The sequence below is a fragment of the Streptomyces flavotricini genome (genome assembly GCF_020639365.1).
Taxonomy (GTDB): Bacteria; Actinomycetota; Actinomycetes; order Streptomycetales; family Streptomycetaceae; genus Streptomyces; species Streptomyces flavotricini.
The window spans coordinates 4926028-5031574 of the sequence record NZ_JAINUL010000001.1; the positions used below are offsets into that span (position 1 = coordinate 4926028).

Below are 105547 nucleotides of genomic sequence, written 5' to 3' on the forward strand. Positions count from 1 at the left end.
GCCGGCACCGGCGCCGGCACCGGGCGGTGCGGGCGGCCGGTGGCCGGCGGCCGGTTCTCCGAGCGGGGCCACCGGCCGCGTGCGCGCTCACACCCCGGCGAGGGCCTCGGGCAGCCGGTCCGCGTGCAGGGCCGTCAGGCCCGAGACCGCGCGGGTGAGGCAGACGTACAGGCGCCGCAGGCCCGTGCGCTCGTCCGGCTCGCCCGCCACGATCGCGGCGGGCTCGTCCAGGACCACGTAGTCGTACTCCAGGCCCTTGGCCAGCGAGGCCGGGACCAGGGTCAGGCGCGCGTGCGCCGTCGTCTCCTCGCCGGGCGAGAGGTACGCCATCCCCGCCGCCTCCAGCGCCCGCGCCAGCTCCGGGATCCGGGCGTCCGCCGCGATCAGGCCGACCGAGCCCTCGTGGCCGAGCGAGGCGCGGCAGGCCTCGATCACCGAGGCGGTCAGGTCCGAGGGATCCGCCGCCGCGACGACCAGCGAGCCCGGCGTCTCACGCACCGAGGAGACCGGGGCCAGCCCCGGCGAGATCGACGGCAGCAGCCGCGAGGCGTACGCGATCACCTCGCGCGGCACGCGGAAGCCGGCCGTCAGCTCCTCCAGCACCGCCTCCGGCTTGCCCAGGTGCGCCAGCGCCTCGTCCCAGCTGCGCGTGGCCCACGGGGTCGTGCCCTGCGCGAGGTCGCCCAGGACCGTGGCCGAGCCGGTCGTGCAGCGCCGCCCGACCGCCCGGTACTGCATCGGCGACAGGTCCTGCGCCTCGTCGAGGACGACGTGGCCGAGCGAGTGCGTGCGCTCCACGAGGTCCGCCGCCTCGTCGATCAGGACCAGGTCGGCCGCCGACCACTTCGCCGACTTCACGCTGCGGAAGGGCTTCGCCCACAGCAGCAGCCGCTGCTCCTCGTCCGAGAGCACCCCCTGTCCGTGCTCCGCCAGGAACTCCGCGTCCGACAGCAGGCGCAGCACCAGCTTGGCCGGGTCCACGGCAGGCCACACCGCCTTGACCGCCGCCTTCACGGCGGCGCCCCGGGCCACGGCGTCCTGGACGCGGTCGTCCGGCGCCTCGCCCGCCTGCTCCATCCGTACGAGCACGGTGTGCGCGATCCGCTGCGGCAGCGCGTCGCGGGCGGCGCCGTAGCGGATGTCCCGGTCGAGGAGTTCGGTCACGATCTCCGCCAGCTCGTACGCCGGCACCCGCCACCGGCGCGATCCGCGCACCACCATCAGCGGCTCGGAGGGCGGGGTGACGTGCGAGCGGACCGCGCGGCGCAGCACCTCGGCCATGCGGGCGTCGCCCTTGACCACGGCGGTCGCGGCGGCGTCGGCGCCGCGGATCTCCAGGCCGTCGCGGGAGACGAGGTCCTCCACGGTGGCCTGCTTGACCTCCAGCTCGCCGAGGGCCGGGAGGACCTGCTCGATGTACTGCAGGAAGGAACGGTTCGGCCCGATGACGAGCGTTCCGGTGCGGGCGAGCCGCTCGCGGTGGGCGTACAGCAGGTACGCGACGCGGTGCAGGCCGACCGCCGTCTTGCCGGTGCCGGGGCCGCCCTGCACGCAGACGGACCCGGACAGGCCGGAGCGGACGATCTCGTCCTGCTCGGGCTGGATCGTCGCGACGATGTCGCGCATGGGGCCGACGCGCGGGCGCTCGATCTCCTGCTGGAGCAGCTTGCTGACGGCGGCCGCCTCCGAGGGGTCGGAGAGGTGCTCGTCCTCGTACGCGGTGAGCTCGCCGCCGGTGTAGCCGAAGCGGCGGCGCAGGGCGATGTCCTGCGGATCGTTCTTGGAGGCGCGGTAGAACGGCTGGGAGACCGGCGCACGCCAGTCGATCACCATCGGATCGCCGTCGGCGTCGTGGACGTGGCGGCGGCCGATGTAGAACTGCTCGCCCTCCGCGCCCTCGGCGAGGTCCGCGCCGGGTGCGTGCAGGTAGTTGAGGCGGCCGAAGAAGAGCGGGGTGTGCGCGAGGTCGGCGAGGGCTTTGATCCGGTCGTCGATCTGGGCCTGGAGGACGATCGCGTTGACCCAGTTCGCGGTGACGTCACGGATGTCGAGGGCCTCGACGTCCTCGCGCATGGCGCGCAGGGCGGCGCGGGAGGCGGTGAGGTGGGCCTGTTCGCGGGCGAGGGGGTGGGGGGCGCCGGGGCCGCTGTCGCTGTCGTCGTCGATGCCGGTTTCGGGGGCGTGCGCGGACACGGAAATGCCTCCAGCTGCTGATCGGTACGGAACGATGCCCGCCGGTTTCCGTCCGGGGGGCGGCTCTCCCCGAAACGGCGGCGGGAGGCGGCAAGAGCGGAGATTGTAGTCAGTGCGCAGGCGCGGCGCGAACGGATTCACCGGCGGGAGGTACCTCCGGAGGGGTAGGTCCGTCCGGGTGTCATACCGGGGAGTGTCAGACCTCGGGCAGAGCCACTAGGGGGCGGCATGGGCCGGGAGGAGGAGGCGGGAAGGCCTGCGATTCCACCCGGAGACCGATGTGGTATCCGGGATGGAAATGCACCATGGATACATGAGCACCGCAACCTTCACCCCGATCCGGGGCGGCCGCCCTAGCGGCGCCACCGCCACTTCCGACTCCCGCCCCCGCCACCTGGTGGGCAACGCCCTGCGCGCCGCGAAGGTCTTCGCCTCCGCGGCCGTGAGCGTGGTCGTGCTGGGCGAGTACGCCGAGGACGCGGGCGTCATACGCCGCTGACCCGCGGCCCCCTCCGCCCCGCCCAGGGCCCGCCGCACGGCCGCACGGCCTCACCGGCCGGGTGCCGGGCTGGCCGGATAGCGGCGGGACGTCCACGGTGATCCACTAGGGTCACGCGCGTGACCCGGAGTCTCCATTCCAGCCCCCCGACGTCGCCCCTGGTCGGCGTGCTGGTCACGGGCTCGCTCCTCGTGCTCGGCGTGCTCTGCATCGTGGTGCGGATCCCGATCGCCGACGGCCTCGCCGCCGGTTTCAACGCCGCCGAGTGGCGCCCTCCCACGGCGTACCCGCCCTTCGCGGCGATCCTGTTCACCCCGGCCGCCTGGCTGCCCGCAGGCGTCCTGAAGGCCGTCTTCGTGCTCGGCAACGCGGTCCTGCTCGCCCTGCTGATCCTGATCTCCTGCCGCCTCGCGGGGCTGCGGGCCCGCCCCGGGCCCGTCCTGGGGGCCACCATCGCCGGGCTGTGGGTGGAGCCGCTGTTCCAGAGCCTGCTGGCCGGGCAGATCAACCTGGCGCTGGCCTGCCTGGTCCTGTGGGACCTGCGCCGGCCCCGCGGCGCCCTCGGCAAGGGCTTCGCACTGGGCACGGCCGCCGGGATCACCCTGACCCCGGCGCTGCTCATCCCGTACCTGCTGCTGACCGGCCGGATCCGGGCCGCCCTGACGGCTTCGGGCGCCCTCGCCGGGACCGCCCTTCTCGGGCTCCTGGTCCTCCCGCAGGACTCCGCCGCATTCTGGGCCCGGCACCTGCCCGACCCGGGCCGGGCCCTGCTGTCGGACTGGCCGCACCTGTGGGTCTGGGCCGTCCCGCTGCTCGCCCTCCTGGCCCGGGCGGCGGCCCGCCGCCGCCCGGAGCCGCGGCCGGACCTCGTCCTGGTCCCGCTCCCGCTCCGCAGGTCACCCCTCGGGCAGCAGGATGTGAGCGTCCTCGAAGATCCTCAGCACCACGAGCAGCAGCCGCTCCCGCGACAGCCCAGGCCCAGGCCCTGGCCGGTCAGTCCGTCGGGCCGTCGCTCGTCAGGAGTTCGTCGGCGTCCATGATGCGGTAGGCGTAGCCCTGTTCGGCCAGGAAGCGCTGGCGGTGGGCGGCGAAGTCCTGGTCGATCGTGTCGCGCGCGACGACCGAGTAGAACCGCGCCTCGTGGCCGTCCGCCTTCGGGCGCAGCACGCGGCCCAGCCGCTGGGCCTCCTCCTGGCGGGAGCCGAACGTACCGGACACCTGGATCGCTACCGTGGCCTCGGGCAGGTCGATCGAGAAGTTCGCGACCTTCGACACCACCAGCACGCTGATCTCTCCCTCGCGGAAGGCGTCGAAGAGCTTCTCCCGTTGCGCGTTGGAGGTCTCGCCCTTGATGACGGGCGCGTCCAGGTGCTCGCCGAGCTCGTCGAGCTGGTCGATGTACTGGCCGATGACCAGCGTCTGCTCACCCTTGTGCTTGGCGACGAGCGCCTCGGTGACCTTCCGCTTCGTCGCCGTCGTCGCGCAGAAGCGGTACTTCTCCTCCGTCTCGGCGGTCGCGTACGCCAGCCGCTCGCTCTCGGTCAGGTTCACCCGGACCTCGACGCAGTCCGCCGGCGCGATGTAGCCCTGCGCCTCGATCTCCTTCCACGGCGCGTCGAACCGCTTCGGTCCGATCAGCGAGAACACGTCCGACTCGCGGCCGTCCTCGCGGACCAGGGTCGCGGTCAGGCCGAGCCGCCGCCGGGCCTGGAGGTCGGCGGTGAACTTGAACACCGGCGCCGGCAGCAGGTGCACCTCGTCGTAGAGGATCAGGCCCCAGTCCCGGGAGTCGAACAGCTCCAGGTGCGGGTAGACGCCCTTCCGCTTCGTCGTCAGGACCTGGTACGTGGCGATCGTGACCGGCCGGATCTCCTTGCGGGTGCCGGAGTACTCGCCGATCTCCTCCTCCGTCAGCGAGGTCCGCTTGACCAGCTCGTGCTTCCACTGGCGGGCCGAGACGGTGTTCGTGACCAGGATCAGCGTCGTCGCCTTGGCCATCGCCATGGCCCCGGCGCCGACCAGCGTCTTTCCGGCCCCGCAGGGCAGCACGACCACGCCCGAGCCGCCGTGCCAGAAGCCCTCGACGGCCTGCTGCTGGTAGGGCCGCAGCGCCCAGCCGTCCTCGACGAGATCGATGGCGTGCGCCTCGCCGTCGACGTACCCGGCGAGGTCCTCGGCCGGCCAGCCCAGCTTCAGCAGGGTCTGCTTGATCTGCCCGCGCTCGGAGGGGTGCACGGCCACGGTGTCGGGGTCGAGCCGGGCGCCGACGAGCGGGGCGATCCGCTTGGAGCGCAGGATCTCCTCCAGCACCGGCCGGTCGGTGCTGGTCAGGACCAGCCCGTGGACGGGGTGCTTGGAAAGGGTGAGGCGGCCGTAGCGCGCCATGGTCTCGGCGACGTCGACGAGCAGCGCGTGCGGGACGGGGTAGCGGGAGAACTCGACGAGCGCGTCGACGACCTGCTCGGCGTCGTGCCCCGCGGCCCGCGCGTTCCACAGGCCGAGCGGGGTGATCCGGTACGTGTGGATGTGCTCCGGGGCCCGTTCGAGCTCGGCGAAGGGGGCGATGGCACGCCGCGCCGCCCCGGCGAGCTCGTGGTCGACCTCGAGAAGCAGTGTCTTGTCGCTCTGGACGATGAGAGGCCCGTTCACAAACGTCCCTTTCCTGCGGGGGGTGGCCGCCCGGACGCGGGCGGCCAAACCTCCAGTCTGCCGTATCAGGGGCCCGGTGTCCGGGGCCCCGATCCGCGGAGCCACCCGGGCAGCTGCCGCGTGCGCCATCTCCCGGTCTCTTCGTGCAGCCGCAGGGCCTGGGTGTGGAGGTAGTCGTCGCCGGTTTCCCGGAAGGCGGTCGCGGAGGAGTGGAAGGCGTCCTGCGCCGCGGCGAGGCCGCCGGTGTGCCGCAGCGCCAAGCCGAGGTTGAGCAGGGCCTTCGCCTCGTGGTGGCGCTCGCCGAGCTGCCGGTAGAGGGAGACGGACCGGGTCTGGGCCCGTACGGCGTCCTCGTACAGGCCGGTCAGTTCCAGGGCCGTGCCCAGGTTGGTCAACGCCATCGCCGCGGTGTGCGGGTCCCCGGTCCTGGTGCTCGCCTCGACCACCGATTCGAGCGGGTCCAGTGCCTCCGCCGCCCGGCCGGCCTGGATCAGGACCAGGCCCAGGTGGCTCCGCGCCTGGGCCGCCATGTGCTCGTCGCCCAGTGAGTCCAGGATCTCCAGGGCCCGCATGAGCCGGTCGACCGCCTCCTGGGGTCCGCGTTCGTCGCGGCCCATGGCGAGGGCCAGCCCGCTGTTCGCCAGGGCGAGACCGGCGCCGTACAGGTCCCCGGTCTCCTCGGCGGCGGCCAGCGCGTCCTCATGGGCCTCGGCGGCGGCGCCGTACTGCCCCATGTCGCGGAGGACCATCCCCAGGTTGTTGAGCGCGGTGCCCTCGCCCCTGCGGTCTCCGGCCGCCCGGCAGATGGCGATGTCCTCGGCGAAGGCCTCGGAGGCCTCGGGGAGCCGGCGCAGGTCGTGCAGGGCCTTGCCGAGGTTGTTGTACGCCATGCCACGGGCGCGCGGGTCGCTGTCCGGCGGATAGCGGTCCAGGGCCTGCCGGAGCAGGTCGACCGCCTCCTCCGGCCGGTTCATCTGCTGGTAGGTCAGGCCGAGGTTGGTCAGGGTGGCGGCCGCGGCGAAGGGGTCCCCGTCCCGTTCGTGCAGGGCCAGGGCCTCCTGGTACGAGGCCGAGGCGTCGTCGAAGAGGCGCAGCTCGCGCCGGGCCGTGCCCAGGTTGTTCAGGATGCTCGATTCGGTGGCCCGCAGCACCGGATCCTGCGAGGCGCGGACGGTCCCCAGCGCGGCGACGGCGAGTTCGGCGTACTCGTCGAAGTGGCGGCGAAGGGAGTGGAATTCCAGCAGGGACGAATGGAGTTGGACCAGTGCCTCGGGCCGGGCCAGCCCCGGTGCGGCGAGGGCCGCGGCGCGCAGGTTGTGGCGTTCGGCGTCCAGCCAGGCCAGGGCCTCGTCCCGGTCGGGGAAGAGGGGGTCGGGCGCGAGTCCGGCGTCCACGTGGGTGTCGGCTGCGTGGGCGCCCGCCAGGTAGTGCAGGTACAACCGGTCCGTGGCCGCCTCCCGTTCGCCCGGCTCGTCCCGGCTCCGGCACAGTTCGTCCGCGTACAGGCGCATGAGGTCGTGCATGCGCCAGCGCCCGTACGGGGGCGGCCCGGGCTCGATGAAGTGCCCGCGTGCGAGGGGCAGCAGCAGGTCCTCCGCGTCCCAGGGCTCCGTACCGGCCAGTGCGGCCACGGTCTCGGTGGCCAGATCGGGGCCCGGGTTGAGGGCCAGCAGCCGGAACAGCCGGGCCTGGTCCGGTGCCAGGTGGCGGTACGAGAGGTCGAAGGCCGCGCGGACGGCGAGGTCCTCGCGGCTGAGCCGCTCCAGCCGGCGCCGGGCGTCGCCGAGGGCGGCCGCCATGGAGTGCAGCGGCCGCGTGGGGATGTCGGCCAGCAGGGCGCTGACGACGGAGAGCGCGAGGGGGAGCCGGCCGCAGAGGTCCGCGAGTTCCGCGGCCGCCGCCGGCTCGTCGGCGACCCGGGTGTCGGCGGGGCCCACGATGCTCCGCAGGTTGGCTCCGACGAGCTCCACCGCCGCCTGCCGCCCGAGGACGGAGAGGTCGAGCACCCGGGCCCCGAGGTCGCTCAGGGTGTGCCGGGAGGTGATCAGTACGGGGATGGCCGGGTCGCCCGGCAGCAGCGGACGGACCTGGGCGCTGTCCATCGCGTTGTCCAGGACGACCAGGATCCGCCGTCCGCCCGCCGCGTAGGCGGCGAGGACGGAACGGTAGAGACCGGCCCGTTCCCCGAGGTCCTCCGGGACGTGCTCGTGGGGGACGGCGAGGGCGCGGAGCAGTGAGCCGAGGGCCCGGTGGGGGCCGACGCGCCGCCGGTCGTCGTAGCCGAAGAGGTCGATGAACAGGACGCCGCCCGGCAGCAGGTCCGCGTCACCGAGCGCGCGGTGGGCCACCTGGACGGCGAGCTCGGTCTTGCCCACCCCGGGCAGCCCCGAGATCACCTGCCGGGCGGCGGCGGCGGCCGGCGACGGGTCGGGCCGCACCCCCGCGAGCAGGGACTCCTCCTCGGCCTCCCGGCCGGTGAAGGCGGGGGAGGGGGCCGGCAGGCCGGTCAGCGCGGCGGGGACGGTGGCCGGGAGCTGGAGGGTGACGTTGGCGTGGGCACCCTGCACGACGGCGCTGAAGTACACCCCGCCGCTGATGGTGTTGTGGATGCCGTGCCTGTCGTCTGAACCGGTCATGTGGCCAACGGTATGGGGTGGTTGACGGGGATGCGGCGGAAATCCCGGTGAACGCCGAAGGGGCCCGGCACGTGGTGTGCCGGGCCCCTCCTGTGCGGTCTCAGCCGCGGACCGTGCGGCGGCGGCGGGCGCCGAACCAGGCGGCGGCACCGCCGAGGCCGACGAGGGCGGCGGCCAGGCCGGAGTACAGGCCGGTGTTCGAGTCGGCGCCGGTGTGGGCCAGGGTGCCCGTGGCGCCGGTGGCCTTGGTGTTGCTGTTCGCGGCGACGACCGCGGTCGCGGAGGCCGAGGCGGACGGCGACGGGCTCGTGGAGGGCTGCGTGGTGGCGGACTTGCTCGGGGTCGGCGAGGGCGACGTGGTGGTGGTGGCCGGGGCGAGCTGGAACTTCGTCTCGCTGCCCGCGAACTCGTAGGTGTTGCCCTCGGCCAGGCCGATGCTGGACTGCAGGGTGACGTCGGTGGCCTTCTTGAAGTCCGTGTTCGGGCCCAGCGAAGTCCGCAGGTGCACGATGCGCTCGCCGGCGGCGGCGCTGAAGCCCTTCGGGATCGTCGGCAGGTCGAAGTTGTACGGGTCGGAGGTGTTCACGCCCTGCCACTTGCCGTCCACCAGCATCTCCAGCTGGAGGTTGGGCACCTTGACGTTGGTGGCGAAGTCCACGCCCACCGACGTGCGCAGCGCCGTGCCGAACTCGCCGTCGCCGGTGAGCCGGTAGCTGAGGTCCATCTCCCGGCACTGGAGCGCCGGGACGCCCTTGCAGTCTCCGACGTTCTTGAACGCGGTCTCCAGCTTGCCCTTCTTGACCGACGGGTCCGTCTTGAAGGTCAAGGTGGCGGCGCCGTCGTCCGCCACCTCGCCGGAGTAGCTCGTGGCCGTCAGCGTGAAGTCACCGTTGGTGGTCGGGTAGCTCTTGCCGAGGCCCATCGTGACCTTCCAGGTGAGCTTGGCGCCCGCCGGGATCTCGAAGCCCTCCCCGAGCGGCTTGCCCGCCTGGTGGAACATGCCCTGCCACTCGCCGTCCTGGTGCCCGATGAAGGACTCGGTCGCCGGCGCGGTCACGCCCTCGACCTTGAAGATGACGTCGCTCTGCTGGAGCGGGCTCGCACCTGCGCCCTCCAGGAGCATCCAGGGGTGGAACGAGCTCGGCTTGTCCGCGGGGTTGGAGACCGTCAGCTCGAAGGTCTCCGTCGCGCCGCCCCGGGTCAGCGGGCCGCTCGGTACGGGGGCGCCCATCGTGATCTTCAGCGCGTGCAGGTTCTCGGCGGCCGGAGCGGCGTACGCCGACAGCGGCATCAGGCCGGTACCGGCGACGGCGGCGACGACGGCGGTGGCGGCCGCGGTGCGGAAGGGACGAAGGGCGGCGGTGCGAGCGGACATGGTGGACTCCCCCCAAGGAATCACGAAGGCAGGCGAGCAGCGCAGAGCGGCGGCGGCCGGCAGGGCAGACGGAAGAGGACGTGCGAGGTGCCGCGGCAGAGCGCCGGCGGCGGGTGGTGCGGGGTTCTCGCTCCGGCGCCGGTTCGACTTCCTCGGCCGCTTGCTGCGATGAACTGATCTTCACACATCGTGGATCACCGATCCATCGCCCGTCTGTCACCGCTCTGCAACAGGGAGCGGAGGGCCTCCCACCTCATCTGAGCTGCGAAAACGATGCCTCGCATTCCGCTTTTCGGATCGCGGTCCGGCTACGCGCCCAGGTGCTCCAGCGGCCCCGCCGGATACGGCGTCTCCACCGGCAACAGCGCCCGCGCCGCCGCCTCCTCGCCCGAGCGGACCAGGCCGTGGATCTCCCGGGCCAGCGGGGTCACGTCGCGGATGGAAACCGTCCACTCGTCGGCGTACGCGCGCGAGGCCGCCCCGGACAGGCCCAGCTGGAGCGAACGGTGGTCCAGCGGGTTCAGGTGCAGATCCCGCTCCGGGTCCCACTGGACGCGGGCGGGGGAGTCGTGCAGGGCCCGCCGCCAGGCCTCGTGGTCGGCATGGGTGCCGCGTTCGTAGTGCGACAGGCAGGCGTGGCGCAGCGCGTGGTCGAAGCCCGCGCGGGTGATCTCGACGGCCAGCACCGTCTCCTGGTCGGCCTTGGTGGCCCACCCGCAGCGGTACATCATCCAAAGGAACGACGGCTTGATCCACGTCATCCGCTCACGCTTCCAGGCGGGCGGGAAACGGCCGTCGCGCGCCGCGGGCCGTCCCAGCGCGGGCGCGTACGCCTGGTAGACGGTCACCGTCGTGTCGGTGTGGGCGGCCCTGATCCGCCGGTCGGGCCGGTCGGTCCGTGCTTCTCGCATGCGGTAAGGGTGCTCGGCCGGCGCCCCGGGCCGCCAGCGCTTTTACAGGTGTTCCTCCGCCAGTTCCGCGACGCCCGTGATCCGGTGCAGCGCGTACGTCCGCACCTCGTCGGCCGTGTGGTCGTACCCCGTGACGAAGCCGCCCTCCACCCGGACCGGCGCGATGACCCGCTGGCTCGCCGCGCCGTCCGCGTTCACGTACCCGATCCACACCGCCGTCCCGGTCAGCGCGGCCGCCTGCACCGTGGCCAGGGTCTCCGCCGCGCTCGTACGCGGGAGTTCGCCCGCCAGGACCCCCGCCGACGCGGCCGCCGGCTCCTTGCGCACCGCCGTCGCCGCCAGATCGCCCGCGCGGATCGCCCGTACGGCCGCCGCCAGCAGCGTCACGTCCGGTACCGGCGGCCCGTCCGGCACCGGGGCCGGCGCCGACCGTGCCGGCGTCCGGTGGGCGTCGGCCCGCGTCACCACCACGTCCCCGGTCAGTGACTCCGCCGCCGGGGCGTACCCCATCGCCCGCAACCCGTCGAGCAGCGCCCCCGGTTCGGCCTGCGCCGCCAGCACCGTCGGGGCCAGGCGCCGCAGCCCGAGCCCGGCGGAGCGCCGGTCGGCCAGGATCTCGTTCAGCATGCCGTCGTCGTCGCAGCGCACGTACGAGGAGGCCACGCCGACCCGCAGGTGCCCGTGGCGGCGCGCCACGTCGTCGATCAGGTAGGCCAGCGGCTGCGGAACCGGCGTGATGCTGTGCTCGGCGAGGAAGGCGTGCAGGTCGGAGGCGGTCCGCCCGGAGTCCAGCGCCCGCCGTACGGAGCCGGGCGTGAAGCGGTAGACGGTCGCCCCGCCCTTGGACTCCACGTCCGCGAGGACGGCCAGCACGTCGCCGAGCCCCCGGCGCAGCGGCCCGGGGGCCACCGCCGTCAGGTCGGCCTGGAGCAGTACGTGGTCCACCGGCTCCGGAAACAGCGGCGCGAGCAGCGGCGCCGGATCACGGTGCTCCAGCAGCGCGCGGCCGTGCAGCGCGAGCGCGCCGCGGCCGGTCACCCCGAGCACCTCGGCCTCGGTCAGCGTCCACCGCGCGAGACGGGCGCGCAGCGCGCTCGTCCCCCGTACGGGCCGCTCCCAGTCGAGCCGGGCCAGCAGGGTGTCGGTGTCGGCGGAGCAGCCCTCGGGCAGGGCGGCGAGGAGTTCGAGGACGCGTCGGCGCACCTCGGGGGCGGCGGATCGGTCGAGGTCGGGGCCGAGGACGGACAGGGTGCGGCCTTTGGCGTCCTGATCGCCGACCAGGCCCGCGGTCCGGGTGGCCGGCAGCCAGGCCTCGGCGAGGGCCGACCACCGCTCGGCGGGCGGGAGTTCGATCCAGTCGTCGAAGGCGGGGGTGGGCGCGTACCGTTCGTCGGCCTCCCCGTCGCTGGCCAGCAGGCCGGCCGCGTAGGCGAGTTCGATCCAGAACGCGGCCGCCGGCTCGGTGGCGTCCAGGGTGGCCGCGGTCCGCTTCAGGTCCCGGACGGACAGGCCGCCGGCCCGCAGCACCGGCGGTCCGGTGTGCTCCCACGACTTCACCAGCTCCTCGACGGTGGCCAGCGCGGCCAGCGCCTGTCCGGCCGCGTTGGCGTCCACAAGCTGTGGACGGTGCTCGCGGTCGGCGGGCACCGCCGGGGCCAGCGGCTCCGTCACCCGGTGGGCCAGGCCGCCGCGCAGGTGCAGCGCCACCTCGCGGGGCAGTACGACGGTCCGGGCCGAAGCCGGCAGCAGCAGCCCGCGGTCGCGCAGCCAGCGCACGGGCGGGGTCGGGTTCGGCGTGACCTCTCCGTACGGAGGCCCCCACACGAGCCGTCCGAGCACCTGGTGGGCCTCCGCGGGGGCCTCGTCCAGCAGCGCCGACATCCGTTCCGGGTCGTTGAACAGGCCGGTCAGCGCCGTCACGGCGGACACCGCGTCGTGCGTGGCGGGCAGCCCGGCGGCCGCCACGATCTCCTGGATCCGGGTCGGCGACATCCCGGCGGTGGCCTCGGCGACGGTCGGCCCGAGGCCCGTCGGGGAGGGCCGGCCGGCGGCGGGCGCGAGCAGCTCGCGGGCCGTGCGGACCAGCCGCAGCCGCTCGTCGTCGCCCCACACCAGGGCCTGGTCGCGCAGGGTCGCCAGGGCGCGCGGGAGTTCGGCGCGGGCGCCGTTGTCCTCGCGGGCGCCGGAGCCGCTGCCGTGCTCGCCGGCCAGCAGGGACTCCAGCACCGGGTACGGGCACGGGTCCGGGGCCACCGCGAGGGCCTCCGCGGTCTGCAGTGCGAACCGGTCGAGCCGGTCCAGCGCGCGGATCACCGAGGCCCGGGTGCCGGCCCGGGTGGCCAGCTGCGTGATGTCACCCGGCACCGGGCCGAGCAGGTCCGGGCGGGCGTGCAGCAAGGCGGCGAGCGACGCGTCGTCGCGGGCGCGCAGCGCCTCGGCGAGGGAGCGCGGGGCGCTGCTCGCCGTGGCGCTTTCCGCGGCACTGCTGGGCTCGGGCAGCTCAGGCACGGTCGCCTCCATGGTCGCGTCGGCCGGTCCCCATCCGGTCAACGGTATCCGCTGAGCCCTCGGCAGCTCCACGGGCGCACGCGCTACCTTTCGGGAGGGTGGTACGGGAGGAGCCGGACATGGGGATCGAGAGCGACCATCTGGTCTACGAATATCTGAGCCGGGTCGGGGACTTGGCGCAGCGGCGGCAGCTGTCCTCCGGGGACCGGATGCGGCTGGTGGCGGGGTTGCGTGACGAGATCGACCGGCGGCGCGCCAAGTACGAGCCGGAGACCCCGGCGGCCGTACGGCGCATCCTGGAGCGGATCGGCACGCCGGAGGAGGTCCTCGACGGCATGGGCGCGTCGCCCGCCACGCAGACGCGTGCGGCCACTCCCGATCCGGCCCCGGCCGTGCCGACCCAGCGGGGGCCCGGCCGGCTGCTCCGCAAGTCCGTGCCGGAGCCGCGTCCGGCCGATACCGCGCCCGCGCCGCCGCACCTGGCCGGGCTCGACGAACTCGGCGCCGACGGCGGGGCGGAGCCCGACTGGTGGCGCGTCTCGCCGGGCCCGTACGGCGCCGGACCGCAGGTGGAGGGCTTCGCGGGCGGGATCGAGATCCCGGAGTTGTTCAGGCACCCGGAGGAGGAGGAGAAGCCGCAGCCCGCGGCGGGGACGGCCGCCCCGGCCGCCGGGGACGGGTCGGCCGTACGGGGCCTCGTACGGTTCCTGAAGCAGCGTCGGCAGGCCAGGGCGCAGGCCGCGGCCGCACCGGATGCGGAGGCCGCGCCCGGCGCCGCCCCGCGCCCGAAGCCGCACGCCTTCCTGCTGCTGGCAGCGGCCGTGCTCGTGGCCGGCGCGGTCACCGGCTCCTGGCTGCTGCTCATCGGAGGCTGGCTCCTCGCGTACGCGTCGCGGGTGCTGGGGCCCGCCGAGCGCAAGGCGGTCGTGTTCGGGCTGCCGGGCGCCGTGTTCGCGGGCGCGGTGGTGTGGCTGTGGGGCCGCCTGGAGGGCCGCTGGGGCACGCCGCTGACCGACGAGGGGCTGGGCGTGGTCTTCCAGGGCATGTGGCCCTGGCTGGCCCGCGGCGCGGCCGTCGCCTCGGCCCTCTACCTGGCCTGGCGCTCCCGCCGCCGCTGAGGCTCGGGGTCCGTCCGGCGGGCGCCACCGGGAGCTCGGTCGGGGACGGCGGCCGCCGGGCCGGCAGGTCGCCGAGTACGACGATCAACGCGCCGGCCAGCGCCGGGCACAGCAGCGGGATCTGCGCCGTGCGCGTCATGCGGCGGCGATCCGCGGGGCCGGCGCCCGCGCCGGGCGGGCGCTGACATGTCACCAAATTTCACTGTCCGGTAAGGCAAGGCTAAGTCCGTGTTCCAGCCCGGCCCGCCCGGCTCGGCACAATGGGGGCATGAGCTCCGAGACCCCCACCGTGCCCGCCGTCCCCGCAGCCTCCGCCCAGCTGACGGTCGGCTTCGACCTCGACATGACCCTCATCGATTCGCGCCCCGGGATCAAGGCCGCCTTCCAGGCGCTTTCCGCCGAGACGGGTACGTTCATCGATGCCGACGAGGCGGTCACGCGGCTCGGTCCGCCGCTGGACGAGGAGCTCGCGTACTGGTTCCCGGAGGCGGAGATCCCCGCCGTGGCCGATCGCTACCGGGAGATCTATCCCACGCACGCCATCGAGCCGACCCCCGCGATGCCCGGCGCCCGCGAGGCGATCGAGGCCGTCCAGGCGCTCGGCGGCCGCGCGATCGTCGTCACGGCCAAGCACGAGCCCAACGCCCGGCTGCACCTCGCGCACCTCGGCATCGAGCCGGACGCGGTCATCGGCTGGCTGTGGGCCGAGGCCAAGGCGGGCGCGCTGCGCGAGTACGGGGCGCAGGTCTACGTCGGCGACCACGTCGGCGACGTGCGCGGGGCCCGCACGGCCGGCGCGGTGTCGGTGGCGGTGCCGACCGGCCCGTGCCCCGAGCCGGAACTGCGGGAGGCGGGCGCCGACGTGGTGCTGCCGGACCTCACCGCACTGCCGCAGTGGCTCGCGGAGTACATCCGTACGCAGGCGCTCTGACCCGAAGGGGCGTCAGGTCCGCGCGTCAGGCCTGGGAGGCGCGGGCGGCCCGGCGCTGGGCCGCGGCCGAGCGCAGCACGCCCGCCGCCGAGATCAGGAAGCCGACGCCCATCAGCATGCACACCGCCCACGCGGACGGGGGGAACGGCTTGATGTCCAGGAAGAGCGGGGCCATCGTCACGAGGGTCGCCACGGCGCCCGTGATGAACACGACGCCACCGGCGCGCACCAGGCCGTCGCCCGGCCGCGCTTCGTCGGAATGAGGAGTAACAGTCACCTCACCAGGGTAGTTCCCTGGCCGTAGCAGCCGACAGCGCAGCCGGAGTGCGAAGACCGGTGAAGGACCGGGGAACGTCTTGTCTCCTGTGGAACGCCCACTAGCCTGGACACGGCGGGTCACCATGACCCGCTGCGCTGTTGTCCGGACCCGCCGTGCGGCGTCCCGGACCCCGACGAGCACAAGGACAGAGGACGGACGTGCCTACCGGCAAGGTCAAGTGGTTCAACAGTGAGAAGGGCTTCGGCTTTCTCTCCCGCGACGACGGCGGAGACGTCTTCGTCCACTCGTCGGTGCTCCCGGCCGGGGTCGACGCCCTCAAGCCCGGCCAGCGCGTCGAGTTCGGCGTCGTCGCCGGACAACGCGGTGACCAGGCGCTTTCCGTGACGGTGCTGGATCCGGCGCCCTCGGTCGCGGCCGCTCAGCGCCGCAAGCCCGACGAGCTGGCCTCGATCGTGCAGGACCTCACGACCCTGCTGGAGAACATCACCCCGATGCTGGAGCGCGGCCGCTACCCCGACAAGGTGCACGGCACGAAGATCGCCGGCCTGCTGCGCGCGGTGGCCGACCAGCTCGACGTCTGAGCCTCACGATCCGTTCCCACGACGCTGCCCCGACCCTCTCCGGAGGGCCGGGGCAGCGTCGCGTGCGGCCGGAAAACACCTACGGGAAGTCCAGCGCGTTCGGCGCGATGGCCGGTACCAGACCCTCCGCCGCGGCCCGCGTCAACAGCCCGCGCACCGCCGCGTACCCGGCGTCCCCCAGGTTTGCGGTGAACTCGTTGACGTACAGCCCGATGTGCTGGTCGGCGACGGCCGGGTCCAGCTCCTGCGCGTTGGCGCGGACGTACGGGCGGGAGGCCTCCGGGTCCTCCCAGGCCATCCGGACCGAGGTGCGGGCCGACTCGGCCAGCGCGCGCAGGGTCTCGGCTCCCAGCGAGCGCTTGGCGATGATCGCGCCGAGCGGGATCGGCAGGCCGGTCGTGGACTCCCAGTGCTCGCCCATGTCGGCCAGGCAGTGCAGCCCGTAGTCCTGATAGGTGAACCGGGCCTCGTGGATGACCAGACCGGCGTCGACCCGGCCGTCGCGGACGGCCGGCATGATCTCGTGGAACGGCAGGACGACGACCTTGCCGACGCCCTCCGGCAGCACGTCCGCGGCCCACAGCCGGAACAGCAGGTAGGCGGTGGAGCGTTCGCTGGGCACGGCGACGGTCTTGCCCGCCAGGTCCACACCGGCCTCGCGGGTGAGGACGAGGGGCCCGCAGCCGCGCCCGAGCGCCCCGCCGCACGGCAGCAGCGCGTACTCCTCCAGCACCCACGGCAGCACGGCGTACGACACCTTCAGCACGTCCAGCTCGCCGCGCTCGGCCATGCCGTTGGTGATGTCGATGTCCGCGAAGGTCACGTCGAGGGCGGGCGCGCCCGGGACCCGGCCGTGCGCCCAGGCGTCGAAGACGAACGTGTCGTTGGGGCACGGCGAATAGGCGATGGCGAGCGGCTCGGAGGGCCGGCCGGCGGGCCGTTCAGCGGTGCTCATGGCGTTCTCCCCAGGTGACGAGTACGGGCCCCAGGGCGCGGAATCCGGCGGTGAGCGCGGCCAGCGCGTCCCCGATCCGCCAGGCGTCGCGGTCGCGGGGGCCGACGGCGTTGGACACGGCGCGGATCTCCAGTACGGGCAGCCCGTGCGCGGCGGCCGCCTCCGCGACCCCGAAGCCCTCCATGGCCTCGGCCCCGGCGAGCGGATGCCGGGCGGCGAGCCGTGCCGCGCCCTCGGCGGTGCCCGTGACGGTGGAGACGGTCAGCACGGGCGCGAGCAGCGCCCCGGTGGCCTCGGCGGCGCGGGCGGCGAGCTCGGCGGGCGGCAGGTGCACGCTGTGCCCGAACCCGAGCTGCTGCACGTCGAGGAAGCCGTCGGGGGTCTCGGCCCCGAGGTCGGCGGCGACGACGGCGTCGGCGACCACGAGGGAGCCGACCGGGGCGGCGGGCGGGAACCCGCCGCCGATGCCGGCGGAGACGACGAGGGAGTAGTCGGCCAGCGCGAGCGCGGTGGCCGTGGCGGCCGCGGCGGCGGCCGGCCCCACCCCGCCGACGAGGACGTCGGCGGCGAGGCCGGGCAGATCGCGCCGGGAGAGGAGGTAGCCGCCGGGAAGGGCGCGCGGCTCCGGCGTCACCGGGTCCGTATGAGGGGTGAGACCGGTGGCGACGGAGTCTGCCTCCGCCGCCACCGCGGTCACGATGAGCGCGCGCACGGTGGGTACGTGGCTACTTGAGCTTGACGTTGTAGGCCCAGACGGCGAGCGGCTTGCCGTCCTCGCCGACCTGGACGATGTTCAGCTTCTTGGAGGACGGGGCCTCGCCCTGGCCGCCGGTGGCGAAGAGGTCGGCGCCGGGGAAGCTGCGGTAGGTGTTGGAGGAGGGCTCGGTGATCGGCTGGCCGTCCAGGACCGCCTGCCACCGCTTGCCGTCCTCGACGACGTCCGGCTCGACGCCCAGACGCAGGGTGTCCCCGCGGCCGTAGTCGATGGTCTTGGCGTCCTTCATGTCGGTGAGGCACTCCTGGACCTTGTCCATGGAGAGCTCCTTGGAGTCGGAGCAGACGGCCTCGGTGGACACCGACGACGTGCCGACCGTCACGGTCGCCAGAGGCGTCGGCTTGTCGCAGGCGGAGAGGAGGAGGAGGCCGGCGGACACGGCTCCGAGGGCCGCGACGCTGCGGCGGCCCCTACCCGAGAAAAGCTGTGCGGTCATGAGCCGAAGGCTATCGGGCCACCCGGCTCCGCCGCCGCACGGGGGTGTCCGTGGCCTGCCGCGCGGCGCGCACCCGGCCGGGCGGGGCCGGTTTGCCCGCTTCTAGGGGGGGTCTTGCCGATCAGACCCCGCGAGCCCGGCCTGCTCGGCAAGACACCCCCTAGGCCACTCGGGGGCGGGGAGAACCCGGATGGCGGTGGCGGGCGGCGGTGAGGCGGCCGCGGAGGGCCATCACCGTGCCCGCCGCGACGATCGCCGACGCCACGGCCATGCCCAGGACCCCGTTGAGCGGCAGCGCGATGCCGATCGCGCCACCCATCACCCAGGCCATCTGGAGCAGCGTCTCCGAACGGGCGAACGCGGACGTGCGGACCGCCTCGGGTACGTCCCGCTGGATCATCGCGTCCAGCGACAGCTTGGCCAGCGCCTGGCAGAAGCCCGCCGTGGCCCCCAGTACGGCCATGAACAGCCCGCTGTAGAACACCGCCGCCAGGATCGCGACGCCCAGGGTCAGCGACAGCACCGCCGCGATGATCGTCTCCGGGGCCCGGGCCCGCAGCCATGCGCCCACCGCCGTCCCGCAGGCGTTGCCCACGCCCGCCGAGACGCCCACGATGCCCAGCGACACCGCCGCGCTCTGCCCGGCGAGCGGGTGCTCGCGCAGCAGGAACGCCAGGAAGAAGATCAGGAACCCGGACAGCCCGCGCATCGCGGCGTTCGCCAGCAGACCGCACAGCACTGACGGGCTCACCGTGCGCAGCCCGGGCTTGCGCGAGTGCGGTTCGTGCGTGGACAGCCGGGCCCGGCGCTCGCCCTTGGCCTCGTCCACCTTGTGCGGCAGGGAGAACGCCGCGAACGTGCCCCAGACGAAGATGGCGCAGGCCCCGTACAGCGGCCACGGCGGCCCGATGGCGTGCAGCCCCGCCGCGACGGGCGCCGCCGCGGCGGTGGCGAGCAGGCCCGCCAGGGTGACCCGGGAGTTCGCCTTGACGAGGGAGAACTTCGGCGGGAGCAGCCGCGGCACCACCGCGCTGCGCACCACCCCGTACGCCTTGGAGGCCACCAGCACGCCCAGCGCGGCCGGGTAGAGCTCCAGCCCGCCCGTGGCCACCGCGCCCGACATCATCACCGCGAGCAGCGCCCGCGCGAGCATCGCGCAGGCCATCGCGGCCCTTCGGCCGTGCGGCAGCCGGTCCAGCGCCGGACCGATCACCGGGGCCAGCACGGTGAAGGGGGCCATCGTGATCGCGAGGTACAGGGCGACGCGGCCGCGTGCCTCGTCCGTGGGTACCGAGAAGAACACCGTCGAGGCCAGCGCCACTGTGATCATCACATCGCCGGCGCCGTTGATGGCGTGCAGCTCGATCAGCTTGCCGAGACCCGACTCGCCGGCCCCGTGCGCGTGCGTGGCCCGCCGGATCCCGCGCGCCGTACCGGTGAAAGGGCGCCGCAGGGCACGCCCGACGGCCCGGCCGGCCCGCCTGGCCGGTCCCGAGCCGTCGCGGGACGACCGTACGGGTGCCACACCCGCCATAGTGCCCCACGGACCCCTCGGGGTCCCGTCCCGGCGCGATACGGGCGCCCGGCGGATCGCCGTCGGGACGGCGTCCGGAGGCCGTGGGGGCGATGTCGGCACACGGTCTCGTCCGCGAATCGGACCTTGCATGTGGGCCCAAGGCGTCGGAGGAGGTAGCGTGCGTAGCGCGCCACCGGCGGTTGCTCTCGGCCGCGCGCCTCTTCGCGATCCCGCAGAATGGATTGCAGGTAGGTGCGCCCGAGGCCGATCGGGTGCGGACGTCGACGCGGCCCTCTGGTCCGCTCCGCCCGCGCCACGTACGGACAGGACCGACGGGTCGTTCAGGACGACAGTACGGACGGCGCACTCGTGAGACGGCGTAGGAGAGAACGAGACCTGTGAGTGCTGCGACGACGCGAAGCCGTACCCCCGACCGCCTGTGCGCCGAGGCGGTAGACCTCGCACGCACGGCCGCCGAGGAAGCCGCCGCTCCCTCCGTGGTGGGCGAGCACGTCTCCGTCGTGGCGGAGGGCGACCGGGTCGTCACGCACTTCTTCGAGTGCAAGGACCCCGGATACCGGGGCTGGCGCTGGGCCGTCACCGTGACGCGCGCCTCCCGCGCCAAGAACGTCACCCTCGACGAAACGGTGCTGCTCCCCGGCGACGACGCGCTGCTCGCCCCCGAGTGGGTGCCGTGGAGCGAGCGGCTGCGCCCGGGCGACATGGGCCCCGGCGACCTGCTGCCCACCGACGCGGAGGACCTGCGGCTGGAGCCCGGCTGGTCGGGCGAGGACGCGCCGCCGCCGAACTCCGTCGTCTCCACCGAGATGGCCGAACTGGTCGAGGCCGAGGACGCCGACGTCACCGACCGCGCCGTGGTGCCCGTACGGGGCTCCATCACCTCCGTCGCCGAGGAGCTCGGCATGCGGCGCGCCCGGGTCCTGTCCCGGTACGGGCTGCACAGCGCCGCCGACCGCTGGGACGAGTCCTTCGGCGCCAAGACCCCGATGGCGCAGGCCGCGCCCGCCTCCTGCGTCTCCTGCGGGTTCCTCGTCGCCATCGGCGGCTCGCTGGGCCAGGCCTTCGGCGTCTGCGCCAACGAGTTCGGCCCGGCCGACGGACACCTCGTCTCGCTCTCGTACGGCTGCGGCGGCCACTCGGAGGCCGCCGTCATGCCGAAGCCGCCGCGCCCGGCGCCGCCGGTGCTCGACTCGATGGCCACGGACGAGTTCCCGCTGCGCCCGGCCCCCGACACGGGCTCGGTCCCCTCGACGGAGCTCCCGGCCGCGGACCTGGGCCACTCGTAAGGGGTGTCCTGCCCCGTCCGTACGGGGCGACGGCCGTCCCCGGGCGGCGTACGCTCGCCCCATGGGGGAAGACGGCATGATCGGGCTGGACGGCCGGGTGACCGGGACGGTGGGCCCCGGACTCGTGGGCGAGGTCATCGTCCGCATCCGGGGCGGCGCGGAGCACTTCCTCGCCCACCCGGCGCACGGGACGGGCCGGCTGCCGGTCGGAACGGTCGTGACCGTCGTCGAGTACCTGCCTCCGCGCACGGTGTACGTGATGGCGGCGTACGACAACTGAGCCCCGGCGCCACCTGCGCGGATGTGGTTCGTATCAAGATGGCGACAAGAAACCGCCTGCGTCTTCTTAACGGCCCCGCACAGGAGCACACTCGCCCTCGTCAGTGTCGAACGGCACTGCGATAAGGGGGCGTTGCCGATGGCTATCGGCGTCGTGGCGGGAATCGTTCTCGCCGCAATCCTGGCTTTGATCGGCCTGTTCAAGCTCATGTGGCGGGTGGCCGAACCGAACGAGGCACTCGTCATCTCCGGCTCCACGCACCGCACCGAGGGCATCGGCGAGGGCATGGGGTTCCGGATCGTCACCGGGCGCGGAACCCTCGTGGTCCCCGGCGTCCAGGCGGTGCGCAAGCTCTCGCTGGACCTCAACGAGACCCAGCTGAACGTGGACTGCGTGACCCACCAGGGCATCCCGCTGCGGGTGAAGGGCGTCGTGATCTTCAAGATCGGCGACGACCTCGTGTCCATCGCGAACGCGGCACGCCGTTTCCTGGACCAGCAGAAGATGATGCCCGAGCGCGTGCACATCGTCTTCGCGGGCCATCTGCGCTCCATCGTGGGCGGTTTGACGGTCGAGGACATGATCCGCGACCGCGAGAAGCTGACGGGGCAGACCCGGGCGGCCTGCGGTACGGAGATGGAGAAGCTCGGCCTCATCGTCGACTCGCTCCAGATCCACGAGATCGAGGACCCGACCGGCTACATCAAGAACCTGGCGATGCCGCACGCGGCCGCCGTCCAGCGGGACGCGCGCATCGCGCAGGCCGAGGCGAACCGGCTGGCCACCGAGGCCGAGCAGACCGCGTTCGCGCGGATGGCGGAGGCCACCCGCGACAGCGAGATCCTCCAGGCGGGCTACCAGGCGGAGCGCGACAAGGCCGCCGCGACCGCCCGCCAGGCGGGGCCGCTCTCGGAGGCGGCGGCCCGCCAGGAGGTCGTCGTACAGGAGACCCGGGTCGCCGAGCTGGAAGCGCACCGGCGCGAGCAGCAGCTGCAGGCGGACGTGCGCAAGCCCGCGGACGCGGCGGCGTACGAGACCCGCACCCGCGCCGAGGCCGAGCGGGACGCCCGCATCTCGGCGGCGCAGGCCAAGGCCAAGGAGACCGAGCTGGCGGCCGCGGCCGAGGCCACGCGGGTGACCACGGCGGCGACCGCGGACGCGGCGGCCACCGAGGCCCGCGGTCTCGCGGCCGCGAAGGCCACCCGGGCGACCGGTGAGGCCGAGGCCGCGGCCACCCAGGCGAAGGGCCTCGCGATCGCCGCGTCGGCGAAGGCGAAGGGCCTCGCCGAGGCCGACGCGATCAAGGCGCGGGCCGCCGCACTGGCCGAGAACCAGGAGGCGGTCGTCGCCCAGCAGCTCGCCGAGAACTGGCCGGCGATCGTGGAGGCGGGCGCCGGGGCCTTCGGGAACGTGGAGCACATGGTGCTGCTCAACGGGGCCGAAGGCATGTCGGAGATGTTCGCGAAGGCGCTGACCATGGGCGGCACGGGCCTCGGCCTGGCCCGTCAGCTGCTCTCGTCGATGTCCCAGCCGGCCGCCGCCCAGCAGGGGGCCCGGGGAACCACCCCGGACGCCACCCCCGTGAACGGCGGGACGGCGCAGGCGGCGTCCCACCAGATCCCGATCGCGGACGCGTAACCCGCCGCCGGGCGCGAACCTGACCCGCGGTCCGGGTTAGGCTCGCGCCCATGAGGCTGTTCGCCGCGTTGATGCCGCCCCAGCAGGCCGTCGAGGAGCTGCGCCGGGCGGTGGAGCCGCTGCGGGACGACCGGCTGCGCTGGACGGGGGAGGCGGGCTGGCACTTCACCCTCGCCTTCATGGGCGAGGTACGCGACGAGCTCCTGCCGGACCTGCACGCCCGCCTCGCCCGCGCCGCCCACCGCAGCGAACCCTTCAGCCTGCGCATCCACGGCTCCGGCCACTTCGGCGACCGCGCCCTGTGGGTCGGCGCCGCCGGCGGGATCGACCCGATGCGGATGCTCGCCGAGCGCGCCGACGCGGCGGCCCGCCGGGCCGGGGTGCCGATGGAGCACCACCGCCGCTACACCCCGCACCTCACCCTGGCCCGCAGCCGCAGCGGCGCCGACCTGCACGCGTACGTCGAGGCCCTGGCGGGCTTCGAGGGCACGCCCTGGCGGGCCGGCGAGCTCAGCCTGGTCCGCAGCAACCTCCCGGCGGGCGGGGTCCCCGGCGAGCAGCCCCGCTACGAGGTGGTCGAGGCCTGGCCCCTGGCCGCCTGACGCCCCTCGGTACGGGAGGACCCGGGGCCCGCGTTACGCTCGACGGGTGGATCCCAAGACCCGAAACCGTGTGATGGCCGGTGTACTCGTGCTGATGTTCGTCGTCGTGGCCGTGGCAGCCGCCGTGGGCCAGTAGCCCTGCCCGGACGGCGACCCCGCCCGCGCGGACCCTTGCTTCGAGTGGACTCCAGGCAGTTGGCTTGGGGTTTATGAAGTACACACAGCTCGGACGCACCGGACTCAAGGTCAGCCGACTCGTCCTCGGCACGATGAACTTCGGTCCGCAGACAGACGAACCCACCAGCCACTCGATCATGGACGCCGCGCTCGGCGCGGGCCTGAACTTCTTCGACACCGCCAACGTCTACGGCTGGGGCGAGAACAAGGGCCGCACCGAGGAGATCATCGGCACCTGGTTCGCCCAGGGCGGCGGCCGGCGGGACAAGACCGTGCTGGCCACCAAGGTGTACGGGAACATGGCCGGCGAAGGCGACCCGTGGCCCAACTACGACCGGCTCTCGGCGCTGAACATCCGCCGGGCCGTCGAGGCCAGCCTCAAGCGGCTCCAGACGGACTACATCGACCTCTACCAGTTCCACCACGTCGACCGCCGGACCCCGTTCGAGGAGATCTGGCAGGCCGTCGACGTGCTGATCCAGCAGGGCAAGGTGCTGTACGCCGGATCGTCGAACTTCCCCGGCTACAAGATCGCCCAGGCCAACGAGACGGCCGCCCGGCGCGGATCGGTCGGGCTGGTCAGCGAGCAGTGCATCTACAACCTCGCCGAGCGCCGAGCCGAGATGGAGGTCGTCCCGGCCGCGCAGGAGTACGGGCTCGGTGTGATCCCGTGGTCCCCGCTGCACGGCGGCCTGCTGGGCGGCGTCATCAAGAAGGAGGTCGAGGGCGGCCGCCGCGCCTCCGGGCGCTCCGCGGACGCCCTGGCCAACACCGCCGTACGGGCGCAGGTGCAGGCGTACGAGGACCTGCTCGACAAGCACGGCCTGGAGCCCGGCGAGACGGCCCTGGCGTGGCTGCTGAGCCGGCCCGGGGTGACGGGGCCGATCGTGGGTCCGCGTACGGCGGAGCAGCTGGAGAGCGCGCTGCGGGCGCTGGACCTGGAGCTCTCGCAGGAGGTGCTCTCCGGTCTGGACGAGATCTTCCCCGGCCCGGGGACCTCGCCGGAGGCCTTCGCCTGGTGATCCGGCCGGCATGACGGCACGGCCGGTCCGCGCCCCGCGCCCCCGGCGCGGACCGGGGCGCGGATCAGTCGCGGGGGAACTCGGAGGTGTCGAGCTTCGGGCCCACCGCCGTGCCCGACCGTGTCAGGGCATCCGGTACGGGCCGCCGATGCCCCAGGCCTGGTGCAGGACCGCCGCGAATTCCCCGGCCAGGCGGTGCTCGCCGGAGGCGTTGGGGTGGGTGCCGTCGTACGTGTCGTGCGCGATCTCGTACGAGGCCGGGCGCGCGGCCAGCAGGATCGGCGAGGCGTCGGTCGACAGGTCGGCCACGGCCTTCGCGAGGAGTTCGTTGAACCGGGCCACCTCGGCCGCGAACGGCGCGTCGGAGTCGGCCCGGACGTTCGGGATGACCGGGAGCAGGACCATCCGGATGCCGGGCCGGGCGGCGCGGGCCTCCGCGATGAAGCGGCGGGCGTTGGCCGCGGTCTCCTCGGCGGCGGTGTAGAAGCCGAGGTCGATCAGGCCGAGGGAGACGAGCAGGACGTCGGGCTCGCCGGAGCGGACGGCGGAGCCGATGAGGGGGGCCATGTGCTGCCAGCCCTCGCCCCAGCCGGCGAGGTGGCGGCGGGCGTGCTCCGGGAAGCCGGGGTCGGCGTAGGCGTGGCTGGTCGGCTCGTTGGCTCCGGTGTCGAAGAGCGCGGTGCGCGGGCCGACGATCTCGTGCGGGCCGCCGGGGACGGAACCGAGGTGCTGCCACATCCGGTAGCGCCAGGTGTAGTCGCCGGCGCGTCCGATGGTCATGGAATCACCGACGAACATGAAACGCATCCGGTCATCATCGCGGATCACGCGCCGGGCGCCCCTGTGATGCCGGACACGCGGGGCGGGCTGGCACGCTTGGGGTATGCGCCTGCTGCCGTTGACCGCCGTCATTGCCCTTGTCGTGCTGCCCGGTTCGGCCGCCGCGGCCGCCGAGACCTCGGCCTCCGCCACCCCCGGTGCCTCCGGGTTCACGATCACCGATCCGCGGATCAAGGAGTCGAGCGGGCTGGCGGCGAGCCGGATCCACCCGGGCGTGTACTGGACGCACAACGACAGCGACGACGGCCCGTACGTGTACGCGGTGGACTCGGCGACCGGCAGGACCGTGGCCCGGGTGACGCTGACCGGGATCGGGACCCCGCGCGACGTCGAGGCGATCTCGGTGGGCCCGGACGGGCAGCTGTACGTCGGCGACATCGGCGACAACCTGAACGGGACCTGGGACCACGTCTGGATCTACCGCTTCCCGGAGCCGAAGCAGCTGGCCGATGTCACGTTCAAGGCCGAGCAGTTCACGGTGAAGTACGCGGACGGGGCGCGCAACGCGGAGGCGCTGATGGTGCATCCGGTGACGGGCCGGGTCTACATCGCCAGCAAGAGCGAGGACAAGGGCGGGCTGTACGAGGGGCCGGAGAAGCTGTCGGCCGCGGGGACGAACGTGTTCCGGCGGGTCGCGGACCTGCCGTGGGTGACGGACGGGGCCTTCTCCCCGGACGGCGGCCGGCTCACGCTGCGCGGCTACTTCTTCGCGAAGACCTACCCCTGGAAGGACGGGAAGCCGCAGGGCGAGGGCGAGCGGGTGGACGCGCCGTGGCAGGGGCAGGCGGAGTCGGTGACGTACTCGGCGGACGGGTCGACGCTGCTGTTCGGGTCGGAAGGGGAGTCGAGCCGGGTGGTGGCGGTCCCGGTGAAGCCCGCGTCCGGCGGCTCCGCCACCCCCGCCCCGGCGAAGCCGGGCGGAGCGCCGGCCGCCGGGGCCCCCGGCCCCGCGGGCGAGCAGGGCGGGGGCGGCTTCACGAAGGGCGCGGCCGTGCTGGCCGTGGGCACTGCCCTGGTCCTCGGCGCCAAGCGGCTCTTGCGCCGGAAGCCGCGCGACTGACGCTCCCGCGCCGGCGGCGCGTCAGTCGCGGGGTTCTCGGCGGACGTACTACGCCGCCGTGACCAGCTCGCGGGGGCGGGCCGACGGGACGAACGTGACTCCGTGGCGGCTCACGCTGAGGCGGAGGTTGCCGACCCGGGACAGGATCGCCGCGATCGCCGCGGCCGCGGCCAGGGAGACGAGGCCGCCCGCGGCCATGCCGATCCGGGCCCCGTACGTGTCCGTCACCCAGCCGACGACCGGCGCGCCGATCGGGGTGCCGCCGGTGAACACCATCATGTACAGCGCCATCACCCGGCCCCGCATCTCGGGGTCGGTGGCCATCTGGACGCTCGCGTTCGCGGTGACGTTGACCGTCAGCCCGAACATCCCGATCGGCACCAGCAGCGCCGCGAACAGCCAGAATCCGGGCGCGAAGGCCGTCACGACCTCCAGTGCGGAGAACAGGACCGCCGCCGCGACCAGCAGCCGCAGCCGCGAGTGCCCGCGCCGGGCCGCCAGCAGCGCACCCGCCAGGGAGCCCGCGGCGATCAGCGTGTTGAACAGTCCGTACGTGCCCGCGTCCCCGTGGAACACGTCGCTGACGAACGCCGACAGCCAGATCGGGAAGTTGAACCCGAAGGTGCCGATGAAGCCGACCAGCACGATCGGCCAGATCAGCTCGGGTCGGCCGGCGACGTACCGCAGGCCCTCCCGCAGCTGGCCCTTGGCGCGCGGCCGGGTCTCGACCGGGTGCAGTTCGCGCGTGCGCATCAGCAGCAGGCCGGCGACCGGTGCGGCGAAGGAGAGCCCGTTGAGCAGGAAGGCCCAGCCGACGCCGACGGCGGTGATCAGCACACCGGCGATCGCCGGGCCGACCAGCCGCGCGGACTGGAAGTTCGCCGAGTTCAGGCTGACGGCGTTGGCGAGCTGCTCCTTGCCGACCATCTCGGAGACGAAGGTCTGCCGCGCGGGGTTGTCCACGACGGTGATGAGGCCGAGCAGGAAGGCCGCGAGGTACACGTGCCAGACCTGGACGTGTCCGGCGAGGGTGAGTGCGGCGAGCGCGACACCGGTCAGGCCCATCAGGGTCTGGGTGGCGATCAGCAGCGGCCGCTTGGGCAGCCGGTCCGCGAGTACGCCTCCGTAGAGGCCGAACACCATCATCGGCAGGAACTGCAGCGCGATCGTGATGCCGACCGCGGAGGCCGAGCCGGTCAGGGACAGGACCAGCCAGTCCTGGGCGATGCGCTGCATCCAGGTGCCGGTGTTGGAGACTGCCTGTCCCGTGGCGAAGAGCCGGTAGTTCCGGATCTTCAGAGAGCTGAACATCGAGTTGTTCTTGCCCGTGGAGCGTGTGGAGCGTGTGGAGCGCGTCGGGCGCCCGGTGGTAGTGGTGGATGTATGGCCGGGTGCGGAGTCTGCTCCGTTTCCCGTACTCAAAAGCGTCGCCTCCTGGCGTCGTTCCTCACAAGTGGGCGAGCTTCTCCAGGACGGGCGCGGCCTCGCGCAGCTTGGCCCATTCGTCCTCGGTGAGCTCGGCCGCGAGCCCGGCCAGGAAGGCGTTGCGCTTGCGACGGCTCTCTTCGAGCATCGCTTCGGCCTCCTCGGTCTGGGTGACCACCTTCTGGCGGCGGTCGTCCGGGTGCGGCTGCAGCCTGACCAGTCCCTTGGCCTCCAGCAGCGCGACGATGCGTGTCATCGACGGCGGCTGGACGTGTTCGCGCCGGGCCAGCTCACCGGGGGTGGCCTGGCCGCACCGGGCGAGGGTGCCGAGGACCGACATCTCGGTCGGGCTCAGCGATTCGTCGACGCGCTGGTGCTTGAGGCGCCGGCCCAGCCGCATGACGGCGGAGCGGAGGTCGTTCACGGCGGCAGCGTCGTCGCCATGGGTAAGGTCGAGCATCTCTTTAGACTACCTCATTACTCTCTCTAAAGAACGCCATTGAAGCGTGTCACTCGTACGGGTGAGTCCGCAGCGGAAAGCGACACGCGTCCACGTCCTGTGCCCCGACCCTTTCGGCATGGGGACACACGTGCTGAGCATGCGCATAGACGGGGAGCTGCTCGACCGCCTCCGGACTCATGCGGCGAAACGCGGAATGAGCGTCCAGGACTACGTGGTCCGGACGCTCATCCGCGATGACTTCGACGAGCGCTTCAAGGCGGCCGTCGACGAGACGGACAAGTTCTACGGGCTCACGTGAGACGCCCGGCGGACGGGGCTGCCGGGACCTCGCGGCCTGTCCGGTGACGGACGCGGTCATGTCGTAGTCGCGTCGTAGTGCAGGACCGTGCGTCCATGCCGCTCGGCGGTGGTGGCGATCAGCGCGTCCGCCATGGACAGGGCCCGGTGGTTGACGCGGAACGGGGCGAGGCGCTGGATCTCCTTGGCCCGGTCCCCGACCTCGTCCGTGCAGGGCAGGTGGTCGAAGCCCCTGAGCAGGTGGCTCAGCCGCTCGGCCTCCGCTGCGCTCCGAGCGCTGTGCAGAACCTCCATCTCGACCGCCGCGCTCACTGCGAGCGGCGCGCGCTGTGAGAGGTCGTCGAGAATCGGCTCCCTGTCCCGGTGACGCCGACGGCCCCGCCCTCCGTGGAGGGCGGGGCCGTCGGCGGCGGGAAGGGGGGCTTACGTGAGGCCGAGGGCCGGCATCGCGTAGTAGAAGACGAACACCGCCGACACGGCGTACAGGGCCGCCGGGACCTCACGGCCCCGGCCGGTCGCCAGCCGCAGCACGCAGAAGCTGATGAAGCCGAAGCCGATGCCGTTGGTGATCGAGTACGTGAACGGCATCATCACCATGGCCAGGAAGGCCGGGACGGCGATGGTGAAGTCGCTCCAGTCGATGTCCCTGACCGAGCCCGCCAGGATCAGGAAGCCGACCGCCACGAGGGCGGGGGTGGCCGCCTGGGACGGGACCATGGTGGCGAGCGGGGTCAGGAACAGCGCCACGGTGAAGAGGCCGCCGGTCACGACGTTCGCGAGGCCCGTACGGGCGCCCTCGCCGACGCCGGCCGTGGACTCCACGAAGCAGGTGGTGGCCGAGGACGAGGTGGCGCCGCCGGAGGCGACGGCCAGGCCGTCGATGAGCAGCACCTTGTTGATGCCGGGGAAGTTTCCGTCCTTGTCGATCAGCTTGGCCTCGTCGCCGACGCCGAGGATCGTGCCCATCGCGTCGAAGAAGCAGGACAGCAGCACGGTGAAGACGAAGAGGATGCCGGTCAGCAGGCCGACCTTGCCGAAGCCGCCGAACAGGCTGACCTGGCCGACGAGCCCGAAGTCGGGCGCGGCCACCGGATTGCCCGGCCACTCGGGGACGGTCAGGCCCCAGCCCGAGTCGGGCAGCCCGACGATCAGCTGGACGGCGACGGCGATGACGGTCATGACCACGATGGAGATCAGGATCGCGCCGGGCGTCTTGCGGATCAGCAGGGCGAGGGTCAGCAGGACGCCGACGATGAAGATCAGGACCGGCCAGCCGTGGAGGTGGCCGCCCGTGCCGAGGGTGAGCGGCACGGTGGTGTGAGCGGCGTCCGGGATACGGGTGACGAAGCCCGAGTCGACGAGGCCGATCAGCATGATGAACAGGCCGATGCCGATCGCGATGCCCTTGCGCAGGCCGAGCGGGACGGCGTTCATGACCCGCTCGCGCAGGCCGGTCGCGACCAGCAGCATCACGACGAAGCCGGCCAGGACCACCATGCCCATGGCGTCGGGCCAGCTCATGCGCGGGGCGAGCTGGAGGGCGACGACGGTGTTCACGCCGAGACCGGCGGCGAGCGCGATCGGGACGTTGCCGATGACGCCCATGAGGAGCGTGGTGAAGGCCGCCGTCAGGACGGTGGCGGTCACGAGCTGGCCGCTGTCGAGCTGGTGGCCGTACATGTCCTTCGCGCTGCCGAGGATGATCGGGTTCAGCACGATGATGTAGGCCATCGCGAAGAAGGTGGCGAAACCGCCGCGGACCTCGCGGGCCACGGTGGAGCCGCGCTCGGAGATCTTGAAGTGGCGGTCCAGGGCGGACCCGCCGCCGGGGGCGGGGTCCGGGAGGGTGGGCGCGGGGGCGGGAGCCGACGTGCTCATGCGGTCCTCTAGGTCTTCATTGCGGGGGGCATTGGGTGATTCGTACGAAGAAAATGGGCCATGCCCACACCGTTTCAGTATGAACACATGAACGAAAGCCCGTCCATCTCCGCGCGTAGACCCCGCGCGGGGCCACCTAGACTTGAGGCCATGGCGAAATGGACAGCGAAGCACGAGGCGCCCGAGCCCCTTGAGGGCCCGATCGTCGCGACCGTCACCGGCGGCACGATCCTCTGGTTCGCGATGTTCCTCGTCCAGCTCCCCTTCTACGGCTGGTTCGCCGACCGGGACCTGCTGTGGTGGGTCTGGTGCTGCGCGGCCGGCGGGTTCCTCGGCCTGATCGGCGTCTGGTACGTCCGGGGCCGCGACGCCGCGCTCAAGCGGCACGCCGCAGAGGCGCAGGCCGCGCGCGGCGAGGAAAACGGCGGCGGCTCCGGCTGACGGATCGGGCGGGCCGGGGGGCCAGGGGGACCAGGGGACGATTCGGGTCATCCCGAAGTCGGATCTTCGGACTTCTCGGGGGGTGAAGCGGTAGAACCCCCTTTACCGTCGAAAGCATGACGCAGCGGGCAGAGATCGAACCAGGCGGTTCCGAGCCGGGCGGCGGCGGCCCCGGCGGCGCGACCATCGACGCGGGAGCCGAGCTGGATCCGGTACACCCGGTCCGGCTGCCCGCCCCCCGGTTCAAGCCCGCGGGCCTGACCACCGCCGAAGTCGCCGAGCGCGTCGCCCGCGGGGCCGTCAACGACGTGCCCGTACGCAGCAGCCGCTCCACCGCCGACATCGTCCGCGCCAACGTCTTCACCCGGTTCAACGCCATCATCGGCGTGCTCTGGGTGGTCATGCTCATCGTCGCGCCGCTCCAGGACAGCCTCTTCGGCTACGTGATCATCGCGAACACCGGCATCGGCATCATCCAGGAGATGCGGGCCAAGAAGACCCTGGACAGCCTCGCCGTCATCGGCGAAGCCAAACCCAGCGTCCGCCGCGACGGCCGGACCGCCGAGATCTCCACCTCCGAGATCGTCCTCGACGACGTCATCGAGCTCGGCCCGGGCGACAAGGTCGTCGTCGACGGGTCCGTCGGCGAGGCCGAGGGCCTGGAGATCGACGAGTCCCTGCTCACCGGCGAGGCCGACCCCGTCCTGAAGAAGCCCGGCGACCCCGTCATGTCCGGGTCCTTCGTCGTCGCCGGCGGCGGCGCGTTCACCGCCACCAAGGTCGGCCGCGAGGCCTACGCCGCCCAGTTGGCCGAAGAGGCCACCCGCTTCACGCTCGTCCACTCCGAGCTGCGCTCCGGCATCTCCACCATCCTCAAGTACGTCACCTGGATGATGATCCCGACCTCGATCGGCCTGATCATCAGCCAGCTCGTCGTCAAGGACAACAACCTCAAGGACGCCATCGCCCGCACCGTCGGCGGCATCGTCCCGATGATCCCCGAGGGGCTCGTCCTGCTGACCTCCGTCGCCTTCGCGATCGGCGTCATCCGGCTCGGCCGCAAGCAGTGCCTGGTACAGGAACTGCCGGCCATCGAAGGCCTCGCCCGCGTCGACGTGGTCTGCCTCGACAAGACCGGCACCCTCACCGAAGGCGGCATGGACGTCACCGAGCTCCGCCCGCTCGGCGGCGCGGAGGCCGCGTACGTCAAGAAGGTGCTCGGCGCGCTCGGCGAATCCGACCCGCGTCCCAACGCCAGCCTCCAGGCGATCATCGACGCCTACCCGGACAGCGCCGAGTGGCGCTGCACCGAGTCCCTGCCGTTCTCCTCCGCCCGCAAGTACAGCGGTGCCAGCTTCAGCGAGGGCGACGGCGAGAACAACACCTGGCTGCTCGGCGCCCCCGACGTGCTCCTCCCGGCCGGGGACCCGGCGCTCGACGAGATCAACGAGCTCAACGAGCAGGGCCTGCGCGTCCTGCTGCTCGCCCGGGCCGCCCGCGAGCTCGACGACCCGGCCGTCGGAGCCGGCGCCAAGCCGACCGCCCTGATCGTCCTGGAACAGCGGCTGCGCCCGGACGCGGCCGACACCCTGCGCTACTTCGAGGACCAGAACGTCCACGCGAAGGTCATCTCCGGCGACAACGCCGTCTCGGTGGGCGCGGTGGCCGGCAAGCTGGGCCTGCCGGGCGCCGAGAACACCGTCGACGCGCGCAAGATGCCGACCGATCAGGCCGACCTGGCCAAGGTCCTCGACGAGAACGCCGTCTTCGGCCGGGTCAGCCCGCAGCAGAAGCGGGACATGGTCGGCGCGCTGCAGTCCAAGGGCCACACGGTCGCGATGACGGGCGACGGCGTCAACGACGTCCTGGCCCTCAAGGACGCGGACATCGGCGTGAGCATGGGCTCGGGCTCCGAGGCCACGCGCGCGGTCGCCCAGATCGTCCTCCTGAACAACAGCTTCTCCACCCTCCCCTCGGTGGTCGCCGAGGGCCGCCGGGTCATCGGCAACATCACCCGCGTCGCCACCCTCTTCCTCACGAAGACCGTCTACTCGGTGCTGCTGGCGATCCTGGTGGTCTGCTCCCAGGTCGAGTACCCCTTCCTGCCTCGCCACTTGACGCTGCTGTCCACCCTCACCATCGGCATTCCGGCGTTCTTCCTGGCCCTGGCGCCGAACAAGGAGCGCGCGCGGCCGCACTTCGTGAAACGGGTGATGCGGTACGCGATCCCGGGCGGCGTGATCGCGGCGGTGGCCACCTTCGTCACGTACCTGCTCGCCCGCCACCACTACAGCGGCCCCGAAGCCCTCCAGGCCGAGACGAGCGCGGCGACGCTGACGCTGTTCCTGACCTCGATGTGGGTCCTGGTGATCATCGCCCGCCCGTACACGTGGTGGCGGGTGGCCCTGGTCGGCGCGATGGGCGGCGCCTTCCTGATCGTCCTGGTCGTCCCCTGGCTGCAGGACTTCTTCGAGCTGAAGCTGGTGGGCACCGAAATGCCCTGGACGGCGGTCGCCGTCGCGGTGGCGGCCTCGGCCCTGATCGAGTTCACCTTCCGCTGGGTCAACCGCAGGTTCCCCGGCTAGACGGTCCGTTCCGGATCCCGCCCCCGCGGAGGGGTCCCGCGTCCCGGGACGTCCCGAACAGGCGGTGGGACGGCGGGAAGGCGCATGAGGACGGCTAGGTTCTTCCGTAGACGCCGTCGGGCCGGCCGGGATCGCGAGCCGTGGCCCCACGACGGTGCGTCATGTTTCGTACATCACCGGCGGGGGCGGGTCCGACGAGGAGCCCCTGCCGACGACACACCACGGGAACCTTCATGCGCATACGCACCGCCGCGGCCGCAGCGCTCGCCGCAGCCGCCTTCGGCACCGTCCTGTCCGCCGTTCCGGCCCAGGCTGCGGACCGCAAGGACGTCACGATCAACATCGCGGACGGCTACTGCCTGGACATCCCGAACAGCAACGCGTTCAACGGCCAGGTCGTCCAGCAGTGGCAGTGCAACGGCACCAACGCCCAGCGGTGGAACATCCTGGACTTCGGCGCCAGCCACTTCAAGATCCAGAGCGTCGCGTGGCCCCAGTTCTGCCTGAACAACTGGAGCGGCGGCAACACCCAGGGCGACTACATCAAGCTCTACAACAACTGCGACAGCCCCGACGCCGCCTTCAACATCGTCGGCACCGACTTCGGCAACTACATCCGGTTCCAGCCGATGAAGGCGACGAGCAACTGCGTCAACATGTGGGGCGGTCAGGTCCAGGGCGCGGTCGCGCGCCTCTACCCCTGCTCCGACGACGGCCCCAACGCGCGCTTCCGCCTGTGGAAGACCGGCGGCATCTAAAGAGCGCCCTTCGGATAGGGGCGGGCCCGCGCCGCCCTCAGTCGAACCAGCGGTCGCGGGCCAGTTCCGCCGTGCGGGAGGGGTCTTCCAGGAGGGCGGCCACCTCGAACCGGCGGGGCCACTGGTCCGCGGCCCAGGCGAGGCCGGCCGCCACGCCCTCCAGGGTCGCGGCGTGGAGGGTGCCGTCCGGGGTGCGGCGCCAGTCGAGTTCCACGCCGCCCGCGATCAGCTCCTCGTGCTCCAGGTAGGTCTCCGGGGTCGAGGGGCCCAGCAGGATCCGGACCGGCTCCGGGACCTCGTGCTCCTCGCCCGGCGTCGTGACCTCCGCGGGGACCGTCTCCGAGAGGCGCCGGACCTGGAGCAGCTCCGCCAGGTCGGCCGCGCGGGCCGGGGCCACCGGCAGGAGCGGGAGGCCCGCCGTGAGGGGCAGCAGGTCCGGGGCGTCCGCGATCAGCGCGTCCGCCGCGTCGACCACCACGATCTCCCCGTCCACCACCGTGCGCAGCTCGTCCGGGAGCGTGACCTGCTCGGGGTCCAGATCGGCCAGGGCCCCGTACAGGGCGTGCAGCTGGCGGTCCGACACCTCGCGGTCCGGGTCGGCGAGCCGGCCCAGGAGCTCGGCGGCGCCGCCGGGTTCGTCCAGCAGGGCCGGCACCGTCGTGCGCACGCCCAGCGCGCGCAGGACCTGCTCGTCCTCGAAGCCCGTCGCGTCCGCCGGGGTGTAGAGCCCCGCCAGCAGCGGGTCGCCGCCCGCCGAGCGCAGCCCCGCGGGGCGGCGGCCGTCGAGCACCGGGTGGTCGCGCAGCCACCAGGCGGTGTACGAGCGCACCGACTGCGTGGTGCCGTCCGGCAGCAGCACCCGTACGGGCTGGGTCAGCGCATCGCGCAGCGGGGGCTGCGCGAGCATGGCGAGGGCCTGCGGCCAGCAGTCGTCGTCGACCAGGTCGAGGTCGCGCACCGCGACGAGTTCCGTGGCCACGGGCGGCAGCGGGGTGTCGGGGAGCTGGTCCAGCACGTCCTCGCACCACACGTCCACCGCGTCCAGCAGCCCCGCGTCGTCCGGCTCGGCGAAGTCCCCCTCGCGCGGTTCCAGTTCGTCCGGGTCGAGGACCACGTCGGTGGCGCGGACCAGCTGGAAGGTGGCCAGCACGCCACACGCGGTCAGCGGTTGCGCGCCCCACTTCGCGGCCAGTTCGCCGTCCACGTAAGGGACTTCGTCCTCGCGGATCACCGAGGCCAGCGGCGAGCCCGGCAGCAGCAGTTCGCCCGCGGGCGTGAGTTCCCCGTCCTCGTCCGGCAGGGCCAGCGCGCCCAGCCACGGCTCGTCGCCCGGCGCCAGATCGGCCTCCCGGACCAGGCCCAGGACCACCTCCGCCAGCTCGTCGGCGTCGAGGGCGTCCTCGTCCCAGAACTCCCCGGCGTCCAGCGAAGCGGCCACCGCCGCCCGCACCTGCGGGGTCGTCAGGACCGCGCGCGGCGTGGCCGGGAGCGCGCCGAGCCGCTCCAGCAGCGGGTGGGCGGCGTCCGGGTGGGCCACCTTCAGTCCCATCCGGGCCAGGTCCTTCGGGGTGTCCGCGTCGGGCAGCAGTACGTGCCGGGGGCCGATCGTGGTCCGCCCGTCGGCCAGTGGCACCGGTAGCCCCGAGAGCCGGTCCGGGTCCACCCCCGCCAGGGTGTCGTACAGCCGGTGCCACCACTCCGGGGTGCGTTCGATGCCCGCGATCCGCTCGATGGCGTCGCCCAGCGGCAGCCGGCCCACGCCCAGCGTGCGCAGCTCGGGCCGGCGCTCCAGCCCGGCCGGCAGCAGGGTGGGCAGCACCTCGGCGAGGACCCGTACGGTATCGGCGCCCGCGCCCTCCACCACCTCGGCCTCGAAGGGCCGCAGGGCGGAGCGCTCCTCCGCGTGCTCGGCGGGGGCCGCCGGGGCGAGGAACGCCGTCCGCGGCAGCCGCTGCAGCACGGCCGCGCGCAGCGCCCCGTCCAGCGGGCCCTGGCCGAGCGGCCCGGGTACGAGGTCCACCAGCGCGGTCACCACCGGGTCCCAGGCGCCCAGCAGTTCGGCGTACGCGTCGGCCGCGCGCTCCACCAGGAAGTCGGTCAGCGGGCCCGGTGCGGGGTGCCGGCGGGTGGTGTCGAGCGGCAGCGTCGCGATGAGCAGGGCGGGGACGCCCAGCGGCTCGTCGGTCGGGGTCGGCGCGTGCACCACGCTCGCGGTGGCCGGGCGTACGGGAGCGCCTTCGGTGTCCACGGGCACGGCCCAGGAGACCGTCCAGACCGGCCGCAGCCGCTCCTCGACCGGCCGGTCGGCGAGCAGGGCCCGCTCGATGGGGCCGCTGTGGCGGACGGTGCGCCAGCGGCGGGTCTCGCCGGCGCCGCCCGCCGCGTCCTCGATGACCGTGTACGGGCCCTCGTCACGGCGCCGGAGCGTACGGGTCCCCTCCTGCGGGGTCTCCACGACGATCTCGGCCAGCCCGGGCAGGGTCAGCAGCAGCGCGTCGTCGATGCCGGACAGCAGCCGCTGCACCAGGCTCCCGGCGGCGGCGTCGCGCAGCGGGAGGACGACCACGGTGTCGTAGCCCTCGGGGGCGGTGCCCTCGGCGGGCAGCGGCAGCCTCAACAGCGGGACGTGCCCGTCGCGCCGGCGCAGTTCGTCGCCGAGGCCGGGGCTGCCGTTGGCGGCGTCGCGGGCCAGCTCGCGGGCCTCGGCCAGGGACCAGCGGACGCCGCCGTGGCGGCCGAGTACGGCGGGCTCGTCGGACACCGCGAGGACGGCCGCGAAGCCGACGCCGAACCGGCCGACGGTGTCGGCGGAGCCCGTCGCGCCGGCCGCCCCGGGCGCCCCCGCGGGCTCCCGCTTCGCGGAGGCCCGCAGGGTGCTCAGCGACTCCACGCCCGTCGCGTCCAGCGGGGCACCGGTGTTGGCGACGGCCAGCACCCCGTGTCCGCCCTCGCCGGAGTGCAGGGTGATCCGCAGCCGCCCGGGCACCTTGGCCCGGGCCGCGGCGTCGGCGGCGTTCTGCGCCAGCTCGACGACGAGCCGGTCGCGGTAGCCGCCGAGGGCCAGGTCCTCCTCGGCGTTGGCGTCCTCGCGGAACCGGGCCGGGCCCGCGCCCCAGGCGTCGAGCACCCCGCGCCGCAGCCGGGCCGTGCCGAAGGGGTCCACGCCGCCCTGGGCCGCCGTCACTCGCACGCTCACGCCGCTGCCTCCATGCTGTCCTGCACTGCGCTGCACCGCATTCACCGGAATGCCGAATGCCGAGGCCCTGAAGGTATCGCGTGCGGGACCCGCGGGTCGGGGCGGCCGGGCCCACGCGGGTCCTGTGCTCACGTCCGTCCGGTGAGGTGCGCGAAGACGACGACGTTGGAGTCCCAGTGGCGGTCGGCGGTGAGGTCGCCGCCGCAGGTGATCAGGCGCAGTCGGGCCGCGCCGTGGGTGTCCCCGTAGACCTTGTCGGTGGGGAAGTCGTCCTTCTTGTACGTGCCGACTTCGTCGACGGCGAAGACGGCGGTGGTGCCGTCGGCCCGGTGGACCTGGATCTCCTCGCCCTTCTTCAGGGTCTTGAGGTTGAAGAAGACGGCCTTCGGGGCCTGCGGGGTGTCCATGTGGCCGACGATCGCCGCGGCGCCCGCCTCACCCGGGGTCGGGCCGTCCTTGTACCAGGCGGCGTCGTCCGGCTTGGCGAAGTCCGGCTCCTGCATCTCCCCTTGGGCGTCGAGGCCGACCGTGTCGAGCGGCGCGTCGACCTTGATGTCCGGGATCTCGATGCGGTCCGGGACGGAAGCGGGGAGCGCGGAGGCCGCCTTCGCGGCCGCGGCCGCGTCGGAGCCACTGCTCGCCGAGGCCGAGCAGCCGCAGGCGAGTACGGCGGCGAGGGCCGTGGCGCCCGCCAGGGCGGCAGCGCGGCGTGCGCGGCCGTCCCGGCGGGGAGGGGTGGGCTGCTCAGGCATGGGTCGTGGCTTCTGCCGTGCCGGCCGCGGCGGCCGTGTCCGCAGGCGCCTGGCCCGTGTTGACGGAGCCCTTGGGCGTCTTGTGCTCGCTCGGCTTCAGCGGGGTCACCGGCTTGACGTCGGGCTTGCCGCCACCGCCCGCCTCGGTGGAGAACTTCACGGTGTCGAACTCCTTGCCGCCCGCGAAGGCGTGCACCCCGTAGTACCCGGTCTTGACCCCCTTGGCGACGACGGCGGTACCGGTCCACGTGCCGTGCCCGTCGCTCTTCAGGTCGACCCGGCCGCCGAACGCGTCGGAGGTGACGTACGCGTTCTTCGCGTCGGCCGCCGTCCTGATCGTGACCCCGACCTTGTCTCCGGGACGGCCGGAGTCCGCGGACAGCTTCAGGGAGGACGTGGGGGCGGGCGGCGGGGTCTCGGCCCTGACGGTCAGCTGCGCGGTGGCCTGGAGCTTGCCGCCGTCGGGGGCGGTGCCGGTGAGGCTCACGCCGTAGTTGCCGTCCGCGACCTTGGCGATCTTCGCGGTGCCGGTCCAGGTGCCGTCGCCCGCCGGGCTCAGCCTGACGTCCTCCAGGGCCTTCGAGGAGACCGACAGGGCGGTGGAGCCCTGGGGGGCCTTCACGGTGACCTTGACCTCGGCGCCCGGCTTGCCGGAGGCGACGGAAAGCCGAAGGGACGCGGAGCTGTCGCTGCTGCTCGCGTTGTGGCTGCTCGAAGGGGACGGGCTCGCATCGGCGGCGAACACGGGGGCGGCGGCGCCGAGGGCCAGCGTCGAGGTGAGGGCTACGGCCGCGAGGGTGACTGCCTTGCGCATGGGATTCCTCCTGAACGGGAGGCCGGGGTTCGTTCCCGGCACACCTGACATGAGGTGCATTCCGGGCGCTTGGTTGCGGGGCCGGGCAGCCCCCCGCGGGGCACCTGCCGAAGGTCCCCCGGCATGAAACCGCAGGCCGCGCACCCACCGAGGATGCTCCGTTTGCGGGCTCTTTGCCCCGATTTTTGGGACCAAGGTCCCGGGGTTCGAACGGTGTCGGCGCAACGACGGAGCCCCTGGCGACGGTCAGTCGCCAGGGGCTCGTACGGTGCGGTTCGGACCGTGGTCAGGCCGTGGTCGGGCCGTCGTCAGGCCGTGGTCAGAGCTGCTCGATCACGTAGTCGATGCACGCGGTCAGCGCCTGCACGTCCGCCGGGTCGATCGCCGGGAACATCGCGATGCGGAGCTGGTTGCGGCCGAGCTTGCGGTAGGGCTCGGTGTCCACGATGCCGTTGGCGCGCAGCACCTTGGCGACGGCGGCCGCGTCGATGTCGTCCGAGAAGTCGATCGTGCCGATGACGGCGGATCGCTTGTCGGCGTCCACGACGAACGGGTTCGCGTACTTCGAGGCCTCCGCCCAGCCGTACAGGTGGCCCGCGCTGGCCGCCGTACGGCCGGTCGTGAACTCCAGGCCGCCCTGGCTGTTCATCCACTTCAGCTGCTGGTCCAGCAGGAAGAGGGTGGACAGGGCCGGGGTGTTGTAGGTCTGGTTCTTCAGCGAGTTGTCGATCGCCGTCGGCAGCGAGAAGAACTCCGGGATGTGCCGGCTGCCGGAGGCGTGCACGCGCGCCGCCCGCTCCAGGGCCGCCGGGGAGAACGCCGCCAGCCACAGGCCGCCTTCGGAGGCGAAGGACTTCTGCGGGGCGAAGTAGTAGACGTCGCTCTCGGTGATGTCCACCGGCAGACCGCCGGCGCCCGAGGTGGCATCCACCAGGACGAGTGAACCGGCGTCGGCGCCCTCGACGCGCTTGACCGGCGCCGCCACGCCCGTGGAGGTCTCGTTGTGCGTGTACGCGTACACGTCGACGCCCGCCTCGGCCACCGGCTCGGGGTGCGTGCCCGGCTCGGAGGAGATCACGGTCGGCTCGTCCAGCCAGGGCGCGAGCTTCGCGGCCTTGGCGAACTTGGAGGAGAACTCGCCGAAGGTGAGGTGCTGGGACTTGCGCTCGATGAGCCCGGCGGTCGCGACGTCCCAGAAGGCGGTGGAGCCGCCGTTGCCCAGGATCACCTCGTAGCCCTCGGGGAGGGAGAACAGGTCCCGGATGCCGTCCCGCACCGAGCCGACCAGGTTCTTGACCGGGGCCTGGCGGTGGGAGGTTCCGAGCAGGGAGGTACCGGTGGCGGCCAGGGCGTCCAGCGCCTCGGTCCGCACCTTGGAGGGGCCCGCGCCGAAGCGTCCGTCGGCGGGCTTGATGTCAGCGGGAATCTGGATCTCGGCCACGAGCGGAGCGTATCGGGTCCCGGTCCACCCCTCGGAGGCGCGTCCACCCGGTGAGACGGGTCCGGCCGGTGGCAGGGTGGGCGCCGTGACGTCACCCGGGGAACTCGAACGGACATTGCGGGAGAACCTGCGCGGGGAGGTGGACTTCGGGGCCGCGGCCCGCGCCCTGGCGACGATGGACGCCTCGAACTACCGCCGGGTGCCGGTGGGGGTGGCCCGGCCGCGCGACGCCGACGACGTGGCGGCCGCGCTGCGGATCTGCGCGGAGGCGGGCGTACCGGTCGTCCCGCGCGGCGGCGGGACCTCGATCGCGGGGCAGGCCACGGGCGTCGGCGTGGTGCTGGACCTGACCCGGCACATGAACGCCCTGGTGTCACTGGACCCGGCCGCCCGCACCGCCGTGGTCCAGCCGGGTCTGGTGCTCGACCGGCTGCGCGGGGCGGCCCGCCCCCACGGGCTGACCTTCGGCCCGGACCCCTCCATGCACTCCCGCTGCACGCTGGGCGGGATGATCGGCAACAACGCGTGCGGGGCCCACTCGGTGGCCTGGGGGACCACCGCGGACAACGTGGCGGAGCTGGCGGTCACGGCGTACGGGGGCGCGTCGTACAGGCTGGGGACGGGCTGGGCGGGAGCCCCGGCGGGCCTGCGGGAGCTGGTCTCCCGGAACCTGGCGGTGCTGCGCACGGGCATGGCGGGGGGCTTCTCGCGGCGGATCTCCGGATACGGCGGGCTGGACGCGCTGCTGCCCGAGCGGGGCGTGGAGGTGGCCCGGGCCTTCTGCGGGAGCGAGGGCACGCTCGGGGTGGTGACCGAGGCGGTCGTACGCCTGGTGGAGGCGCCGCGCGCGCCGGCCCTCGCGGTCCTCGGGTACGCGGACGAGAGTGCGGCGGCGGACGCGGCGGCCGCGCTGCTGGGCTTCGGGCCGCTGACGGTGGAGGGGATGGCGGCCGACCTCGTGGGCTCGGCCGCCGGGCTCCCCCGGGGCGGGGGGTGGCTGTTCGTCGAGATGCGGGACGAGGGGGCGGCGCGGTCCCTCGTGCGGGCCGCGGACGCGGTGGACTCGGTCGTGGTCACGGACCCGGCGGGGCAGCGGGCGCTGTGGCGGATCCGCGAGGACGCGGCGGGGACGGCGACGCGGATGCCGGGAGGGGGGATGGCCTGGCCGGGGTGGGAGGACTGCGCGGTCCCACCGGCCCGACTGGGCGCGTACCTGCGGGAATTCCGCGCGCTGCTGGCGCAGCACGGGCTGCGGGGGACCCCGTACGGCACTTCGGCGAGGGCTGCGTCCACGTACGGATCGACTTCGACCTGGTGTCGACGGCGGGGATCGCCCGCTTCCGCGCCTTCTCCGCCGACCTGGCGGACCTGGTGGTCTCCCACGGCGGCTCCCTCTCCGGGGAGCACGGGGACGGGCAGGCGCGGGCGGAGCTCCTGCCGAGGATGTACGGGCCGGAGGTCATCCGGCTCTTCGGCGCGTACAAGGACGTGTGGGACCCGGCGGGCGGGATGAACCCCGGCATGCTGGTCCGCCCGGCCCGCCTGGACGAGAACCTCCGCTTCGAGGTGCTGCCGGCGACGCCGTTCGCGGGGGAGGTGGCCCGCTGCGTGGGCGTGGCGAAATGCCGGTCCGCCGACGCGGCCGGTCCGCAGGTCATGTGCCCGTCGTACCGGGTCACGGGGGAGGAGCGGCACTCCACGCGCGGCCGGGCGAGGCTGCTGCACGAGATGCTGGCCGGGGAGATCGTGACGGACGGCTGGCGCTCGCCGGAGGTGGCCGAGGCGCTGGACCTGTGCCTGGCCTGCAAGGGCTGCATCGGCGACTGCCCGGTGGGGGTGGACATGGCTTCGTACAAGGCGGAGTTCCTGCACCGGCACTGGGCCGGTCGCATCCGTCCCCTGTCCCACTACACCCTGGGCGGCCTGCCCGTGTGGCTCCGCCTGATCGCCGCGCTGCGGCTGGCGCGCCCGGTGAACGCGGCCGCCCGCCGTCTCCCGGTCCCGGGCCTGGCGAGGGAACGCCCCCTCCCCCCGCTGGCCGTCGAGCCCTTCACCCGCTGGTGGCGCGGGTCGGGCCGCCTCGATCCGGCCCGTCCGGCGCGAGAGGTCACGCTCTGGCCCGACACCTTCACCGAGCACCTCTCCCCGCAGACCGGGCGGGCGGCCGTCACGGTCCTGCGCGCCGCAGGCCTCGCCGTGTCCCTCCCCCCGAAGGGTGTCTGCTGCGGCCTCACCTACGTCTCCACCGGCCGCCTCGACCGCGCCCGGTCGGTCCTGCGCCGCACCCTGGACGTCCTCGGCGAGGTACGAGGGCCCGTGACGGTCCTCGAACCCAGCTGCGCCGCCGCCCTGCGCGGCGACCTCCCCGCCCTGCTCCCCGACGACCCGCGCGCGGAGCGCCTCGCCCGCGCCGTGCGGACCTTCGCCGAGACCCTGGAGGAGTACGCCCCGCACTGGCAGCCGCCCCGGCTGGACCGCCCCGTCGTCGGCCAGACCCACTGCCACCAGCACGCCGTCCTCGGCGACGCCGCCGACCGCAGGCTCCGCGAGCGCGCCGGCCTCGGCGGCGAGCTCAGCGGCGGCTGCTGCGGCCTCGCCGGGAACTTCGGCTTCGAGCCGGGCCACCACGAGGTGTCCGTGGCCTGCGCCGAGGAACAGCTGCTCCCCGCCCTGCGCGCGGTCCCGCCCGGGGCCGCGGTCCTGGCGGACGGATTCTCCTGCCGCACCCAGATCACCCAGCTCGCCGGGCTCCCCCACGGGAACCGCGCCCGCCACCTCGCCGAGCTCCTGGCGGAGGCCCTGTAAGCCAACACACGCCTCCGCGGCCCTTACGCACCCCTTAGTCTGGATGAATGCCCGCAACCTCTCCCAAGTCCGACCGCGCCGTCCCGGCGCCCGCGGAGCTCACGACGGCCCCGGTACGCCCGACGGCCGCCGGTGTCGCCCCGTCCCGCTTCGGCCCCGTCGCACTGGTCATCGCCGCGGGCATCTCGGTGCAGTTCGGCGCCGCCCTCGCGGTCAAGATCATGCCGGGGGCCGGCGCCGCGGGCGTGGTCACGCTGCGGCTCGCGGCCGCCGCGCTGGTGCTGCTGGTCCTGTGCCGCCCGAAGGTCCGCGGGTACTCGCGCGCCGACTGGGGCACGGTCCTCGCCTTCGGCGTCGCCATGGCCGGGATGAACGGGCTCTTCTACCAGTCCATCGACCGCATCCCGCTCGGCCCGGCCGTCACCCTCGAAGTCCTGGGCCCCCTCATCCTCTCGGTCGTCGTCTCGCGCCGCCTGGTCAGCCTGCTCTGGGCCGGCCTGGCCCTCGGCGGTGTCGTCCTGCTCGCCGGCCACGGCGGCGGCGAAGGCTTCGGCGGCCTCGACCTCCTCGGCGCCGCCTTCGCGCTCGGAGCGGGCGCGATGTGGGCGGCGTACATCGTGTTCAGCGCGCGTACGGGCCGCCGCTTCCCGCAGGCGGACGGGCTGGCCCTGGCCATGGCGGTGGCGGCGGTGCTCTCCTTCCCGCTGGGCGTGATCGAGGCCGGCCCGGCGCTCCTGGTGCCGAGCACGCTGGCCCTGGGCGTCGGGGTCGCCGTCCTGTCCTCCGTGCTGCCGTACACCCTGGAGCTGCTGGCGCTGCGCCGCGTCCCCGCCCCGACGTTCGCGATCCTGATGAGCCTGGAACCGGCCATCGCGGCCACGGCCGGGTTCCTGCTCCTGAACCAGGCGATGTCGGAGATCGACGCGCTGGCGATCGCACTGGTCATCGCGGCGAGCATGGGCGCGGTCCGCTCCCAGACCCGCAAGACGCCCGCCGCCTGAAGCCGGGCGCCCGGACGCGCCCGCTCCGCCGGGCGCGGGGGGCTCGGCGGAGCGGGGGCGTCCGCGGTCGAGGCCGCAGGCGGCGGTGTTCAGCCCAGGGGTAGGTCCAGGTAGGACGGCGTGGCCTCCGGGGAGGTGAAGGCCAGCGTCGAGCGCGGCAGGTTGGCGTCCCCGTAGAACGGGTCGCGGGCGTCGATCACCAGCATCAGCCGGTGCCCGCGCGGGACGTCGTACGCCGTCGCCTGGAGCTCGAGGTCGGCGCTGACCAGGCTGTCGGGCGGGGAGTCGAGGTCCGTGTACGGGGCGTGCGTGACGATGTGCCCCGTCCCGTCGGGCGCCACCGCGAGCAGGTACGCGACGAACGACGAGTCCGGGTTCGCGGCCCGGTACGTGACGCGCAGCCTCGGCGTGCCGCGCAGCCGGGTGGTCTCCGCCTCCGGGTCCGCCGTCCAGACGGCGGCGACGGTGCGGTCGATGTCGTCGGTCCGGTACGCCTTGGGACGGCCCGCGATCTCGTCGTACCCGGAGCGGACGATCTCGTCGGCGACGGTCGCCGGGGTGTCCACCCCGCACAGCACGCCCGCGCTCCATCCGGCCTCGGGCCGCTCGGTGAGCTCCCCGCCGCTCGCCAGGTGCAACCGGCGCACCTGTTCGGTGACGGATTCCCAGGTGGGGCGGGGTTCCAGGGTCTGGCCCCACATGACCTCGCTGAGGATCCGGCCCTCGTCGGCGATGCCGTTGTCGATCTCCCTGAGGTGGTGGTCGAACCAGCGGTGGGCGTTCGTCCAGATCCGGTTGGGCAGGCCGATCATGCCCGTCATCTCGGGGCCGGAGTGGTCGCCGATGGAGAGGTCGAGGCGTTTGGGGCCGGTCAGCTCGTTGAAGAGCTTCAGCGTCTGGTTGCCGGGGAAGAGCGTCTCGTGCCAGGCGTGCGAGAAGTAGACGGGAACCTGGCGCCGGTTGAGCTCCTTGATGTGGGTGAACGGCGAGCGCTGCTCCGCCCAGCGCAGGGTGCCCTGGATGTCGCGGCCCGCGAGGACGTTCTCGAACACGCTCTGCGTCTGCGGGCTCAGCCGCGCCTTCGAAGCGGCCTTGAGCAGCGCCTGGACGGCCGCCACGTGCCGGGTCCGGTTCTCGTAGAAGGCCTCGCCGAGGTCGCCCCAGGTGCTGAGCGCGACCACCGCGTCGACGCGCGTGTCGTGCGCGGCCACGAGCTGGCTGATCCCGGAGCCGTACGAGTCGCCCAGGAATCCGATCTTCGTGACCGGGCCGGCGGTGCGCTCGATGAGGTGGTCCAGGGCGCGGCTGCCGTCGGCGACGTCGAGCGGGCCGGCCACGTCGACCTGGCCTTCGGAGCCGGCGAATCCGCGGGTGCTGTAGGCGAGCACGTTGTAGCCGCGCGCGGCGAACACGCTGGCCTGGACGGCGTACGGGAGCCAGCCGTGGTTCGTCCACGGCGAGGGCATCACGATCACGGGTCGCGGCCGGCCCCCGTTGTGCCGCCACAGCGCGGCGTCGAGCAGGTCCCCGTCGGAGCCGGCGACCTTGACCCGGCTGAAGACGGCGACGGACCGGGCGTCGGCGACCTCCGCGGCGCGGGCGGGGGCGAGGCCGGTGACGTCGCCGGTCTCGAGGGCGGCGACGAACGCGGTGAGGGTGGTCGCGTCGAGTTCGGGATAGAGCGAGAAAGCGGCTGAGATCACGTCGGTTCATCCTCTTCGTCGAGTGACGTTCTGCGTCGGGTGACGTTCGGCGAGTGACTTCTTCGAGTGGCTTCTTCGCGAGTGCCTTCGGCGCGGGGGGACTTCGCGGGGGACGAAGCGTTCAGTATCGGGGCGGCACCGGCGGGCTTCCGCCGCTTTCCGGCGTACGGCCTGAATCGTCCCCTCCGGGCCCGCGGCAGCCGGCCCGCCGACCAGGACGGGGCCGGCGTCGAACACCAAATCGCCGTCCACCCGGGCCGGTTGGCGGCGCTGGCGCGAAGGGAACGCCCGCCGGGCAAATCATGCAAGCGTGCTTGATTGTTTTGTGCGGGGCTGCCAGTCTTCCCCTCACGCCGAAAGGGGAGCCCGCCGTGCTCGATCCGTCAGCTGTCGCCGTCTTCGCCGATCTGCGCGAGGAAGGCCTCGCGCTCGAAACCCTGGTACGGGACCTGCCCGACGCCGGCTGGGCCGGGCCGACCCCCGCCAGCGGCTGGACCGTCGCCCACCAGATCGCCCACCTGCACTGGACCGACCGGGCCGCGCTGGTCTCGCTCACCGACCCCGAGGGCTTCGCCGCCCTGGTCGAGGAGGCGGTCAAGGCCCCCGAATCCTTCGTGGACGAGGGCGCGGAGGAGGGCGCCGCGCTGCCGCCCGCCGAACTGCTGGCCCGCTGGCGGGCCGGGCGCGGCGCCCTCGACGAGGCGCTCGCCGCGGCCTCGCCCGATGCCCGCTTCCCCTGGTACGGACCGCCGATGAAGGCCGCCTCCATGGCCAGCGCCCGCCTGATGGAGACCTGGGCGCACGGCCAGGACGTGGCCGACGCCCTCGGCGTACGCCGCACCCCGACCGCGCGGCTGCGGCACGTGGCCCGGATCGGCGTACGGGCCCGCGACTACGCGTTCGCGGTACGGGGACTGCCCGCGCCCGCCGCGGAGTTCAGGGTGGAACTCGTACCGCCGGACGGCGGGGAGCCCTGGACCTACGGGCCGCCGGACGCGGCGGACCGGATCACCGGCCCGGCGCTCGACTTCTGCCTGCTGGTGACCCAGCGGGCCCACCGCGCCGACCTCGCCCTCACCGTGACCGGCCCCGACGCGGACCGCTGGCTGGACATCGCCCAGGCCTTCGCGGGCCCGGCGGGACCCGGCCGCGCACCGGGGGCGGCTCGATGAGCGGCGGCCGGCGGCCGATGCGCATCGGCAACGCCTCGGGGTTCTACGGGGACCGCTTCAGCGCGTTCGAGGAGATGCTGACCGGGGGGCCGCTGGACGTGCTGACCGGCGACTACCTCGCCGAGCTGACCATGCTGATCCTGGGACGGGACCGGCTGAAGTCCCCGGACCTCGGCTACGCCAAGACCTTCCTGCGGCAGCTGGAGGAGGGCCTCGGGCTCGCGCGGGAGCGGGGTGTGCGGATCGTCGCCAACGCGGGCGGCCTGAACCCGGCGGGACTGGCCGACGCGGTCCGCGCGCTCGCCGCCAAGGCCGGGATCCCGGTGTCGGTCGCCCACGTCGAGGGCGACGACCTGATGCCGTTCGCGGAAGGCGCGCTGACCGCGAACGCCTACCTCGGCGGCGCCGGCATCACGGCGTGCCTGCGGGCGGGCGCGGACGTGGTCGTGACGGGCCGGGTCACCGACGCGGCACTGGTCAGCGGTGCGGCGGCCTGGTGGTTCGACTGGGCGCCGGACGACCACGACCGGCTGGCGGGGGCGGTGGTGGCGGGCCACGTCCTGGAGTGCGGAACCCAGGCCACCGGCGGCAACTACTCCTTCTTCACGGCGCACGACGTCCGCCGCCCCGGATTCCCGCTGGCGGAGATCGCGGAGGACGGCTCGTCGGTGATCACCAAGCACCCGGGCACGGGCGGGGTCGTCTCGGTGGGCACGGTGACGGCCCAACTCCTGTACGAGACCCAGGGCCCCCGCTACCTGGGCCCGGACGTCACGGCCCGGCTGGACACGGCCCGCCTGGCGCAGACGGACGCGGACCGGGTGTCGATCTCCGGAGTCGTGGGGGAGGCCCCGCCCGCCACCCTCAAGGTGGGGGTGACCCGCATCGGGGGCTGGCGCAACGAGGTGGTCTTCGTCCTGACGGGCCTGGACATCGAGGAGAAGGCGGCGCTGGTCCGGACGCAGCTGGCGGGGGCGCTGGCCCAAGTGGCCACGGCGGACTGGACGCTGGCCCGCACGGACCACGAGGACGCGGAGACGGAGGAGACGGCCAGCGCGCTGCTCCGCCTGGTGGTGCGCGACCCGTCGCCGGACCGGGTGGGCCGTGCCCTCACGTCGGAGGCCATCGAACTGGCCCTGGCCAGCTACCCGGGCTTCCACGTGACCTCCCCGCCGGGCCCGGCCCAGCCGTACGGCGTCTTCACGTCCTCGACCGTCCCGGCGACGGCGGTCCCCCACGTGGCGGTCCTGCCCAACGGCACCCGCCAGCCGGTCCCCGCGGTCTCGCCGGCCCCGCCGGCGTCCGAGGCGCGGGGGTCCGGGGACGCCGCCCCCGCCGGGTCCGGGGCGGAGCCCACGGATCCGGGCAGGGGCGGGGCGGGGGAGAGCCCCGCGGGGCAGCCCACCCGCCGAGTCCCCCTCGGCACGCTGATCGGCGCGAGGAGCGGGGACAAGGGCGGCGACGCCAACATCGGGGTGTGGGTCGAGCGGGACGATGCCTGGGAGTGGCTCCACGCCACCCTGACCGCGGAGGCCCTTCAGACCCTGCTCCCCGAGACCGCGGGCCTCCGCGTCACCCGCCACACCCTTCCCAACCTCCGCGCGCTCAACTTCACCATCGCGGGGATCCTCGGCGACGGCGTGGCCTCCGCCCACCGCTTCGACCCCCAGGCCAAGGCCCTCGGCGAGTGGCTGCGCGCCCGGCACACGGACATTCCCGCCCACCTCCTGCCGACACACCTCCCGCTCACCCCGGAGGGGACCGCCCCATGACCCGCCTCACCACCGCCGTCGACCCCCACGACCCCGACTACCTCGCCCACCACGCGGCCGCCACAGCCCGCCTCGCCGAGCTGGACGCCGAGCACGCCAAGGCCCTCCTCGGCGGCGGAGAGAAGTACACGGCCCGCCACAAGGGCCGCGGCAAACTCCTCGCCCGCGAGCGCATCGAGCTGCTCCTCGATCCGGACACCCCGTTCCTGGAGCTGTCCCCGCTGGCCGCCTGGGGCAGCGACCACCCCGTCGGCGCCTCCATGGTCACCGGCATCGGCACGGTCGAGGGCGTCGAGTGCCTGGTCACCGCCAACGACCCCACCGTCCGCGGCGGCGCCTCCAACCCCTGGACCCTCAAGAAGGCCCTGCGGGCCAACGAGATCGCCCGGCAGAACCGCCTGCCCTGCATCAGCCTCGTCGAGTCCGGCGGCGCGGATCTCCCCTCCCAGAAGGAGATCTTCATCCCGGGCGGCGCGATCTTCCGCGACCTGACCCGGCTCTCGGCCGCCGGCATCCCCACCGTCGCCGTCGTCTTCGGCAACTCCACCGCCGGAGGCGCGTACATCCCGGGGATGTCCGACCACACCATCATGATCAAAGACCGTTCCAAGGTGTTCCTCGGCGGTCCGCCGCTCGTCAAGATGGCCACCGGCGAGGAGAGCGACGACGAGTCCCTCGGCGGGGCCGACATGCACGCCCGCACCTCCGGGCTCGCCGACTACTACGCCCTCGACGAGCACGACGCCATCCGCCAGGCCCGCCGCGTCGTGGCCCGCTTGAACCACCGCAAGCCGCACCCCGATCCGCAGCCCGCCGAAGAGCCGAAGTACGACCCGGAGGAACTCCTCGGCATCGTCCCCGCGGACCTCAAGACCCCCTTCGACCCCCGCGAGGTCATCGCCCGCATCGTCGACGGCTCCGACTTCGACGAGTTCAAGCCCCTGTACGGCACCAGCCTGGTCACCGGCTGGGCCACCCTGCACGGCTACCCCGTCGGCATCCTCGCCAACGCCCAGGGCGTGCTGTTCAGCGCCGAGTCGCAGAAGGCGGCCCAGTTCATCCAGCTCGCCAACCAGCGCGACATCCCGCTGCTCTTCCTCCACAACACCACCGGATACATGGTCGGCAAGGAGTACGAGCAGGGCGGCATCATCAAGCACGGCTCGATGATGATCAACGCGGTCTCCAACTCCCGCGTCCCCCACCTCTCCGTCCTCATCGGCGCCAGCTACGGAGCCGGCCACTACGGCATGTGCGGCCGCGCCTACGAGCCCCGCTTCCTGTTCGCCTGGCCCAGCGCCAAATCCGCCGTCATGGGCCCGGCCCAGCTCGCCGGAGTGCTCTCCATCGTGGCCCGGCAGTCCGCCGCGGCGAAGGGGCAGCCGTACGACGAGGAGGCCGACGCCGGGATGCGCGCCTTCGTGGAGGCGCAGATCGAGACCGAGTCCCTGCCGATGTTCCTGTCCGGGCGGCTGTACGACGACGGGGTCATCGACCCGCGCGACACCCGTACCGTCCTCGGCCTGTGCCTGTCCGCCGTCCACAACGCCCCCGTCGAGGGCGCCCGCGGCGGCTTCGGCGTCTTCCGGATGTGAGCCCGCACATGACTCAGCAGCCCATCACCTCCCTCCTCGTCGCCAACCGCGGCGAGATCGCGGTACGGATCTTCCGTACCGCCCGCGCCCTCGGCCTGGACACCGTCGCCGTCCATTCCGACCCCGATGCCGACTCCCTGCACGTACGGGAGGCCGACGCGGCCGTGCGCCTGCCCGGCGCCGCACCCGCCGACACCTACCTGCGCGGCGACCTCGTCATCAAGGCCGCCCTGGCCGCGGGCGCGGACGCCGTCCACCCCGGCTACGGGTTCCTCTCCGAGAACGCCGGCTTCGCCCGCGAGGTCGCCGCCGCCGGACTCGCCTGGATCGGTCCCCCGCCCGAGGCCATCGAGGCCATGGCCTCCAAGACCCGGGCCAAGGAGCTGATGCGCGCCGCCGGGGTCCCGCTCCTGGACCCCGTCGACCCGGCGGCCGCCACCCCCGCCGACCTCCCCCTCCTGCTCAAGGCCGCCGCGGGCGGCGGCGGGCGCGGCATGCGCGTCGTACGGGACCTCGGCACCCTGAAGGAGTCCCTCGACGCGGCCGCCGCGGAAGCGGCCTCCGCCTTCGGTGACGGCGAGGTCTTCGCCGAGCCCTACGTCGAGCGCGGCCGCCACGTCGAGGTCCAGATCCTCGCCGACTCCCACGGCACCGTCTGGGCCCTCGGCACCCGTGACTGCTCCCTCCAGCGGCGCCACCAGAAGGTCATCGAGGAGGCCCCTGCGCCCGCTCTGCCGGACAGTCTGCGCGAGAGCCTCCACGCGGCCGCCGTGGCCGCCGCCCGCGCGGTCTCCTACCAGGGCGCGGGCACCGTCGAGTTCCTCGTCGCCGCCGACGGGCGCCCGTACTTCCTGGAGATGAACACCCGCCTCCAGGTGGAACACCCCGTCACCGAGGCCGTCTTCGGGCTCGACCTCGTCGCCCTGCAACTGCGCATCGCCGAGGGCGCGGCCCTGCCGCTGACGCCCCCCGAGCCCGCCGGGCACGCCGTCGAGGCCCGCCTGTACGCCGAGGACCCCGCCCGGGACTGGCGTCCCCAGACCGGCGTCCTGCACACCCTCGCCGTCCCCGGCAACGTCCGCGTGGACACCGGCTTCGCGGACGGGGACACCGTCGGCATCCACTACGACCCGATGCTCGCCAAGGTCGTCGCCCACGCCCCGACCCGGGCCGAGGCCGTCCGCGCCCTCGCCCACGCCCTGGCCGGAGCCCGCATCCACGGGCTCACCACCAACCGCGAGCTCCTCGTACGCTCTCTGCGGCACCCGGAGTTCGCCGCCGGGCAGCCCGACACCGGGTTCTACGAGCGGCACCTCGCCGCCCTCACCGAGCCCGCCCCGGACACCGCCGACCGCACCGCGCTGGCCGCCCTCGCCGGGGCGCTCGCCGAGGCGGCCCCCGCGCCGGGTGCACCGCTGGCCCTCAGGCTCGGCGGCTGGCGCAACCTCCGCTCCCAGCCGCGGACCCGCCGCTACAGCGTGGACGGCACCGAGCACGAGGTCCGGTACGGCCCCGTGGACCCGGGGGACCACCCCGGTGTTCGCGTCCTGTCGGCCGAGCGGCACCTGGTCGTCCTCGAAGTCGGCGGGGTCCGGCGGCAGTTCCACGTGAAACAAAATTCGAACACGTCGGAGGTGTACGTGGACTCGTCCTTCACCGGCGCGCACACGCTCACCCCCGTACCCCGGTTCGCCGATCCCCAGGACCGCACCGAACCCGGCTCCCTGCTCGCCCCCATGCCCGGCACCGTCGTCCGCGTCGCCGAGGGCCTGGCCCCGGGTGCCGCCGTCACCGCCGGGCAGCCCCTGCTCTGGCTGGAGGCCATGAAGATGGAGCACCGCATCGTCTCGCCCGCCTCCGGCACGCTCACCGCGCTCCACGCCACCCTCGGCCGACAGGTCGAGTTCGGCGCCCTGCTCGCCGTAGTCCAGGAGGAATCGCCAGCATGAGCCCCGCCACCAGCACCACCGTCGAGACCGAGGAACACCGGGCGCTGCGCGCCGCCGTCGCCGCGCTCGGGCAGCGCTACGGACGCGAGTACCTCGCCCGCGTCGCCCGTGAGGGCGGCCACCCCGACGAGCTGTGGGCGGACGCCGCCAAGCTCGGCTACCTCGGAGTCAGCCTGCCCGAGGAGTACGGCGGCGGGGGCGGCGGCATCGCCGAACTCTCCATCGTCCTGGAGGAACTGGGCGCCGCGGGCTGCCCGCTGCTGATGATGGTCGTCTCACCCGCCATCTGCGGCACGGTCATCTCCCGCTTCGGCACCGAGGCCCAGAAGCGGGCCTGGCTGCCCGGCCTCGCCGACGGCAGCCGCACCATGGCCTTCGGCATCACCGAACCCGACGCCGGCTCCAACTCGCACCGCATCACCACCACCGCCCGCCGCGACGGCGACGAGTGGGTGCTGACCGGGCGCAAGGTCTTCATCTCCGGCGTGGACATCGCCGACGCCACTCTCATCGTCGGTCGCACCGAGGACGCACGGACGGGGAGCCTCAAGCCCTGCCTGTTCATCGTGGACCGCGACACCCCCGGCTTCTCCCGCTCCGTCATCGACATGGAACTCCAGGCGGCGGAGAAGCAGTTCGAACTGGTCCTGGACGAGGTACGGCTGCCCGCCGAAGCCCTCGTCGGCGACGAGGACGCGGGGCTGCTCCAGCTGTTCGCCGGTCTCAACCCCGAGCGCATCATGACCGCTGCCTTCGCCATCGGGATGGGCCGCCACGCCCTCGCCAAGGCCGTCGACTACGCCAAGACCCGCAAGGTCTGGAAGGAGGCGATCGGCGCCCACCAGGCCATCGCCCACCCCCTCGCCGCGGCCCACATCGACCTCGAACTCGCCCGCCTGATGATGCAGAAGGCGGCCCACCTGTACGACGCGGGGGACGACATGGGCGCCGGCGAGGCCGCGAACATGGCCAAGTACGCTGCCGCCGAGGCCTGCGTGAAGGCCGTGGACCAGGCCGTCCACACCCTGGGCGGCAACGGCCTCACCCGCGAATACGGGCTGGCCTCCCTCATCACGGCCTCCCGGGTCTCCCGCATCGCCCCCGTCAGCCGCGAGATGATCCTGAACTTCGTCTCGCACCAGACCCTGGGCCTGCCCAAGTCGTACTAGGGGACGCCCCGGCGGCCCCCGTCCTGGCGGGGGCCGCCGGGGGCGGCACCGCACGATCCGCACCACCCGCACAACCTCCGGAGGACATGGCATGACCCGCCCCGTCGGCGCCGCGCGAGCGCACGGCATCACCACCCTCACGCTCGACTCCCCGGCCAACCGCAACGCGCTCTCCGAGGACCTCGTCGGTGAGCTGCGCGCGGCCCTCGCCGCGGCGGCGGCGGACCCCGGGGCCCGGGCCATCGTCCTCACCCACACCGGCAACACCTTCTGCGCCGGCGCCGACCTGAAGTCCCCCTGCGACCCCGCCGACTTCCTCGCCCTGCTCCGCGAGATCGCCCAGCTGGACAAGCCGGTCGTGGCCCGCGTCACCGGACACGTACGGGCCGGCGGCCTCGGCCTCCTCGGCGTCTGCGACATCGCCGCCGCCGGGCCCGCCTCCACGTACGCCTTCACCGAGACCCACCTGGGCGTGGTCCCGGCCGTGATCTCCGCGCCGCTGCTCCCGCGCCTGGACCCGCGCGCGGCGGCCCGCTACTTCCTCACCGCCGAGGCCTTCGACGCGGCCGAGGCCGCCCGGATCGGCCTGCTCACCCTGCACGGCGAGGACGTGGACCAGGCCCTCGCCCCCGTGCTCGCGGGCCTGCGCAAGGCGGGCCCGGAGGCCCTCGCCGCCACCAAGGAGCTGCTCACCGCCCCGGTACGGGCGGTGCTCGCGGCGGACGGCGCCGCGCTCACGGAGCTGTCGGCGCACCACTTCGGCTCCGCCGAGGCCCGCGAGGGCATCACCGCCCGCTTCGAACGCCGGGACCCGTCATGGGCCCTGTGACCGACACACGCTCCACCGAGGACGACCGGACCGGACCCGATGCCCCGTCCGGCCCCAAGCAGGCCCGCAGCCGCGTCACCCGCCGCCACCTGCTGGAGGCGGCCGTCGCCTGCCTCGCCGAACAGGGCTGGGCAGGCTCCACCGTCGCGGTCGTCGCCGAACGTGCCGGGGTCTCGCGGGGCGCGGCCCAGTACCACTTCCCGACGCGCGAGGACCTGTTCACCGCCGCCGTCGCGTACGTCTCCGAGGAGCGCTCCGCCGCCCTGCGCGACCTCTTCCAGGCCGGACCCGCCGCCCGCCCCGCCGTGGTCGAAGCCATCGTCGACCTCTACACCGGAGCCCTCTTCCGCGCCGCCCTCCAGCTGTGGGTCGCCGCCTCCAACGAGGAGCAGCTGCGCCCCCAGGTCACCGAACTGGAGGCCCGTGTGGGCCGCGAGACCCACCGCATCGCCGTGGAACTCCTCGGCGCGGACGAGTCCGTGCCCGGCGTGCGCGAGACCGTGCAGGGCCTCCTCGACATGGCCCGCGGCCTCGGCCTGGCCAACGTCCTCACCGACGACACGGCCCGCCGGGCCCGCGTGGTCGCCCAGTGGTCCCGGATCCTGGACGCCGCCCTCGGCTGAGGCCGGCCGGCGGCGGAGCCGCGTACGCCGAGGGCGCCGCACCCCGTGCTTCCACGGGACGCGGCGCCCTGACCGCCGTACGAGGCGTACGAGGCGTACGAGGAGCGGCTCAGGCCGTGTCGGCGATGTCCGCGTAGCCCTCGATCTCGCGCGGGTCGCGCCGTCCGGGGCCGATGTAGCGCGCCGACGGCCGCACCAGGCGGCCCGTGCGCTTCTGCTCCAGGATGTGCGCCGACCAGCCGGCGGTCCGGGCACAGGTGAACATCGAGGTGAACATGTGCGCCGGAACCTCCGCGAAGTCCAGCATGATCGCGGCCCAGAACTCCACGTTCGTCGCGAGCACCCGGTCGGGGCGGCGCGCGTGCAGCTCCTCCAGCGCGGCCTTCTCCAGCGCGGCGGCCACCTCGTAGCGCGGCGCGTCCAGCTCCTTGGCCGTACGCCGCAGCACGCGGGCGCGCGGGTCCTCGGCCCGGTACACGCGGTGCCCGAAGCCCATCAGCCGCTCGCCCTTGTCCAGGGCCTTCTTCACGTACGCCACGGCGTCGCCGGTGCGCTCGATCTCCTCGATCATGCCGAGGACGCGGGACGGCGCACCGCCGTGCAGCGGCCCGGACATGGCGCCGACGGCGCCGGAGAGGGCCGCGGCCACGTCCGCGCCGGTCGAGGCGATCACGCGCGCGGTGAACGTCGAGGCGTTCATGCCGTGCTCGGCGGCCGAGGTCCAGTACGCGTCGACGGCCTTGACGTGCTTGGGGTCCGGCTCGCCCCGCCAGCGGATCATGAACCGCTCGACGACGGACTCGGCCTTGTCGATCTCGCTCTGCGGAACCATCGGCCGGCCCTGCCCGCGCGCGGACTGCGCGACGTACGACAGCGCCATCACGGCGGCGCGCGCGAGGTTGTCGCGGGCGGTCTTCTCGTCGATGTCGAGCAGGGGCTTCAGGCCCCACACGGGGGCGAGCATGGCCAGGGCGGACTGCACGTCGACGCGGATGTCGCCGGAGTGCACCGGGATCGGGAAGGGCTCGGCGGCGGGCAGGCCGGGGTTGAACGCCCCGTCGACCAGCAGGCCCCAGACGTTGCCGAAGGAGACGTGCCCGACGAGATCCTCGATGTCGACCCCGCGGTAGCGGAGCGATCCGCCTTCCTTGTCCGGTTCGGCGATCTCGGTCTCGAACGCGACGACCCCTTCGAGCCCGGGTACGAAGTCGGACATCAGGCGGCTCCTCAGATAGTGCGAACACGCGCGGCTCCCGGCGTGACTCGCGGTCCGGCGCGGTCATCCCCGTTGATGCCCGGCACGGCCGTCGGTCACCCGCGTGGGGACCTCCGGACCGGCCCCAAGATTTTGGCTGTTACGGATGGCAGGCGGAAGCGTGACATACGGCACACTGCCGCGAGCACTCCTGCGGCAGGATGGCACGCGTGACCGACCAGGACATTGACCCCGCCACGATGCGCAAGCAGTACCGCTCGGAGATCGTCCACGAGGACGGCCTCGCCGAGGACCCCATGCGGCAGTTCGCCGAGTGGTTCCAGCAGGCCGCCGACTCGCACCTCTTCGAACCCAACGCGATGGTGGTCTCGACCGCAACCCCCGACGGCCGCCCAAGTTCCCGCACGGTGCTGCTGAAGCAGTTCGACGAGCGGGGATTCGTCTTCTACACCAACTACGGATCCCGCAAGGGCCGCGAGATCGACGCCAACCGACACGTCGCGCTGCTCTTCCCCTGGCACCCCATCTCCCGCCAGGTCATCGTCACCGGCACGGCCTCGCGGATCGGCCGCGACGAGACGGCCGCGTACTTCCGCTCCCGCCCGCACGGCTCGCAGCTGGGCGCCTGGGCGAGTGAGCAGTCCCGGGTGATCGCCTCCCGCGCCGAGCTCGACCGCCGCTACGCGGAGCTCGCGGAGCGCTACCCCGAGGGCGAGCAGGTCCCCGTCCCGCCCGAGTGGGGCGGCATCCGGGTCGTCCCCGACGGGATCGAGTTCTGGCAGGGGCACGAGAACCGCCTCCACGACCGGCTGCGCTACGTCCTGGAGGACGGGAAGTGGCACCTGGAGCGCCTCTGCCCGTAGCGGCCGCCGTCACCCGCGCACACACGCAGACGACCCGCGAGCTCGGGTTTCTCTCCTGCAGTGAGAGAAGCCGGCCGGACGTACCGGCGAGCTCGCGGGTCGGGTGACTGCTTGGGATTGGCGCCTGGCTACCCGCCGGGCACCGCACTGGGTGCGTGCGACGACGGGCCCTTAGCCCGCAGCCACCTCACGCGTCCGGTTTCCGTACATTTCGGGAACCACCTCCCTTCTCGTGTACGGCAGAGCCTAGAACCGCTCCCCGGGGTCCTCAAGTGATTTATTTCGGGGCGATTCGGGGAATGCGGTGTGGGCTGCGTCACGTTCCAGTTGAATGATCCGACGTGCCGCACACGCGAACACCTGCAGGGGGTGCCAGGTGAGTGCTTCCGGACGTAGTGAGACCACCGACGATCTGCTCGCAGCGCTGCTCGACGGGATGGACGCGGCCTTGTGCGCGTTCGACTCGGACGGCGTGATCACGCACTGGAACCGCGAGGCCGAGCGGATCCTCGGCTGGAGCGCCGCCGAGGCGGTCGGGCGCAAGGGCTTCGCCGGGTGGGCCGTGCGCGCCGCCGACGCGCAGGACGTGGAGGAGCGGCTCATGTCCGCCCAGGACGTACCCGGGCGGCAGGTGCACGAGTTCGCGCTGCTGACCAAGGAGGGCGGACGGGTCCTCGTACGGACCCAGTCCGCCGGGGTGCCCGGGGCGGACGGGAAGCCCGCCGGGGTGTACTGCGCCTTCAGCGAGGTGCACGCCCAGATCGACCTGGAGCGGTCCATCGCGTTGAGCGAGGCGCTGATGGACGACGCCTCGTGGGGTGTCGTCCTCGTCGACGTGGACCTGCGGCCCGCCGTGGTCAACGCGCACGCCGCCCGCGCCTTCGGCTCGGGGCGCACCGCACTGCTCGGCCGGCCGCTGGGGGAGCTGCTGGCCCAGGGTGTCGAGGAGCTGGAGGGGGCCCTGCAGCACGTGCTCGCCGAAGGGTCGCCGCCCGCGCCCACGGAGCTGTGGGTGTCGGTCCGCACGCCGGAGGGGGTACGGCGGCGGTGCTGGCGGTCGGGGTTCCTGCGCCTGGGCTCGCCGCTGGCGGAGGAGCCGGTGCCGCTCGGAGTCGGCTGGCTGTTCCAGGACATCACCGAGGCCCGGCAGGCCGCGCTGGACACGGCGCAGCTGCGGTTCCGCGCCGGCCAGCTGCACCGCTCGGGCCGGGCGGCCGCCGAGTGCGAGGACCCGGCCGAGGCGGCCGCCGTACGACTGGACTTCGCGCTCGCGGGCTTCGCCGAGCACGCGCTGCTCGACGTACTGGAGCAGTCGGCCGACCCTGACCGGCGCCGGCTGGTACGGATGGCGGCGTCGCCGCCGCTGCTGCCGGGGGCGGAGGCGATCCCGGCCCACTACGCGCCCGGGCACCCCGCGCTCCAGGCGCTGGACCGGATCGGCTCGGTCCGTACGAGCGCCCCGCGCGGGGAGGCGGCCGGGAGCTGGGCGCGCGAGCGGCAGTGGCCCGAGGACGCGGCGCACGTGCTGTGCACGGTGCTGCGCAGCCGCGGGCGGACCGTGGGGGCGCTGACCTTCGTACGGGCCGCTTCGCGGGCGCCCTTCGAGCAGGCGGACGCGGCGTACGCGGAGGAGGTGGCGGCCCGGGTGGCGGCCGACCTCGACCTGGCGTCCCGGCCGCGGCCGGGACGGGAAGAGGACGCCCGCTGAGGTGTCCGGCGGCTCAGTGGCGGAAGAAGATCCGGTCGCCGTACTCCTTCAGGACGCGGCCGTTCCATTCGTGGCCGCCGTCCACGTTGCCCGAGCGCAGCAGCGGGGGCTCCATGCCGCGGGCGGCGAGCTCGCCGGCGGCCGCCGCCATCACGGCCTGCATGATCGCGCTGGTCACGACGGTGGAGGCGGGCGCGAACGGCGCGTCGATGCCGTCGAGGCTCAGCTCGGCGTCGCCGACCGCGATCTTGCTGTCGAGGACGATGTCGCAGTGGTCCTTGAGGAAGGTGCCCGAGACGTGCCGCGACTTGGTGCCGGTCGCGTACGCCACCGAGGTCACGCCGATCACCTTCAGGCCGAGGGCCCGGGCGTTCATGGCCATCTCGACCGGCAGCGCGTTGCGCCCGGAGAGGGAGATGATCACGAGCACGTCGCCGTCGGTGGCCGGGCTGCTGTCGAGGACGGCCCCGGCGAGGCCGTCGACCCGCTCCAGGGCGCTGCCCAGGGTGGCCGGCATGACGTCGATCCCGACGGTGCCGGGGACGGCGAGGAAGTTCACCAGCGCGAGTCCGCCCGCCCGGTAGACGACGTCCTGCGCGGGGAGCGAGGAGTGTCCGGCGCCGAAGGCGAAGAGCCTGTTCCCCGAGGCGACGGCTTCGGCGATGGCGGTGCCGGCCTCGGCGATGTGCGCGGACTCCTCGTCCCTCACCCGCTCCAGGAGTCCGATCGCGGCGTCGAGGAACTGACCGGCCAGCTTGCTCTCGCTCATACGCCGATGGCCCTTCCAGAGGTGGGGTTCGTCCGTGTCCGCCGCTCACCGTGCGGTCTGGACCAAGGGCGTGTCAATACGAACGTCAATCCCGGGGCCGGTGTGCCCGGGGATGTCCTGGGCGGTGCTTGACGTCCGGCACGGGACGGTTGTCGGCGCGATGCGTCAGAATTGGGTGCAGGGCCAGCGCACGATATCCGAGGGGCACGAATGTCCGGACTGATCGATACCACGGAGATGTATCTCCGCACCATCCTCGAGCTGGAAGAGGAAGGCGTGGTCCCCATGCGCGCCCGCATCGCCGAGCGGCTCGACCAGAGCGGGCCGACGGTGAGCCAGACCGTGGCGCGCATGGAGCGCGACGGCCTGGTGTCCGTGGCGAGCGACCGACACTTGGAGCTGACGGAGGAGGGGCGGCGGCTGGCGACGCGCGTGATGCGCAAGCACCGGCTCGCGGAATGCCTCCTCGTCGACGTCATCGGCCTGGAGTGGGAGCAGGTGCACGCCGAGGCCTGCCGCTGGGAGCACGTGATGAGCGAGGCGGTGGAGCGGCGGGTGCTGGAGCTGCTGCGCCACCCGACCGAGTCGCCGTACGGGAACCCGATCCCGGGGCTGGAGGAGCTGGGCGAGAAGGCCGAGGCGGACCCGTTCCTGGAGGACGGCATGGTCAGCCTGTCGGAGCTGGACCCGGGCGCGGACGGCAAGACGGTCGTGGTGCGCCGGATCGGGGAGCCGATCCAGACGGACGCCCAGCTGATGTACACGCTGCGGCGGGCGGGCGTGCAGCCCGGCTCGGTGGTCAGCGTGACCGAGTCGCCGGGCGGGGTGCTGGTCGGCAGCGGTGGGGAGGCCGCGGAGCTCGATGCGGAGATCGCCTCGCACGTGTTCGTGGCCAAGCGCTGACGGCCTCCACGCAGGCCGGTACGCGGCGCTGTCGGTGAGCAGGCACGGTCGGTGGCAGCACTGCCGGTGGTGGGTGCGGGCGGTCCCGGCGCCTTGCGGCGCCGGGACCGGTCCTCCCCTTTGCTGACCTGGAGCCCCGAGCTCTCAAGGTCATCCCCTCGGACCGTCTTCCCCGAGCGGCCCGCCTCCCTGTTGAAAGGATCTCCATCGGCAGCGGCGGCCAATCCTTGAGCAAGGTCACTCGAAAGAGCGGTGTTGAAGACGAGAACCCCGTTTTCGAATACGGGTTCGATAGTCTGGCCGCGAGCGAAGGGGGTGCATCTGCCGTGGTACAGCGCATCGATGTGACAGGGGCCGACGGTGTGCGCCTGGCCGCCTGGGAGTTCCGGGAAGCACCCCCCACCGCGCCCCCGGATCCCGACGCGCCCCGGGTGCTGTTACTCCATGGCCTGATGGGCCGTGCCTTCCACTGGGCGGGCACCGCGCGCTGGCTCTCCCGGCACCGCCGGGTCATCGCCCTCGACCAGCGCGGCCACGGCCAGAGCGAGCGCCCCGCCGCCGGCCCGGGTGCCTCGACCCCGCTGGGGCGCGAGGCCTTCGTGGCCGACGCCGAAGCCGTCATCGAGCAGCTCGGCCTGGCCCCGGTGACCCTGGTCGGCCACTCCATGGGCGCCCTCACCGGCTGGCAGCTCGCCGCCCGCCGCCCCGACCTGGTCGAGGCCCTGGTGATCTGCGACATGCGCGCCTCCGCCCTCGGCGAGGCCTCCCAGCAGGAGTGGGAGGAATGGTTCCGCCGCTGGCCCCTCCCCTTCCCCACCCAGGACGCCGCCCGCCGCTGGTTCGGCGAGGACGACCCCCGGGTGGAACGCCCCGACCCCGGCCGCGGCGCCTTCTTCGCCGAGGTGATGCACGAGGACCAGGACGGCTGGCGCCCCGTCTTCTCCCGGCGCCAGATGCTGACCGCCCGCGAGACCTGGGTCCACGACGCGCACTGGGAGGAGCTGGCCCAGGTCCGCTGCCCGACCCTGGTCGTCCGCGGCCTCGACGGCGAACTGGGCCGCGCCGAGGCCCAGGAGATGGTCCGCGTCCTCCCGAAGGGCCAGTACGCCGAGATCCCCGACGCCGGCCACTACCTCCACTACGACCAGCCGGCGGCCTGGCGCGCCGCCCTGGAACCCTTCCTGGACGAGATCAGAAGCGCCGCCCGCTGAGCAGCGCGGAAGGGCGGACACGCGGATACGCGGACACCCGGAAAGACGGGAGGGGGTGACGGGCAGCAGCCCGTCACCCCCTCCCGTACGCGGACGCGCCCGCCCGCCCGCCGCTCAGCCCTTGCTGACCGCCAGCAGGATCTCCGGAAGGGTCCTCGCCACCGTCGGGGCCGCCAGGCGCAGTCCCGCCCAGGCCGCGAAGGTGCCCCAGGCCGCGCCCAGCGGGAGCACGATCCAGGTCAGCGACTGCTGGTCCGTCACGTTGAGGAAGACCGTCAGCGCGATCACCGGCGAGCAGATCAGCGCCGACACCAGCATGCCGCCGAAGATGCCCGCCCAGGCGAGCCCGCCCTGACCCGGCGCCACGTTCTTGAACGCGCCGTCCGTCGGGATCGAGTACGGGAACCGGGCCGAGGCCAGCGCACCCGTGCACAGCATCGAACCGAGCAGCGCCAGGCCCACCCCGAGCCCCGCCGGGAGCGCGGCCCAGTCCTCCAGGAGCGCCGCCGTGACCGCCGTCAGCACGACCGTGTACGGGACGGTCACCAGGGCCAGGGCGTACGCGCGGGCGCGCAGCTCCTCGAACGCCTCCCGCGGGGTCGAGATGGTCTGCGCGACCATCCAGAACGCCGAGGTGTCCTGCCCGAACTGGTTGTACATCTGCATGCCCAGCATGCCCGCGCCGAAGCAGGCCAGGTACATCGAGCCCGTGCCCTGCAGGGCGTTGAAGACCGGGACGATCGCACCGACCGCCAGCGCCGTCACCCACGCCGACTTCGTCTTCGGGTCGCGCACCACGTACCGCAGCGCGCGCTGCATGACCGCGCCCGTCCGCCCGGCCGGCAGGAACGCCCACGCACCGGCGCCGCCCTCGGACTCCCGCTTCCCCGACGGCTTCGCCGCCGCGATCGTCGACCCGTCCGGGGTGACCATCAGCGCGGTCAGGCTCCGCTCCCAGAACCGCAGCAGCAGGACCAGCGCGAGGACGGTCACCGCCAGCTGGCCCGCCGCCGTCCCGTACGAGCCCTTGCTCGCCGAGTCCACCATGCCGACGGCCGTCGCGGGCGGCAGCCACCGCACCACGGCCTCGGCCGGCTCCAGCCGCGCCAGACCGCCCGACTCGAACAGGCGCTGGCTCGCGAAGTTCGCCACCTGCGCGCCGATCGCGATCAGCAGACCGCTGAGCAGCGCCAGGTCGCGACCCTTGCGGCTGGTCAGCAGCCGCACGTTGGCCGTGGCCACCGAGCGGGCCAGCGTGACGCAGCCCAGCACCAGCAGCGGCGCGGCCACCACGGCCGCCACGATCCCCGCCGCGCCCCGCGCGACGGCCACCACCGAGCCCACCGCCAGGCAGACCGTGAACAGAGGGCCGATGCCGACCAGCGAGGAGGCCAGCAGGGCCCGTACGAGCGGTCGCGGCCGCAGCGGCAGCATGACCAGCCTGCTCGGGTCGAGGGTCTCGTCCCCGCTCGGGAAGAACAGCGGCATGAACGTCCAGCCCAGTGCCAGGATCGCGGCGAGCAGCACGACGACCGTGCCCGCGTGCGCGTTCCCGTGCAGTACGGCCAGGCCGACCATGGCGAGGCAGGCCACCGCCAGCGACAGCGCCAGCGAGGTGAAGTACGCGGCCTTGCGCTTCGACGAGCCCTTCAGCCCGTTGCGGATCAGCGAGAGCTTGAGGCGGAGGAAGACCGAGGTCAGGTTGACCGCGGCAGCGGCGGGCGGGGCGGCGGCCGAAGCGCGCCCGGCCGCCGGGGCGGAGGCGGACGCGGCGCTCATCGGGCCGCCTGCCCGCCGAGCCAGTCCAGGGAGTCGCCCGCGTCGCGCCCGCCCGCACCGACCAGCTCCAGGAACGCGGCCTGCAACGAGGGCGCGCCGCCCCGTACGTCGGCCAGCGGGCCCGCGGCGCGGATCCGGCCGGCGGCCATGACGGCCACCCAGTCGCACAGCGACTCGACCAGCTCCATCACGTGGGAGGAGAAGACGACCGTGGCGCCGGAGGAGGTGTACCGCTCCAGCACCCCGCGGATGGTCTGCGCCGACACCGGGTCCACGCCCTCGAACGGCTCGTCCAGGAACAGCACCTCGGGGTTGTGCAGCAGGGCGGCGGCCAGGCCGATCTTCTTCCGCATGCCCGTCGAGTAGTCCACGACCAGCTTGTGCTGCGAGCCCGCGAGGTCCAGGACGTCCAGCAGCTGCGTCGCCCGCTTGTCCGTCTCCTCGCCCGGCAGCCCCCGCAGCCGGCCCATGTAGCCGAGGAGTTCGCGTCCCGACAGCCGCTCGAAGAGCCGCAGGCCCTCCGGCAGTACGCCGATCCGCGACTTCACCTCGACCGGGTCGCTCCACACGTCGTGCCCGGCGACGAGGACCCGCCCCATGTCGGGGCGCAGCAGTCCGGTCACCATCGACAGCGTCGTCGTCTTGCCCGCGCCGTTCGGTCCGACCAGGCCGATGAACTGGCCGGCGGGCAGTTCCAGATCGATCCCCGCGACCGCGACCTGGTCGCCGAAGCGCTTCCACAGGCCCTCGACCCGCACCGCCGCCGGTCCGGCGGACGGCGCGGATCGCGCACCGTCCGGTCCGTCCGCCCCACCCGTCGCAACTGCCTGGTCCGGCATGTGCGTCTGCCTCTCGTCCTGTTCCCCGTGGTCTTGCCCTCCTCACGATAGGAGGGCGGGGAGAGGGTGGGCAGTTACTTATGTCATGAGTTTCCGGGCACGAACATCCCGGTCCTGACCTGCGATCCCGGGCGCGGGGGTCAGGCGCCCCGCCGGTCCCGGTCCGCCGCCGCCTCGCGTCCGCACGCGTAGGCCAGCGCCGCGATCAGCTCCTCCGTGTCCGGCAGCCACCGGTTGGCAGGGGTGGGCCGGCGCGCCCACTGAACCGCGCCCCGGCCGCCGAAACGGGTGGGCGGCGCGGCCACGTACTCGCCCTCGCCCCGCGCGGCCAGATCGATCGCGGCCGGCGACCAGCCGAGCTTGCGCACCAGGTCCGGCACCTTCGCCCCGGCGCCCGGCAGGACGAAGAACAGCATCCGGTGGTCGGGCGTCAGGGCGACCGGTCCGAGGGTGCGCTCCATCCGCTCCAGGCGCGCCAGCGCCAGGAACCCGGCCGAGTCCGGCACGTCCAGGGCGTCGAACGTCCGGCCCGTCGGCAGCAGGATCGAGGCCTCGGGACGCTTCGCCCAGATCCGCCGCACCTGGACCGCGCTGCCCGTGGCCAGCGCCGCCCAGTCCTTCACCGTGGGGTGCGCGCCGGGCGCCGGGCAGTCCTGCACCCCGCAGGAGCACACCTCCCGCCCGTCGGCGGACTCCAGCCAGGTGCCGGCGAAGACGTCCCAGTGCCGTTCTTCCGCGTACCGCACGGCATGGTCCAGCAGCTGCTCGCCGCGCTGCTTGGGGATGGGTGCCGTCTCCGTGACTCCGATGGTCTCTTCCACGCCCATCACAACTCTCGGGGTCACGCGGGGTTACGGGCGTAAACCGGCCGGTGGCCGGAGCATCGATCCTGCATACGGGGCGCACTGGAGCACGTGTGGGGGCGCGTAGGAGGTCGGGGCGCCGGAGTTGGGTAGCGACACGACGCAGAGCGGATGATTCTCCGCAACTCAGGCGGGAAGTGATCATTCCAACGATCACCCGCGGCTACTGGGGGTTTTCATGGCAGCCAGGCCTCTCGTCGCGCGCCAGCCGAATGAACGGCTTCAGGCGCTCATCCAGGAAGCCGGGTGCTCGAACGCCGGGCTCGCCCGGCGCGTCAACATGTGCGGGGCCGAACACGGCCTCGATCTCCGCTACGACAAGACTTCCGTCGCCCGGTGGCTGCGCGGCCAGCAGCCGCGCGGCCGGGCGCCGGGCATCATCGCCGAGGCGCTGGGGCGCAAGCTCGGCCGGACCGTCACCATCGACGAGATCGGCATGGCCAACGGCAAGAACCTCGCCTCCGGCATCGGCCTGCAGTTCTCCCCGACCGTCATCGGCGCCATCGAGCAGGTCAGCGAGTTGTGGCGGAGCGACGTCGGCCGCCGCGACTTCCTGTCCGGGTCCAGCGTGGCCGCCTCGGCGCTCGTCGAGCCGAGCCGCGACTGGCTGATCACCGGCGCCGACGCGCAGGTGGCGCGCAGCGGCGGCTCGCGCGTCGGGATGCCGGACGTGGAGGCGGTACGGGCGACCACCGACGCCCTGAAAGACCTCGACCACCGCTTCGGCAGCGGGCACGTGCGGCCCGTCGTCGTGCACTACCTCAACTCCGTGGTGTCCGGGCTGATCGGCGGCTCGTACCGGGAGCCGGTCGGGCGGGCGCTGTTCGCCGCGGTGGCCAGACTGACCGAGCTCGCCGGGTACATGGCGGTGGACACCGGCCAACCGGGCCTGGCGCAGCGCTACTACATCCAGGCGCTGCGGCTGGCGCAGGCGGCCGGGGACCGGGCGTACGGGGGCTACGTGCTCGCGGCGTCCATGAGCCACCTCGCGGCGGAGCTCGGTAATCCGCGGGAGATCGCGCAGCTGGCGCGGGCCGCGCAGGAGGGCACCCGCGGGCAGGTCACGCCGCGGGTGGAGGCGATGTTCTACGCGGCCGAGGCGCGCGGGCACGCGCTGCTCGGCGACACCCGGGCCACGGCGGTGCTGTCCTCCCGGGCGGTGACGGCGCTGGAGCGGGCGGAGCCGGAGTCGGGCGACGACCCGGTGTGGATCCGGCACTTCGACGCGGCGTACCTCGCGGACGAGCTGGCCCACTGCCACCGGGACCTCGGCCAGGCGGACGCGGCGGCCCGGCAGGCCGAGGAGGCGCTGCGGGGGCTCCCGGCGGGCAAGGCGCGGCGCCGGGCGATCGGGCTGTTGCTGCTGGCGGCGGCGCAGGTGCAGCAGCGTGAGGTGGAGCAGGCGTGCCAGACGGCCGCGAAGGCCGCCGACCTGCTGTCGGGGCTCCGCTCGAACCGGGGCGCCGAGTACCTGGACGACTTCCGGAGCCGGCTCGCCCCGTACCGCGAAGAGCCGGCGGCCCGGGAATTCACGGCCCGGCTGGAGGTGGTGGCGTAGGGGGTGTCTTGTCGGTCGAGCCCGGCATGATCGGCAGGACATCCCCGGGGGGCCTCCGGTGCAGGGGGGTGACCGGGTAGCGTGAGCCGACGATTCGGAATATCCGGAGTAGTCGGCGAAGGAGTCCCGGTGACGGAGAGCGGACAGGGCGGCGGCCCGCAGGCGGGTACGCCATGGGGTCCCGACCCGACGCACCCGCAACCCGGCCAGGGCCGGCCCCCGCAGGCGGGCCGGCCGGCGTACGGATATCCGCAGACCCCGGCCCCGCCGGAGCCGGGGGCGCCGCAGGGCTCGCCCGCGTACGGCTACCCGCCCGTCCCGGACGGGGCCGCACCCGGGCACGTCGTGGGGCCCGGCTACGAGGGGCCGGGGGATCCGCACGGGTACGGCTACCCGCCGCTGCCCGAGGCGGTCACCCAGTACATCCCGCCGGTCCCCGCCGGACCCGGCGGGGCGACCCCCTACCCGCCCGTTCCGGCAGCGCCCGCGCACGACGAGGGTGCGACCCAGTACATCCCGCCGGTCCCGGGCGGGCCCGCGCCCCCGTTCCCGCCGGCGGGCGCCGGGCATCACGAGGCGGCCACGCAGTACATTCCGCCCGTACCGGCGCACGACGAGGGCGCGACCCAGTACATTCCGCCCGTACCGGGCGGGGCGGGGCATCACGAGGCCGCCACGCAGTACATCCCGCCGGTCGCCGACGGGTTCGACGCGTTGTTCCGGGAGGGCGACGACGGCGGGCACACGCGGCAGTTGCCGCCCGTGCAGGAGCCGGTGCTGCGGCAGCCGCCGCCGCGCGGGTATCCGCCGCGCGGGCAGCGGCCCGTACCCCCTCAGGCGCAGCCGTTCCCGCAGCCTCCGCAGCAGCAGCACCCGCAGCAGCAGCACCCGCAGTACGCCCCGCCCCCGCCCCCGCCGGAGGCGGGCCGCCGGGTGCCGGCCTGGGTGATCGCCGCCGTGGTCATAGGCCTGGCCGTCGTCGGGCTCGGCGTCGGCGCGCTGCTCAGCGACGGCAAGAAGCAGAACAACGACCCCGCGGCCGCGGGCGCCACCCCCAGCGCCGGAAGCTCGGCCGCGGCCGCCGCCGAGGCGCCCGTGGACCCGGCCCGCTCGCAGGCCGTCCAGCTGGACAAGCTCCTCGCGGACAGCAACGACAGCCGCGCCGCCGTGATCCGCTCCGTCGACGACATCAAGGGCTGCCGCAACCTCGGCCAGGCGGCGACCGACCTGCGTGACGCCGCCCGCCAGCGCGAGGAGCTCGTCACCCGCCTCCAGGACCTGAAGGTGGACAGGCTCCCGGACAACGCGAAGCTGACCGCCGCGCTCACCAAGGCCTGGCAGTCCTCCGCGGCCGCCGACAACAGCTACGCGGCCTGGGCGGACGACACCGCCGGCGACAAGAAGGGCTGCAAGGACGGGCAGGCCAAGGGCACCGGCAACGCGAGCGAGGGCAACAAGTCGAGCGGCGAGGCGACCAGGGCGAAGGAGTCGGCCGCGACCCTGTGGAACGCGATCGCGGCCAAGTACGCCCTCACCAAGCGGGACAAGTCACAGCTCTAGCCGCCGGCGAGCAGCGACTACGCGGCCCGGGGCGCCTGCTCCAGGGTCTCCGTCATGTCCATCGACGGCTCGCCGCCCTGCTGGGCGACCAGCCGGCCCGACTGGACGACCTGGAAGTTGACGCGCCCGTTCACCATGCGCGGGAACCCGGCGACGGCGCGCATGTCCTTGTAGCGCCAGCTCAGGTCCGGGGTCAGTGCGCCGGTCTTGACCGGATCCCCCTGGTTCAGCATGCGCGCCACCTTGCGCGCCGTGACGTCCTCGCCGGACTTGAACCGCTTCAGGGTCTCGCTGAGCACGGTGTACGCGATCCAGGTGGTCTGCGTCCCGCTGTCGTCCGGGTCCACCGCGTCGTTGCCGAAGGCGTGCTCGGCGATCACCTTCCGCATCGGTTCCCACAGCGCGTCCGTCGAGACCGGGTACCAGCTGGCGACGTACGCGCCCTCGAAGGGGCTCTCCCTGCCGCCGGTGCGGTCGACCACGGCCTGGCTGACGCTGCCGAGGACCGAGGAGATCTGCGGGTTCTTGTGCTTGCTGTCCTCGCGTCGGAACGCGTCGAAGAACGTCTCCGTGCGCTCGCCGAGCACGGCGGTCACGCAGCCCCGGTCCTTGCCGCCGGTGGAGTTGGCCAGGGCCTCGCGGGCCTGCGCGATGTAGTCCGCGGAGTCTTCGGCGGCCCGGATGTCATTGGCCTCGGGCGCCTTGTTGAGCTTCAGGCCGGCATTGAGCAGGATCGGCATGGAGTCGCCCGCGAGGGTGTCCGGGCGGACGATGGCCACCTGGCTGCAGGCCTTGCCCAGCTGGTGCCCGGCGCCGGCGAGGAGGACGGGCTGGCCGCCGTTGACAGGGTAGGAGAGGGTGCTCTGGAACTCCTCGGAGGAGACCCCGTACCCGCCGATGAAGGGGATGCCCTCCGCCTCCAGCGGGGCCATGAAGGCGCGTCCGTGCTGGCTGTACGAGCCGACGACCGCGACGGCCTTCTCGTCGATGGCCTTGCGGGCGCAGTCGGCGGCGCCGGTCGGGGTGTTCTTCTCGTTGCAGGTCAGTACGCGTAGTTTGTGCCCATTGATGCCGCCCTTGGAATTGACCCAGGCTTCATAGGCCTTGGCCATTCCCGGCATTCCGGGCATGTTGGTCGCCTTGGTGTCCATCGGCGCGAACGTCATGACCGTGATGGTGCCCCCGGAGCCCCCCGGGTCTCCGGGGAGCGCCCCGCATCCGGCGACGAGACACGCCCCCATCGCCGTTGCCACCAAGGTGCGGGTCGGGGAAGCCGTGCGTCGCCATTCGGTCATGTCCACGCACACTTCCGCCCCGGGGGTAACTGAAGAGTGAGATGGACACAACAGACGGTGACGTGAAGGTGAATTGCAGGGGGGGCGGATTGCGCACAGGCGCTTCAAGATCGCGCAAGCCGTGAACGTAACATCGCAAGCGTGACATTCGCCCAAGGTTCGAAGAACTCTTCCCGCCGCGGTGGCCGCTCCTCCACCATGGGCGGCATGCCCCTGAACGACATGCCGTGGTGGCGCTGGCGCAGCAACGTGCGCTCGGCGCTTCACATGCTTTCCGACCCGGTCTTCCACGAGGAGACCTGGCTCGCCGGCGCCGAGGGGTACGGGGACGTCACCGACGCCGTCTACCGCCTCGTCGAGGACACGTGGCTCGACAGCTGGTCGGCCGACAAGTACGTCGGCACGATATTCCGCGACTCCCAGGAGGCCACCCTCGTGGACCTCGCGGTGCTGCGGGTGCTGCGGATCCTGCACCAGGTCGGGCCCGACGCCCCCGTCTCCGCCTACCTGGAGCACCACGCCTGGCCCGAGGCGGTACGTGCCGCGCGCGAAGCGCACGTACGGCTGGCGACGGCGGACGGGGACGAACCGGACGAGCCGCCGCGGTCGCTGGAAGTGCTGAGGATCCTCACCCGCGCGGCGTGAGCCGCGGGGTGTGAAAGGCTGTGGGGTCATGAGCGACGACCCGCAGGCCCAGGCCCCCCAGCAGTACGTACTGACCCTGTCATGCCCGGACAAGCAGGGCATCGTGCACGCCGTGTCCAGTTACCTGTTCATGACCGGATGCAACATCGAGGACAGCCGGCAGTTCGGCGACCACGACACCGGCCTCTTCTTCATGCGGGTCCACTTCTCCGCCGACGCTCCGGTGACGCTCGACAAGCTGCGGGCCAGCTTCGCCGCGATCGGCGACTCGTTCCGGATGGACTGGCAGCTGCACCGCTCCGACGAGCGCATGCGGATCGTGCTGATGGTGTCCAAGTTCGGGCACTGCCTGAACGACCTGCTGTTCCGTTCCAGCATCGGCGCGCTCCCCGTCGAGATCGCGGCGGTGGTCTCGAACCACACCGACTTCGCCGAGCTGGTGCGCTCGTACGGGGTCCCCTTCCACCACATCCCGGTGACGAAGGAGACGAAGGCGGAGGCGGAGGCGCAGCTGCTGGCGCTGGTCCGCGAGGAGAACGTCGAGCTCGTGGTCCTGGCCCGGTACATGCAGGTGCTGTCGGACACCCTGTGCAAGGAGCTGAGCGGGCGGATCATCAACATCCACCACTCCTTCCTGCCGAGCTTCAAGGGCGCGAAGCCGTACCACCAGGCGCACGCGCGCGGCGTGAAGCTGATCGGTGCCACCGCGCACTACGTGACGGCCGACCTCGACGAGGGCCCGATCATCGAGCAGGAGGTCGAGCGGGTCGGCCACGAGGTGACCCCGGACCAGCTGGTGGCGATCGGGCGCGACGTGGAGTGCCAGGCCCTGGCGCGGGCCGTGAAGTGGCACAGCGAGCACCGCGTGCTCCTGAACGGCACCCGCACGGTCGTCTTCGCCTAGGGGCTGTCCGCGAAGTGGCGCCGGCCGCCCGGAGGGCGGGGCGGGCGGGACTTCGCGGACACCGCCCAGCCCGGGACGCCCCTACAGACGGCTCAGCGAGGCCGCCGCGAACAGGACGTCGCGGATGGCCTCGCGGTCGCCGTGCTGGCCCACGGCCGCCTCCTCCGGGGAGATGTGTCCGGCGGCCAGCTGGCAGAACTCGGCGCCGTCCAGCGCGATCTGCGCCACCGTGTGCTCCGCCGACGGTTTCGCCGCCGGGGAGTCCAGGGCGATGTCCCAACTGCCGCCGCCCGCGCCCTCGATCTCCAGGTGCAGGGTCCGCCCCGGTGCGCCCGCCGCGACCAGGCCGCGGACCGGGGCGGCGAGGCCCGCCCGGCGCCGGTGGGCCAGCGCGCTCGGCAGCAGCCGTGCCGCAAGGTCGATCATGCGGTGCAGGTGCGGTCCGGACGGCGGGTCGTACGGGTAGTCCACCGCCTCCGCGATGTCCCACGCGTGCACCCAGCACTCGAAGGCCCGCTCCAGGAACGCGTCCCCGAGCGGCAGCGCGAAGGGTCCGTAGTCCACGGACAGTTCGCCGACGCCCCGGCCCGCGAACGACACCGTCCGCAGCAGCGTGTGGCCCTGCTCCCGCCACGGCTCGCGGATCTGCCGGGTGATCGGCTGCTCGGCGGAGCTCCAGTAGTGCTCGGTGCGGCCCGTGGCGTCCGACGGCGCCTCCGGGCCCAGCGGGTCGTCCAGGCCCAGCGCCGTCGCGACCAGCCCGTCCACCGTCAGCAGGTGCCCGATCACCCCGGCCACCGTCGTCCGGCGCGACTGCCGCCGCTCCTCCTCGAACCACTTGAGCCGTACGGGGGTCTGCCACTCCGAGTCGCCGAAGTCCCGCAGCAGCGCGTCGAGCCGCGCGGTTTCGGTGTCGTACGGGTTCGCCCACGGCGGCACCGGGATGCGGGCGGGCCGCTTGCCGAGGCAGTCCTCCAGCACCCGCGAGCGCAGCAGCGGCTTGAGGTCCAGGCTGTCCTCGGGGTGCAGCAGGCCCACGGCGTCGCGCAGCCTCAGCGCCTCCTCGGCGCACTGCGCGCACTCGGTGAGGTGGTCCTCGACCGCCTGCGTCTCCTCGGCGGAGCAGGCCGCGAGGGCCCAGGCGCCCAGCAGGGACTTCAGCACGGCGTGGGTGCGCGGCGGCGGGGGCGGTTCCGGTGCGGCGGGCGGCTCGGGGAGCGGCTCCGGCGCGTGCCGCGGATCGAGGTCGTCAGCGGCCCCGCGCGGCCCCGGTATGCGCGCCGGACCCCCGGGGCGCAGCTCCTCGTAGCCCTCCTGGGGCGGGTCGGCGGGGCCGTTCATCGGGGAGTTCCATATCCTGGCGGGCCGTATCCGGGCGGAGCGGAGTCCTCCTGCGGGAGGACGTTGGCGGTCGACAGCAGTTGCAGGCCCAGGCGCAGCCGGCGCCGGGCCTCGTCCTCGCTGATGCGCAGGTCTGCGGCGGCCTGCCGGTAGTCGCGGCGCTTGAAGTACGCGAGCTCCAGCGCGGCGCGCAGCGGTGCGGGCATGGACGTGACGATGTAGTCCGCGCGGGCGGCGGCGGTGGCTCTGCGCACCTTCTGTTCGAGCTCCTCGCGCGAGCCGCGGCCGAGTTCGGCCTGGCGCAGCCGGGCCACGGCATGGCCCTGGGTGATCCGGGCGACCCAGGAGCGCAGGGAGCCCTGCTTCGGGTCGTAGGCGTCGGGGTTCTGCCAGATGTAGCCGAACACTTCGCGGGTGATCCGGTCCGCCGCCGTCTCGTCGCCGAGGACCCGGTGCGCCAGGCTGTGCACGAGCGAGGCGAAGCGGTCGTACAGCTCTCCGAGCGCGGCGGCCTCGCCGCGGGCGAGGCGCTGCTGCATGCGGCGGTCCCAGCGAGGTGGTACGTCCTTCGGCATAACTGCCCCCAGCCGTGTGTCGACGCCTCGAATGTAGTCGCCGGAGGCGGGTTCGCGCCCGTTTTGGGGGAACGCGGCCCAGGAAGAGCGCTCTCCGTGATAGGCGCGGTGCGGGGTGTGAACGATGGGGCCGGATGCGGCACATGGGTACAGGCGTACGCGCCCCGCCGCGCTTCCCGTGCGCGGGTTCGATGCGGCCACCTCCTTGACGACTTCGCTTAACGGGCAGGCCACGTAGGCCTTACGCTCCTGGCTTGTCTTGAACTGAACTCCACCGCACATGTGAAGGCGGAACGCCGCATATGGACAGCGCAGAATACGAGCGCAAGATCGCCGCCCGGTTTGCCACGTTCGACCAGGACGGGAACGGATACATCGACCGTGAGGACTTCAGCGCGGCCGCGAGGGCCGTACTGGCCGAATTCGGGACCACCGCGCGGTCGGACAGGGGCCAGGGCCTCTTCGCGGGCGCGGAGGCGTTCTGGCAGGGGATGGCCGGGATCGCGGACGTCGACGGGGACCAGCGCGTGACGCGCGAGGAGTTCATCACCGGGGCGGCGAAGCGGCTGCGCGACAACCCGCAGCGGTTCGCGGAGATCGCGCGGCCGTTCCTGCACGGGGTGATCGCCGTGGCGGACGAGGACGGCCGCGGCACGACCCCGGCGGCGGCGGCCCGGGTCCTGCGCGTCCTGGGCACCCCGCCCGAACTGGCCGAGGGGATCGCGAAGGCCCTGGACGCCGACGCCGACGGCCGCATCACGGAGGACGAGATCCTGACGGCCTTCGCCGCGTACTGCGGCGTGGAGGCCCCGGACGCGTAGGCGGTGGCCGCGGGGCCCCGCCGCGCTGCGGGGCCCCGCGCCGCTACGGGGCCGCGCCGCTACGGGGCCGCCGTGCCCGCGCGGGCCAGGTCCTGCTCCGCGGCGGCCGCCGGGGATCCCTCGGCCGCGTCCACGGGGCGCCGCGCGCCCGGGCGGGCGCGGCCGATGTCCTTCAGCCGCATGGCGGGGCGCTCGACGAGGTGCCAGGAGAGCGCCGCCGCGACGAGGGTGCCGCCCGCGGCCAGCGCGAGGTAGACGCCGAAGCCCCAGCGGGCGCCGCCGAGCGCGGCGACGGCCTGCTCCACGACGAAGCCGTAGATGTAGATCCCGTACGAGTAGTCGTGCTTGGCGCCCACCCGCCGGAACGGCCCGGGCAGCCGGATCGCGAGCCACAGCAGCAGGTAGGCGAAGGCCGGCACGCCGATGACGTAGAACCAGCCGTACTGCAGGGTGACGAGCAGGGTCAGTGCGGCGAGCACGCCCAGCGGGTCGCTCACCGGGATCCGCTCCTTGTACGCCTCGATGAGCGCCCCGAGGACGAAGGCGAAGCCGAGGTAGAAGACCCAGTTGACGACGAAGCCGCCGACCATCGGGATCGCGGGCATCCCGTCGCGCATCGGGATCTCCGTCGCGTTGGTCAGGGGGTCCGTGAGCGCCTCGGTCAGGACGAACCAGCCCAGGACCGCCGCGACCGCGAGGATGGCGCGCCGTGCGCGCACCACTCCGCCGGCCCGCGCCCCGGCGAGGACGAGCAGGGCGACGCCGAGGTAGCAGAGGACCTCGTACTCCAGGGACCACAGCGCACCGTCGAAGCTGCGGTTGTGGGTCAGCCCCTTGTTCATGGCGCCGTCCAGCACGCCCGAGATGCCCCACTGGTGGACCCGGATGGCGAAGTTGGCCCGGACGTAGTCGAACGGGCTCTCGCCGTGGTTCCAGAAGCCCGTCAGGCCGCCGTGCTGGCGCCAGTACAGGAACGGCGCCACGGCGAAGGCCGTCACCAGCAGGCACACCCACAGGCCCGGCAGCAGCCGCAGTGCCCGGTGCCACAGGAAGCGCCCGATCGGGAGCCGGTTGCCGCTGCGGGTGACGAGGACGCCGGACAGGATGAAGAAGCCGAAGACGGACATCTTGCCCAGGTCGGTCTGTCCGGAGGCGAAGCCGTAGCCGAACTCGCGGGACCCGAATCCGAGGATGCGCGCGTGGGACAGGACGACGGCGGACGCGAGGAGCAGCCGCAGCAGCCCCAGGCTGTTGTCCCGGCCGGAGAACAGTTCTGCGACGGTGCCGTGAGACCACCGCACACGGCTCAGGGGGGTATCGCGGACTCGCATGACGCCTCTCGCGAACGGGACCCGGAGGGGCGCTCTGCTTGTATGAAAAGGACAAATAATTGTGACACGCGGCCCGTGTGCGCACTGATGGGCCGCCCGGAATGAGACATCCGCCACTGCCTCCTAGGCGTACCGCTCCCGGAGTTTGTACTTCAGGACCTTGCGGAGGGCTTCGTTGCGGGGGAGGGCCTCGACCAGTTCCAGTTGCTCCGGGAGCTTGTGGGGCGACAGGCCCTGGGCGCGGAGGTGGGCGGTGAGGTCCGGAAGGGTCAGGGGGGCCGCGTCCGGCGGCTGTTCCACCACCGCGCAGACGCGTTCGCCGCGCTCCGGGTCCGGGAGGCCGATCACGGCCACGTCGCCGACGGCCGGGAGCAGGTGCAGGAGGTCCTCGATCTCCTTCGCGGAGATGTTCTCGCCCTTGCGGATGATCACGTCCTTGGTGCGGCCGGTGAGGACGAGGTAGCCGTCCGGGGTCAGGTGGCCGAGGTCGCCCGTGATCAGGTAGCCGTCCGCGTCGAAGACCTCGGCCGGGCGGTCCCCGCGGTTCAGGTAGCCCCGGCAGACCGCCTCGCCGCGCAGCCGGACCTCGCCGTCGGTGTCCGGGGGCAGGGGCGTGCCGTCCGGGGCGGTGATGCGGATCGACATGCCGGCCGGGGGACGGCCCTCCGTCGTGGCGAGGTGTTCCGCCGTGTCGTCCGGGGCGCCCATGGTGATCATCGGGACCTCGGTCATGCCGTAGCCGTGGGTCAGCTGGCAGCCCAGCTCGCGGACGACCGCGTGGTAGGTCTCGGGCGGCTTCGGGGCGCCTCCGCCCGCGAGGAGGCGGAGGGTGGGGATCAGCTTCGTGGACGGGTCCTTGCGCTGCTCGGTGAGGAACATCGAGTAGAAGGCCGTGGAGCCGCCGGCCACCGTGACCCCGTGGCGCCGGTAGCCGGCCAGCGCGTCCGGCATCGCGAACTTCTCGAAGAGGACCGCGGGGAAGCCGTACAGGAGCAGCATCACCAGGTAGTCCGGGCCGCCTATGTGCGCGTACGGGAACGCGATCGAGCCGGTGTCGGCCGGGCTCAGGTGCAGGGCGTGCGCCAGGCAGGAGCCGCCCGCGATCAGTGAGCGGTCGGTGTGCAGGACGCCCTTGGGGTCGGAGGTGGTCCCGGAGGTCCAGTAGATCCAGCGGACGGACGTTCCTTCGGACGGGGGCGCGGGGAGTGCGGCGGGGTCCGCGGCCGGGAGGGATCCGTAGGCCTCGAAGACGCCGCGCGCGCCGAGGCGCTCCGCCATCGCCGTGTGGTCGAAGCCCCGCCACACGCCCGGGACGGCGAAGAACTCGGCTTTGGACTCGCGCAGCGCGAAGCCCACCTCCCGGTCCCGGTAGAAGGGGATCACCGGGGTCTGGACGGCCCCGATCCGGGCCAGGGCGAGGGAGAGCAGGACCGTCTCGATCCGGGTGGGCAGCTGCCAGGCGACGACCGTGCCGGGCCGTACGCCCATCCCGTACAGCCCCGCCGCGACCCGCTCGGAGCGGTCGCGCAGCTCGGCGAAGGTGAGCTCGCGGTCGTCGGCGGGGTCCTCGGCCGCCTCGATCAGCACCGTGGCGTCCGGGCTGAGCGCGGCCCGCGCCGCGACCAGCTCCCACAGGGTCGGGGAGTGGCCCAGCCGTACCGCCGTGTCGTTGGTGTCCGCCATTCCCGGCCTCCCGTAACTGACGCCCAGTCAGATCCAGCGCAGAGCGTAGGGCTCCTGCGCTTGTCGGTCCAGGGGTGGCGGGGCTAGCGTACTTTCTGACGCTCCATCAGATTCACCGGATTCATCCGCTCTCGAGGGGACACCATGGAACTGGAACTGCCTCGGATCATCAGCGTCGACGACCACGTCATCGAACCCGCGCACCTCTTCGACGTCTGGCTGCCGGCCAAGTACCGCGACCGCGGGCCCAAGGCGCTCACCGCGGGGATCGGCGAGCTCCAGTACACCGGCGGCAAGTACGTGATCTCCATGGACCCCGACGGCCCGCCGACCGACTGGTGGATCTACGAGGACCTGAAGTTCCCGTACAAGCGCAACATCGCCGCCGTCGGCTTCGACCGCGACGACATGACCCTGGAGGGCATCACCCGCGAGGAGATGCGGCGCGGCTGCTGGGACCCCGAGGCGCGCCTCGCCGACATGGACCTCAACCACGTCGAGGCCTCGCTCTGCTTCCCGACCTTCCCGCGCTTCTGCGGGCAGACCTTCGCCGAGGCCCACGACAAGGAAGTGGCGCTCGCCTGCGTGCGCGCGTACAACGACTGGATGGTCGAGGAGTGGTGCGGCGACAGCGGCGGCCGGCTCATCCCGCTCTGCATCATCCCGCTCTGGGACGTCGGCCTCGCCGTCGCCGAGATCCGGCGCAACGCCGCCCGCGGGGTGCGCGCCGTGACCTTCTCCGAGATCCCCACCTACCTCGGGCTCCCCTCCATCCACTCCGGCTACTGGGACCCCTTCTTCGCCGTCTGCCAGGAGACGGGCACCGTCGTCAACATGCACATCGGGTCCAGCTCCCAGATGCCCGCAGCCTCGCCCGACGCCCCGCCCGCCGTCCAGGCCTCGCTCAGCTTCAACAACGCCATGGCCTCGATGATGGACTTCCTGTTCAGCGGGGTGCTGGTGAAGTTCCCGACGCTGAAGCTGGCGTACAGCGAGGGCCAGATGGGATGGATCCCGTACGCCCTCGAACGCGCCGACGACGTCTGGCAGGAGCACCGCGCCTGGGGCGGGGTCCGCGACCTGATCCCCGAGCCGCCGTCCACGTACTACTACCGGCAGATGTTCTGCTGCTTCTTCCGCGACAAGCACGGCATCGCCTCGCTCGACGTCGTCGGCCGCGACAACGCCACCTTCGAGACCGACTACCCGCACGTGGACTCGACCTTCCCGCACACCAAGGAGGTCGCCCTCGACCACGTGAAGGGGCTGGACGACGAGACGGTCTACAAGCTGATGCGCGGCAACGCCATCCGCATGCTCGGCCTGGACCTCGTCTGATGGATCTGACGTACACGCAGGAGGAGCGGGACTTCCGGGCCCGGCTGCGCGAATGGCTCGGCAAGACCCTGCCCGAGCTGCCCGCCAGGCCGTCCCCCGACGACTGGCCCGGCCGGCGCGCGTACGACGCCGGCTGGCAGCGCAGGCTGTACGACGCCGGGTACGCGGGCCTGCACTGGCCGGTGGACGCGGGCGGCCGCGGGGCCACCCCCACCCAGCACCTGATCTTCCTGGAGGAGACCGAGCGGGCCGGCGCGCCGTACGTGGGCGCCAACTTCGTCGGGCTCCTGCACGCCGGCCCGACCATCGCCGCCGAGGGAACGGCCGCGCAGCGGGCACGCTGGCTGCCGCCCGTACTGCGCGGGGACGAGGTGTGGTGCCAGGGGTTCAGCGAGCCAGGCGCGGGCTCCGACCTGGCGGCGCTGCGCACGCGCGCCGTGCGCGACGGCGACGACTACGTGATCACCGGCTCGAAGATCTGGACCTCGCACGCGGAGGTCGCCGACTGGTGCGAGCTGCTCGTGCGCACGCGGTCCGTCAGCGAGACCGTGCCCAAGCACCGCGGGATCTCCTGGCTGGCCATGCCCATGGACGCGCCCGGGGTCACCGTCCGGCCGCTGCGCACCCTCGCCGGGTCGGCCGAGTTCGCGGAGGTGTTCCTCGACGAGGTCCGGGTGCCCGTCGCGAACCGGGTCGGGGAGGAGGACGACGGCTGGCGCGTCACCATGGTCACCCTCTCCTTCGAGCGGGGGACGGCCTTCGTCGGCGAGGTCGTGGCCTGCCGCCGCACCCTGGGCGAGCTCGCGCGCACCGCGAAGGCGAACGGCCGCTGGGACGATCCCGTGCTGCGGCGCCGGCTCGGGCGGCTGTACGCGGAGTTCGGCGCGCTGTGGCGGCTCACCCAGTGGAACGTCAGCGCGTCCGAGGCCTCGGGCGGGGTGCCGGGCGTCGGCGGCTCCGTCTTCAAACTCGCCTACTCGCACGCGCGGCAGGAGCTGTACGACACCGCCGCCGAGGTGCTGGGCGCGGACTCCCTCGCGCTGGACGGGGAGTGGGCCTTGGACCGGCTCTCGTCCCTCTCGTACACGATCGCGGCGGGCACCTCGCAGATCCAGCGGAACATCGTCGCCGAGCGGATCCTCGGCCTCCCGAAGGGCCGGTGAGGGCCGTGGACTTCCGGTTGACGGACGACCAGCGCGACCTGCGGACGGGCGTACGGGACCTGCTGGCGGGCCGGTACGGGCGCGAGGCGCTGCGGGCCTCGGTGGACGCGGGCGGGACCCTGGACCGCAGGCTCTGGCGGGAGCTCGGCGAGGCCGGGTTCTTCGCGCTGCGGCTCCCGCAGGAGCGCGGCGGGGTCGGGCTCGGGCTGCCCGAGGCGGTCCTCGTCTTCGAGGAGGCGGGCCGGGCGCTGCTGCCGGGGCCACTGGTCGCCACGCACCTGGCGGCGGGCGCGGTCCCGGGGGCGGCGGAGGGGACCGCGGTGGTCACGGCGTTCGACCTGGGGGGACCGGGCGGCGGGACGCTGGTGGCCCACCTCGGCGAGGCGGACGCGGTGCTCGGTGCGCCGTCGCTCCCCACGGGTGAGCCGGTGCCCTCGGCGGACCCGCTCACCCCGCTGCACCGGGTGGCTTCGCGGCCGCCGGCCGCCTCGGGGGCTTACCGCGACGAGGGCGCGCTGCTGACGGCCGCCCTCCAGGTCGGCGGCGCGCTGCGCACGGTGGAGCTGGCGGTGCGGTACGGGCGCGAGCGCGAGCAGTTCGGGCAGCCGATCGGGGCCTTCCAGGCGGTGAAGCACCTGTGCGCGCAGATGCTGGTGCGGGCCGAGGTGGCCCGTACGGCGGTGTACGCGGCGGCGGTGACCGCGGACCCGGCGGAGGTGGCCGGGGCCAAGCTGCTGGCCGACGGGGCCGCCGTGCGCAATGCCCGCGACTGCCTCCAGGTGCACGGCGGGATGGGCTTCACGTGGGAGGCGGACGTGCACCTGCACCTCAAGCGGGCCTGGGTGCGCGCCGAGCAGTGGCGGACGGCGGGGGAGGCGGAGGAGCTGCTGGCGGCGGAGCTGGCGTCGGCCGCCATGTAGCTCACTGTCACGAAAAGGGGGTGGAACGGGAGCGGAACGGGGTACGGTCGGAACGGTCCGGGACGCATGTCCGATTACAGAGAGTTGATATCGGTTTGTGTCCTTGGCCCGCCCCATTGCGGCCCGGACTCGGGGGCCTGCTCCGGTACGCTCCCGGGAATGCGAGCGGCCCAGCAGTGCGAGCGACGCGCAGTATGCACCACGCCTACTCCTTCGCGCTGGAATATGCCCGAAGCGCTTGTTGCGGTGACTGTATGTCAACCATGCTGCTCCGCAAGGGGATCACACTCGGTGATCCCGTCCTGTCGCGAGGCGAAGTGTCCGCCGGTTCGGATGGTGTGAGCGGTGCAGGTGCTTCAGGTACAGCTGGAGGTAGGACCGGACCCCGCCGAGGTCGGCCGGGCCCGTCGCTGGGCGCGGTCCCGGCTGGCGGGGTCGGGGATAGGGGATGACGAACCGCTCGCCGAGACGCTGATCCTGCTGATCTCCGAGCTGGTCACCAACGCGGTCGTGCACACCGGCTGCCCCGCCGTCCTGCGGATGCTCTTCGGGGAGCCCGGCGTACGGGTCGAGGTCGCCGACACCAGCGCCCGCGGCCCGGCCCGGCGGCAGGCCGCCGGGGACGACACGGGCGGGCGCGGTCTGGAGCTGGTGGACGGACTGGCCGACCGCTGGGGCTGGCAGCGCGAGGGCGCGGGCAAGCGGATCTGGTGCGAGATCGACCGCGCCGACAAACCCGCGGATTGTCGGTCGGCGTGGGAACCGCGCGTGTACCTCTAACGAGGTGTTGACGGTTCGTCAACTGTTGATCACCCTTGTACTGAGCGATTCGTCGCGAGGGGACGCCAAGGGCAGACCTTGACGAGTGCGGGTCGTGGGGTGGCGGCTGCCGTGCCGCGCTCGGGGCGCGCACGGCCGTACGCCGCCACCCGCTGGTTCCCAGGACACGGCCTAGCCGGGCGGCGTGACCAGCCCCAGTTCGTAGGCCTTGATCACCAGTTGGACGCGGTCCCGGGCGTCCAGTTTCGTCAGCAGCCGGGCCACGTGCGACTTCGTCGTCGCCACCGTGATGAACAGGTCCTGCGCGATCTCGCTGTTCGACCGGCCCCGCCCCACCAGGGTCAGCACCTCCTGCTCCCGGCCCGTGATCGCCGGAACGCGCCCGGGGGCGGGTGCCGGGCCCGCGACGAAGTCGGCTATCAGGCGGCGCGTGACGCCCGGCGCGATGAGGGCGTCGCCCGCCGCGACCACGCGGACGGCGGCGAGGATGTCGTCCAGCGCCATGTCCTTCACGGCGAAACCGCTCGCACCGGCGCGCAGCGCCCCGTACACGTGCTCGTCCTCGTCGAAGGTGGTCAGGATCAGCACGCGGACGCCGCCCGGGCCGGCCGACGTGAGGCGCCGGGTGGCCTCTATGCCGTCCATCTCCGGCATCCGGATGTCCATCACCACCACGTCGGGGGCGAGCTCGGCGCTCATCCGGACCGCCTCGGCGCCGTTCGCGGCCTCGCCCACGACCTCCAGGTCCGGCGTGTCGGCCATCAGGACGCGCAGCCCCGAGCGCACCAGGGGCTGGTCGTCGGCGAGCAGTACGCGGACGCTGCCGCTGTCGTTCACCGCTCCTCCTCGGGGCGTCCGACCGGCAGGGCCGCAGCCACGCGGAAGCCGCCCCCGGGCTGCGGTCCGGCCTCGAAGCGGCCGTTCAGCAGGGCAGTGCGCTCCCGCATGCCGGTGAGGCCGAATCCGGCGCCGGGCGTACCGCCTTCCGGGATGCCGCGCCCGTCGTCGGCGATCTCCAGGGCGAGTTCGTCCGGCCCGTACGCGATCTCCACCCGGCAGCCGCCGGCCCGCGCGTGGCGGACCACGTTGGTCAGCGCCTCCTGCACGATGCGGAACGCGGCCAGCTCGATGTCGGAGGGCAGCGGCCGCCGCTCCCCCGTCCACGCCACGTCCACCCGTACGCCCGTATCGGCCGCGGCGGCCGCGGCGAGCCGGTCGATGCCGTCCAGGCCCGGCGCGGGCGCCAGCGACGCGGGCTCGCTGCGGCGCAGGGCGACCAGGGTGCGGCGCAGCCCCGCGAGGGTCTCGCGGCTGGTGGCCTCGATGGCCCGCAGCGCCTCGCGGGCCTGAGCGGGCTGCGTCTCGATGACCCGGCTGCCGACCCCGGCCTGGATGGCGATCACGCCGATGCTGTGGGCGACCATGTCGTGCAGCTCGCGGGCGATGCGCAGCCGCTCGTCGGTGAGGGCCTGCTCGGTGGCGCGGGCCTGAGCCTGTGCGGCGGCCTCGCGGCCGCGCCGTACGGAGTCGCCGATCAGCCAGCCGAGGACCACGACCGGCAGCTGGCTCTGGGCGAGGACGCGGGCGGCGGAGCCCTCCGCGGGCACCGCGAACTGGGCGGTGATCAGCAGCAGGACGGTGATGCCCGTGGCCGACAGGGTCACCCGGCGCGAACGGGTGGCCGCGACCATGCCGAGCGCCACCGCGCCGGGCAGCACCATGGCGAGGGTGAGGCCGGGGGCACGGCCGAGGAAGAGCATCAGGTACGTGCCGAACAGCATCAGGCCGAGGGTGGTGAGCGGCGCCCGCCGCACCAGGAGGGCGCCGGTCAGCACGCCGATGACCGCGAGGAGCGGACCCACTTCGAAGATCCGGTCCCCGATGCCGAGGGGGACGCGGAACGCGAGGTTCGACAGCAGGAGCGTGCCGAGCGCGGCGCTCGTCCAGAGGGCCGCGACCTGCCATCGGAACGGCTGCCGACCCCTGCCGACCTGCCCTGATGAGGTGTCCATGGCGCGACCCTAACGGCGGTCCCACGTACGGACATCCGCCCTCGGGATGCATCCCGGGGGAGGGTGTCGGCCCCGGTGGTAATCAGGCATTCCGGTTTCGAGGACAATTGGGGCGCACTCGACGTTACTCAGCAGTAGGAGCAAGCGCGTGAACCAGGACCGGCGCCGCCAGGCCGAGGACTTCCTGCAGCCTGACGAGCAGTTGATCGCCGTATGTGCCTGCGAACCGGGTCCCGGCGTGCCGAACCCGCCGGAGGAGCTGCTCGCCCCGCCGGAGCCGGCGGCGCTCGGCCGGCGGATCGAGGAGAAGCTGCCGCGCCCCCTCCAGCAGTTCTTCAAGGCGCGCGGGCACGACCCGCGCCGGGACGCGGCCGAGCGGACTCCCGACCCGGCGGACGGCACGGGCATGGAGGGCGGCTGGCAGAGCGCGGCGGGCCGGTTCCTGATCGGCCGAGCCGAGGCGCGCGGCTCGGCGACCGACGTCCTCGTGGTGACGGACCGGCGCTGGTTCGCCCTGACGGACGTCTCGCCGCTGTGGCAGTCGACGCCCGTGATGCAGCAGTACTGGGAGGTCCCGCGATCGGCGATCACCGTCGTCCGGGCGAACGGGACGGGCCTGCTCCAGAAGGGCCGCATGTCCATCGAGTTCGCCGACCTCTCCTGGGTGGCGGTCTCCGCCCTGACCCCGGCGGAGGCCCCCGCCTTCGCGGCCGCCGCGGCCCGCTACCGCCTGGGGTAGTGCGGGCGGGCGAGGTGCCCCGGCCGGAGGGCCGGGGCAACCGCCTTGCGGGTCAGGCGGGTTGCTCCGCGGCGGTGGCGGCGATCACCGCGAAGGTGCCGCCCTGGGGATCGGCGAGGACGGCCATCCGGCCCGCCGCCATGTCGAACGCCGGAGCCTTGACGGTGCCGCCGGCCCGCACCGCGGCCGCCTGGACGCTGTCGACGTCGTCGACGGCGAAGTACGGGAGCCAGTGCGGCGGAACCCCGGTCGGCATCGCGGCGAGGTCCATCATCCCGCCGATGGCCCGGCCCCCGACCGTGAACTCCGTGTACTCCTCGGCGCCGGGCATCTGCGACTTCGCCGTGCCCATCGGCAGTACGGCGGAGTAGAACGCGGCGGCGGCGCCGGTGTCGCCGGTGCTCAGCTCGTTCCAGATCAGCGCGCCGTGCTCGTTGACGATGCCCGCCCCGGCGAAGGTGCCGTACTGCCAGAGGCCGACGACCGCGCCGGTCGGGTCGGAGATGACGGCCATCCGCCCGAGGTCCATGACGTCCATCGGGCCCATCATCACCGTGCCGCCCGCGTCGGTGACCGACTTGAGGGTGGAGTCGATGGAGTCGGTGGCCAGGTACGTGGTCCACACGGTCGGCGGCATCGGGTCCGGGACCGTCCCGTCCGGGTTGGAGGCGCGCATGATCCCGGCCACCGGCTTGCCCTTGAGGGTGCAGACGGAGTAGCCGCCGGTCTCCGCCGGGCCGATCTCCCCCTGCCAGCCGAAGAGGTCGCGGTAGAAGTCGAGGGCGGCCTGCTGGTCGGGGACCATCAGGTCGATCCAGCAGGGGGTGCCGGCCTGGTAGGGGCCGTTCATGTCGGGCACGGATGCCTCCGGGGCTGCCGATGGGGGTTGGACGGCCCCTGCCTACCCCGCCCCCACCGGCCGAATCGGGCCATACGGCTGAACGTGCTCAGAGGATGGCCACCGGGGCGACCGGGGTGCCGACGCCGCCGACGAAGGGCTCCGGCATGGCGGAGAGCAGGAAGCGGTACCGGTTCTCTTCTGCACAGGCTGTGGACAACTTTTCGAGATTCCAGTTCTGGCCCTGGTGCATGCCCATCTCCACCAGGTCCAGCGCGTGCACCGGCAGCCACAGGTTCTCGATCTCCGGGGGGAAGATCTCGAACGTCAGCGTGTCGTTCGCCACCGCCGCCACGTCCCGCGCGTGGAACCACTCCGGCGTACGGACGGACAGTCCGGGCGACGGGAAGCCGTAGCCGTGCTTGTCGCCCGCCAGGTAGACCTGGATCTGGCCGGTGCGGACCAGGACGACGTCTCCGGGCCGGACCGTGACCCCGCCGAACTCCTCCGCCTCCGCCAGGTCCTCCGGGGTCACCGCGTGGCCTCCCGGCAGCCGGTCCAGGCCCTTCGCGCGGGCCACGTCCAGCAGGACGCCCCGCGAGACGATGGGGGCGGCCTTGTCGATGCCGCTGAACTCGGCGCGTGCGTGCGCGGTGATCGTGGACGCGGGGCGGCCGTTGTAGATGCGGCCCGAGTGCGAGACGTGCGTCAGCGCGTCCCAGTGGGTTGCCGACTGGAGGCCCATCGTCACGGCGTCGTCGCTGCACGCCACCGTGCCCGGTCCGAAGAGCTCCTGGTTGATCTGCACCATCGTGTGCAGCGGGTTGACCCGCCCGGGGATCAGCCCCGCCTGCACCCCGTCCTCCTTCAGGGGCAGTGCCAGGGGAATCCGCACGCCGGTACGGACCTCGGCGGCGGCCGCCCGCACCACCTCCGCGGTGATCAGGTTCAGGGTCCCGATCTCGTCGTCGGCGCCCCAGCGACCCCAGTTGTTGACGCGCTTGGCGATGTCGTGGAACTCGGCGGGCAGGGTCATGGCTTCCATCAGCTCCTGGGGTGCACTGGGGCAACTGAGGCCGGCTGGGGGGTGTCTTGTCGATCGGGCCGGATCGGGCCCGATCGACAAGACACCCCCCAGGGCTTGTGCCCGGACATCTGACTGGTCATAGAATCTAACGGACCGTCAGAAAATGCGGGAAGGGGTCGGGCGTGGGGAACTTCTTGGCCGGCAAGGTCGTGGCCGTCACCGGCGCGGGCCGGGGCATCGGGCGGGCCGTGGCACTCGCGGCGGCAGCCGAGGGCGCCAGGGTCGTCGTCAACGACTACGGCGTCGGCATCGAGGGCGGGGAGCCGACGAGCGAGATAGCCGACGGCGTGGTGAAGGAGATCCAGGCCGCGGGAGGCGAGGCCGTCGCCGTCGCCGACGACATCTCGACCATGGCGGGCGGCCAGCGCATCGTCGACACCGCCCTCGCGCAGTTCGGCCGGATCGACGGCGTCGTGTGCGTCGCCGGCATCCTGCGCGAGCGGATGCTGTTCAACATGTCCGAGGAGGAGTGGGACCCGGTCGTCGCCACCCACCTCAAGGGCACCTTCACCGTCTTCCGCGCCGCCTCCGCCGTCATGCGCCGCCAGGGCTCCGGCACCCTCATCGGCTTCACCAGCGGCAACCACCAGGGCTCCGTCGCCCAGGCCAACTACAGCGCCGCCAAGGGCGGGATCATCTCCCTCGTCCGCTCCGCCGCGCTCGGGCTGGCCAAGTACGGGGTCACCGCCAACGCCGTCGCACCCGTCGCCCGTACCCGGATGTCGGCGGGCGTCCCCATGGAGCTCAAGGAGATCGGCGAGCCCGAGGACGTCGCGGCCCTCGTCACCTACCTGCTCTCCGACAAGGCCGTCGCCGTCGGCGGCGAGAAGATCACCGGGCAGGTCTACACGATCGCCGGCCCGAAGATCGCCGTCTGGGCGCAGCCGCGCGAGCTGCGCGCCGGCTACGCCGAGGGCTCCTGGACCCCCGAGAAGATCGCCGACTTCCTGCCCGGCACCGTGGGCACCGACCCCATGCCGATGCTCGCGCAGCTGGAGGCCATGGCCAAGGCGGCGGCCGCCAAGGACCGCCCCAACGCGTAGGGGAGCCCGGACGACATGGACTTCAGCTTCGGGGCCGAGGACGAGGAGCTGCGCTCCCGCGCCCGCTCCTGGCTCACCGGGCACCTGGTGGGTCCGTACGCGGACGCCCTCGGCCTCGGCGGGCCCGGCAGCGAGCACGAAGGGGTCGAGACCCGGCGCGCGTGGGAGCGCGAGCTGGGCCGGGGCGGCTGGATCGGCCAGGGCTGGGAGCTGCCGTCCGGGACGTACGGGCAGCAGCGGCTCTCCCTCACCGGCCAGGTCGTCTGGGCCGAGGAGTACGCGGCGCTGCGCGCTCCCGGGCGGGTCGGCCACATCGGGGAGAACCTCCTCGCGCCCACCCTGATCGCGTACGGGTCCCAGGAGCAGCGGGACCGCTTCCTGCCCGGCATCGCGCGCGGCGAGGAACTGTGGTGCCAGGGCTACAGCGAGCCGGGCGCCGGCTCCGACCTCGCGGGGATCCGTACCGCCGCGGTACGGGACGCGGCGGACGGGCGGTTCCGGGTCACCGGGCAGAAGATCTGGACCTCGCTGGCCCAGGACGCCGACTGGTGCTTCGTCCTGGCCCGGACCGAACCGGGCTCGCGGCGCCACCACGGCCTGTCCTTCCTGCTCGTGCGGATGGATCAGCCGGGCAGGGTCGAAGTCCGGCCGATCCGCCAGATGTCGGGGACGAGCGAGTTCAACGAGGTCTTCTTCGACGGGGCGGTGGCGGTGGAGGCCGTCGGCGCGGAGGGCGACGGCTGGACCGTGGCCATGGGACTGCTCGCCCTGGAGCGCGGCGTCTCGACGCTCGTCCAGCAGATCGGCTTCGCGGCGGAGCTGGAGCGGGTGGTGGGGGCGTACGTGGCCGCGGCACCGGAGGGGGCGGGGGACCCCGTACTGCGCGAACGCCTCGTACGGCAGTGGGCCGAGCTGCGCACGATGCGGTGGAACGCCCTGCGGACGCTGGGAACGTCCGGAGACCCGGGTGCGCCGAGCGTGGCCAAGCTGCTGTGGGGCGGCTGGCACCGGCGGCTCGGAGAGCTGGCGGTGGCGGTCCGCGGAGCCGGGGCCTGCGCCGGGCCGGCCGACTGGGCGCCCGGGACCCCGTACGAACTCGGACTCGACGAGGAGCAGCGCCTGTTCCTGTTCACCCGCGCCGACACGATCTACGGCGGCTCGGACGAGATCCAGCGGAACATCATCGCCGAGCGCGTGCTCGGCCTGCCTAAGGAGCCCAGGTGAGAGGCGTCGTGTTCGACGGCAAGCAGGTCCAGGTGGTGGAGGATCTGGAGATCCGCGACCCGGGGCCGGGGGAGGTGCTGGTCGCGATCGCGGCGGCCGGGCTGTGCCACAGCGACCTGTCGGTGATCGACGGGACGATACCGTTCCCGCCGCCGGTGGTCCTCGGCCACGAGGGCGCCGGGGTGGTGGAGGCGGTCGGGTCGGGTGTGACGCACGTGGCGCCCGGCGATCACGTGTCCCTGTCGACCCTCGCGAACTGCGGGGCCTGCGCCGACTGCGACCGGGGCCGGCCGACCATGTGCCGCAAGGCGATCGGGATGCCGGGGCAGCCGTTCTCGCGGGGTGGGAAGCCGCTCTTCCAGTTCGCGTCCAACTCCGCCTTCGCGGAGCGGACGATCGTCAAGGCCGTCCAGGCGGTGAAGATCCCGGACGACATCCCGCTCACCTCGGCCGCGCTCATCGGCTGCGGTGTCCTGACCGGGGTGGGGGCCGTGCTGAACCGGGCCCGGGTGGACCACGGGGAGTCGGTGGTCGTCATCGGCACGGGCGGCATCGGGCTCAACGTGATCCAGGGCGCGCGGATCGCGGGCGCGGGCACGATCGTGGCCGTGGACGCCAACCCGGCGAAGGAGCCGGTGGCCCGGCGGTTCGGGGCCACGCACTTCATCGACGCGTCGGCCGTCCCCGACTCCTCGGCGGCGGTGCGCGAGATCCTCCCGACGGGCGCGGACCACGCCTTCGAGTGCGTGGGCAGCGTCAAGCTGATCCGCCAGGCCGTCGACCTGCTGGACCGGCACGGGCAGGCGATCCTGCTCGGGGTCCCCGGCTTCAAGGAGGAGGCGTCGTTCATGGTCTCGTCCATGTACCTGGACAAGACCATCATGGGCTGCCGGTACGGCTCCTCCCGCCCGCAGCGGGACATCGCCCTCTACGCGGAGCTCTACCGGCAGGGCGGGCTGCTGCTCGACGAGCTGGTCACCGAGACCTACCCGATCGAGGACTTCGCGAAGGCCGTGGACGACGCGCGGCACGGGAGGGTGGCGCGGGGGGTGCTCACGTTCTGACGCGGGCGGCGCGATGTCCCCGTCTCCGGCCGGAGACGGGGACATCGCCCCGCCCGCGGGGCTATTCGGCGGCGAGGCGGCCGAAGCGGCCCTTGTGGAAGAGGAGCGGGCCGTCCTCCCCGGCGGCGCCCATGGCCTCGACCCGGCCGACCACGATCAGGTGGTCCCCGCCGGTGTGCACGGCGTGGATGCGGCAGTCGATCCAGGCGGGCACGGCCTCCAGCTGCGGTGACCCGGTCACGGGGGCCGGGGTGTGCGCGACCCCGGCGAACTTGTCGGCGCCGCTGACCGCGAAGGCCCGGCACAGCTCGCCCTGCCCGGCGCCCAGGATGTTGACGCAGAACGCCCCGGCGCGGGCGATCCGGGGCCAGGTGGTCGACGTACGGGCCACCATGAAGGTGACCAGCGGCGGGTCGAGGGACAGCGAGGCGAAGGACTGGCAGGCGAACCCGGCCGGGCCGTCCTCCCCCTCCCCGGCCGGGGAGGTGATGACCGTGACCCCGCTGGCGAAGTTCCCGAGTACGGCCCGGAACTCGGCGGGGCTGACGGGGGCGCGCTCGTCCTCGCCGACGGCCCGCAGATCGGGGCGCGGCAGCGCGTCGACGCGGCCGGCGTCCGGGTCCTGCTCCGACGGGGCGGAGGTGGGGGAGCCGACTGACCTGAGGTATCGGACGACGGTGGCCGCCATCCCTGCGTGTCCCATCACGTCGACGATTGAAGCTGGCGGTCCGTCAGATGGGAAGGGGTGCGGACGGGTGACTCGGAAAGGGGGAGGGTGTATCGTCGCCATCGATTGAACATGTTCAATTATTGTGGGGGTGGGGGCATGGAGGTACCGGAGATGCACACGGGACCGGCCGCGCGGGCAGGGGGCCGGTCACGTCTGTCGACCGGGTCGGAGCTGGCCTTCATCGGGCAGTGCGTCGTGGCGGGAGCGGCCTTCCTCGCCACCTCCGGCATGCGCGACGACCACGGCCTCGGCATCGACCCCGCCGTCTTCGCCGCGATACCGCTGATGCTCCTCGTGGTGGTCCTGGCCGCGTACCTGCACCGGGTGCTGTTCACCCTGCCGGTGATGGCGCTGACGCGAGCGCTGGGGAACCCGTGGTGGGCGCCGCTCTGGGCCGCCGTCGTCGCCGCCGCGTACGCCGGGTGGGCCGCATCCGCCTGGGACCTGCCGTACGGCTGGACGGCGCTGTGGATCGCGGGCCCCGGGGTGCTCCCGGTCGTCGCGGCCTCGTACGCGCGCCACCGGTCACCGGGCTGGAGCGCCATGGCGGCCCGGATCGGCGCCGCCACCGGGATCGCCCTGCTCCTCTGCGCGTTCGGCGCCTTCCTCCAGGAGCGGACCGGTTTCGGCGCGTACGAGCCGCCCCGGCTGGAGCGGAGCCGGTACGCCGGGGAATGGACCGGCGGCGGGGGTGCGTACCGGCTGCGGCTGGACGAGAACGGCGAGGCGGTCGCCGGGAACCTGGCGCAGGTCGCGCCGACCGGGCTGTGGGACACGTGCTCGGGGAGCGGGACGTGGACGTTCGAGCAGCGGCGCGGGTCCGGCGGCCTCTTCGACCGGACGCGGGACCGGGTCACCCTCACGATCGACGGCTGTGGCCCCATGCGCCACTGGCAGGTGGCCGGCACGGCCGAACGGCCCGAGCTGTTCTGCGTGCTGGGGGATCCGCAGGACCTCCACCCCCGGTCCGCCGTCACCATGCACCGCGTGTAGCGCGGGCGGGAGGGGCCGCGCGGTCGCCCGTACGGGTGAATCCACTGGCCCGCCGTGACCCCTGCGGCGGACAGCCCCGCGGGAGGTCGGCATCGTGGCCCCCGGCCCGATCCACCCGTCCCCCAGGAGGACCCCATGCTCGGCACCGACTTCCGTCTCGGATCGCCCGTCTGGCTCGACCTCGGCAGCCCCGACACCACCAGTGCCGTGGGGTTCTACGGCTCCGTCTTCGGCTGGACCTTCACCGACCTGGGGCCGGACGCCGGCGGGTACGGGTTCTTCCAGGTGGACGGGAAGACCGTCGCCGCGCTCGGGCCGCTCACCGAGGAGGGCGCCGGCTCCGCCTGGATGATCCACTTCCGCGCGGACGACATCCAGGCCACCGTCTCGGCCGTGCGGTCCGGCGGCGGGAAGATCCGGATGGAGCCCATGGACGTCATGGGCGAGGGCTGGCTCGCACAGGCCACCGACCCGCAGGGCGCCGAGTTCGCGATCTGGCAGCCCGGGAAGACCGCCGGGCTGGGACGGGTCTCCGAGGAGAACACCCTGGTGTGGGCGGAGCTGCACGCACCCGACCCGGCCGCGGCCATCACCTTCTACAACGGGGTCTTCGGCTGGCGCAGCCAGGACATGGAGACGCCCGGGATGACCTACCGCGTCCTGAGCCTCAAGGACGGCGACCAGCAGCAGACCTCCTTCGGCGGGATCGCGCCGATGGGCGACGGGGCCGGGGGCGGAGTCGAGAAGCCGCGCTGGGTGCCGTACTTCAACGTCGCGGACGTCGACGCCGTCGTCTCGGCGGCGAGCAGGAACGGCGGGTCGGTGCTCATGCCGGCGGCCGACGTGCCGGACGTCGGCCGGATCGCCTGGGTCGCGGACCCCTCCGGCGCCGTGTTCGCGCTGCTGAAGCCCGACCCGCAGATGTGACCCGCCTCGGGGTGGCTACCGCCCCAGGTACTTGGGCGAACGGCGCTCCACGAAGCTCGCCACGCCCTCGTTCGCGTCGGCGGTGGTCATGTTGATCTCCTGAGCGGTGGCCTCGGCGGCCAGTGCGGCCGCCCGGCCACCGTCCAGTGAGGCGTTGACCAGCTGCTTCGTCAGTGCGAGGGCGCGGGTCGGGCCCTGTGCGAGGCGCTCCGCCCACTCCCGGGCAGTGGACTCCAACTCCGCGGCCGGAACCACCCGGTTGACGAGACCGAGCCGCTCGGCCTCGGCCGCCGGGACGGCGTCGCCGAAGAACATCAGCTCCTTGGCCTTCTGCGGGCCGACCAGGCGCGGGAGCAGGTAGGCGCCGCCTCCGTCGGGGACCAGGCCGCGGCGTACGAACACCTCGATGAAGCGGGCCGATTCGGCGGCGACGACGAGGTCGCAGGCGAGCGCGAGGTGGGCGCCGATCCCGGCGGCCGTGCCGTTGACGGCGGCGAGGACCGGCTTCTCGCAGTCGAGCACGGCGGTGATCAGGCGCTGCGCGCCGAGCCGGATCATGCGGGCGACGTCACCGGCGACGCGCTCGCCCGGCGCGGCGGGGGCGCCGCGCAGGTCGGCGCCCGCGCAGAACCCCTTGCCGGTGGCGGTGATGACCACGGCCCGGACGGCGGGGTCGGCCGAGGCCCCGGCGAGCAGGGCGATGACGCGCTCACGCTGGTCCCAGGTGACGGCGTTCATGGCCTCCGGCCGGTTCAGGGTGATCCAGGAGACCCCGCCCTCGAAGCGGTGCAGGACTTCGTCGGCGGGGGCGTCGCTGCTCATGGGGTGGACTCCCGTTCGGGGTAGGGGTGGGAAGGCGGCCCCGCGTGACGCGGGCCCGGCCGGGTCCGGGGGCCGCGGCGCTCAGCGGCAGATCGCCAGGGCGTCCAGCGCCACCGCCCCCTGGCCGCGCGGGAGGACCATCAGCGGGTTGATGTCCAGCTCCGACAGGACGCCGCCCAGTTCCAGCGCCATCCGCTGGACCCGCAGGACGACTTCCACCAGCGCGTCCACGTCGGCCGGCGGGGCGCCCCGTACGCCTTCCAGGAGGGCGTGGCCGCGCAGTTCCGTCAGCATGGCGCGGGCCTGGTCCTCGCCGAAGGGCGGGACGCGGACCGCAGCGTCGTGCAGGACCTCCACCAGGACCCCGCCCAGGCCCACCGTCACCGTCGGGCCGAAGAGGTCGTCCTGCGTCACGCCGACGACCATCTCGACCCCCCGCTCCACCATCTGGCAGACGAGGATCCCGTCCAGCGGCACGTTCTCGTAGCGGGCGATGTCCGTCAGCTCCCGGTAGGCGTCCCGGATCTGGCTCGCCGAGGTCAGGCCGATCTTCACCAGCCCGAGTTCCGTCTTGTGCCCGAGCTGCGGGCCCGAGGCCTTCATCACCACTGGGTACCCGACCAGCCCCGCCGCCCGTACCGCCGCCGCGGCGCTGGTCACGAGCTGCTCGCGGGGGACCCGTATCCCGTACGCCCGCAGCAGCTGCTTCGCCGCGTGCTCACTGAGCTGCTGGCCCGGGCGCATGAGCGCCTGCGCCTTGCGGTACGAGGGGGACGGGTTCCGCGGGGCGTCCTCGAAGGGGGAGCGGTACGCGGCCGTGAACCGGTGGTGGCCGAGGTAGGCGCGGACGGCGGTGATGCAGTTGCCGAACGTACGGAAGGTGGCCACGCGGGAGGAGCCGAGCAGGGTGGTGCGGTAGGCCTCCTCGGTTCCGACCGGGGAGCCCCAGATGACGCAGACGAGCTTGTCGCTCTGCTCGGCCGCGTCCACCAGGTCCTGCGCGAGCCTGTCGCTCATCGGGGGGAACGGCCCGGTGATCGGGCAGATCAGCACGCCCACCGACGGGTCGGCGAGGATCGCGTCGATGATCTTGCGGCCGCGCCAGTCGCCGACCGGGTGGCCGCCGTTGTCGACGGGGTTGGCGACGTTCAGGTACTCCGGTATCCACTGGTGGAGCTCCTGCTGCTTGGCCTGCGAGAGGGTGGGCAGGCTGAGCCCCGCCTCGGTCGCGAGGTCCGAGAAGTGGGCGCCGGTGCCGCCGGAGATGGAGTACACGACGACCCCGTCGGCCAGCGGCTTGCGGGCCCGGGCGAGCAGGGCTGCGGTGTCCTGGAGCTCGTCCAGCCCGTCGACGCGGATGACGCCGAACTGGCGCATCGCGGCGTCGACGACGGTGTCCGCGCCGGTCAGCTTCCCGGTGTGGGAGGCGGCCATGCGGGCGCCGGTCTCGGTGCGGCCGACCTTGACGGCGACGACGGGGACGCCGTTGCGCGCGGCCCGGTCGGCCGCGAGGAGGAACCGGCGGCCGTCCTTGAGGCCTTCCACGTAGCAGGCGATGGCCCCGACCTCGGGCCGCTCGGCGAAGTAGGAGATGAAGTCGGAGGTCTCCAGGTCGGCCTCGTTGCCCGTGGGCGCCCAGTGGGAGAGCCGGATGCCCAGCTCCTGGAGGGTGTAGACGGGCCGGCCCTGGTGGCCGGACTGGGTGATGAGCGCGATCGCGGGGCCTTCGAGGTCCTCGCGGAACTCCTCGAAGGCGTTGAGGTTGGTGTTGGGGCCGAGCAGGCGCAGGCCCGAGCGCCTGACGGCGGCCGCGAGCCGCTCCTGGGCGGCGGCCCCCTCGTCACCGGTCTCGGCGAAGCCGGAGGCGAAGGCGACGGCGAACTTCACCTTGGCCTCGGCCAGTTCCTCGATCACCGGCAGCGGATCGCCGACGAGGAGGACGGCCAGGTCCACCTGCTCGGGCAGGTCGGCCACGGATGCGTGGCAGGCCAGCCCGAACACGGTGGGGCGGGTGGGGTGCACGGGGTGGATCCGCGCGCCGACGCGCTCCGCCCAGGCGATCAGCTGGCGGGTGATGCCGGTGTTCGGTCTGCCTTCGGCGTCGGAGGCGCCGATGACGGCCACGGACTCGGGCCGGAAGAACCGGTCGAGGTCGGGGACATCGGCGTGCAGGGGCCGTCCGCTGACGTCCACCGCGACCGCGTCCGCGGCGGACGGCGCCGCCGTCGAGTGGACGGCCGTCCTGGGGGTCTCCCCGCAGGCGTCGACACGTGCGCGGAAGTCGGTGGTGAGGGTGCCGTGAGTAGATCCAAGCATCGTTCCGCCCGCTCCTGCTCGATGAACCTCAATAACTGACGCGTAGTCAGATTACTGAACTGACGTGCCGTCAGGAACAGTGCTGCGCAGGAAAGGTGGTGGAGGTGGTGTGTGGGAACGGTCCCAGATCCCGCCGGGACGGGTCCAGAGCGCGTTTCGGCCGGGTTCGCGGCCCTCGGCCGCGCCCGCCGGGGGGCAGCCCCGGAAGCCGGGGCGCCGTCAGGTGCGTGTGGGGACCGTGCAGGTCGGAACGCCGGCGCTGAGATCGCCGGCCTCCTCGTACGGATCGGCCACGGGCCACGGCCGGTGGGCCCGCTTCGCCTCCTTCGAGAAGTACGGGTGGACGAAGCCGTCGGCGGCGGCGCCGCAGTCGTGGTTGGCGAGTTGGCGGCGGTACTCGACGGGTGCGAGTTTCCCGGTCGTGGGATCGAAGTCCAGGACCATGTGGCGGCGTACGACGACCCGTGTCACTTCCTCCGAGTCGCCGGTGGGACCCGGCTCCGGGTCCCCCGTGCGGCGCAGCGCGTAGGCAAAGGTGTAGTCGGCGTGGATGCGCACCTGCTGCGGTACTCCGCCGGCGGCGGAGTCCGGAGCGGCCTCGTAGGTCATGCGGCCGTGTGCCCTCAGGCCGCGGTCCGTCAGTGTCAGGCTCTCGGGGTCGAAGCGGGTGAACAACTCCAGCGCGTCGGTGTTCGGGGCGCCGGGATTGCGCAGGTGTTCCGCCAGCGCGGCGGTCGCCGGGTGCCCGGGGTCGAGCAGGTCCAGCGCCTTGGCCGGGAGTCCGCCGTCCAGAACGGCCGGGTCCATGTCCGCCGCGGTCAAGAACTCGCGGACGCGGCGCAGCCCATCGCCCACCACGGGACTCGGTATCGGGCCCACCGCCTCGGCCTGTGGCAGTTCGAGGTCCTGCCCGCTGGTCGCCCAGGCCGCGGCGGGCGAGCCGCGGAACGGCATGTTCGTCGTCGCGGGCCACTCGGCGGGCCACATCGCCTCTTCGAGCAGACCGGGAGCGTACGGCTCGTCGTCGGGCCGCTCGCCGAGCGCGGAGACCACCGCCCAGGTGATGACACCGGCCAGGGCCACGGCCGCGCCGGCGCCGAGGATCCGCCTGCGCATCCGGCGCAGCCGGTCCTGGCGCAATGCCTCCTCGCGTCCGGGATCTTGGCCCTCCCTGCGCAGTCGGGCAACGAAATCCACAGGATCCGGCATGTCCGGCCCCCCCTCTTGTGCTTGTTCTGCTTGCGCCTGTGCCTGTCCGGGATGATCGGTGGGCTCGGCAAGTATCGCGGCCGGTGATCGGCTCTTGCCGGGGGTGGCGGCGCCGGGGGCGCTCTAGGGGGTGTCCGCAAAGTGGCGCCGGCCGCCCGGAGGGCGGCCCCGCGGCGTCCGGTGCGCCGAGAGCGCGTGCCGGGCGTCGCGGGCCGGGCGGGACTTTGCGGACACCCCCTAGGCCAGGGGGTCGACCGGGCGGAGGCCCGTGTTCGGGAGGGGGTCGGGCTGCGGGCGGCCGGCCAGGGGGCCCAGGCGGCGGGAGACCGCCTTGGCTATCTTCTCGGCGTCCAGGGCCATCTCGCGGAACATGCCGCTGATGGGATTGGTGAAGCCGGTGAAGTACAGACCGGGTGCCTGCGCGGGACAGCGGCCGCCGTGCGTACGGGGACGGCCGCGCCCGTCGAGCACGTCCAGGTGTCCGACCAGGCCCTCCAGGCCGCGGCGGTATCCGGTGGCCGCCACCACCGCGTCCGGGGTGATGCGGGAACCGTCGGCGAGCACCACCTGCGCACCCTCGAAGGAGGCCACGGCGGCGACCGGTTCGACCCGGCCCGTGCGAACGGCGTCGATCAGGCCGACGTCCTGGACCGGGATCGCGCCCTCCTTGACCCTGCTGTACAGGCCGGCGGCGGGGCGGGGGAGTCCGTACGCCGTCAGGTCGGGGACCGAGGCCTTGGCGACGAGCGCGCCGAGCCGGTCCACGAGCCGTACGGGCAGCCGCCGCACCAGGATGCCGGTGCGCTGCGCGGGCCAGCCCGCGGTGGAGCGGCGCACGATGTGCGGGGCGGTGCGCACGGCGAGCCGCACCCGCGCGGCCCCGCCCTCGGTCAGGTCGACGGCTATCTCGGCGCCCGTGTTGCCGCTGCCGACGACCAGCACGTCCCGGCCCTCGTACGGCCCGGCGTTGCGGTACTCGCGGGCGTGCAGCAGCTCCCCGGTGTACGTGTCGGCGCCCGGCCAGTCGGGGAGCGCGGGGGTGTGGTTGAACCCGGTGGCGACGACGACGGCGCGGGCGTCGAGCACCCGCCCGCCGGTGGCGTGCAGCAGCCAGCCGTCCCCGCCGGGGGCGGGGTCGACCCGGGTCACCTCGACACCGGTGACGAGCTCCAGCGCGTGGAACTCGGCGTACTTCACCAGGTAGCGCACCACGTCGTCCCGCGACACCCACCGCCCGAACCTGCGCGGCATGGCGAGCCCCGGGAGGGCGGAGAGCCGGCGCGTGGTGTGCAGGTGGAGCCGGTCGTAGTGCCCCCGCCAGGAGGCGGCGACGTCATCGGACTTCTCGACCACCACCGCGCGCACCCCGCGGGCGCGCAGAGCGGCGGCCGCGGCGAGGCCGCCGGGCCCGGCGCCGATCACGTAGACCGGGCGGGGCTGGGTGGACGGGTCGGGGGCTGTGGGGACTCCGGGCATGAGGAGTGAGCGTATCGACACACAGCGTTGATGGGTCTCGGACAAGGAGGGAATCGATTGCGGATCGATCACGGGCGCTTCCGGGCCGCCCCTTCCGGGCTCGGGTGGGGGTGGGGAGGGAGGGCCGGGGAGGGTGGGGGGAGGGTCGGGTCGGGCCGAGGGCGGGCCGGGGCGAGGGCGGGCCGGGGCGAGGTGGGGGCGGGCCCGGTCCGCCGGTCAACTCCCTTGCCCGTCCGCACGGATGTGCGCTGCGTTCGTAAGCTCTGGGCATGAAGTTCTTCCGGCTGCGCGGCCGACACGAGACCGGGCGGCAGGCAGCCTCCCCCTTGGACCGGGCCGCGGCCCTGTACGGGGCCGGGCGGTACGCCGAGGCGGAGGCCGAGGCCCGTGCCGTGGCCGGGTCCCGGCGGCGCGGCGACCCGTACGCGCCGCTGGCCCGGGGCGTCGCGGCGCTGGCGACGGGCGCACAGGGCCGCCACGCCGAGGCGCTCGCCGCGTACGACGCGCTCCTGCCCGCCGCCGTCGCGGCTTTCGGCGCCGAACACCCGCAGGCCCTGAAGGTGCGCTCGGACCGCGCCCAGACACTGAGCGCGCTCGGCCGGTACTCCGAGTCCGAGGCGGAGTGCGAGGCCGTCGCCCGGGCGGCGGCCCGCGGTACGGGGCCGGAGATGCCGCTCGTGGTGGCGGCCGCGAGGAACGGGCTGATCTTCGCCATCGGCGCCCAGGGCCGCCACGCGGAGGCCGAGGCGCTCGCGCGCGAAGCCATCGCCGCCCATGGGGAACAGGACCGTTTCGCGCTGGTCCTGCGCCTCGGCCTGGCTCGCAGCCTGAACGGCCAGGCGCGCCACGAGGAGGCGCTCGCCGAGGCGGAGCGCGCCGACGAGCTGCACGGGCGGCTGCCCGCCGAGCAGCGCCGCGCGGAGACCGGAGCCGTCGCACTGGCCGTGGCCGGCGCCCTCCTGGGGCTGGGCCGGGGCGCCGAGGCCCGCGCCCGGGCCGCGTCCGCCCACGACGCCTGCCTGGCCGCGTTCGGCCCGGACCACCGCCGCACCGTCGAGGCCCGGGCGCTGCTCGACCGCATCGACTGTGCGTGACCGGCCGCCGGGCCGGGTGCCCGGGCCGGGGTGCCGGGCCGCGTGTCGGTTCCGCGTGCGTGCCGGTTCCGGGTGCCGCTTCCGGGTGTCCGAGGGCCGGGGGCGAACGGAGTGCCCGGCCACCCTTGCGGGATCGCTCCCGATCCGCTGAACTGACGTACCGTCAGGTCTAGGGAGGGGAGGGCCGATGCAGACCATCTGGCTCAGTGGGGCCGAGTGGCTCGCCGTGCTCCGGATAGGGCTCGGCCTGTGGTGGCTGGAGAGCTGGCGGCACAAGGACAAGAAGGGCTGGTTCGAGCGCGGCACCGGCATCGCCTGGGCCGCCGACGTCGCGGGCAAGCACCGCTGGCCGTTCGTGAAGGGCGGCTTCGAGAAGGTCGTCCAGCCGCGCCCGCGGCTGATGGCGTACGTCGTCGTCTACGCGGAACTCGCCCTCGGGCTGGGACTGGTGCTCGGCTTCCTGACCCCGATCGCGCTCGTCGGCGGGCTGCTGCTGAACCTGCTGTACCTGGTCCTGATGATCCATGACTGGGCCGAGCAGGGGCAGAACGCGATGATGGCCCTGATCTCGCTCGTCGCGCTCTTCGCGATGGCGTGGCAGACGTGGTCCGTTGACGCGGCGACGGGACTGTTCCTGTGAGCACTGCGAGTTCCACGAGTCCCACGAGTTCCACGAGTTCCACGCGTCCTGCGAGCGGTGGGAGCGCTGCGAGTCCGGTCAGCGCGCCGCGTTACGACCTGCCCGAGACCGACGACTTCACCCGGCCCTACTGGGACGCGGCAGCAGAGGGCCGGCTCCTGCTGCGCCGCTGTGCGGACTGCGGGAAGGTCCACCACTACCCGCGGGAGTTCTGCCCGTTCTGCTGGTCCGGCGAGGAGCGGGTGGCCTGGGAACCCGCGAGCGGCCGCGCCACCCTCTACACGTGGTCGGTGATCCACCGCAACGACCTCCCGCCGTTCGGGACGCGCGTCCCGTACACGGCGGCCGTGGTCGACCTGGCCGAGGGCCCGCGCATGATGACGGAGGTCGTCGACTGTGCCCCGGCGGACCTGCGGATCGGCATGCCGCTCGAAGTGGCCTTCCGCGAGGCGGCGCAGGGCGTGTGGGTGGCGGTGTTCCGGCCGGAGGGCGAGAGCGGCTCGATTCCCCAGGGGGACACCCCCTGACGGAACACCCGGGACGCCCGGGACGCCCGGGACGCCCCCTAAGGCCAGAGCAGCTCGCGGGTCCAGCTGGTGCCGTCGGGGGAGCGGCGGTAGCGGAGCCGGACGTGGCGGCGTGCCGGGTCGCCCTGGAAGAACTCGACCTCGGTCGGGTCGAGGACGTACCGGGTCCAGGTCGGCGCCGGGGCGTCGGGCTCCGCACCGGCCCGCTCCCAGGCGGCCTCGGAGACGCGCCGCAGCTCGTCCACGCTGCCGAGCACCTCGCTCTGCCGGCCGGTCAGCGCCGCCGCGAGCGCGCCCCGCGAGCGGACCGCCAGGTCCGCCCGGCTCTCGTGCGGCCCGCAGGCCGTGACCCGTCCGCGGACGCGGACCTGCCGGGCCACCGCCGGCCAGTAGAACCCGAGCGCGGCGTCCGGGCGGCCGGCGAGCTGCCGGCCCTTGGCGCTGGTGGCGTGCGAGGCGAAGTGCCAGCCGTGGCCGTCGGCGTCGTGCAGCATCAGGGTGCGTACGTCGGGCCGCCCGTCGGCGTCCACGGTGGCCAGGCTCATCGTGTGCGGCTCCGCCTGCCCGGCCGCGGCGGCGTGCAGGAACCACTCCCGGAACAGCGCCAGCGGTTCGGCGGGCGCGGCGTCCGGATCGAAGCCGGGCAGGGGGCCGTCCCATACCCGCAGCGAGTGCAGGGTGGCGTGGAACGCGTCGGTGTCTTCGGACATGGGGTCCAGCGTAGGCCGCGGGCCGGGCCTCCCGGCCGTCACCCGATGGAGGCGGTTCTCGCCGCGCCCGGCGAGGTGAACATGCCCTGGGAGAAGACCAGCGGCGTCGTGTCCTGTGCCGAGCAGGCGAGGACCGAGCCGATGACCAGGCAGTGGTCGGCGACCGTCTGCATGCTGTCCAGCGCGCACTCGAAGTGGGCGCAGGCACGGTGCAGGAGGGCGCAGCCGGTGAGGGGCCCCGGCCGGGACTGTTCGCCGAGGGGGCTTCCGGCTCCCTGCGCCCGGTTCGGTGCGGCGTAGTGCCGGGCCTCCTCCGTCTGGTCGTGTGCGAGGACGGAAAGGGCGAAGCTGCGGGTACGGAGGATATGGGCGACCGACCGGCTCGTTGCCCGCAGCGATATGAGCAGGAGCGCGGGGTCGAGCGCGATGGTGGTGAGGGAGTTGATCGTGGTGCCGTGGGGGCGGTCATCCCCGTCGAGGGTGGTCAGGACCGCGACACCGGTGGGCCATTGCCGGGCTGATGCCCGGTAGGCCTCCGGTGCTGGCTTGTCTAGTTGCCGGATCGCCATTGCCACACTCGCTTGCTGATCAGGGGCGGGACGCCCACGGCGAACAGGAGGACGCCCATCAGGGTGAGCGCCGCGCCCGGGCTCTTCCAGGCGGTGAGCCATCCGGCGACGACGGGGCCGAGCGGCATGGCAGCGGTGACGGTGGTCTGCAGGAGAGCGAAGACGCGGCCCCTGAGCTCGTTGGGGATGTGTGTCTGGATGTACGCGTTGACACTGACCGATGCTCCGCCGGAGGGAATGCCGAGCAGGACGAACAGGACGACGAGCCAGGGAAGGGCCGGCGTCGCGGCGATCGCGATGACCGTGAGGGCCTGTGCGGAGCAGTTGACGGCCATGAGGACGCCGCGCCACGCCCGTACCCGGGGGACGCGCAGGATCAGCAGGCCCGCGAAGCGGCCCACGGCCCAGGCGGAGATGAGCAGGCCGTAGGCGATGGGGTCGAGTATGCCCCGCTGCAACAGCAGGGCGGGCAACAGCAGGGTGAGGCTGGCTCCCACGAGATCGATCACGGGGAGAGTGGGTGCCAGTTTGCGGAAGAGCGGGTCGCCGAGGGCGACCTGGAAGCCTTCCCGCGCCTCGTGGAGCAGGCCCTTGCGCTCGTGCGCGCGGGGTGCTGCCGCGGTGCCCAGCAGCCTGCGCGCCGCGAAGAGGCCGATGAGCGAGATGCAGAAGGTGCCGGCGTCCAGGAGGAGAGCGGCTCCGAGCCCCCGGCTGATGACGAGGCCCGCCAGGAGGGGGCCGAGGATGGTGGCGAGCATCCGGGAGGCGAGCATCCAGGAGTCGAACCGGAGCAGGGTGTCGTCGTCGTTCGCGATCTGCCCCAGGAGGGAGTGCATGCTCGGCTGGAAGAGCAGCCCCGCGACCTGGACGACGACGACGGTGCAGAGCAGGAGGGGCAGGGAGGCCTGTGTGGTGACGAGGACCAGCCCCAGGAACGCGGTCAGGACGGCGCGGAAGGAGTCGGTGGCCACCAGGAGCGTACGGCGGCGATACCGGTCGACGACGACACCCGCCAGGGGGAGCAGCACCGCCGTCGGGACGAAGAGGGCCAGGCCCAGGGCGATCGCCGCCCGTCCTTCCCCGAACAGCGAGGTCGCCGACCACGCGACCGAGGAGAGGAAGAGTGCGTCGCCCAGGTTGGAGAAGGTCTGCGCGGTCCACAGGCACAGGAAGTCGGTGCGCGCCCTGCCCCCGCTGCCGGCCCGCGAAAGTACGGCTGACGTGCTGGTCATGCGGACTCCATGAACGTGGCCAGCGCCTCGGGCGTGGGGTCCACCGTGTGGGACCGCCGGTAGTACGACTGCGCCTGCGCCGGGTTGCCCATCCGGTCGTGGGCCCAGCCGATGTAGAAGAGGGCTGCGGCCACGGGCAGGCCCCCCTGGGGCAGGACCCTCTCCCAGGCTCGGACAGCCTCCTCCAATTCGCCCACCGCGACCAGGGCTTGGGCGCGGACGGCCCAGGCCCTGTGGTCGTGGGGGCTCAGTTCGACGAGTTCGGCCGTGGAGGTGAGGGCTTCGTCGGCCCGGCCCTGGGCCAGGAGGGTCTTGGACAGCGTCTCGAACATGGGGAAGGCGTGGTCCTCCCATGCCTGGTACTCGACCGTGTCCCTGCGGGGCTGCGCCTCGATCAGCGCCAGGGCGGCACGCTCCAGCAGTTCCATGGTCAGGGCGACGTCGCGGACGAGGAAGGGCTCGTAGGCGATGGCGCGGTAGAGCGTGTGCTCGGCCAGGTGGCGGTCCATGCCGGTGCCCTCGATCTCCGCCATGGCGCGGCGCCCGAGTTCCGCGGCACGGTGAAGGGCCGGGGTGTCGGTTCCGCGCTTGCCGTTGCGCACGACGACGAAGTTCGCCAGCGACACGCGGGCACGCGGTGGAAGGCCCGCGTCCGCCGCTGCCTGCAGGGCGCGGTCCTCCAGGACGTCTTGGGCACCGGGGTGGAGCCGGAAGAGGACGGCCAGCTCGGCCCGGACCGTCTCGGGGTGGAACGCGTGCGTGTTGACGTCGGCCTGGAGCAGGCCGAGTACCCGTCCGGCCCGCTGGGGGTAGCCGAGGCGCAGGAACAGGTCGCTGGCCGTGCGGCGCTCGATGCGGGTGAGCGTCTCCGGGGCCTCGCACACCTTGTCCACGGAGTGCCACAGGTCACTGGCGAGGTCCTGGGGCATGGCGTCGAACTCGCGGGCCATGGCGTCGTCACGTCCCCAACTGGCGGCGTTCAGGATGCGCAGGGCCGGCGGCGGCGCCGTGTTGAAGGAGGGCAGGAGGTGTGCGTTGCCGTCGACCAGGTACCGGGCGGTGGTGTGGGTCAGGACGGCCAGGCTGCTCGAGTTGTGGACCGGGTCTCCGAGCCCCACGTGGATGGGGCATGCGGCCGGCGTGTCCGCAGCCATCAGGGCGCGCAGCCGCCGGGCGAAGGCGGGTGCCCCGGGAGCGGGGAGGTAGGTGGGAAGCTTGGTCATCACGGTGTGCCTTCGCAGTGCTGGAGCCAGGTGTGGAGGGCGTACAGGGCGGAGACGACGGATGAGCCGCGGCGCGGGATGTGGTCCTCGTCCGTCAGCGGGGTGAACGCGACCCCGGGTGTGGCGGCACAGGCCGCTTCGACCAGGGCGAACGGTGCGACGGTGTCCCTCGTTCCGTGCACGACGGCTACCGTCACGGTGGGAGGCAGCTCCACCTCCGGCAGGCCCACGTGCCGGTCGGGGAAGGCGTGCATCAGGAAGGCGCGCAGGTCTCCGGGGACCGGACGGCCGTCGTCGATCAGTCGTTGGAGGTCGGCGCTCCGCCAGATGGCACTCATCAGGAAGAGCCCGGTGACCTCGTCCGGCAGTCTCGCCGCGGTGCGCGCAGCCAGTAGCCCGCCGTAGCTGAAACCGAACAGGAGCATGGGCCGCCGGGTTACGGCGGCGAGTTCGGCCACCGCGTCGCTCACGCTCTCGACGTCCTTCACGCCGAAGTCACCCGGGACGAAACGGGTGTGCGCGCGCCGCAGGGAGGCGGTGTAGGGGGCTTCGAGCTGGTGCACCTGGTAGCCCTGGCGGGTGAGGAGCTCGACCTGGGGGTCCCAGCGCGGGATCCAGACGCCGTAGGGGCCTCCGTGAAGCATCACGACGTCGCCGACCGGCTCCGTGGCGGCCGGGACGGTGAGCACGCGCAGCGTCCCCCACCTCGTGTTGACGGTGTGGTGCCGGGGCTGCGAGTCGGCGTCGACGCCGGCGTCCAGCAGCCGTGCCAGGGGGACGAGGGCCGGGGGATGCCCGGGACGGGTGCAGTGGGCCATCGGGCCCGTGGAGTCCTCGAAGAGGCCGAGGATCGAGGCACGGACCGGGCGGTTCAGGACGGGGCCGCCCGTGCACGGCGTCTCGAGGACGTTGGGGTGGGGCCAGGCGTCGTCCACGGCGACGAGGCGGCACCCCTTCAGGAGGACCGCAATGCGCCCGATGCCGGGGAGGACCCCGGTGAGCTCCCCCGTCGCCGTGTCGAAGACGTGTGCCTCCCGGCCCTCGACGGTGCGGACCACGGTCAGCAGGTGGCAGCCGTCGGAACAGAGCCCGACCTCGACCGGCCGCCGCGTGGGAGAGGCCTCCATCAGGGTCCGGAGCTCGCCGCGGCCGCAGTGCAGCAGCACGGCCGGCGCACTGCCGGCGGTGAGAACCGCCGACACGGGCGCATCACCGGCCGTGACGAACGCCGCAATGGGCCCCGGGGCGGTCAGGAATTCCGGGCCCTCGCCTATGAGCTTTGTCACAGCGGGGCCGTGGGAAATGTAGATGTCTTTTCCGCATGCCTGGATGAGGCTGGAAGCGGGCACTTCGGCGTACCGGGACCATTTCTGATCGCGGTGCAGGTGGATGCTGCGGATCCCTTGCTCTTCGCTCACGGAGACGACTGCTTCGCCTCCGCTCAGGATTCCGTGCAGCCTTATGCTGTCCGCCCATTCCGAAGGAATCGGCGTGGAGGACTGTCCGGATTCCAGATGCAGGGCGTCATCTTGGGAAACCAGACCGCAGGCGAGGGCGTGAGGGGATCCGGCGGCCTGCTTGACGATCCGGGCAGACCGTATTTTTTCAGCCACTTCCGCGACACTGCTCATTGTTCGGATTCCGTTCACCATACCTCCCTGCCGTCAATGGATGAAGGGGTGCCGACCGTGTCGGCACCCCCTCACATCACACTGCTCATCTGTGGGGCGTCACGCCCGGCAGATTACGCGTACTCGATGTTGTTGAGGGCCTCGAACTCCTCGGCCACGATCTCGACGAACTGCATGTTGAAACACCTCCCTTCCGTTGCTGAAGCGATTGTCCGGCGAGCCCCATGGGCCCGTGGATTACGCGTACTCGATGTTGTTGAGGGCCTCGAACTCCTCGGCCACGATCTCGACGAACTGCATGTTGAAACACCTCCCTTCCGATGTTGAAGCGATTGTCCGGCGAGCCCCATGGGCCCGTGGATTACGCGTACTCGATGTTGTTGAGGGCCTCGAACTCCTCGGCCACGATCTCGACGAAC

At 73.2% G+C, this 105547-nt stretch carries 91 protein-coding genes and 2 pseudogenes; 47 read left to right on the forward strand and 46 right to left on the reverse strand.

The window, feature by feature from the left end:
• Positions 1–87 precede the first annotated feature (87 nt).
• A complete protein-coding gene (locus K7B10_RS22445) occupies positions 88–2073 on the reverse strand; it encodes a HelD family protein (RefSeq protein ID WP_229345294.1) in 1986 nt (661 codons plus the stop codon).
• 433 nt (positions 2074–2506) lie between these two features.
• On the opposite strand from K7B10_RS22445, the gene K7B10_RS22450 reads away from it, so the two are divergent.
• Entirely contained in the window at positions 2507–2692 is a 186-nt protein-coding gene (locus K7B10_RS22450) for a hypothetical protein (RefSeq protein WP_030858490.1), read from the forward strand.
• A gap of 119 nt (positions 2693–2811) precedes the next feature.
• Positions 2812–3732, forward strand: coding sequence for a glycosyltransferase family 87 protein (locus K7B10_RS22455; RefSeq protein ID WP_229338452.1), 921 nt, complete (start codon positions 2812–2814; stop codon positions 3730–3732).
• On the opposite strand, the gene K7B10_RS22460 is transcribed toward K7B10_RS22455, so the two are convergent.
• The 5 genes from K7B10_RS22460 to K7B10_RS22480 form a co-directional block, all read right to left on the reverse strand.
• The gene (locus tag K7B10_RS22460) at positions 3686–5341 is read right to left on the reverse strand and encodes a DNA repair helicase XPB (RefSeq protein WP_229338454.1); all 1656 of its coding nucleotides are present in this window, start codon (positions 5339–5341) and stop codon (positions 3686–3688) included. The two genes, K7B10_RS22455 and K7B10_RS22460, sit on opposite strands and share 47 nt — an antisense overlap.
• A 65-nt stretch (positions 5342–5406) precedes the next feature.
• Entirely contained in the window at positions 5407–7977 is a 2571-nt protein-coding gene (locus K7B10_RS22465; protein WP_229338456.1) for a tetratricopeptide repeat protein, read from the reverse strand.
• Positions 7978–8077: 100 nt separating this feature from the next.
• Positions 8078–9352: an LPXTG cell wall anchor domain-containing protein gene (locus K7B10_RS22470; RefSeq protein WP_229338458.1), complete on the reverse strand. Its 1275-nt coding sequence runs from the start codon at positions 9350–9352 to the stop codon at positions 8078–8080.
• Between the two features lie 308 nt (positions 9353–9660).
• Positions 9661–10263: a DUF4291 domain-containing protein gene (locus K7B10_RS22475; RefSeq protein WP_229338460.1), complete on the reverse strand. Its 603-nt coding sequence runs from the start codon at positions 10261–10263 to the stop codon at positions 9661–9663.
• A 42-nt stretch (positions 10264–10305) separates the two neighbouring features.
• Positions 10306–12783, reverse strand: a complete 2478-nt coding sequence (locus K7B10_RS22480; protein WP_372481559.1) for a helicase-associated domain-containing protein — start codon at positions 12781–12783, stop codon at positions 10306–10308.
• Between the two features lie 107 nt (positions 12784–12890).
• Here K7B10_RS22480 and K7B10_RS22485 point away from each other — a divergent pair, with 107 nt between their 5' ends.
• A complete protein-coding gene (locus K7B10_RS22485; RefSeq protein ID WP_229338464.1) occupies positions 12891–13889 on the forward strand; it encodes a hypothetical protein in 999 nt (332 codons plus the stop codon).
• A gap of 25 nt (positions 13890–13914) precedes the next feature.
• On the opposite strand, the pseudogene K7B10_RS22490 reads toward K7B10_RS22485, so the two are convergent.
• Positions 13915–14046, reverse strand: a pseudogene (locus tag K7B10_RS22490) (iron ABC transporter permease); the annotation flags it as partial.
• 111 nt (positions 14047–14157) lie between these two features.
• Between K7B10_RS22490 and K7B10_RS22495 the strand changes: the two are divergent.
• Positions 14158–14820, forward strand: coding sequence for an HAD family hydrolase (locus tag K7B10_RS22495; RefSeq protein WP_229338465.1), 663 nt, complete (start codon positions 14158–14160; stop codon positions 14818–14820).
• A gap of 25 nt (positions 14821–14845) precedes the next feature.
• Here K7B10_RS22495 and K7B10_RS22500 read toward each other — a convergent pair whose 3' ends face one another.
• Positions 14846–15097: a hypothetical protein gene (locus K7B10_RS22500; RefSeq protein ID WP_229338468.1), complete on the reverse strand. Its 252-nt coding sequence runs from the start codon at positions 15095–15097 to the stop codon at positions 14846–14848.
• Positions 15098–15297: 200 nt separating this feature from the next.
• Between K7B10_RS22500 and K7B10_RS41310 the strand changes: the two genes are divergently transcribed.
• A complete protein-coding gene (locus K7B10_RS41310; RefSeq protein WP_030012939.1) occupies positions 15298–15681 on the forward strand; it encodes a cold-shock protein in 384 nt (127 codons plus the stop codon).
• Between the two features lie 79 nt (positions 15682–15760).
• Here the strand turns inward: K7B10_RS41310 and K7B10_RS22510 are convergent, their stop codons facing one another.
• From K7B10_RS22510 to K7B10_RS22525, 4 genes are all read right to left on the reverse strand, one after another.
• Positions 15761–16636, reverse strand: coding sequence for a 1,4-dihydroxy-6-naphtoate synthase (locus K7B10_RS22510; protein ID WP_229338470.1), 876 nt, complete (start codon positions 16634–16636; stop codon positions 15761–15763).
• Entirely contained in the window at positions 16623–17348 is a 726-nt protein-coding gene (locus K7B10_RS22515; protein ID WP_229338472.1) for a futalosine hydrolase, read from the reverse strand. The genes K7B10_RS22510 and K7B10_RS22515 overlap by 14 nt, the downstream gene beginning before the upstream one ends.
• A 13-nt stretch (positions 17349–17361) precedes the next feature.
• Entirely contained in the window at positions 17362–17847 is a 486-nt protein-coding gene (locus tag K7B10_RS22520; RefSeq protein ID WP_229338474.1) for a DUF2771 domain-containing protein, read from the reverse strand.
• Between the two features lie 160 nt (positions 17848–18007).
• On the reverse strand, positions 18008–19381 hold the full coding sequence (locus K7B10_RS22525; RefSeq protein WP_229338476.1) for an MFS transporter: 1374 nt from the start codon (positions 19379–19381) through the stop codon (positions 18008–18010).
• 380 nt (positions 19382–19761) lie between these two features.
• Between K7B10_RS22525 and K7B10_RS22530 the strand changes: the two genes are divergently transcribed.
• The 5 genes from K7B10_RS22530 (at position 19762) to K7B10_RS22550 (ending at position 24389) form a co-directional block, all read left to right on the forward strand.
• Positions 19762–20670, forward strand: a complete 909-nt coding sequence (locus K7B10_RS22530) for a DUF3027 domain-containing protein (protein WP_229338478.1) — start codon at positions 19762–19764, stop codon at positions 20668–20670.
• Between the two features lie 61 nt (positions 20671–20731).
• Entirely contained in the window at positions 20732–20950 is a 219-nt protein-coding gene (locus K7B10_RS22535) for an NfeD C-terminal domain-containing protein (protein ID WP_078864531.1), read from the forward strand.
• Between the two features lie 138 nt (positions 20951–21088).
• On the forward strand, positions 21089–22588 hold the full coding sequence (locus tag K7B10_RS22540) for a flotillin family protein (protein WP_229338481.1): 1500 nt from the start codon (positions 21089–21091) through the stop codon (positions 22586–22588).
• Positions 22589–22638: 50 nt separating this feature from the next.
• Positions 22639–23190, forward strand: a complete 552-nt coding sequence (thpR, locus tag K7B10_RS22545; RefSeq protein ID WP_229338484.1) for an RNA 2',3'-cyclic phosphodiesterase — start codon at positions 22639–22641, stop codon at positions 23188–23190.
• 209 nt (positions 23191–23399) lie between these two features.
• Positions 23400–24389, forward strand: coding sequence for an aldo/keto reductase (locus K7B10_RS22550; RefSeq protein WP_229338486.1), 990 nt, complete (start codon positions 23400–23402; stop codon positions 24387–24389).
• Positions 24390–24512: 123 nt separating this feature from the next.
• Here K7B10_RS22550 and K7B10_RS22555 read toward each other — a convergent pair whose 3' ends face one another.
• Positions 24513–25196: a GDSL-type esterase/lipase family protein gene (locus tag K7B10_RS22555; RefSeq protein WP_229338488.1), complete on the reverse strand. Its 684-nt coding sequence runs from the start codon at positions 25194–25196 to the stop codon at positions 24513–24515.
• A 76-nt stretch (positions 25197–25272) separates the two neighbouring features.
• Between K7B10_RS22555 and K7B10_RS22560 the strand changes: the two genes are divergently transcribed.
• Positions 25273–26289, forward strand: a complete 1017-nt coding sequence (locus K7B10_RS22560; protein ID WP_229338490.1) for a PQQ-dependent sugar dehydrogenase family protein — start codon at positions 25273–25275, stop codon at positions 26287–26289.
• A 48-nt stretch (positions 26290–26337) separates the two neighbouring features.
• Here K7B10_RS22560 and K7B10_RS22565 read toward each other — a convergent pair whose 3' ends face one another.
• Positions 26338–27600, reverse strand: a complete 1263-nt coding sequence (locus K7B10_RS22565; protein ID WP_229338492.1) for an MFS transporter — start codon at positions 27598–27600, stop codon at positions 26338–26340.
• Between the two features lie 136 nt (positions 27601–27736).
• Positions 27737–28174: a MarR family winged helix-turn-helix transcriptional regulator gene (locus K7B10_RS22570; protein ID WP_030156888.1), complete on the reverse strand. Its 438-nt coding sequence runs from the start codon at positions 28172–28174 to the stop codon at positions 27737–27739.
• Between the two features lie 118 nt (positions 28175–28292).
• On the opposite strand from K7B10_RS22570, the gene K7B10_RS22575 reads away from it, so the two are divergent.
• Positions 28293–28475 (forward strand): BrnA antitoxin family protein, encoded by a 183-nt coding sequence (locus K7B10_RS22575; protein WP_229338494.1) that lies wholly within the window; start codon positions 28293–28295, stop codon positions 28473–28475.
• Positions 28476–28531: 56 nt separating this feature from the next.
• Here the strand turns inward: K7B10_RS22575 and K7B10_RS22580 are convergent, their stop codons facing one another.
• Both K7B10_RS22580 and K7B10_RS22585 read right to left on the reverse strand, forming a co-directional pair.
• Positions 28532–28822 (reverse strand): PIN domain-containing protein, encoded by a 291-nt coding sequence (locus K7B10_RS22580; RefSeq protein WP_229345296.1) that lies wholly within the window; start codon positions 28820–28822, stop codon positions 28532–28534.
• Positions 28823–28897: 75 nt separating this feature from the next.
• The gene (locus K7B10_RS22585) at positions 28898–30352 is read right to left on the reverse strand and encodes an NCS2 family permease (RefSeq protein WP_229338496.1); all 1455 of its coding nucleotides are present in this window, start codon (positions 30350–30352) and stop codon (positions 28898–28900) included.
• Between the two features lie 150 nt (positions 30353–30502).
• Between K7B10_RS22585 and K7B10_RS22590 the strand changes: the two genes are divergently transcribed.
• From K7B10_RS22590 to K7B10_RS22600, 3 genes are all read left to right on the forward strand, one after another.
• Positions 30503–30793 carry a DUF2530 domain-containing protein gene (locus K7B10_RS22590; protein WP_229338498.1) on the forward strand — a complete coding sequence of 97 codons (291 nt, stop codon included), beginning with the start codon at positions 30503–30505 and terminating at the stop codon, positions 30791–30793.
• A 116-nt stretch (positions 30794–30909) separates the two neighbouring features.
• Complete coding sequence (locus K7B10_RS22595; RefSeq protein WP_229338500.1) at positions 30910–33378, forward strand: cation-translocating P-type ATPase; 2469 nt, start codon at positions 30910–30912, stop codon at positions 33376–33378.
• Positions 33379–33611: 233 nt separating this feature from the next.
• Positions 33612–34136 carry an RICIN domain-containing protein gene (locus K7B10_RS22600; protein ID WP_229338501.1) on the forward strand — a complete coding sequence of 175 codons (525 nt, stop codon included), beginning with the start codon at positions 33612–33614 and terminating at the stop codon, positions 34134–34136.
• Positions 34137–34173: 37 nt separating this feature from the next.
• On the opposite strand, the gene K7B10_RS22605 is transcribed toward K7B10_RS22600, so the two are convergent.
• The 4 genes from K7B10_RS22605 to serC form a co-directional block, all read right to left on the reverse strand.
• Positions 34174–37332: a sacsin N-terminal ATP-binding-like domain-containing protein gene (locus K7B10_RS22605; RefSeq protein WP_229338503.1), complete on the reverse strand. Its 3159-nt coding sequence runs from the start codon at positions 37330–37332 to the stop codon at positions 34174–34176.
• 128 nt (positions 37333–37460) lie between these two features.
• Positions 37461–38084: a class F sortase gene (locus tag K7B10_RS22610; protein WP_229338505.1), complete on the reverse strand. Its 624-nt coding sequence runs from the start codon at positions 38082–38084 to the stop codon at positions 37461–37463.
• Positions 38077–38898 (reverse strand): hypothetical protein, encoded by an 822-nt coding sequence (locus K7B10_RS22615; protein ID WP_229338507.1) that lies wholly within the window; start codon positions 38896–38898, stop codon positions 38077–38079. Before K7B10_RS22615 ends, K7B10_RS22610 begins: the two co-directional genes overlap by 8 nt.
• A gap of 319 nt (positions 38899–39217) precedes the next feature.
• Positions 39218–40339 (reverse strand): phosphoserine transaminase, encoded by a 1122-nt coding sequence (gene serC, locus K7B10_RS22620; RefSeq protein WP_229338509.1) that lies wholly within the window; start codon positions 40337–40339, stop codon positions 39218–39220.
• Positions 40340–40424: 85 nt separating this feature from the next.
• Between serC and K7B10_RS22625 the strand changes: the two are divergent.
• Together K7B10_RS22625 and K7B10_RS22630 are read left to right on the forward strand one after the other, a co-directional pair.
• A pseudogene (locus K7B10_RS22625) lies at positions 40425–43144 on the forward strand (FAD-binding and (Fe-S)-binding domain-containing protein).
• Between the two features lie 47 nt (positions 43145–43191).
• The gene (locus K7B10_RS22630; RefSeq protein WP_229338511.1) at positions 43192–44145 is read left to right on the forward strand and encodes an EamA family transporter; all 954 of its coding nucleotides are present in this window, start codon (positions 43192–43194) and stop codon (positions 44143–44145) included.
• A gap of 89 nt (positions 44146–44234) precedes the next feature.
• Here K7B10_RS22630 and K7B10_RS22635 read toward each other — a convergent pair whose 3' ends face one another.
• Entirely contained in the window at positions 44235–45848 is a 1614-nt protein-coding gene (locus K7B10_RS22635; protein WP_229338512.1) for an alpha/beta fold hydrolase, read from the reverse strand.
• A 371-nt stretch (positions 45849–46219) separates the two neighbouring features.
• Here K7B10_RS22635 and K7B10_RS22640 point away from each other — a divergent pair, with 371 nt between their 5' ends.
• From K7B10_RS22640 to K7B10_RS22670, 7 genes are all read left to right on the forward strand, one after another.
• Positions 46220–47020 (forward strand): TIGR03084 family metal-binding protein, encoded by an 801-nt coding sequence (locus tag K7B10_RS22640; protein ID WP_229338514.1) that lies wholly within the window; start codon positions 46220–46222, stop codon positions 47018–47020.
• On the forward strand, positions 47017–48792 hold the full coding sequence (locus K7B10_RS22645) for an acyclic terpene utilization AtuA family protein (RefSeq protein ID WP_229338516.1): 1776 nt from the start codon (positions 47017–47019) through the stop codon (positions 48790–48792). Before K7B10_RS22640 ends, K7B10_RS22645 begins: the two co-directional genes overlap by 4 nt.
• The gene (locus K7B10_RS22650) at positions 48789–50387 is read left to right on the forward strand and encodes an acyl-CoA carboxylase subunit beta (protein ID WP_229338518.1); all 1599 of its coding nucleotides are present in this window, start codon (positions 48789–48791) and stop codon (positions 50385–50387) included. Before K7B10_RS22645 ends, K7B10_RS22650 begins: the two co-directional genes overlap by 4 nt.
• Before the next feature lie 8 nt (positions 50388–50395).
• Complete coding sequence (locus K7B10_RS22655; RefSeq protein ID WP_229338520.1) at positions 50396–52336, forward strand: ATP-binding protein; 1941 nt, start codon at positions 50396–50398, stop codon at positions 52334–52336.
• On the forward strand, positions 52333–53505 hold the full coding sequence (locus K7B10_RS22660; protein ID WP_229338522.1) for an acyl-CoA dehydrogenase family protein: 1173 nt from the start codon (positions 52333–52335) through the stop codon (positions 53503–53505). The genes K7B10_RS22655 and K7B10_RS22660 overlap by 4 nt, the downstream gene beginning before the upstream one ends.
• A gap of 91 nt (positions 53506–53596) precedes the next feature.
• The gene (locus K7B10_RS22665) at positions 53597–54334 is read left to right on the forward strand and encodes an enoyl-CoA hydratase family protein (RefSeq protein WP_229338524.1); all 738 of its coding nucleotides are present in this window, start codon (positions 53597–53599) and stop codon (positions 54332–54334) included.
• Positions 54322–54957 carry a TetR/AcrR family transcriptional regulator gene (locus K7B10_RS22670; protein ID WP_229338525.1) on the forward strand — a complete coding sequence of 212 codons (636 nt, stop codon included), beginning with the start codon at positions 54322–54324 and terminating at the stop codon, positions 54955–54957. The genes K7B10_RS22665 and K7B10_RS22670 overlap by 13 nt, the downstream gene beginning before the upstream one ends.
• A gap of 109 nt (positions 54958–55066) precedes the next feature.
• Here the strand turns inward: K7B10_RS22670 and K7B10_RS22675 are convergent, their stop codons facing one another.
• Entirely contained in the window at positions 55067–56173 is a 1107-nt protein-coding gene (locus K7B10_RS22675; protein WP_229338527.1) for a citrate synthase 2, read from the reverse strand.
• Between the two features lie 200 nt (positions 56174–56373).
• Between K7B10_RS22675 and pdxH the strand changes: the two genes are divergently transcribed.
• Positions 56374–57036, forward strand: a complete 663-nt coding sequence (pdxH, locus tag K7B10_RS22680; RefSeq protein ID WP_229338529.1) for a pyridoxamine 5'-phosphate oxidase — start codon at positions 56374–56376, stop codon at positions 57034–57036.
• Between the two features lie 376 nt (positions 57037–57412).
• On the forward strand, positions 57413–58744 hold the full coding sequence (locus tag K7B10_RS22685) for a PAS domain-containing protein (RefSeq protein WP_229338531.1): 1332 nt from the start codon (positions 57413–57415) through the stop codon (positions 58742–58744).
• A gap of 13 nt (positions 58745–58757) precedes the next feature.
• Here K7B10_RS22685 and K7B10_RS22690 read toward each other — a convergent pair whose 3' ends face one another.
• Positions 58758–59513, reverse strand: coding sequence for an SIS domain-containing protein (locus K7B10_RS22690; RefSeq protein ID WP_229338533.1), 756 nt, complete (start codon positions 59511–59513; stop codon positions 58758–58760).
• A gap of 210 nt (positions 59514–59723) precedes the next feature.
• Here K7B10_RS22690 and K7B10_RS22695 point away from each other — a divergent pair, with 210 nt between their 5' ends.
• Together K7B10_RS22695 and K7B10_RS22700 are read left to right on the forward strand one after the other, a co-directional pair.
• Positions 59724–60416 carry an iron-dependent transcriptional repressor DtxR gene (locus K7B10_RS22695; RefSeq protein WP_229338535.1) on the forward strand — a complete coding sequence of 231 codons (693 nt, stop codon included), beginning with the start codon at positions 59724–59726 and terminating at the stop codon, positions 60414–60416.
• Positions 60417–60742: 326 nt separating this feature from the next.
• Positions 60743–61627, forward strand: a complete 885-nt coding sequence (locus tag K7B10_RS22700) for an alpha/beta fold hydrolase (protein ID WP_229338536.1) — start codon at positions 60743–60745, stop codon at positions 61625–61627.
• A 114-nt stretch (positions 61628–61741) separates the two neighbouring features.
• On the opposite strand, the gene K7B10_RS22705 is transcribed toward K7B10_RS22700, so the two are convergent.
• The 3 genes from K7B10_RS22705 to K7B10_RS22715 form a co-directional block, all read right to left on the reverse strand.
• Positions 61742–63406 carry a transporter gene (locus K7B10_RS22705; protein WP_229338538.1) on the reverse strand — a complete coding sequence of 555 codons (1665 nt, stop codon included), beginning with the start codon at positions 63404–63406 and terminating at the stop codon, positions 61742–61744.
• Entirely contained in the window at positions 63403–64245 is an 843-nt protein-coding gene (locus K7B10_RS22710; RefSeq protein ID WP_229338540.1) for an ABC transporter ATP-binding protein, read from the reverse strand. The genes K7B10_RS22705 and K7B10_RS22710 overlap by 4 nt, the downstream gene beginning before the upstream one ends.
• Before the next feature lie 140 nt (positions 64246–64385).
• Entirely contained in the window at positions 64386–65066 is a 681-nt protein-coding gene (locus K7B10_RS22715; RefSeq protein ID WP_229338542.1) for a bifunctional DNA primase/polymerase, read from the reverse strand.
• 220 nt (positions 65067–65286) lie between these two features.
• On the opposite strand from K7B10_RS22715, the gene K7B10_RS22720 reads away from it, so the two are divergent.
• Together K7B10_RS22720 and K7B10_RS22725 are read left to right on the forward strand one after the other, a co-directional pair.
• The gene (locus K7B10_RS22720) at positions 65287–66666 is read left to right on the forward strand and encodes an NsdA family TPR-like regulatory protein (RefSeq protein WP_229338544.1); all 1380 of its coding nucleotides are present in this window, start codon (positions 65287–65289) and stop codon (positions 66664–66666) included.
• A gap of 129 nt (positions 66667–66795) precedes the next feature.
• Positions 66796–68226, forward strand: a complete 1431-nt coding sequence (locus K7B10_RS22725) for a hypothetical protein (protein WP_229338546.1) — start codon at positions 66796–66798, stop codon at positions 68224–68226.
• Between the two features lie 17 nt (positions 68227–68243).
• Here the strand turns inward: K7B10_RS22725 and K7B10_RS22730 are convergent, their stop codons facing one another.
• On the reverse strand, positions 68244–69521 hold the full coding sequence (locus K7B10_RS22730) for an ABC transporter substrate-binding protein (RefSeq protein WP_229338547.1): 1278 nt from the start codon (positions 69519–69521) through the stop codon (positions 68244–68246).
• Between the two features lie 198 nt (positions 69522–69719).
• On the opposite strand from K7B10_RS22730, the gene K7B10_RS22735 reads away from it, so the two are divergent.
• Together K7B10_RS22735 and purU are read left to right on the forward strand one after the other, a co-directional pair.
• On the forward strand, positions 69720–70166 hold the full coding sequence (locus tag K7B10_RS22735; protein ID WP_030858397.1) for an SCO4402 family protein: 447 nt from the start codon (positions 69720–69722) through the stop codon (positions 70164–70166).
• A 28-nt stretch (positions 70167–70194) separates the two neighbouring features.
• Entirely contained in the window at positions 70195–71070 is an 876-nt protein-coding gene (gene purU, locus K7B10_RS22740) for a formyltetrahydrofolate deformylase (protein WP_229338548.1), read from the forward strand.
• Between the two features lie 81 nt (positions 71071–71151).
• On the opposite strand, the gene K7B10_RS22745 is transcribed toward purU, so the two are convergent.
• The gene (locus K7B10_RS22745) at positions 71152–72411 is read right to left on the reverse strand and encodes a maleylpyruvate isomerase N-terminal domain-containing protein (RefSeq protein ID WP_229338549.1); all 1260 of its coding nucleotides are present in this window, start codon (positions 72409–72411) and stop codon (positions 71152–71154) included.
• Entirely contained in the window at positions 72408–72986 is a 579-nt protein-coding gene (locus K7B10_RS22750) for a sigma-70 family RNA polymerase sigma factor (protein WP_229338550.1), read from the reverse strand. The genes K7B10_RS22745 and K7B10_RS22750 overlap by 4 nt, the downstream gene beginning before the upstream one ends.
• Positions 72987–73288: 302 nt before the next feature.
• Here K7B10_RS22750 and K7B10_RS22755 point away from each other — a divergent pair, with 302 nt between their 5' ends.
• The gene (locus K7B10_RS22755; protein ID WP_229338551.1) at positions 73289–73807 is read left to right on the forward strand and encodes an EF-hand domain-containing protein; all 519 of its coding nucleotides are present in this window, start codon (positions 73289–73291) and stop codon (positions 73805–73807) included.
• A gap of 59 nt (positions 73808–73866) precedes the next feature.
• Here K7B10_RS22755 and K7B10_RS22760 read toward each other — a convergent pair whose 3' ends face one another.
• Both K7B10_RS22760 and K7B10_RS22765 read right to left on the reverse strand, forming a co-directional pair.
• Positions 73867–75108 (reverse strand): acyltransferase family protein, encoded by a 1242-nt coding sequence (locus K7B10_RS22760; RefSeq protein WP_229338552.1) that lies wholly within the window; start codon positions 75106–75108, stop codon positions 73867–73869.
• Between the two features lie 153 nt (positions 75109–75261).
• Positions 75262–76821 carry a class I adenylate-forming enzyme family protein gene (locus tag K7B10_RS22765; RefSeq protein WP_229338553.1) on the reverse strand — a complete coding sequence of 520 codons (1560 nt, stop codon included), beginning with the start codon at positions 76819–76821 and terminating at the stop codon, positions 75262–75264.
• 144 nt (positions 76822–76965) lie between these two features.
• On the opposite strand from K7B10_RS22765, the gene K7B10_RS22770 reads away from it, so the two are divergent.
• The 4 genes from K7B10_RS22770 to K7B10_RS22785 all read left to right on the forward strand — a co-directional run bounded on the left by K7B10_RS22770 (position 76966) and on the right by K7B10_RS22785 (position 81022).
• A complete protein-coding gene (locus K7B10_RS22770) occupies positions 76966–78159 on the forward strand; it encodes an amidohydrolase family protein (protein ID WP_229338554.1) in 1194 nt (397 codons plus the stop codon).
• Positions 78159–79322: an acyl-CoA dehydrogenase family protein gene (locus K7B10_RS22775; RefSeq protein ID WP_229338555.1), complete on the forward strand. Its 1164-nt coding sequence runs from the start codon at positions 78159–78161 to the stop codon at positions 79320–79322. Before K7B10_RS22770 ends, K7B10_RS22775 begins: the two co-directional genes overlap by 1 nt.
• Before the next feature lie 5 nt (positions 79323–79327).
• The gene (locus K7B10_RS22780; RefSeq protein ID WP_229338556.1) at positions 79328–80242 is read left to right on the forward strand and encodes an acyl-CoA dehydrogenase family protein; all 915 of its coding nucleotides are present in this window, start codon (positions 79328–79330) and stop codon (positions 80240–80242) included.
• Between the two features lie 345 nt (positions 80243–80587).
• Positions 80588–81022, forward strand: a complete 435-nt coding sequence (locus K7B10_RS22785; protein ID WP_229338558.1) for an ATP-binding protein — start codon at positions 80588–80590, stop codon at positions 81020–81022.
• A 171-nt stretch (positions 81023–81193) separates the two neighbouring features.
• Here the strand turns inward: K7B10_RS22785 and K7B10_RS22790 are convergent, their stop codons facing one another.
• Positions 81194–81859: a response regulator gene (locus tag K7B10_RS22790; protein WP_308284623.1), complete on the reverse strand. Its 666-nt coding sequence runs from the start codon at positions 81857–81859 to the stop codon at positions 81194–81196.
• A complete protein-coding gene (locus K7B10_RS22795; RefSeq protein WP_229338560.1) occupies positions 81856–83034 on the reverse strand; it encodes a sensor histidine kinase in 1179 nt (392 codons plus the stop codon). Before K7B10_RS22795 ends, K7B10_RS22790 begins: the two co-directional genes overlap by 4 nt.
• 148 nt (positions 83035–83182) lie before the next feature.
• On the opposite strand from K7B10_RS22795, the gene K7B10_RS22800 reads away from it, so the two are divergent.
• Positions 83183–83773, forward strand: a complete 591-nt coding sequence (locus tag K7B10_RS22800) for a hypothetical protein (protein WP_229338563.1) — start codon at positions 83183–83185, stop codon at positions 83771–83773.
• A 52-nt stretch (positions 83774–83825) separates the two neighbouring features.
• Here K7B10_RS22800 and K7B10_RS22805 read toward each other — a convergent pair whose 3' ends face one another.
• On the reverse strand, positions 83826–84623 hold the full coding sequence (locus K7B10_RS22805) for a VOC family protein (RefSeq protein ID WP_229345301.1): 798 nt from the start codon (positions 84621–84623) through the stop codon (positions 83826–83828).
• Between the two features lie 97 nt (positions 84624–84720).
• Positions 84721–85647, reverse strand: coding sequence for a cyclase family protein (locus tag K7B10_RS22810; protein ID WP_229345303.1), 927 nt, complete (start codon positions 85645–85647; stop codon positions 84721–84723).
• A 173-nt stretch (positions 85648–85820) separates the two neighbouring features.
• On the opposite strand from K7B10_RS22810, the gene K7B10_RS22815 reads away from it, so the two are divergent.
• From K7B10_RS22815 to K7B10_RS22825, 3 genes are read left to right on the forward strand one after another with little or no spacing between them, the layout of a single operon-like run.
• Complete coding sequence (locus tag K7B10_RS22815) at positions 85821–86741, forward strand: SDR family oxidoreductase (protein ID WP_229338566.1); 921 nt, start codon at positions 85821–85823, stop codon at positions 86739–86741.
• 15 nt (positions 86742–86756) lie between these two features.
• Positions 86757–87965, forward strand: a complete 1209-nt coding sequence (locus K7B10_RS22820; RefSeq protein ID WP_229338567.1) for an acyl-CoA dehydrogenase family protein — start codon at positions 86757–86759, stop codon at positions 87963–87965.
• Entirely contained in the window at positions 87962–89029 is a 1068-nt protein-coding gene (locus K7B10_RS22825; protein ID WP_229338570.1) for a Zn-dependent alcohol dehydrogenase, read from the forward strand. Before K7B10_RS22820 ends, K7B10_RS22825 begins: the two co-directional genes overlap by 4 nt.
• Before the next feature lie 61 nt (positions 89030–89090).
• On the opposite strand, the gene K7B10_RS22830 is transcribed toward K7B10_RS22825, so the two are convergent.
• Positions 89091–89717 (reverse strand): flavin reductase family protein, encoded by a 627-nt coding sequence (locus tag K7B10_RS22830; protein ID WP_229345305.1) that lies wholly within the window; start codon positions 89715–89717, stop codon positions 89091–89093.
• A gap of 138 nt (positions 89718–89855) precedes the next feature.
• Here K7B10_RS22830 and K7B10_RS22835 point away from each other — a divergent pair, with 138 nt between their 5' ends.
• Both K7B10_RS22835 and K7B10_RS22840 read left to right on the forward strand, forming a co-directional pair.
• On the forward strand, positions 89856–90752 hold the full coding sequence (locus K7B10_RS22835) for a hypothetical protein (RefSeq protein ID WP_229338572.1): 897 nt from the start codon (positions 89856–89858) through the stop codon (positions 90750–90752).
• Between the two features lie 135 nt (positions 90753–90887).
• Positions 90888–91679 (forward strand): VOC family protein, encoded by a 792-nt coding sequence (locus K7B10_RS22840; RefSeq protein WP_229338575.1) that lies wholly within the window; start codon positions 90888–90890, stop codon positions 91677–91679.
• 15 nt (positions 91680–91694) lie between these two features.
• Here K7B10_RS22840 and K7B10_RS22845 read toward each other — a convergent pair whose 3' ends face one another.
• The 4 genes from K7B10_RS22845 to K7B10_RS22860 form a co-directional block, all read right to left on the reverse strand.
• Positions 91695–92501 carry an enoyl-CoA hydratase/isomerase family protein gene (locus K7B10_RS22845; protein ID WP_229338577.1) on the reverse strand — a complete coding sequence of 269 codons (807 nt, stop codon included), beginning with the start codon at positions 92499–92501 and terminating at the stop codon, positions 91695–91697.
• Between the two features lie 81 nt (positions 92502–92582).
• Entirely contained in the window at positions 92583–94817 is a 2235-nt protein-coding gene (locus K7B10_RS22850; protein ID WP_229338581.1) for an acetate--CoA ligase family protein, read from the reverse strand.
• A 219-nt stretch (positions 94818–95036) separates the two neighbouring features.
• The gene (locus tag K7B10_RS22855) at positions 95037–96026 is read right to left on the reverse strand and encodes a hypothetical protein (RefSeq protein WP_229338583.1); all 990 of its coding nucleotides are present in this window, start codon (positions 96024–96026) and stop codon (positions 95037–95039) included.
• Between the two features lie 237 nt (positions 96027–96263).
• Positions 96264–97502, reverse strand: a complete 1239-nt coding sequence (locus K7B10_RS22860) for a flavin-containing monooxygenase (RefSeq protein WP_229338585.1) — start codon at positions 97500–97502, stop codon at positions 96264–96266.
• Positions 97503–97771: 269 nt separating this feature from the next.
• On the opposite strand from K7B10_RS22860, the gene K7B10_RS22865 reads away from it, so the two are divergent.
• From K7B10_RS22865 to K7B10_RS22875, 3 genes are all read left to right on the forward strand, one after another.
• Positions 97772–98596 carry a tetratricopeptide repeat protein gene (locus K7B10_RS22865; protein ID WP_229338587.1) on the forward strand — a complete coding sequence of 275 codons (825 nt, stop codon included), beginning with the start codon at positions 97772–97774 and terminating at the stop codon, positions 98594–98596.
• Positions 98597–98783: 187 nt separating this feature from the next.
• Entirely contained in the window at positions 98784–99236 is a 453-nt protein-coding gene (locus tag K7B10_RS22870) for a DoxX family membrane protein (protein ID WP_229338590.1), read from the forward strand.
• Positions 99237–99334: 98 nt separating this feature from the next.
• Positions 99335–99763, forward strand: coding sequence for a Zn-ribbon domain-containing OB-fold protein (locus K7B10_RS22875; RefSeq protein ID WP_229345307.1), 429 nt, complete (start codon positions 99335–99337; stop codon positions 99761–99763).
• Between the two features lie 38 nt (positions 99764–99801).
• On the opposite strand, the gene K7B10_RS22880 is transcribed toward K7B10_RS22875, so the two are convergent.
• Genes K7B10_RS22880 through K7B10_RS41315 form a run of 5 tightly spaced genes read right to left on the reverse strand, consistent with a single transcriptional unit; the run spans position 99802 to position 104783 of the window.
• A complete protein-coding gene (locus K7B10_RS22880; RefSeq protein WP_229338592.1) occupies positions 99802–100473 on the reverse strand; it encodes a pyridoxine/pyridoxamine 5'-phosphate oxidase in 672 nt (223 codons plus the stop codon).
• A 38-nt stretch (positions 100474–100511) separates the two neighbouring features.
• A complete protein-coding gene (locus tag K7B10_RS22885; RefSeq protein ID WP_229338595.1) occupies positions 100512–101042 on the reverse strand; it encodes a flavin reductase family protein in 531 nt (176 codons plus the stop codon).
• Positions 101024–102274: an MFS transporter gene (locus K7B10_RS22890; protein WP_229338598.1), complete on the reverse strand. Its 1251-nt coding sequence runs from the start codon at positions 102272–102274 to the stop codon at positions 101024–101026. The genes K7B10_RS22885 and K7B10_RS22890 overlap by 19 nt, the downstream gene beginning before the upstream one ends.
• Entirely contained in the window at positions 102271–103497 is a 1227-nt protein-coding gene (locus K7B10_RS22895; RefSeq protein WP_229338599.1) for a tetratricopeptide repeat protein, read from the reverse strand. The genes K7B10_RS22890 and K7B10_RS22895 overlap by 4 nt, the downstream gene beginning before the upstream one ends.
• A complete protein-coding gene (locus K7B10_RS41315; protein WP_229338602.1) occupies positions 103497–104783 on the reverse strand; it encodes an alpha/beta fold hydrolase in 1287 nt (428 codons plus the stop codon). The genes K7B10_RS22895 and K7B10_RS41315 overlap by 1 nt, the downstream gene beginning before the upstream one ends.
• A 577-nt stretch (positions 104784–105360) precedes the next feature.
• Between K7B10_RS41315 and K7B10_RS22905 the strand changes: the two genes are divergently transcribed.
• A partial coding sequence (locus K7B10_RS22905) for a hypothetical protein (RefSeq protein WP_229338603.1) occupies positions 105361–105547 on the forward strand: 187 nt, incomplete at its 3' end.

Bases quoted from the DNA above. Each gene is read 5' to 3' on its own strand.
- K7B10_RS22445 (WP_229345294.1), bottom strand. From the start codon at position 2,073: ATGCGCGAGGACGTCGAGGCCCTCGACATCCGTGACGTCACCGCGAAC.
- K7B10_RS22450 (WP_030858490.1), top strand. From the start codon at position 2,507: ATGAGCACCGCAACCTTCACCCCGATCCGGGGCGGCCGCCCTAGCGGC.
- K7B10_RS22465 (WP_229338456.1), bottom strand. From the start codon at position 7,977: ATGACCGGTTCAGACGACAGGCACGGCATCCACAACACCATCAGCGGC.
- K7B10_RS22470 (WP_229338458.1), bottom strand. From the start codon at position 9,352: ATGTCCGCTCGCACCGCCGCCCTTCGTCCCTTCCGCACCGCGGCCGCC.
- K7B10_RS22475 (WP_229338460.1), bottom strand. From the start codon at position 10,263: ATGCGAGAAGCACGGACCGACCGGCCCGACCGGCGGATCAGGGCCGCC.
- K7B10_RS22480 (WP_372481559.1), bottom strand. From the start codon at position 12,783: ATGGAGGCGACCGTGCCTGAGCTGCCCGAGCCCAGCAGTGCCGCGGAA.
- K7B10_RS22485 (WP_229338464.1), top strand. From the start codon at position 12,891: ATGGGGATCGAGAGCGACCATCTGGTCTACGAATATCTGAGCCGGGTC.
- K7B10_RS22495 (WP_229338465.1), top strand. From the start codon at position 14,158: ATGAGCTCCGAGACCCCCACCGTGCCCGCCGTCCCCGCAGCCTCCGCC.
- K7B10_RS22510 (WP_229338470.1), bottom strand. From the start codon at position 16,636: ATGAGCACCGCTGAACGGCCCGCCGGCCGGCCCTCCGAGCCGCTCGCC.
- K7B10_RS22520 (WP_229338474.1), bottom strand. From the start codon at position 17,847: ATGACCGCACAGCTTTTCTCGGGTAGGGGCCGCCGCAGCGTCGCGGCC.
- K7B10_RS22525 (WP_229338476.1), bottom strand. From the start codon at position 19,381: ATGGCGGGTGTGGCACCCGTACGGTCGTCCCGCGACGGCTCGGGACCG.
- K7B10_RS22535 (WP_078864531.1), top strand. From the start codon at position 20,732: ATGGGGGAAGACGGCATGATCGGGCTGGACGGCCGGGTGACCGGGACG.
- K7B10_RS22540 (WP_229338481.1), top strand. From the start codon at position 21,089: ATGGCTATCGGCGTCGTGGCGGGAATCGTTCTCGCCGCAATCCTGGCT.
- thpR (WP_229338484.1), top strand. From the start codon at position 22,639: ATGAGGCTGTTCGCCGCGTTGATGCCGCCCCAGCAGGCCGTCGAGGAG.
- K7B10_RS22550 (WP_229338486.1), top strand. From the start codon at position 23,400: ATGAAGTACACACAGCTCGGACGCACCGGACTCAAGGTCAGCCGACTC.
- K7B10_RS22555 (WP_229338488.1), bottom strand. From the start codon at position 25,196: ATGCGTTTCATGTTCGTCGGTGATTCCATGACCATCGGACGCGCCGGC.
- K7B10_RS22560 (WP_229338490.1), top strand. From the start codon at position 25,273: ATGCGCCTGCTGCCGTTGACCGCCGTCATTGCCCTTGTCGTGCTGCCC.
- K7B10_RS22565 (WP_229338492.1), bottom strand. From the start codon at position 27,600: ATGTTCAGCTCTCTGAAGATCCGGAACTACCGGCTCTTCGCCACGGGA.
- K7B10_RS22570 (WP_030156888.1), bottom strand. From the start codon at position 28,174: ATGCTCGACCTTACCCATGGCGACGACGCTGCCGCCGTGAACGACCTC.
- K7B10_RS22575 (WP_229338494.1), top strand. From the start codon at position 28,293: ATGGGGACACACGTGCTGAGCATGCGCATAGACGGGGAGCTGCTCGAC.
- K7B10_RS22585 (WP_229338496.1), bottom strand. From the start codon at position 30,352: ATGAGCACGTCGGCTCCCGCCCCCGCGCCCACCCTCCCGGACCCCGCC.
- K7B10_RS22590 (WP_229338498.1), top strand. From the start codon at position 30,503: ATGGCGAAATGGACAGCGAAGCACGAGGCGCCCGAGCCCCTTGAGGGC.
- K7B10_RS22595 (WP_229338500.1), top strand. From the start codon at position 30,910: ATGACGCAGCGGGCAGAGATCGAACCAGGCGGTTCCGAGCCGGGCGGC.
- K7B10_RS22600 (WP_229338501.1), top strand. From the start codon at position 33,612: ATGCGCATACGCACCGCCGCGGCCGCAGCGCTCGCCGCAGCCGCCTTC.
- K7B10_RS22610 (WP_229338505.1), bottom strand. From the start codon at position 38,084: ATGCCTGAGCAGCCCACCCCTCCCCGCCGGGACGGCCGCGCACGCCGC.
- K7B10_RS22615 (WP_229338507.1), bottom strand. From the start codon at position 38,898: ATGCGCAAGGCAGTCACCCTCGCGGCCGTAGCCCTCACCTCGACGCTG.
- K7B10_RS22630 (WP_229338511.1), top strand. From the start codon at position 43,192: ATGCCCGCAACCTCTCCCAAGTCCGACCGCGCCGTCCCGGCGCCCGCG.
- K7B10_RS22645 (WP_229338516.1), top strand. From the start codon at position 47,017: ATGAGCGGCGGCCGGCGGCCGATGCGCATCGGCAACGCCTCGGGGTTC.
- K7B10_RS22650 (WP_229338518.1), top strand. From the start codon at position 48,789: ATGACCCGCCTCACCACCGCCGTCGACCCCCACGACCCCGACTACCTC.
- K7B10_RS22655 (WP_229338520.1), top strand. From the start codon at position 50,396: ATGACTCAGCAGCCCATCACCTCCCTCCTCGTCGCCAACCGCGGCGAG.
- K7B10_RS22660 (WP_229338522.1), top strand. From the start codon at position 52,333: ATGAGCCCCGCCACCAGCACCACCGTCGAGACCGAGGAACACCGGGCG.
- K7B10_RS22665 (WP_229338524.1), top strand. From the start codon at position 53,597: ATGACCCGCCCCGTCGGCGCCGCGCGAGCGCACGGCATCACCACCCTC.
- K7B10_RS22670 (WP_229338525.1), top strand. From the start codon at position 54,322: ATGGGCCCTGTGACCGACACACGCTCCACCGAGGACGACCGGACCGGA.
- K7B10_RS22675 (WP_229338527.1), bottom strand. From the start codon at position 56,173: ATGTCCGACTTCGTACCCGGGCTCGAAGGGGTCGTCGCGTTCGAGACC.
- pdxH (WP_229338529.1), top strand. From the start codon at position 56,374: ATGGCACGCGTGACCGACCAGGACATTGACCCCGCCACGATGCGCAAG.
- K7B10_RS22690 (WP_229338533.1), bottom strand. From the start codon at position 59,513: ATGAGCGAGAGCAAGCTGGCCGGTCAGTTCCTCGACGCCGCGATCGGA.
- K7B10_RS22695 (WP_229338535.1), top strand. From the start codon at position 59,724: ATGTCCGGACTGATCGATACCACGGAGATGTATCTCCGCACCATCCTC.
- K7B10_RS22705 (WP_229338538.1), bottom strand. From the start codon at position 63,406: ATGAGCGCCGCGTCCGCCTCCGCCCCGGCGGCCGGGCGCGCTTCGGCC.
- K7B10_RS22710 (WP_229338540.1), bottom strand. From the start codon at position 64,245: ATGCCGGACCAGGCAGTTGCGACGGGTGGGGCGGACGGACCGGACGGT.
- K7B10_RS22720 (WP_229338544.1), top strand. From the start codon at position 65,287: ATGGCAGCCAGGCCTCTCGTCGCGCGCCAGCCGAATGAACGGCTTCAG.
- K7B10_RS22730 (WP_229338547.1), bottom strand. From the start codon at position 69,521: ATGACCGAATGGCGACGCACGGCTTCCCCGACCCGCACCTTGGTGGCA.
- K7B10_RS22735 (WP_030858397.1), top strand. From the start codon at position 69,720: ATGGGCGGCATGCCCCTGAACGACATGCCGTGGTGGCGCTGGCGCAGC.
- purU (WP_229338548.1), top strand. From the start codon at position 70,195: ATGAGCGACGACCCGCAGGCCCAGGCCCCCCAGCAGTACGTACTGACC.
- K7B10_RS22745 (WP_229338549.1), bottom strand. From the start codon at position 72,411: ATGAACGGCCCCGCCGACCCGCCCCAGGAGGGCTACGAGGAGCTGCGC.
- K7B10_RS22750 (WP_229338550.1), bottom strand. From the start codon at position 72,986: ATGCCGAAGGACGTACCACCTCGCTGGGACCGCCGCATGCAGCAGCGC.
- K7B10_RS22755 (WP_229338551.1), top strand. From the start codon at position 73,289: ATGGACAGCGCAGAATACGAGCGCAAGATCGCCGCCCGGTTTGCCACG.
- K7B10_RS22765 (WP_229338553.1), bottom strand. From the start codon at position 76,821: ATGGCGGACACCAACGACACGGCGGTACGGCTGGGCCACTCCCCGACC.
- K7B10_RS22770 (WP_229338554.1), top strand. From the start codon at position 76,966: ATGGAACTGGAACTGCCTCGGATCATCAGCGTCGACGACCACGTCATC.
- K7B10_RS22775 (WP_229338555.1), top strand. From the start codon at position 78,159: ATGGATCTGACGTACACGCAGGAGGAGCGGGACTTCCGGGCCCGGCTG.
- K7B10_RS22795 (WP_229338560.1), bottom strand. From the start codon at position 83,034: ATGGACACCTCATCAGGGCAGGTCGGCAGGGGTCGGCAGCCGTTCCGA.
- K7B10_RS22805 (WP_229345301.1), bottom strand. From the start codon at position 84,623: ATGAACGGCCCCTACCAGGCCGGCACCCCCTGCTGGATCGACCTGATG.
- K7B10_RS22810 (WP_229345303.1), bottom strand. From the start codon at position 85,647: ATGACCCTGCCCGCCGAGTTCCACGACATCGCCAAGCGCGTCAACAAC.
- K7B10_RS22820 (WP_229338567.1), top strand. From the start codon at position 86,757: ATGGACTTCAGCTTCGGGGCCGAGGACGAGGAGCTGCGCTCCCGCGCC.
- K7B10_RS22830 (WP_229345305.1), bottom strand. From the start codon at position 89,717: ATGGCGGCCACCGTCGTCCGATACCTCAGGTCAGTCGGCTCCCCCACC.
- K7B10_RS22835 (WP_229338572.1), top strand. From the start codon at position 89,856: ATGGAGGTACCGGAGATGCACACGGGACCGGCCGCGCGGGCAGGGGGC.
- K7B10_RS22840 (WP_229338575.1), top strand. From the start codon at position 90,888: ATGCTCGGCACCGACTTCCGTCTCGGATCGCCCGTCTGGCTCGACCTC.
- K7B10_RS22845 (WP_229338577.1), bottom strand. From the start codon at position 92,501: ATGAGCAGCGACGCCCCCGCCGACGAAGTCCTGCACCGCTTCGAGGGC.
- K7B10_RS22850 (WP_229338581.1), bottom strand. From the start codon at position 94,817: ATGCTTGGATCTACTCACGGCACCCTCACCACCGACTTCCGCGCACGT.
- K7B10_RS22855 (WP_229338583.1), bottom strand. From the start codon at position 96,026: ATGCCGGATCCTGTGGATTTCGTTGCCCGACTGCGCAGGGAGGGCCAA.
- K7B10_RS22860 (WP_229338585.1), bottom strand. From the start codon at position 97,502: ATGCCCGGAGTCCCCACAGCCCCCGACCCGTCCACCCAGCCCCGCCCG.
- K7B10_RS22865 (WP_229338587.1), top strand. From the start codon at position 97,772: ATGAAGTTCTTCCGGCTGCGCGGCCGACACGAGACCGGGCGGCAGGCA.
- K7B10_RS22870 (WP_229338590.1), top strand. From the start codon at position 98,784: ATGCAGACCATCTGGCTCAGTGGGGCCGAGTGGCTCGCCGTGCTCCGG.
- K7B10_RS22880 (WP_229338592.1), bottom strand. From the start codon at position 100,473: ATGTCCGAAGACACCGACGCGTTCCACGCCACCCTGCACTCGCTGCGG.
- K7B10_RS22885 (WP_229338595.1), bottom strand. From the start codon at position 101,042: ATGGCGATCCGGCAACTAGACAAGCCAGCACCGGAGGCCTACCGGGCA.
- K7B10_RS22890 (WP_229338598.1), bottom strand. From the start codon at position 102,274: ATGACCAGCACGTCAGCCGTACTTTCGCGGGCCGGCAGCGGGGGCAGG.
- K7B10_RS22895 (WP_229338599.1), bottom strand. From the start codon at position 103,497: ATGACCAAGCTTCCCACCTACCTCCCCGCTCCCGGGGCACCCGCCTTC.